Annotated in this window: 87 protein-coding genes and 1 riboswitch; of the genes, 52 read left to right on the plus strand and 35 right to left on the minus strand. The window is 71.6% G+C overall.

Translation table 11 applies throughout. The features are described 5' to 3' along the window. The 7 genes from OJ962_RS20420 to OJ962_RS20450 all read left to right on the plus strand — a co-directional run. On the plus strand, window positions 1-581 hold a 581-nt coding region (locus OJ962_RS20420; protein ID WP_270006562.1), incomplete at its 5' end, for a hypothetical protein. A 57-nt stretch (window positions 582-638) separates the two neighbouring features. Next, window positions 639-1586, plus strand: coding sequence for a hypothetical protein (locus OJ962_RS20425; protein ID WP_202952570.1), 948 nt, complete (start codon window positions 639-641; stop codon window positions 1584-1586). Window positions 1587-1638: 52 nt separating this feature from the next. Beyond that, window positions 1639-2544, plus strand: coding sequence for an ABC transporter ATP-binding protein (locus OJ962_RS20430; RefSeq protein ID WP_202952571.1), 906 nt, complete (start codon window positions 1639-1641; stop codon window positions 2542-2544). Continuing rightward, window positions 2541-3281: an ABC transporter permease gene (locus OJ962_RS20435; protein WP_202952572.1), complete on the plus strand. Its 741-nt coding sequence runs from the start codon at window positions 2541-2543 to the stop codon at window positions 3279-3281. The genes OJ962_RS20430 and OJ962_RS20435 overlap by 4 nt, the downstream gene beginning before the upstream one ends. Then, entirely contained in the window at window positions 3278-4126 is an 849-nt protein-coding gene (locus OJ962_RS20440) for a GNAT family N-acetyltransferase (protein ID WP_202952573.1), read from the plus strand. The genes OJ962_RS20435 and OJ962_RS20440 overlap by 4 nt, the downstream gene beginning before the upstream one ends. A gap of 7 nt (window positions 4127-4133) precedes the next feature. Next, window positions 4134-5078 (plus strand): cysteine synthase A, encoded by a 945-nt coding sequence (gene cysK / locus OJ962_RS20445; protein ID WP_202952574.1) that lies wholly within the window; start codon window positions 4134-4136, stop codon window positions 5076-5078. After that, a complete protein-coding gene (locus tag OJ962_RS20450) occupies window positions 5075-6124 on the plus strand; it encodes an alpha/beta hydrolase (RefSeq protein WP_202952575.1) in 1050 nt (349 codons plus the stop codon). The genes cysK and OJ962_RS20450 overlap by 4 nt, the downstream gene beginning before the upstream one ends. Here OJ962_RS20450 and OJ962_RS20455 read toward each other — a convergent pair. After that, window positions 6105-6653, minus strand: a complete 549-nt coding sequence (locus OJ962_RS20455; RefSeq protein ID WP_202952576.1) for an RBBP9/YdeN family alpha/beta hydrolase — start codon at window positions 6651-6653, stop codon at window positions 6105-6107. The two genes, OJ962_RS20450 and OJ962_RS20455, sit on opposite strands and share 20 nt — an antisense overlap. A gap of 22 nt (window positions 6654-6675) precedes the next feature. Here OJ962_RS20455 and OJ962_RS20460 point away from each other — a divergent pair, with 22 nt between their 5' ends. The 8 genes from OJ962_RS20460 to OJ962_RS20495 all read left to right on the plus strand — a co-directional run bounded on the left by OJ962_RS20460 (window position 6676) and on the right by OJ962_RS20495 (window position 13266). Further along, a complete protein-coding gene (locus OJ962_RS20460; RefSeq protein WP_202952577.1) occupies window positions 6676-6882 on the plus strand; it encodes a sulfurtransferase TusA family protein in 207 nt (68 codons plus the stop codon). Beyond that, complete coding sequence (locus tag OJ962_RS20465; RefSeq protein ID WP_202952578.1) at window positions 6879-7736, plus strand: HesA/MoeB/ThiF family protein; 858 nt, start codon at window positions 6879-6881, stop codon at window positions 7734-7736. The genes OJ962_RS20460 and OJ962_RS20465 overlap by 4 nt, the downstream gene beginning before the upstream one ends. Window positions 7737-7748: 12 nt before the next feature. Beyond that, complete coding sequence (gene epsC, locus OJ962_RS20470) at window positions 7749-8483, plus strand: serine O-acetyltransferase EpsC (protein ID WP_202952579.1); 735 nt, start codon at window positions 7749-7751, stop codon at window positions 8481-8483. Window positions 8484-8494: 11 nt separating this feature from the next. Continuing rightward, the gene (locus OJ962_RS20475) at window positions 8495-8920 is read left to right on the plus strand and encodes an SRPBCC family protein (protein WP_202952580.1); all 426 of its coding nucleotides are present in this window, start codon (window positions 8495-8497) and stop codon (window positions 8918-8920) included. Further along, complete coding sequence (locus tag OJ962_RS20480) at window positions 8920-10215, plus strand: hypothetical protein (RefSeq protein WP_202952581.1); 1296 nt, start codon at window positions 8920-8922, stop codon at window positions 10213-10215. Before OJ962_RS20475 ends, OJ962_RS20480 begins: the two co-directional genes overlap by 1 nt. Window positions 10216-10228: 13 nt before the next feature. Then, complete coding sequence (locus tag OJ962_RS20485) at window positions 10229-10987, plus strand: hypothetical protein (protein ID WP_202952582.1); 759 nt, start codon at window positions 10229-10231, stop codon at window positions 10985-10987. A 109-nt stretch (window positions 10988-11096) separates the two neighbouring features. Continuing rightward, on the plus strand, window positions 11097-12503 hold the full coding sequence (locus OJ962_RS20490) for an RtcB family protein (protein WP_202952583.1): 1407 nt from the start codon (window positions 11097-11099) through the stop codon (window positions 12501-12503). 97 nt (window positions 12504-12600) lie between these two features. Beyond that, window positions 12601-13266, plus strand: coding sequence for a hypothetical protein (locus OJ962_RS20495; protein WP_202952584.1), 666 nt, complete (start codon window positions 12601-12603; stop codon window positions 13264-13266). On the opposite strand, the gene aceB is transcribed toward OJ962_RS20495, so the two are convergent. From aceB to OJ962_RS20530, 7 genes are all read right to left on the minus strand, one after another. Then, window positions 13248-14795, minus strand: a complete 1548-nt coding sequence (gene aceB, locus OJ962_RS20500) for a malate synthase A (RefSeq protein WP_202952585.1) — start codon at window positions 14793-14795, stop codon at window positions 13248-13250. The two genes, OJ962_RS20495 and aceB, sit on opposite strands and share 19 nt — an antisense overlap. Then, a complete protein-coding gene (locus OJ962_RS20505; protein WP_202952586.1) occupies window positions 14792-16027 on the minus strand; it encodes a (Fe-S)-binding protein in 1236 nt (411 codons plus the stop codon). The genes aceB and OJ962_RS20505 overlap by 4 nt, the downstream gene beginning before the upstream one ends. A gap of 1 nt (window position 16028) precedes the next feature. After that, window positions 16029-17045, minus strand: a complete 1017-nt coding sequence (locus OJ962_RS20510) for an FAD-binding oxidoreductase (RefSeq protein WP_202952587.1) — start codon at window positions 17043-17045, stop codon at window positions 16029-16031. Between the two features lie 11 nt (window positions 17046-17056). Beyond that, complete coding sequence (locus OJ962_RS20515; protein WP_202952588.1) at window positions 17057-18577, minus strand: FAD-linked oxidase C-terminal domain-containing protein; 1521 nt, start codon at window positions 18575-18577, stop codon at window positions 17057-17059. Then, window positions 18562-20232, minus strand: coding sequence for an L-lactate permease (locus OJ962_RS20520; protein ID WP_202952589.1), 1671 nt, complete (start codon window positions 20230-20232; stop codon window positions 18562-18564). The genes OJ962_RS20515 and OJ962_RS20520 overlap by 16 nt, the downstream gene beginning before the upstream one ends. A gap of 107 nt (window positions 20233-20339) precedes the next feature. After that, complete coding sequence (locus OJ962_RS20525) at window positions 20340-23432, minus strand: M14 family zinc carboxypeptidase (RefSeq protein ID WP_202952590.1); 3093 nt, start codon at window positions 23430-23432, stop codon at window positions 20340-20342. Then, window positions 23432-25795: an Ig-like domain-containing protein gene (locus tag OJ962_RS20530; protein WP_270006563.1), complete on the minus strand. Its 2364-nt coding sequence runs from the start codon at window positions 25793-25795 to the stop codon at window positions 23432-23434. The genes OJ962_RS20525 and OJ962_RS20530 overlap by 1 nt, the downstream gene beginning before the upstream one ends. A gap of 176 nt (window positions 25796-25971) precedes the next feature. On the opposite strand from OJ962_RS20530, the gene OJ962_RS20535 reads away from it, so the two are divergent. Then, complete coding sequence (locus tag OJ962_RS20535) at window positions 25972-28833, plus strand: M14 family zinc carboxypeptidase (protein WP_202952592.1); 2862 nt, start codon at window positions 25972-25974, stop codon at window positions 28831-28833. Here the strand turns inward: OJ962_RS20535 and OJ962_RS20540 are convergent. Beyond that, on the minus strand, window positions 28788-29426 hold the full coding sequence (locus OJ962_RS20540; protein ID WP_202952593.1) for a TrmH family RNA methyltransferase: 639 nt from the start codon (window positions 29424-29426) through the stop codon (window positions 28788-28790). The two genes, OJ962_RS20535 and OJ962_RS20540, sit on opposite strands and share 46 nt — an antisense overlap. Window position 29427: 1 nt before the next feature. Next, window positions 29428-30309 carry a queuosine salvage family protein gene (locus OJ962_RS20545; RefSeq protein ID WP_202952594.1) on the minus strand — a complete coding sequence of 294 codons (882 nt, stop codon included), beginning with the start codon at window positions 30307-30309 and terminating at the stop codon, window positions 29428-29430. 45 nt (window positions 30310-30354) lie between these two features. Between OJ962_RS20545 and OJ962_RS20550 the strand changes: the two genes are divergently transcribed. The 5 genes from OJ962_RS20550 to OJ962_RS20570 all read left to right on the plus strand — a co-directional run bounded on the left by OJ962_RS20550 (window position 30355) and on the right by OJ962_RS20570 (window position 35473). After that, entirely contained in the window at window positions 30355-30828 is a 474-nt protein-coding gene (locus OJ962_RS20550) for a prolipoprotein diacylglyceryl transferase (protein ID WP_202952595.1), read from the plus strand. A gap of 36 nt (window positions 30829-30864) precedes the next feature. Next, window positions 30865-33057 carry an ATP-dependent helicase gene (locus tag OJ962_RS20555; protein WP_270006564.1) on the plus strand — a complete coding sequence of 731 codons (2193 nt, stop codon included), beginning with the start codon at window positions 30865-30867 and terminating at the stop codon, window positions 33055-33057. A gap of 58 nt (window positions 33058-33115) precedes the next feature. Further along, window positions 33116-34261: an MFS transporter gene (locus OJ962_RS20560; RefSeq protein ID WP_238931141.1), complete on the plus strand. Its 1146-nt coding sequence runs from the start codon at window positions 33116-33118 to the stop codon at window positions 34259-34261. Between the two features lie 29 nt (window positions 34262-34290). After that, on the plus strand, window positions 34291-34521 hold the full coding sequence (locus OJ962_RS20565) for a hypothetical protein (protein WP_202952597.1): 231 nt from the start codon (window positions 34291-34293) through the stop codon (window positions 34519-34521). A gap of 82 nt (window positions 34522-34603) precedes the next feature. Beyond that, entirely contained in the window at window positions 34604-35473 is an 870-nt protein-coding gene (locus OJ962_RS20570) for a DUF559 domain-containing protein (RefSeq protein ID WP_202952598.1), read from the plus strand. Here the strand turns inward: OJ962_RS20570 and OJ962_RS20575 are convergent. After that, window positions 35455-37080 carry a gamma-glutamyltransferase family protein gene (locus tag OJ962_RS20575; protein WP_202952599.1) on the minus strand — a complete coding sequence of 542 codons (1626 nt, stop codon included), beginning with the start codon at window positions 37078-37080 and terminating at the stop codon, window positions 35455-35457. The genes OJ962_RS20570 and OJ962_RS20575 overlap by 19 nt on opposite strands. Window positions 37081-37107: 27 nt before the next feature. On the opposite strand from OJ962_RS20575, the gene folD reads away from it, so the two are divergent. Genes folD through gatB form a run of 7 tightly spaced genes read left to right on the plus strand, consistent with a single transcriptional unit; the run spans window position 37108 to window position 42663 of the window. Then, window positions 37108-37950 (plus strand): bifunctional methylenetetrahydrofolate dehydrogenase/methenyltetrahydrofolate cyclohydrolase FolD, encoded by an 843-nt coding sequence (gene folD, locus OJ962_RS20580; RefSeq protein WP_202952600.1) that lies wholly within the window; start codon window positions 37108-37110, stop codon window positions 37948-37950. Then, window positions 37940-38320 carry a hypothetical protein gene (locus tag OJ962_RS20585; protein ID WP_202952601.1) on the plus strand — a complete coding sequence of 127 codons (381 nt, stop codon included), beginning with the start codon at window positions 37940-37942 and terminating at the stop codon, window positions 38318-38320. Before folD ends, OJ962_RS20585 begins: the two co-directional genes overlap by 11 nt. Next, a complete protein-coding gene (locus OJ962_RS20590) occupies window positions 38310-38717 on the plus strand; it encodes a hypothetical protein (RefSeq protein WP_202952602.1) in 408 nt (135 codons plus the stop codon). The genes OJ962_RS20585 and OJ962_RS20590 overlap by 11 nt, the downstream gene beginning before the upstream one ends. Continuing rightward, window positions 38704-39534: a hypothetical protein gene (locus OJ962_RS20595; RefSeq protein ID WP_202952603.1), complete on the plus strand. Its 831-nt coding sequence runs from the start codon at window positions 38704-38706 to the stop codon at window positions 39532-39534. Before OJ962_RS20590 ends, OJ962_RS20595 begins: the two co-directional genes overlap by 14 nt. An 11-nt stretch (window positions 39535-39545) precedes the next feature. Continuing rightward, complete coding sequence (gatC, locus tag OJ962_RS20600; protein ID WP_202952604.1) at window positions 39546-39833, plus strand: Asp-tRNA(Asn)/Glu-tRNA(Gln) amidotransferase subunit GatC; 288 nt, start codon at window positions 39546-39548, stop codon at window positions 39831-39833. Continuing rightward, window positions 39830-41239 (plus strand): Asp-tRNA(Asn)/Glu-tRNA(Gln) amidotransferase subunit GatA, encoded by a 1410-nt coding sequence (gatA, locus tag OJ962_RS20605; RefSeq protein WP_202952605.1) that lies wholly within the window; start codon window positions 39830-39832, stop codon window positions 41237-41239. Before gatC ends, gatA begins: the two co-directional genes overlap by 4 nt. Further along, window positions 41236-42663 carry an Asp-tRNA(Asn)/Glu-tRNA(Gln) amidotransferase subunit GatB gene (gatB, locus tag OJ962_RS20610; protein WP_202952606.1) on the plus strand — a complete coding sequence of 476 codons (1428 nt, stop codon included), beginning with the start codon at window positions 41236-41238 and terminating at the stop codon, window positions 42661-42663. Before gatA ends, gatB begins: the two co-directional genes overlap by 4 nt. 26 nt (window positions 42664-42689) lie before the next feature. On the opposite strand, the gene OJ962_RS20615 is transcribed toward gatB, so the two are convergent. The 3 genes from OJ962_RS20615 to OJ962_RS20625 are packed head-to-tail and all read right to left on the minus strand — an operon-like array spanning window position 42690 to window position 45138. Further along, on the minus strand, window positions 42690-43337 hold the full coding sequence (locus OJ962_RS20615; protein ID WP_202952607.1) for a hypothetical protein: 648 nt from the start codon (window positions 43335-43337) through the stop codon (window positions 42690-42692). Next, window positions 43337-43921, minus strand: a complete 585-nt coding sequence (locus tag OJ962_RS20620) for a response regulator (RefSeq protein WP_238931143.1) — start codon at window positions 43919-43921, stop codon at window positions 43337-43339. Before OJ962_RS20620 ends, OJ962_RS20615 begins: the two co-directional genes overlap by 1 nt. 50 nt (window positions 43922-43971) lie before the next feature. Beyond that, the gene (locus tag OJ962_RS20625; RefSeq protein WP_202952608.1) at window positions 43972-45138 is read right to left on the minus strand and encodes a sensor histidine kinase; all 1167 of its coding nucleotides are present in this window, start codon (window positions 45136-45138) and stop codon (window positions 43972-43974) included. 108 nt (window positions 45139-45246) lie between these two features. Here OJ962_RS20625 and OJ962_RS20630 point away from each other — a divergent pair, with 108 nt between their 5' ends. Together OJ962_RS20630 and OJ962_RS20635 are read left to right on the plus strand one after the other, a co-directional pair. Beyond that, window positions 45247-46128 carry an ABC transporter ATP-binding protein gene (locus OJ962_RS20630; RefSeq protein ID WP_202952609.1) on the plus strand — a complete coding sequence of 294 codons (882 nt, stop codon included), beginning with the start codon at window positions 45247-45249 and terminating at the stop codon, window positions 46126-46128. After that, window positions 46125-46853, plus strand: coding sequence for a hypothetical protein (locus OJ962_RS20635; protein ID WP_202952610.1), 729 nt, complete (start codon window positions 46125-46127; stop codon window positions 46851-46853). Before OJ962_RS20630 ends, OJ962_RS20635 begins: the two co-directional genes overlap by 4 nt. Window positions 46854-46906: 53 nt before the next feature. Here the strand turns inward: OJ962_RS20635 and rpsD are convergent, their stop codons facing one another. Further along, the gene (gene rpsD, locus OJ962_RS20640) at window positions 46907-47530 is read right to left on the minus strand and encodes a 30S ribosomal protein S4 (protein ID WP_202952611.1); all 624 of its coding nucleotides are present in this window, start codon (window positions 47528-47530) and stop codon (window positions 46907-46909) included. 145 nt (window positions 47531-47675) lie between these two features. Here rpsD and OJ962_RS20645 point away from each other — a divergent pair, with 145 nt between their 5' ends. Beyond that, window positions 47676-47924, plus strand: coding sequence for a hypothetical protein (locus OJ962_RS20645; RefSeq protein WP_202952612.1), 249 nt, complete (start codon window positions 47676-47678; stop codon window positions 47922-47924). On the opposite strand, the gene OJ962_RS20650 is transcribed toward OJ962_RS20645, so the two are convergent. Further along, window positions 47921-50446 carry a putative bifunctional diguanylate cyclase/phosphodiesterase gene (locus tag OJ962_RS20650; RefSeq protein ID WP_202952613.1) on the minus strand — a complete coding sequence of 842 codons (2526 nt, stop codon included), beginning with the start codon at window positions 50444-50446 and terminating at the stop codon, window positions 47921-47923. The genes OJ962_RS20645 and OJ962_RS20650 overlap by 4 nt on opposite strands. A 60-nt stretch (window positions 50447-50506) precedes the next feature. Here OJ962_RS20650 and OJ962_RS20655 point away from each other — a divergent pair, with 60 nt between their 5' ends. From OJ962_RS20655 to OJ962_RS20690, 8 genes are all read left to right on the plus strand, one after another. Next, complete coding sequence (locus OJ962_RS20655) at window positions 50507-50725, plus strand: hypothetical protein (protein ID WP_202952614.1); 219 nt, start codon at window positions 50507-50509, stop codon at window positions 50723-50725. Window positions 50726-50772: 47 nt separating this feature from the next. Next, the gene (locus tag OJ962_RS20660; protein WP_270006565.1) at window positions 50773-51345 is read left to right on the plus strand and encodes a hypothetical protein; all 573 of its coding nucleotides are present in this window, start codon (window positions 50773-50775) and stop codon (window positions 51343-51345) included. A gap of 198 nt (window positions 51346-51543) precedes the next feature. Further along, the gene (locus tag OJ962_RS20665; RefSeq protein WP_202952616.1) at window positions 51544-51726 is read left to right on the plus strand and encodes a hypothetical protein; all 183 of its coding nucleotides are present in this window, start codon (window positions 51544-51546) and stop codon (window positions 51724-51726) included. A 34-nt stretch (window positions 51727-51760) separates the two neighbouring features. After that, a complete protein-coding gene (locus OJ962_RS20670; protein ID WP_202952617.1) occupies window positions 51761-51949 on the plus strand; it encodes a hypothetical protein in 189 nt (62 codons plus the stop codon). Then, window positions 51946-52230 carry a hypothetical protein gene (locus OJ962_RS20675; RefSeq protein WP_202952618.1) on the plus strand — a complete coding sequence of 95 codons (285 nt, stop codon included), beginning with the start codon at window positions 51946-51948 and terminating at the stop codon, window positions 52228-52230. The genes OJ962_RS20670 and OJ962_RS20675 overlap by 4 nt, the downstream gene beginning before the upstream one ends. A 57-nt stretch (window positions 52231-52287) precedes the next feature. Next, on the plus strand, window positions 52288-53967 hold the full coding sequence (ilvB, locus tag OJ962_RS20680) for a biosynthetic-type acetolactate synthase large subunit (protein ID WP_202953356.1): 1680 nt from the start codon (window positions 52288-52290) through the stop codon (window positions 53965-53967). Between the two features lie 63 nt (window positions 53968-54030). Next, complete coding sequence (gene ilvN / locus OJ962_RS20685) at window positions 54031-54528, plus strand: acetolactate synthase small subunit (RefSeq protein WP_202953357.1); 498 nt, start codon at window positions 54031-54033, stop codon at window positions 54526-54528. 128 nt (window positions 54529-54656) lie between these two features. Then, window positions 54657-56090: an isochorismate synthase gene (locus OJ962_RS20690; protein WP_238930961.1), complete on the plus strand. Its 1434-nt coding sequence runs from the start codon at window positions 54657-54659 to the stop codon at window positions 56088-56090. 17 nt (window positions 56091-56107) lie between these two features. Here OJ962_RS20690 and OJ962_RS20695 read toward each other — a convergent pair whose 3' ends face one another. Genes OJ962_RS20695 through menD form a run of 3 tightly spaced genes read right to left on the minus strand, consistent with a single transcriptional unit; the run spans window position 56108 to window position 58462 of the window. After that, a complete protein-coding gene (locus OJ962_RS20695) occupies window positions 56108-56449 on the minus strand; it encodes a hypothetical protein (protein ID WP_202952620.1) in 342 nt (113 codons plus the stop codon). A 10-nt stretch (window positions 56450-56459) separates the two neighbouring features. Beyond that, a complete protein-coding gene (locus OJ962_RS20700; RefSeq protein ID WP_202952621.1) occupies window positions 56460-56726 on the minus strand; it encodes a hypothetical protein in 267 nt (88 codons plus the stop codon). 11 nt (window positions 56727-56737) lie between these two features. Then, window positions 56738-58462: a 2-succinyl-5-enolpyruvyl-6-hydroxy-3-cyclohexene-1-carboxylic-acid synthase gene (menD, locus tag OJ962_RS20705; protein WP_202952622.1), complete on the minus strand. Its 1725-nt coding sequence runs from the start codon at window positions 58460-58462 to the stop codon at window positions 56738-56740. Window positions 58463-58472: 10 nt separating this feature from the next. Between menD and menH the strand changes: the two genes are divergently transcribed. Beyond that, a complete protein-coding gene (gene menH / locus OJ962_RS20710; protein WP_202952623.1) occupies window positions 58473-59204 on the plus strand; it encodes a 2-succinyl-6-hydroxy-2,4-cyclohexadiene-1-carboxylate synthase in 732 nt (243 codons plus the stop codon). Here menH and OJ962_RS20715 read toward each other — a convergent pair. From OJ962_RS20715 to menB, 4 genes are read right to left on the minus strand one after another with little or no spacing between them, the layout of a single operon-like run. After that, window positions 59165-59419: a hypothetical protein gene (locus tag OJ962_RS20715; RefSeq protein ID WP_202952624.1), complete on the minus strand. Its 255-nt coding sequence runs from the start codon at window positions 59417-59419 to the stop codon at window positions 59165-59167. The genes menH and OJ962_RS20715 overlap by 40 nt on opposite strands. A gap of 21 nt (window positions 59420-59440) precedes the next feature. Then, a complete protein-coding gene (locus tag OJ962_RS20720) occupies window positions 59441-60424 on the minus strand; it encodes a mandelate racemase/muconate lactonizing enzyme family protein (RefSeq protein WP_202952625.1) in 984 nt (327 codons plus the stop codon). Further along, window positions 60421-61287, minus strand: a complete 867-nt coding sequence (locus OJ962_RS20725) for a 1,4-dihydroxy-2-naphthoate polyprenyltransferase (RefSeq protein WP_202953358.1) — start codon at window positions 61285-61287, stop codon at window positions 60421-60423. The genes OJ962_RS20720 and OJ962_RS20725 overlap by 4 nt, the downstream gene beginning before the upstream one ends. A 20-nt stretch (window positions 61288-61307) precedes the next feature. Then, on the minus strand, window positions 61308-62126 hold the full coding sequence (menB, locus tag OJ962_RS20730) for a 1,4-dihydroxy-2-naphthoyl-CoA synthase (RefSeq protein WP_202952626.1): 819 nt from the start codon (window positions 62124-62126) through the stop codon (window positions 61308-61310). Window positions 62127-62156: 30 nt separating this feature from the next. Between menB and OJ962_RS20735 the strand changes: the two genes are divergently transcribed. Then, the gene (locus OJ962_RS20735) at window positions 62157-63278 is read left to right on the plus strand and encodes a class I adenylate-forming enzyme family protein (protein WP_202952627.1); all 1122 of its coding nucleotides are present in this window, start codon (window positions 62157-62159) and stop codon (window positions 63276-63278) included. Here the strand turns inward: OJ962_RS20735 and OJ962_RS20740 are convergent. Next, window positions 63231-64082, minus strand: coding sequence for a DUF559 domain-containing protein (locus OJ962_RS20740; protein ID WP_202952628.1), 852 nt, complete (start codon window positions 64080-64082; stop codon window positions 63231-63233). The genes OJ962_RS20735 and OJ962_RS20740 overlap by 48 nt on opposite strands. Window positions 64083-64141: 59 nt before the next feature. After that, window positions 64142-64222: riboswitch (ZMP/ZTP riboswitch) on the plus strand. A 23-nt stretch (window positions 64223-64245) separates the two neighbouring features. Here OJ962_RS20740 and serC point away from each other — a divergent pair. Genes serC through serA form a run of 4 tightly spaced genes read left to right on the plus strand, consistent with a single transcriptional unit; the run spans window position 64246 to window position 68818 of the window. Then, complete coding sequence (gene serC, locus OJ962_RS20745) at window positions 64246-65367, plus strand: phosphoserine transaminase (protein WP_202952629.1); 1122 nt, start codon at window positions 64246-64248, stop codon at window positions 65365-65367. After that, complete coding sequence (locus OJ962_RS20750) at window positions 65367-66191, plus strand: class I SAM-dependent methyltransferase (protein ID WP_202952630.1); 825 nt, start codon at window positions 65367-65369, stop codon at window positions 66189-66191. Before serC ends, OJ962_RS20750 begins: the two co-directional genes overlap by 1 nt. Window positions 66192-66202: 11 nt before the next feature. Further along, window positions 66203-67201, plus strand: a complete 999-nt coding sequence (gene ilvC, locus OJ962_RS20755; RefSeq protein WP_202952631.1) for a ketol-acid reductoisomerase — start codon at window positions 66203-66205, stop codon at window positions 67199-67201. Next, window positions 67202-68818 carry a phosphoglycerate dehydrogenase gene (gene serA, locus OJ962_RS20760; protein WP_202952632.1) on the plus strand — a complete coding sequence of 539 codons (1617 nt, stop codon included), beginning with the start codon at window positions 67202-67204 and terminating at the stop codon, window positions 68816-68818. Here serA and OJ962_RS20765 read toward each other — a convergent pair. Further along, window positions 68774-69373 carry a hypothetical protein gene (locus tag OJ962_RS20765; protein WP_202952633.1) on the minus strand — a complete coding sequence of 200 codons (600 nt, stop codon included), beginning with the start codon at window positions 69371-69373 and terminating at the stop codon, window positions 68774-68776. The genes serA and OJ962_RS20765 overlap by 45 nt on opposite strands. A 57-nt stretch (window positions 69374-69430) precedes the next feature. After that, complete coding sequence (locus OJ962_RS20770; protein ID WP_202952634.1) at window positions 69431-70861, minus strand: HD-GYP domain-containing protein; 1431 nt, start codon at window positions 70859-70861, stop codon at window positions 69431-69433. Between the two features lie 96 nt (window positions 70862-70957). Here OJ962_RS20770 and OJ962_RS20775 point away from each other — a divergent pair, with 96 nt between their 5' ends. From OJ962_RS20775 to OJ962_RS20800, 6 genes are all read left to right on the plus strand, one after another. Further along, complete coding sequence (locus tag OJ962_RS20775) at window positions 70958-71692, plus strand: GntR family transcriptional regulator (RefSeq protein ID WP_202952635.1); 735 nt, start codon at window positions 70958-70960, stop codon at window positions 71690-71692. A 33-nt stretch (window positions 71693-71725) separates the two neighbouring features. After that, window positions 71726-73003 carry a sugar ABC transporter substrate-binding protein gene (locus OJ962_RS20780; protein ID WP_202952636.1) on the plus strand — a complete coding sequence of 426 codons (1278 nt, stop codon included), beginning with the start codon at window positions 71726-71728 and terminating at the stop codon, window positions 73001-73003. Between the two features lie 77 nt (window positions 73004-73080). Continuing rightward, a complete protein-coding gene (locus tag OJ962_RS20785) occupies window positions 73081-73965 on the plus strand; it encodes a carbohydrate ABC transporter permease (protein ID WP_270006567.1) in 885 nt (294 codons plus the stop codon). Next, window positions 73962-74789: a carbohydrate ABC transporter permease gene (locus tag OJ962_RS20790; RefSeq protein WP_202952638.1), complete on the plus strand. Its 828-nt coding sequence runs from the start codon at window positions 73962-73964 to the stop codon at window positions 74787-74789. The genes OJ962_RS20785 and OJ962_RS20790 overlap by 4 nt, the downstream gene beginning before the upstream one ends. Window positions 74790-74797: 8 nt before the next feature. Next, window positions 74798-75880 (plus strand): N-acetylglucosamine-6-phosphate deacetylase, encoded by a 1083-nt coding sequence (gene nagA / locus OJ962_RS20795; RefSeq protein ID WP_270006568.1) that lies wholly within the window; start codon window positions 74798-74800, stop codon window positions 75878-75880. Next, window positions 75877-77031, plus strand: coding sequence for an ABC transporter ATP-binding protein (locus tag OJ962_RS20800; protein WP_202952640.1), 1155 nt, complete (start codon window positions 75877-75879; stop codon window positions 77029-77031). The genes nagA and OJ962_RS20800 overlap by 4 nt, the downstream gene beginning before the upstream one ends. Here OJ962_RS20800 and OJ962_RS20805 read toward each other — a convergent pair. From OJ962_RS20805 to OJ962_RS20845, 9 genes are all read right to left on the minus strand, one after another. Then, the gene (locus tag OJ962_RS20805) at window positions 76960-78060 is read right to left on the minus strand and encodes an SMP-30/gluconolactonase/LRE family protein (protein ID WP_202952641.1); all 1101 of its coding nucleotides are present in this window, start codon (window positions 78058-78060) and stop codon (window positions 76960-76962) included. The two genes, OJ962_RS20800 and OJ962_RS20805, sit on opposite strands and share 72 nt — an antisense overlap. A 33-nt stretch (window positions 78061-78093) precedes the next feature. After that, a complete protein-coding gene (locus OJ962_RS20810; protein WP_202952642.1) occupies window positions 78094-78942 on the minus strand; it encodes an ABC transporter permease in 849 nt (282 codons plus the stop codon). Next, entirely contained in the window at window positions 78939-79805 is an 867-nt protein-coding gene (locus tag OJ962_RS20815; RefSeq protein ID WP_407697530.1) for an ABC transporter ATP-binding protein, read from the minus strand. The genes OJ962_RS20810 and OJ962_RS20815 overlap by 4 nt, the downstream gene beginning before the upstream one ends. Then, the gene (locus tag OJ962_RS20820) at window positions 79694-80926 is read right to left on the minus strand and encodes a hypothetical protein (RefSeq protein ID WP_270006570.1); all 1233 of its coding nucleotides are present in this window, start codon (window positions 80924-80926) and stop codon (window positions 79694-79696) included. Before OJ962_RS20820 ends, OJ962_RS20815 begins: the two co-directional genes overlap by 112 nt. Continuing rightward, entirely contained in the window at window positions 80910-81350 is a 441-nt protein-coding gene (locus OJ962_RS20825) for a sigma-70 family RNA polymerase sigma factor (RefSeq protein WP_407697529.1), read from the minus strand. Before OJ962_RS20825 ends, OJ962_RS20820 begins: the two co-directional genes overlap by 17 nt. 114 nt (window positions 81351-81464) lie before the next feature. Then, a complete protein-coding gene (locus OJ962_RS20830) occupies window positions 81465-82352 on the minus strand; it encodes an ABC transporter permease (protein ID WP_202952646.1) in 888 nt (295 codons plus the stop codon). Window position 82353: 1 nt separating this feature from the next. Then, entirely contained in the window at window positions 82354-83217 is an 864-nt protein-coding gene (locus tag OJ962_RS20835) for an ABC transporter permease (protein ID WP_202952647.1), read from the minus strand. Beyond that, complete coding sequence (locus OJ962_RS20840; protein WP_202952648.1) at window positions 83214-84368, minus strand: polyamine ABC transporter substrate-binding protein; 1155 nt, start codon at window positions 84366-84368, stop codon at window positions 83214-83216. Before OJ962_RS20840 ends, OJ962_RS20835 begins: the two co-directional genes overlap by 4 nt. Further along, complete coding sequence (locus tag OJ962_RS20845; RefSeq protein WP_270006571.1) at window positions 84361-85446, minus strand: ABC transporter ATP-binding protein; 1086 nt, start codon at window positions 85444-85446, stop codon at window positions 84361-84363. The genes OJ962_RS20840 and OJ962_RS20845 overlap by 8 nt, the downstream gene beginning before the upstream one ends. A gap of 102 nt (window positions 85447-85548) precedes the next feature. Here OJ962_RS20845 and OJ962_RS20850 point away from each other — a divergent pair. Next, window positions 85549-86568: PucR family transcriptional regulator ligand-binding domain-containing protein (locus OJ962_RS20850; RefSeq protein ID WP_270006572.1), on the plus strand; the 1020-nt coding region annotated here is incomplete at its 3' end.

Raw genomic sequence — 86568 nt, forward strand, 5'->3', positions numbered from 1 at the left:
CGCGCCGGCTCGGCGCGCGCGGCGCGGCGGCCCTCGTCGCCGTCGCGGCGCTGCCGCCGGTGGTGCTCGCGCTCGTGAGCGACCACTTCGCCGGCGAGCCGCTGCTGCTGGCCTCGACGACGTGCGCCGCGCTCGCGGTCGGGGCGATCGCGGTGCAGCCGTGGCTCGCCGCGACCCGCGCGGTGCGCCCGCACCGTGCGATCGGCGCGGCGATCGTCGTGCTCGTGCTCCTGCACGTCGCGCTGCTCTACATCCTCGCGCCCGACGACGCGCTGTTCGCGATGTCGCCGAACGGGCCGACGCGGGCGCGGATGGCGCTGATCGCGACCGTCGCGCTGCTGGTCGCGGCCGTCCTTGGCGCGATCGGCCCGTCGTCGCGCCTCTCGCGCACCACGTGGCGCGTCCTGCACGCGTACCTCGCCACGGTGACGGTCGTGCTCGGCGTCGGCCACGCCGTGCTCACCGCCGGCGCTCTGGACGGCGCCGGCACGCCGCTGCTCGTCGGGCTCGGCGCGGTCGGCGCGGCGGGCATCGGCGCGGCAGTCCTCGCCGATCGGCGCGTACGCACTTCGAAGTACTGAATTTGAGTCTCTCCGAAAGTCCAGTACGGCCGAATTCGAAGCGCATATGGTCGGGACATGCCCAGTGTTCGTCGTCTCACGCGCGGCCTCGGCGCCGCCGCCGTCGCCCTGCTCGCTGCTGCCCCGACGGCTGAAGCCGGCTTCGTCACCTTCGCGCCCGGCCCGCCGGGCTCGACGCTCTACGACGTGACGTATCGCGCCAACGCGAACGAGGGCGCGAACGACGTCACGGTCCGGCCCGGCTCCAACTTCGGGGTGGTGGACTGGCACGACGCGAACTATCCGACGACCGCGGGCCCCGGGTGCACGGCGCTGCCGGACGGGCACGTCGAGTGCCAGCGCGGCACCAACACCGTCCTGCGGCTGCTGGCCGGCGACGACCGCGCGTCGGTGCAGATCGGCGGCGGGCGCGTGACGGTGCTCGGCGGCGTGGGCAACGACGACGTCGCGGGCACCACGTTCGGCTCAGGCGCCCAGGTGTTCGGCGAGGGCGGCGACGACCGCGTCTTCGCGGGCGGCGACGGCGGGGCGTTGGCCGACGGCGGCTCGGGCAACGACGACATCTTCTGCTGCGGCGGCCAGGACGGCGGCTCCACCGTCGGCGGGAGCGGCAACGACCTCATCCGCGCGCGCTCGAGCCAGCCGGGCACCGTGAACAGCGACGGCGGCACGGGCAACGACATCATCCTGGGCGCCTCCGGGTTCAGCACCAGCAGCGCGGCCGGCGGCGACGGCAACGACGTCATCGCGGTCCACGGCAGCTCCGGCGGCTTCCGGCCCCGCCCGCACAACGTGACCGCGGGCACCGGCGACGACGTGATCTTCGGCGGCTCGATCGAGGGCGACGTCATCGACGCGGGCGACGGCCGCGACGTCATCGACGTCTCCGGCGGTGGCGCGGACTCGGTTGATTGCGGTGCGGGAACCGACGTCGTGCGCTTCGACGACACCGACACCGTCGGCGCCGACTGCGAGATCAAGCTCGCGCCTGACGGCAGCTTCTAGCGGCGGGACCGGTGAGCACGCTTCGGCGCGCTCACGCTAGGTTCTCTCACCGATGGCACATGCGATAGAGGTGGCGGGCCTGACCAAGCACTTCGGGCCCGTCAAAGCCGTCGACGACCTCTCGTTCACGGTGGACGAGGGGCGCGTCACCGGTTTCCTGGGCCCGAACGGGGCCGGCAAGACGACCACGCTGCGGATGCTGCTCGGGCTGGTGAACCCGACGTCGGGCTCGGCGACCGTGCTCGGCCAGCCGTTCCCGGCGCTCAGGGACCCCGTCCACACGGTCGGTGCCGTGCTCGACGGCGGCATGCTGCATCCGGGCCGCAGCGGCCGCAACCACCTGCGCACGCTCGCGAAGGCGTCGGGGATCGGCAGCCAGCGCGTGGAGGAGCTGCTGCAGCTCGTGGCGCTCGCCGACGCCGCGCATCGCCGGGCGGGCGGCTACTCGCTCGGGATGCGGCAGCGGCTCGGCCTGGCCGCGGCGCTGCTCGGCGACCCGAAGGTGCTCGTGCTCGACGAGCCCGCCAACGGCTTGGACCCGCAGGGCATCCGCTGGCTGCGCGACTTCCTGCGCCAGCTCGCGAGCGAGGGCCGCGCCGTGCTCATCTCCAGCCATCAGCTGGCTGAGCTCGGCCAGACGGCGGACGACGTGGTCGTCATCGCCAAGGGCCGCAGCGTCGCGCAGGCGCCGCTGCAGGACATCATGAGCCGCGCCCGCGGCGGTGGCGTGCGGGTCGCCGGCCCGGACGTGCGCCGGCTCGGCGACATCCTCTACCAGGCGGGGGCGCGCGTGAGCGGCGATCCGACGCAGATCACGGTCGCCGACCGCACCGGCGAGGAGGTGGGCCGCGTGATCGCCGAGCATCAGCTGGTGATCTCCGAGCTGGTCCCGATCGGCGCGAGCCTCGAGGACGTGTACTTCGAGCTCACCGGCGGCGGAGCGGGAGGCCCGTCGTGATCAACGTCGTCAACAGCGAGCTGTTCAAGCTGCGCACGACCCGCACGTTCCTGGCGCTCTTCGGGATCGCGCTCGCGATCGTGCTGGTCGCCTCCATCTGCATCTGCGCGTTCGTGAACTTCAACGGCGAGGACGTCTCGAACGAGATCCTGGGGATCGTGTTCGGCCCGATCGTCCGCGCGCTCGCGCTCGTGATCGGCATCCTCGCGGTGACCAACGAGTTCCGCCACGGCACCATCACGCCGACGTTGCTGGTCGTGCCCGATCGGGTGCGGCTGATGCTGTCCAAGCTCGTCGCCGTGCTCGCGCTCGCGCTCGCGCTCGGCTTCGTGTCCGGCGCGATCATGGTCGGCTCGAGCGCGATCTTCGGCGAGCTGCGCGATTTCGACGGCTCCCAGTACGCGGGCGCGCTGCTGATCGGCATGACGGTCGGCACAGCGCTCAACGCGGCGCTCGGCGTCGGGGTCGGCGTGCTCGTGCGCAACCAAGTGGGGGCGATCGTCGGCATCCTGATCTACGGCTTCATCCTCGAGGATCTGATCGGGCTGATCCCGTGGGTCCGCGACTGGTTGCCCAAGTACGGGCTCGGCGGCGTGAGCAACGCACTGAGCGGTGTCTACGGGGACGACGCGGACTTCCTGAGCCAGCCCGTGGCCGGCCTGCTGCTCGCGCTCTACGCGGCGATCGTCATGGCCATCGGCCTCGTGGTGATGCGGCGCCGGGACGTCACGGCGTGATCCGCCTGCGCCCACCGACGCGCGAGGACGGCCCGCGGGCGGCCGAGATCGTGATCGCGGTCGACGTCGCGGAGGTGGGCGAGCCCGACTACTCGCTCGAGGACCTGCACGACGAGTGGGGCGAGCCGGGCTTCGACCTCGCCGAAGACGCCGTCGTGGCCGAGGCCGACGGCGAGATCATCGGCTACGCCCACTTCCGCGGCGGGGACCTGCTGGCGTGCGTGCATCCGGAGCGCCAGGGCGAAGGCGCGGGCAGCGCGTTGCTGGACTGGGCCGAGCGGCGCGCCCGCGAGCGCGGCGAGGACCGGCTGCGCCAGGGCATCGGCGACCGCGCTCACGCGGCGCGCGCGCTCCTGGAGGCCCGTGGGTACAGCGTCGTGCGCAGCTACTACCGGATGGAGCGCCCGCTCGGCGACGAGGGCGAGCCCGGCTTCCGGGCGGTGCGCGCGGACGACGAGCTGTTCGCGATCTGGGAGGCCGCGTTCTCCCGCAACGCCGACTACGAGCCGCGCAGTGAGGAGGCCTGGACGCAGCGCCACCTGCACGCCCACAACGTCGACTTCGAGACCTCGCGCATCGAGCCGGGCCGGGGGTTCACGCTCGTTCGCCGGTGGGAGGAGGCTGTCGCGTACGTGGAGGAGCTGGCCGTGCACCCGGACCACGCCGGCCGCGGGCTGGGCGGGGCGCTGCTGACGGCGACCTTCGCCGCCGCGCGCGCGAACGGCTACCGCCACGTCACGCTCAGCGTCGCCTCCGACAACCCCAACGCGCTGCGCCTGTACGAGCGAGTTGGCATGACGCAGCGCTGGCGGATCGACGATTACCACAAGCCGCTGCCAGACTAGGGCGCCGATGATCCCGAGCAACATCGCCGATCACGTCGGCCGCACACCGATGGTGCAGCTCAAGCGCCTCGCGCCGGAGGGCGGCGCGGAGGTCTTCGGCAAGCTGGAGATGTTCAACCCGGGCGGCTCCGTCAAGGACCGCATCGGGGTGGCCATGATCGAAGCGGCCGAGCAGGAAGGCATCATCGAGCCCGGCCGGACGACGATCGTCGAGGCGACGAGCGGCAACACCGGCATCGCGCTCGCCTTCGTCTGCGCCGCGAAGGGCTACGACCTGATCCTCACGCTGCCGCAGGGCATGAGCCGCGAGCGCGAAGGCCTGCTGCGCCTGTACGGCGCGCAGGTGCACATCACCGAGTCGATGGGCGGCATGAACGAGGCCGTCGCCGCCGCGCGTGCGATGGCCAGCGACGACGGCTTCTACCTGCCCGACCAGTTCTCCAACCCGGCCAACCCGGCCGTGCACCGGCGCACGACCGGGCCGGAGCTGTGGGAGGCGCTGGACGGCAAGGTCGACTACCTGGTCGCCGGCGTCGGCACCGGCGGGACGATCACGGGCGCCGGCGGCTTCCTGAAGGAGCGCAACCCGGACTTGAAGGTGATCGCGGTCGAGCCGCTCACCTCGCCCGTGCTCTCCGGCGGGCGACCCGGCCCGCACAAGATCCAGGGCATCGGCGCGGGCTTCGTCCCGCCCGTGCTCCAGCGGGAGCTGCTGGACGAGATCATCCCCGTCGATGACGAGGACGCGCTGGAGACGGCGCGCGCCGCGGCCAGCCGTGAGGGCGTGCTGGTCGGCGTCTCGTGCGGCGCCGCGCTGTGGGCGGCGCTGCAGGTGGCCGCGCGGCCCGAGGCCAAGGGCAAGCGGATCGTGGTCGTGCTGCCGGACTCGGGCGAGCGCTACGTGTCGCTGCCGTTCTTCGCGCCCGAGCCGACCTCCGCGCCGGCGTCATGATCCGCGCGGTCGACGGGCCGGAGGGCGCGCCGTGGGAGCGGCCCCTGCACGGGACGCTGGACCGGCTCGTCGTCGAATCGGAGGCGCTCACCGACAACCCGCTCGGCGACCCGTCGATCCGGCCGTTGTACGTCTACCGGCCGCCCGGCGTGGAGCCCGACCACCCCAAGTCGCTGCCCAGCGTCTACGTCATTCAGGGCTACACGGGCCAGCTCGACATGTGGTTCAACCGGACGCCGTTCGAGCCGACGATGATCGAGCGCGTGGACGCGATGTTCGCGGACGGCGCCTGCCCGGACGCGATCATCGTCTTCGTCGACGCCTGGACGACGTTCGGCGGCTCGCAGTTCCTGAACTCGACCGGCACGGGCCGCTACCTCGACTACCTGTGCGACGAGCTCCCGCCGTTCATCGACGAGCGCTATCCGACGTTCAGCGACCGCGACCACCGCGGGCTGACCGGCAAGTCGAGCGGCGGCTACGGCGCGATGGTGGTGCCGATGCTGCGGCCCGACGTGTTCGGCGCGCTCGCCAGTCACGCCGGGGATGCGCTGTTCGAGGCGTGCTACCTGCCCGAGTTCCCGGTCCGCGCGCGCCAGCTGCGCGACGCGTTCGACGGCTCCTGGGACAAGTTCTTCGAGGCCGCGCAGGGCGCAGACCCGCCGAAGGACGAGTGGATCCACCTGCTCGAGATGTACGGCTACGCGGCCGCCTACTCGCCCGACCCGGCCACGCCCGGCCGCGCGCTGATCCCGTTCGACGCCAACGGCCGGCTGATCGCGCACATCTGGGCCCAGTGGGTGGAGAAGGACCCGGTGCGGATGGCGCCGCGCCGCGCCGACGCCCTGCGCTCGATGCGCCGCATCTACATCGACGCGGGCCGCAGCGACGAGTACTTCCTCGACCTCGGCGCCCAGGCCTTCGCGGCCGAGCTGGCCAAGCTGGGCGTCGACCACACGTGCGAGCTGTTCGACGGCACGCACGCGCGGCTGACGTACCGCTATCCCGCCGCGATCCGCGAGCTCGTCACCGCTCTCGCGCCGTAAGCGGTTCCCGCCCCGCCTTGGCCCACGCCTCGACCGCCGGCCACGGCCCGTAGCCGGCTTCCGGGTTGATGTGGCCCTGCGCGGGCAGGACGTCGGTGGGGAGGCCGGTGAAGACGTTCGCGGCGCCTTCCGGGCAATACGGGTCGTTCTCGGCGCACACGAGGCGGGCGTTGCCCGGTCTCACGTCCGGGACGGGAAAGAAGGGCTCGAGCGCCTCCGGCACGCCCGCCCGCGACGGCGGCGCGACGAGCAGCACGCGCTCGGCCGGCTTGCCGCCGCGCTCGACGTGGTGCAGCCACAGCACGCACGCGAGGCTGTGGCAGACGACGACGGGCGGCTCGGCGAACTGGTCCATCTCCCGCTCGAGCGCGTCCAGCCACGCGTCCAGCTGCGGGTGGTCGGCATCCGGCAGGTCGGGGAAGTGCACCGTCGCCTCGCCGGAGCGCAGCCGGCCGGCGAGCCAGGACTGCCAGTGGCCCGGCCCGGAGCCCTGATAGCCGTGGAGGATCAGATAGGCGGGTCGGGTCATCCCGGTCGCTACCGTAGCCGACGTGGCCCACGCACTCGACGTCAGCGCCCTCCGGTGCCCCATGACGTGGGTGCGCACGAAGCTCGCGCTGGAACGGCTGGCCGTTGGCGAGACGCTCGAGGTGACGGTGCCGGCGGGCGAGGCGGAGACGAACGTCCCACGCAGTGCGCGCGAGGCCGGGCACACCGTGACCGTCGACGGCACGCACATCCGGATCGTGCGCGCATGAGCGATTCCTCGTCACGGCGCAACTTCTTCCGCGGTGCCTTCCAGTCAGCCGCGCGCGCGGCGCTGCGTCCGGACCCGGAGCCCGAGGAGCCGCCCGAGGAGGTCGTCGCGCCGCTGCTCTCGGAGGCCGAGATCGAGCGCTACTCGCGCCAGCTGGTGCTGCCCGACTGGACCGAGGAGGCGCAGATCCGCCTGCGCGACGCGTCGGTGCTGGTGGTCGGCGCGGGCGCGCTGGCCGCGCCCGTCGCGCTCTATCTCGCGGGCGCCGGCGTCGGGCGGATCGGGCTCGTCGACGACGACGTGGTCGAGATCTCCAACCTGCACCGTCAGCCGCTGCACTTCACGCCCGACCTCGGCGTCCCGAAGGTCGAGAGCGCCGCCGCGAAGCTGCGATTCCTGAACCCGGACGTGATCATCGAGCCCTACCAGGTGCGGCTGGATGCGACCAACGCGCTCGGGCTCGTCGAGGGGCAGGACCTGGTGATCGACTGCTCGGACTCGTTCGAGACGCGCTACGCCGTCAACCGCGCGTGCTGCGACGCGGGCGTGGACCTGATCGAGGGCGGCGCGGTGGGGTGGAGCGGGCTCGTGATGACGATCCTGCCGCGCGCGACCGCGTGCTATCGCTGCGCGTTCCCGGTCGAGCCGGAGGACGCGCAGTCGTGCGCGGAGGCCGGCATCCTCGGTCCGGCCGCGGGCGTGCTCGGCACGCTGCAGGCGCTCGAGGCGCTGAAGCTGCTCTCCAGCACGCAGCCGCCGCTGCTGGACGCGTTCCTGTCGGTCGACCTCGTCTCGCTCGAGTTCACGCACGTGAGCGTGCACCGGCGCGGCGACTGCTCGGACTGCGCGGGGTAGGGTTCGAGAGCGATGCTGAGCGCGATCCGCAGGGTCTCCGGGGAGCTCAAGCGCGACATCGCGGCCGTGCGCGAGCGCGACCCCGCGGCCGCCGAGGTCTCGACCGCCGAGATCCTGACCCAGTGGCCCGGCCTGCACGCGCTGCTGCTGCACCGCGTCGCGCACGCGCTGGTGATGGCCGACGTCCCGTTCTTCCCGCGGGCGCTCGCGTACTTCTCGCGCGCGCTGACCGGCATCGAGATCCACCCGCGGGCGCGGATCGGCGACGGCATGTTCATCGATCACGGGATCGGCGTGGTGATCGGCGAGACGGCCGAGGTCGGCGACAACGTGACGCTCTACCAGGGCGTGACGCTCGGCGGCACCGGCTTCGAGACCGGCAAGCGCCACCCGACCGTGCAGGACAACGTCACCATCGGCTCAGGGGCAAAGCTGCTTGGGCCCATCACCATCGGGCACGGCGCCAAGATCGGCGCCAACACGGTCGTCATCCACGACGCGCCGCCGAACTCGACCGTGGTCGGCAACCCCGGCCACCCCGTGCGCGTCGAAGGCCGCAAGCCCGAAGGGCCGGACGCCGACTGGGTGCACCTGCCCGACCCGATCGCGGATGCCCTCAAGCAGATGGCGGCACGGATCGCGGACCTCGAGCGCGAGGTCGCGACGCTGCGTGGCGAGGACCCCGGGAAAGTGGCCGCTGTCGTGCCGCTGAGACCCGCGCGTGGTCCCAGCCCCGCAGGTGGGTAGCCTCCCGGCTCGTGCCCAATTTCTCGCATTCGATCGAGGTCTCCAAGCCGCCGTCCGAAGTCTTCCCGTGGCTGCTGGAGCAGGACAAGGTGCCGCAGTGGACGTCTGACCTGGAGCGCTACGACGTCGACGGCCCGCTCGGCGTCGGAACCCGCGTGACCCAGAAGCTCACCGTGGCCGGCGGCATCGCGCTCGACATGGAGATCACGGAGTACAGCCCGCCCTCCGGCGCGGCCACCGCGTTCGAGACCAACGGCGTGAAGGTCACCAGCGCCTACATCCTGGCCGAGAACGGCGGCGGGACGCGTCTCACCCAGACGCTCGACGCCCAGGCCTCCGGCTTCACGGCCAAGATGCTGATCCCGATCGTCCAGGGCCGCCTCGAAGGCAAGCTCAAGGAAGACCTCGAGCGGCTGAAGGGTCTGCTGGAAGGCTGATGCGCCTGCTGGTCCTCGCCGTGCTCCTGGCGCTGCTCGCGCCGGCGGCGGCGAGCGCCCAGACGCTGTCGGAGGTCGCCGCGCAGTTGCGGCAGGACCCGGTGTACGTGGACCCGGACGCCGAGCTGGCGGACCAGGTCGACGCCGACGCCCTGCGCTCGCAGATCCGCGCGTCCGGGACGCCGGTCTTCGTGGCCGTGCTGCCGTCGGGCGTCACGCTCAACCAGTTGCACGACGCCGTTGGGGTCGCGGGGACGTACGCGCTGGTCTCGGGGACGAAGTTCCGCGCCGGCTCTGACCTCTACTCCGCAGGCCCGGACGCGACCGCGGCGCGGCAGGCCAACGACGACGTCCAGGGCACGCTCGAGGACTTCATCGGCCGCGTCGCCGACCGCCGCGACGGCCGCGAGCCGAGCGGCGCGTCGGAGTCCAGCGGCGGCGGCGCTGTCTTCCTGGGCTTCATCGCGCTCCTGCTGCTCGCCGGGTTGGGGTTGATGTTCGTCAGCCGGCGTCGCCGGGCGCGGGCCGAGGCGGCCGAGCTCGACGAGGTCAAGGACAACGTCCGCGACGACCTCGTGGCGCTGGGCGAGGACATCCGCGCGCTCGACCTGGACGTGCAGATGCCGGACGCCGATCCGCGCGCGAGGGAGGACTACGCCCGTGCCGTTGACGCCTACGACCGCGCCAACCGCGTGTTCGAGACCGCGCGCCGGGCCGAGGACCTCGCGCCGGCCGCGGAGGCGCTGGAGGAGGGCCGCTACGCGATGATCGCGGCCAAGGAGCGCCTCGCGGGGCGCGAACCGCCGCCGCGCCGCGCGCCCTGCTTCTTCGACCCGCGCCACGGGCCCTCCACGCGCGACGTCCAGTGGGCGCCGCCCGGCGGCACACCGCGGCCCGTGCCCGCGTGCGAGGCCGACGCCCAGCGCGTGGAGCGCGGCGAGGACCCTCACACGCGCGAGATGGTCGTCGGTGGCCGGCGCGTGCCCTACTACGACGCCGGCCCCGCGTACGCACCGTTCTACGGCGGCTTCTTCGGCGGCTTCGGCGGATTCCTGCCCGGCATGCTGCTCGGCTCCATGCTGGGCGGCGGCTGGGGCGATCCGACGCCGGACGTCTACATCGACAACGGTGGGTTCGGCGACGGCGGCGAGTACGGTGGGGGAGACTTCGGCGATGGCGACTTTGGAGGCGGGGACTTCGGTGGCGGCGACTTTGGAGGCGGGGACTTCGGCGGTGGCGACTTCGGGGGCGGAGATTTCGGTGGCGGCGGGGACTTCGGTGGCGGCGACTTCTAGGGTCCGGCGCACCGTGCGCGCCGCGCTGCTCGGCGCGGTGCTCAGCCTTGCCGTGCCGGCCGTCGCGGCGGCGCAGACGGTCCAGGACGCGGCGTCGGCGCTGCGCTCGGACCACGTCTACGTCGCCGAGGGCGCCGAGCTCGCCGGGCAGGTGGACGCGGACGCGCTGCGCAATCAGATCGGCGACCAGCAGATCTTCGTCGCGGTGCTGCCCGAGAGCGCGGTGGACGGCAGCGCCGGCCGCACGCTCGGGGAGCTCCGCCAGGCCGTCGGCGAGAGCGGCCGCTACGCGCTGGTCGTCGGCGACGAGCTGCGCACGATCCCGGCCGAGGAAGGGCTCGAGGCGCGCGCCGCGCACCCGGACGACCTGCAGGCTGCGCTCACGCAGTTCCTGGACGAGTCCGAGTCCGCCGGTGGCGGGGCGGGCGGTGCGATCGCGGCGATCGTCGCCGGCCTCGTCCTGCTCGGCGTGATCGTCGGCGGCACGCTGCTGGTGGTCAACCGGCGCCGCGAGCGCGCGAGCGACGGCCGCTCCGAGGTCGGTCAGATCAACCAGACCGACGACTTCGTGCGCCTCGGCGACCAGATCCGCGCGCTCGAGCTCGACGTCACGCTCGGCGAGGCCGGCCGCCGCGACTACGACCGCGCGCTCGACGCCTACACGCGCGCGAACGACCTGCAGCGCCGGGGCGACGAGGCCGGCGCCAACCGCGCGCTCGACGAGGGCCTCGCCGCCATCGCCTCCGCGCGCGAGCGCATCGCCGGAAGATAAAGCAACATTAACGGGTCTGACCCCTTTAGGTTCGACGTGCGGCTCGAACCCGCCGATGTGCAGCGACTTGTACCTGAAGGGGTCTGACCCCTTTATCTACGGTGGTGGCGTGAAGAAGATCCGTGGTGGAGACGTGCGTGCGGCCGGGGTGCCGGACGGGCCCGCGATGGGTGTGGCGCTGAGCTGCATCCCGCGCGCGGTCAAGGCGCTCGGGCGCGACGCGGCGCTCGAGCGGCTGGCCGACGTCGCCGCCGCCCCTGACGCGCACGGCGACGACGAGTACTTCGCGCCGGTCGCGCAGCGGCTGGTGGCGGACGCGCGCGAGGCCGCGCGCCGGTTCGTCGAGCGCGAAGCGCCCGCGCCGCTGGCCAACTACTGCGAAGACGCCGAGGCGGGCGCGCTGGACCAGATGCGCAACTCGCTGCGGCTGCCGAGCGCGCTGCGCGGCGCGCTGATGCCGGACGCCCACCGCGGCTACGGGCTGCCGATCGGCGGCGTGCTGGAGACCGAGGGAACCGTGATCCCGTACGCCGTCGGGGTGGACATCGCGTGCCGGATGAAGCTGTCCGTGCTCGATGTGGAGCCGGAAGCGCTCGACAGCGGCGCAGCGCTCGAGCAGGCGCTGCTCACGCAGACACAGTTCGGGACCGGCGCGAAGCTGCGCAAGCGCGCCGACCACGACGCCATGCACGACGAGCGCTGGCGCCTCACGCCGCTGGCGACGCGCCTGCGCGACAAGGCCGCCGACCAGCTCGGCACGTCCGGCTCCGGCAACCACTTCGTCGAGTTCGGCCTGCTGACGCTGCCCGAGGCGGACCTCGGCCTGCCGGCGGGCCGCTACGTCGCGCTGCTCTCGCACAGCGGCAGCCGCGGCGCGGGCGCGCAGATCGCCTCGCACTACTCCAAGCTCGCGCGCGAGCTGCACCCCGAGCTGCCGAAGGAGCTCTCCTACCTGAGCTGGCTCGACCTCGACCACGACTCCGGCCGCGAGTACCTGCAGCTCATGCGGCTGATGGGCGAGTACGCGTCCGCCTGCCACGCCGTCATCCACGAGCGCGTCACCGGCCACCTGAAGGCCGAGGTGCTCGCGGGCGTCGAGAACCACCACAACTTCGCCTGGACCGCCGAGCGCGACGGCCGCGAGGTCGTCGTGCACCGCAAGGGCGCGACCCCCGCGGCGGCCGGCGAGCTCGGCGTGATCCCGGGCTCGATGGCCGCGCCCGGCTTCGTCGTGCGCGGCAAGGGCGCGCCGGACAGCATCGAGTCCGCCTCGCACGGCGCCGGCCGGCGCATGAGCCGCACCGCCGCCACCCAGCAGTTCAACTGGCAGATGGTGCGGCCACTGCTGAGGGAGCGCGGCGTGAAGGTGCTCAGCGCGGGCATCGACGAGAACCCGTTCGCCTACAAGGACATCGAGGCCGTGATGGCCGCGCAGACCGACCTCGTGGACGTGATCGCCCGCTTCGACCCGCGGATCGTCCGCATGGCCGACGCTGGCGAACGCCCCGAGGACTGACTCCCGTGCGCCGCGCTGAAAGGACTCATCGTCGCGGCGCTGGTCGTCGCCCTGGGGCACGCTGCCCGCCTCCGCGTCAGCCGCCGGGCTGCTCTCGGTGCGCGCGCCCAAGCGCGTGAGGGCGGGCGCCGCGGTGCAGGTCGTCGTCCGCCTGGACGCCACGGTCGAGCAGTGCTCGCTGCAGGTCCGAAGCCGCGACGGCGCGGCCGGCACGACCGGCGCTGACCGCGTCGCGTTCCGGTTCAGGCTCTCCCGCACGGTCCGGCCGGGGCGCTACACGCTGCCGCTGCGCTGCACCGGCATGCGCACGCGACGGCTGCCGCTCACCGTCATCGCGGGGCCGGGCCGGCGCGGGACCGTGCGCCGGCTCGTCACCGTGGGGATGTTCACGACGTCGATCCGGTGGGCCGAGCCGCCTCGCCTGCCCGGGCCGGCACGCTCGTTTCGCGCGGTCTACGCCCTCGCGGCCGACCAGACCGAGACGCCCGGCCACGCCGCCGCGATCGTCGCGACCATCGACGCCGTCAACGGCTGGTTCGGGACCCAGACGATCGGCAACGTCCAGCCGCGCTGGATGCGCGGCGCGAGCGGCGCGCCGACGGTCACCGTGGCCAAGCTGCCCCGGCCCGCGGCGGCCTACGAGAGGAGGGACGGGTTCGCCCGCGTGCGCGAGGAGACGCGCACGTCACGACGACCCGCGGGACCTGCTGTACTCGGGTCCGCTCCCGCGACCCGAGCACCTGATCAGTCGATGTACTCGTAGGCCGGCAGCGTGAGGAAGTCCGGGAACTCGTCGGACAGCGCGACCTGCTCGAAGATGCGCTTGGTCTCCTCCGGCCGGCCCTTCTCCCACACCTCGTCGCCGACCTCGGCGCGGATCTTTTCCATCTCCTCGTCGAGCACCTTGCGGACGTGGTCGCGCTCGAACTTGCCGTGCTTGACCCACTGCCAGATCTGCGAGCGGGAGATCTCGGCGGTGGCGGCGTCCTCCATCAGGTTGTTGATGCCGGCGGCGCCGCGCCCGCCGAGCCAGTACGAGATGTACTGGAAGCCGACGTTGACGTCCGAGCGCAGCCCTTCCTCGGTGATCTCGCCCGGGGTGGAGGCGGCGTCGAGCAGTTGCTCGGGCGTGACCTCGACGTCGAAGCGTTGCTTGTCGATCTGGTTCGGGCGGTTGCCGAGCACGTCGTTGAACGCCGTCAGCGCCACCTCGACCACGTCGGGGTGCGCGACCCAGGTGCCGTCGAAGCCGGCCTTGGCCTCGCGCTCCTTGTCGGCCTTGACGGCCTCGATCGCGCGCTCGTTGGCTTCCTTGTCCTTGCGTGACGGGATCAGCGCCGCCATGCCGCCCATCGCGAACGCGCCGTGCTCGTGGCAGGTGCGCACGAGCAGCTCGGTGTAGGCCTTCATGAACGGGACGGTCATCTTCACGTCGTTGCGGTCCGGCAGTACGAAGTCCGGGTCGTCGCGGAAGACCTTGATCATCGAGAAGATGTAGTCCCAGCGGCCGGCGTTGAGGCCGTAGGAGTGCTCGCCGAGCGCGTGGATGATCTCCGCCATCTGGAACGCGGCGGGCAGCGTCTCGATCAGCACGGTGGCGCGGATCAGCCCGGGCGGCAGCGAGAGCGCCTCTCGCGTGAACGTGAAGACGTCGTTCCAGAGCGCCGCCTCCTGGTGGTGCTCCATCTTCGGCAGGTACAGGTAGAGCCCGCGGTCCTTGGACGCGAGCCGCTGGCCGCAGTGGAAGGCATACAGGCCGAAGTCCATGAAGGCGCCCGCGACGGGCTCGCCGTCCACGGTTATGTGCTTCTCCGGCAGATGCCAGCCGCGCGGGCGCACCAGCAGCGTCGCCGGGTTGTCGACGAGCTCGTAGTGCTTGCCCTCGGAGGAGTCGTAGGTGATCGTGCCCTCGATGGCGTCGATCAGGTTGAGGTGCCCCTCGACCTGGTTCTGCCAGGTCGGCGAGTTCGCGTCCTCGAAGTCGGCCATGAAGCCCTTCGCGCCGCTGTTGAGCGCGTTGATGACGAGCTTGCGGTCGGTCGGGCCGGTGATCTCAGCGCGCCGGTCCTGGTAGTCGGGCCGGGGCGGCGGGACCTGCCAGTCGCCCTCGCGGATCTCGCGCGTCTCCTCGAGGAATCCGGACGGCTTGCCGCGCTGCTTGCGCGCCGCCAGCAGCTCGGCGCGGCGGGCACCGAAGCGCTGTTGCAGCTCGCCCACGAAGGCGAGCGCCTCGTCGGTCAGGATCTGCGCGGCGGCTTCGGACGGCGGTGCGGCGGCCTTCACGTTGCTCACGGCTTCACTCCTCGCAGGGACATGTCCAGCAGGGTCATCGGGTGATAGATGGGCAGGTCGAGGTGCTTGGCGATCTGCAGCGCGCACCCCGGGTTGGCGGCGGCGATCGCGTCGGCGCCGGTGGCCTTGAGGTTCTTCGCCTTGCGCTCACCCAGCTCGGCGGCGGCGTTGGGCTGGAGCAGGTTGTAGATGCCCGCCGAGCCGCAGCACAGCTCCCACTCCTGCGGCTCGAGCAGCTCCAGGCCCGGGATGCCGCGCAGCAGCTCGCGCGGTGGCACGCGCACGCCCTGGGCGTGTGCGAGGTGGCAGGCGTCGTGGTAGGCGGCGCGCAGCTCGATCGGCTTGCGCACGGCCTGCGGCTCCTCGGAGGTCAGCAGCTCGTGCACGTCGACGACCTTCGCGCTGAACTCGCGTGCGCGGTCGCTGTCGAGGATGTGCCCGTAGTCCTTCATCACCGACCCGCAGCCGGCGACGTTGGTCACGATCTTGTCGAAGCCCTCGTAGGCGGCGATCGTGGCCTCGGCGAGCGGGATCGCCTCCTCGTCGACGCCGGCGTGCATCGGCAGCGCGCCACAGCAGCGCGGAGAGCGGGGGGAGTGGACCTCCCAGCCCTCGGCGGACAGCACGTTGACGGTGGCGGCGTTGACGTCGCCGAAGAACACGCGCTGGATGCAGCCCTGCATGAACGCGACCGTCCCGCGCTTGGCCGGCGCCTTCGTCCCACGCACCTTCGGCAGCTGCCGGAACACGGCCGACGGCGGCGCGGGCGGCGCCAGCGACAGCAGCGAGCGCAGCCGGTCGTTCGGGATCAGCGGCGCGAGCCGAGGCGCGATCGCCGAGCCCGGCACGAGCGCGCGCAGCCGCCCGGGGTGCGTGAACAGCTCGAAGATCGCGCGCCGGTACGCGCGCTCCTTCCACGAGCGCGCCTGCGAGTGCTCGATCTGCGGCCGCACGCGCTCGATCAGCTTGTCGTACTGGACGCCGGACGGGCACGCCGTCACGCACGCCATGCAGCCCAGGCAGCGGTCGAAGTGCGTGACCATCTCGGGCGAGATCTCCTCGCCCTCCTCGTGCCCGACGCGCATCAGCAGGATGCGCCCGCGCGGCGAGTCCATCTCCTCCTCGAAGACGGCGTAGCTCGGGCACGTCGGCAGGCAGAACCCGCAGTGCACGCAGTCGCGGATGAGGTCCATCTCGGGCGCGGGGCGCTCGGTATCCCATGCGGCGCTCAAGTCAGATCCCTCCCACGTAGACGCCCGGCCGGAAGATCCGCGCCGGGTCGAAGCGAGCCTTCAACCGTTCCATGACCTCCTGCCCGGGCGCCGGCTCGGCCGCCTCGGACACGCCGTCGAGCACGACGCAGTTGCGCGGCCCGAGCGCCGCACGAATGCCCGCGACGCCCTCCGCGTTCTGGAGCGCGATCCACGACAGGCCGAGCGCGGCGCGCGAGACGACCGTCCCGCCGTGGTCGTCGGCGGCGCGGATGACCTTCGGCAGGTCCGTCGGGCGGCCGGAGACCTTGATGACGACCTCGCCGCGCTGCATCCCGCGCACGTCGTCCCAGTCCACGTCGCGCACGTTGCCGACCTGCCCCGCCTGGTCGAGCGCCGAGGCGCCGCTGAACTCCATCAGGATGCGGCCGTGCCCGCCCGTCCACACGACGTCGAACTTGTCCGCTTCCAGCGGCCGCCGGGCGAGCTTGAGCACCTCTTCGAGCAGGTGGTCCGGGTTGGTGTGCTCGATCACGACCGTCGCCGTCTGGTCGGGAAGCGGATGCAGGCGAACGCTCACCGCGGCGATCAGCCCGAGCGTCCCCATCGAGCCCGCGAACAGCTTCGCCAGATCGTAGCCCGCGACGTTCTTGATCACCTTGCCGCCGGCCTTGGCGATCGTGCCGTCCGACAGCACGACGTTGATGCCCACGACCAGATCCCGCACGCCGCCGTACCGGTGGCGCAGCGGCCCGGAGTCGGCGCTCGCCACGATCCCGCCGATCGTCGCGCCGCCCGGATCCGGCGGGTCCCAGGCCAGCCGCTGCCCGTGCTCGGCGAAGGCCTTCTGCGCGTCCGCGAACGGCACGCCCGCCTCCAGCACGGCCGTGAAGTCGCCGACGTTGTGCTCGAGCACCCGGTCCAGGCCGCCCGTCTCCAGCGGCTCCTCCTCGCGGGCCGGCAGCCACGGCTTCGTGGCACCGCCCACGGGCCGCACCGGCTTCTCGAAGCCCTTGAGCAGCCGCGCCGCCTCTTGCACCGATGACGGCCTCAAAACCGCTCCGCCAATCCGGCCGCTTCGAGCGGATGCACGCGGTACGGGCCCGGCACCTCGCCGCACAGCCGCGGCGTCGGCATCACCTTGCCCGGGTTCGCCAGCCCGGCGGGATCGAACGCGCAGCGCAGGCGCTGGAACGCGTCCAGGTCCTCCTCGGCGAACATCTTCGGCATGTGCTTCTTCTTGTCGACGCCGACGCCGTGCTCGCCGGTGATCGACCCGCCCGCGTCCAGGCAGGCGTCCAGGATGAGGCCCGACAGCTCCTCGGCCTTCTGTGCCTCGCCCTCGACCCGCCCGTCGTAGCACACGAGCGGGTGCAGGTTGCCGTCGCCGGCGTGGAAGACGTTGGCCACGATCAGCCCGTACTCCTCTCCGAGCTGCTCGATCCGCTCGAGCACCTCCGGCAGCTTGGTGCGCGGGATCACGCCGTCCTGCACGAAGTAGTTCGGGGAGATGCGGCCCATGGCCGGGAACGCGGCCTTGCGCGTCTTCCAGAACAGCGCGCGCTCGGCCTCGTCACGCGCCACGCGCACGTCGTCGGACCCGCATTGCTCGCAGATGCCGACCACCTCGTCGAAGCGCGCCTCGCACTCCTGCACCGAGCCGTCGAGCTCGACCAGCAACGCGGCCGCACGCCCGACCGGATAGCCCGCGTGCGCCATCTGCTCGGACGCCTCGATCGTGCGCGCGTCCATCATCTCGATCGCGCCTGGCACGACCCCGCCCTGCACGATCCGCGACACCGCCTCGCCCGCGGCGTGCGTGGAGTCGAAGAACGCCACGAGCGTCTTGACCGTCTCCGGGGACGGCACGACGCGCAGCCAGATCTTCGTCGCCACGCCCAGCGTCCCCTCGCTGCCCACGAACGCGCCGAGCAGGTCGTAGCCGGGCGGGTCGAGCTCGTAGCCGCCGATGACCATCATCGTCCCGTCGGCCAGCACGAGCTCGAGCCCGGTGACGTAGTTGGTCGTGAAGCCGTACTTGAAGCAGTGCGCGCCGCCGGAGTTCTCGGCGACGTTGCCGCCGATCGAGCACACGATCTGCGAGGACGGGTCCGGCGGGTAGAAGAACCCCGGCCCGACCGCCGCGCTCACGTTCGCGTTCGTCACGCCCGGCTCGACGCACACGCGCCCGTTGTCGAGGTCGATCTCGAGGATGCGCTTCATGCGCGTGAGCACGATCAGCACGCCGTTCTCGATCGGCAGCGCGCCGCCGCTGAGCCCGCTGCCCGCGCCGCGGGCGACCCACGCGACCTGCTCGCGCGCGCACGAGCGCACGATCGCCTGGACCTCCTCGGCGGTGCCCGGCAGCACCGCGCACGCGGGCGTCGCGTGGTACTGCAGCAACCCGTCGGACTCGTAGGTGCGCAACTGGTGCTCGGCCGTGTACACCCACTCGTCGCCGACGACCCCGCGCAGCTCGCGCACGAGCCCGGAGATGTCCCGCGGCGCCTCGCTCGGCGCGTCCTCGACCCGGGCCGGGCCGACGGGTGAAGCCTCTACACGACCATCCATGACAACACCGCCGTGGATTGCAGATATACGAGCACGCACATGATGAGCAGGAGCGCGAGGCTCCATCCCACCACACGGCGGAAGAGCTCGCCCTCCTCGCCGTCGAGCCCCACCGCCGCCGCGCCGATCGCGAGGTTCTGGGGCGAGATCATCTTCCCGAGCACGCCGCCGGACGAGTTGGCGGAGGCGAGCAGCGTCGGGTCCAGCCCGGCCTCCTTGGCGGCCGTCACCTGCAGCACGCCGAACAGCGAGTTGGCCGAGGTGTCCGACCCGGTCACAGCCACGCCGATCCAGCCGATGATCGCGCTCAGGAACGCGAGAACACCGCCCGCGCCCGCGATCCAGTTGCCGATCGACAGCGTCTGCGCGCTCAGGTTCATTACGTAGGCGAGGGCGAGCACCGCCATCACGGTCAGCGTCGCCCACTTGAGCTGGTTGAGCATGGCGCCGTAGGCCCGCAGCGCCGCGCCCGGCTTGACCTTCAGCACCGCCATGGTGATCAGGCCGCTGACCAGCAGCAGCGTGCCGGCGGCCGCGAGCCAGCCGAACTTGTACGTGGTGGCGCTCGGCGCCTCACCCTCGGCGGTCTGGATGTCACCGGTTCCCGGCCAGGTGAACTCGGTCGCGCCCTTGGCCAGGAAGTCCTTGATCGGCCCCCACTGGGCGATCGCGAACACGACGATGATGATCAGGTACGGCGCGTAGGCCTTGACGATGTCGGCGGTCGAGTCCTTGCCGTGGCCCTCGCGCCGGCGCACCGCGGCCTCGTGCGCCGCGTCGTGCTCAGCCGCGCCCGCCATCGCTGGCCGCCCGCCACCGCCTTCCTCGACCAGCAGCGGGTCGCCGGGCTGCCACACGCGCAGGAACAGCACCATCGCGCCGACCGACAGCAGCGCGCCGATGATGTCGGTGAGCTCGACGCTGATGAAGTTCGAGGACACGAACTGTCCGACCGCGAACGTGACGCCGCCGACGAGCGCCGCCGGCCACACCGCGCGTACGCCGCGCCACCCGTCGACCATCCCGACCAGGATCAGCGGCACGAACAGCGCCAGCAGCGGCGTCTGGCGGCCGACCATCGCGCCCAGGTCCTCCTTCGGGATGTCGGTCAGCTCGGCCAGCGTCACGATCGGGGTCGCGATCGCGCCGAACGCCACCGGCGCCGTGTTCGCCACCAGCGCGATCGCCGCCGCCTTCATGGGGGAGAAGCCGACCGCGATCAGCATCACGGCCGTGATCGCCACCGGCGTCCCGAACCCCGCGAGCGCCTCCAGCAGCGCGCCGAAGCAGAACGCGATGATGATCGCCTGGATCCGCTGGTCGTCGGAGATCGACCCGAAGGACCGCCGCAGCACCGCGAAGTGACCGGTCTCGACGGTCATGTTGTAGATCCAGATCGCGTTCCAGATGATCCAGATGATCGGGAACAGGCCGAACGCGGCACCCTCGGTCGCGACCGCGACGGTGGTGCCGAACGGCATGCCCCAGACGGCGATCGCGAGGATCATCGCCACCACCAGCGCGGCCAGGCCCGCGATGTGCGCCTTGAGCTTGAGGCCGCCGAGCAGGACGAACAGCGTCGCGAGCGGGAGCATCGCCACGAGCGCACTGGCCGCCAGCGAGCCGCCCACCGGGTCCAACACCTGCTTGTACACGCCGCCGCTCCTCCCGCGAGTTCCCTGGCGAACGTCCCCCTACCCAGCTCGCGCGGGTGGCACGCGCCCCCGGAGCGCCGGGCTCCGGGGGCGTGGCCGACACGGATCTACAGCAGCGCGTAGATCGGCTTGACCTTGCGGCGGTCGAGCTGGTTGCGCAGCTCGCCCGTCCACTGCTCACGGGCGTGCTCGTTGGACGTGCGGACGCCCTTGATCACGAGCGTGACCGTCGTGCGCGTCGTCCGGTAGCTGATCTTCTTGCGGATCGCCTTGCTCAGGCGGGTCCGCTTGACGGCCAGCTTGAGCTTCGCGCCGTCCTTGCGCTTGACCTGGACCTTGACGTCCCGGTCCGAGCGGGTGGGCTTGCGAACCGCCGTGCCCGTCCCGGCGGCCTTCGGCGCGACGGTGGCGGCCTTGATTTCGGTCGCCGCCGGCGGCGCCTCGGCGGTCTGCGCCGATGCCGGGGCGGGCGGCATCGTCGCGCCCTTCGGGTACAGCGCCGCGTTGAGCGCCAGCCGCTCGTCCTGCTCCTTCCAGGAGCGGAAGAACGGGTTGAACCCGATCAGCACGGCGCGGCCCTGCCCGGCGGGCGAGTCCACGACGGCCGGCCGGTTGGTCAGCAGCTGGGCGTTCGCCTCCCAGCCGTACTTCTCGTCCGGCGTGCGCTTGTAGCGGACGACGACCGTGTCGGTCGCCGGGACCGACTCGGTCACGAACACCGAGTTCGTGCTCGAGTCGCGGTAGATCCAGCCGCCGAGGTCGAAGCCCCAGGCGACCGGGTTGGTGACGTCGAACTGCGCGTCGAACGTCGAGCCCGGCGTGAGCAGGAACTCGAGCGCCGGCAGGTCGTCCTCGGTGATCGTCGCGACGTCCGTCGCATCGATGCCGCGGGCGGCGCTCGCGCCGGCGTCGTTGACGCCGATGTAGTTGCCGCCGGCGTTGACCCACTTCTGCAGGTTCTGGCCGGCCGGCGTCAGCCCGCGGCCCTGCGCCGTCACCGCGATGCTCGAGCCGGGGTTGATGAACGCGGTGAAGCCACCGGTCGTCAACACGTCGTTGGTGAGGTCCGTCGAGGTGACCGGCACGATCACGCTGTTCGGGAGGCCGAGCTTGACGCCGAGGTCGTGCCGCGCGATGCAGAACGCGCTGGAACCGCAGTAGCGCGTCCCGTTGCCGGTGTCGATCGGGTTCGACGGGACGCTCGTGCCGCCGGTGTAGAGGCCGATCTTGGGCCGCGTGAGCTGCTTGCGCGGCGCCGGGTAGTCCTGCAGGCCGGTCACGGGCGTCTCGCGCTTCGCGGCCAGGGTGGCGAGGTCGACGCCGGCGTTGCGCAGCGACTGGCCGTCGACGAACGCCGCGCCGCTGAAGAACGTCTTCCCGCCGGCCACGAACGACTGCACCGCGCGCGAGACGTTGACGCCCTGGTCGAGGAGGTCGATCGCGAGTGCGAGCCCGCGCGCCGAGTCGGTGTTGAACGCGTACACGGGCGAGCCGGCGCCGGTTACGGTGCCGTAGTCGGTGGAGAAGATCTCCGACATCTGCACGCCGGGCGACAGCGGCTGCGTGAGGAAGCCGGAGCCCGCGAGCCCGCGCTGCAGCGGGTACGACCACGTGACGACGTCGTAGTAGTAGTCGTACGGGATGAACGGGTTCTCGCCCAGCAGCGCCTGGACCCAGTGCTTCATGCCCTGCTCGAGCGGGATGTAGAGCGTCCCCGCGGGGAGCGTCACGCCGTCGACCGTGATCGGCCGGTTGGTGCCCAGCGCGTCGGCGCCGGGAACCTTGGAGACGTTGCCCGTGCCGTACTCGTGGTAGCCGTTGACGGCGACCGGAGTGTTCAGGCGCCACACGCGCACGCCCGTCTTCTGCAGCAGGTCGATCATCGCCGCCATGTCGCCCGTGTGCTGATCGGGCTTGAAGAAGTAGCCACAGACCTTGTAGTCGGGGTCGGGCTGCTGCTTGATCTTGTCGTGCAGCGGGCTGACGAGCTTGTTCGGCTGCAGCTCGCAGCGCTGGCCCTGGCCGACGGCCTCCGACCACTGCTTCACCCAGCCGGACGTGACGCCGACCTTGTCCTCGACCGTCGCCTTGATCGTGGTGTCGATCGCGACGTAGTGGTCATAGACCTGCTTGCTGTAGGCCTCGCGGTTGCCCTTCTCGTAGGTCATGCCGGCCGCGCCCATGATCAGGGACGGCACGGTGTCGCCGTACTCGGGTGTGAAGAGGTCGTACTGGCTGAAGTTGCGGTACGCGATCGACTGGGCGTTGAACGCGTCCTGCAGCGCCGGCCCGATCCGGTTCTGGATGAAGTCCAGCGCGAAGTTGGAGATCTCGTGGTGGACGGGATCCTCGTTGGGCGGGAAGAAGTAGTCGTTCGTCGTCTGGTGGGCGTCGATGAAGAACACGCCCGGGTACTCGTTCATCTGCGGGACGAAGACCCTGTTCTCCTCCTGGTTCTGCGTGCCGAAGTCGCGGTTGGGGTCAAAGCCCCACGTGGTGAAGCGCTGGACGGCGTCGCGGCCGTCCGGGTTGCGCACGGGCTGCAGGAAGAACGTCAGCTTCTCGAGCCGGTCCAGGTTCTCGCAGTCCGTGCGCGAGGCCAGCTCGTACGCCTGGCGGGTGATCGACTCGCCCGCGGCCGACTCGCCGCCGTGCGGGGTCGCCGTGATCCAGGCGAACGCGGGCTTGTTGACCGCTGCCTCCAGGCCGACCTCCTCGGGGATGGTGCCGGCGCGCACACCGCGCCAGAACGCGGCCTGGCCGTTCGGCCCGTCGAGCTCGGCGATGTTCTTCGGCGTGCCCAGCACGTAGAAGTAGATTTCGCGCTGGCCGCTCGCGGCCGTACCCACGTGCTTCTTGATGATCCGCACGCGCGGGTTGTGGGCGGTTGCCTCGACGAGACGGTCCCAGTAGTCGTAGATGACGCTCGTGAGGTTGCGGCCGATCGGGCCGTTCGCCCCACTGCCGAAGGCGGGCGCCCCGCCACCGGCGCCGGCGGCGCCCCAGCCCAGCGGCAGCACGGCGTCCTTGTTCGGCCGCTCCGTGAAGTGCTGCTCCCAGGTCGGGATGCTCGTGTCGATGCTGTGCGTCGTGGGACACGTCGCCAGCGGGTCTTCGGCTTGCGCCTGCGCGACGGCCGGGGCGAGCAACGCCGCCGCCGCGACCGCCAGCGCCGCGCGCCAGGCCTTACGGGCCAACATCAGGAGAACCTCCGGGACTCGCTCGCGGAGCGTAGGACGGCGTTGCCGGCGTACTTGGCGCTCACGCTGAAGGACTGACCCTTGCGGGCGGCCGTCACCGAGCGCGAGAACGTGCAGTTGCGCGACACGTTGACGGCCTGGTTGAGGACCGAGCGGCCGTTGCGCTTGATCGTGATCGTGACCTTGCCCGAGCAGGCCTGGGCCTTGGTCACGTTGGCCGGGACCTTGAGCGTGCCGTTGATCGTGCGCTTGGTCTTGCCGCCCCGGACGCTCGACTTCTTGACCTTGAGCGTGACGGACGTCGCGAACTTCGCGACCGTGACGTTCACCGTGGCCTGGGCGGTGGAGCCGGCCAGGTCGGTCACCACCACGCGCAGCGCCTGGCGACCGACGTCCGCGCCGGTGGGCGTGACCTCGCACGCGTCGAACGGCGCGCTGGTGAGCGTGCACACGCGGCGGTCGCCGAGGAACAGCTCGACCTGCTTGACGCCGGCGGCCGCGGTCGGCGTGAAAGCGATGCGGGTGCGCGACGAGAGCGTCGCCGGCGCGTTCGCGAACGCGATCGTGGGCGCGGCCGGACCCGGGTTCGGGTTCGGCGCCGGGCACGTGACCGCGACGGTGGCGGAGGCCGACGCCGTCTGGCCCGCGTTGTCCATCACGACCGCGCTGTAGGTGCGGGTGCTGTCGCACGCGGCGTCGGCGGGAATCGTCGCCTGCACCGAGTACGGCGCCTGCGTGGCCGTCCCGATGGTCGCGCCGCCGTCGGCGAAGCGCACGCGCTTGAGCGCGAAGTCGTCCTCACCGGCCGCGGTGAGCGTGATCGTCGTGCCGCGCTGCGCGGAAGCCGGCGCGCTCAGGGCGGCGCCGGTCGGGCCGCGATCGAGCACCGGGATCGGCGCGGCCAGCACCGGCCAGGCGCCCGACGCGGGGTCGGACTGCGGGCCGCTGCGGTACGGGAAGAAGTCGACCGAGTTCGACGTGGCACCGCCGGTCGCGGCCTCGGTCACCGACGTGCCGTTCACGGGGTTCTCCGGCGCGGGCGGGTTGACGGTCTCGACCGGGATGTTCGCGGCGGGGATGATCGCCGGCGGCGGCGTCACGCGCTCCGTGTGAATGTTGCGCACGCCCCACCAGTTGTTCTCGGCCTTGAGCAGCTGGCCGGCGTCCTGGAACTCGTTCGCGTTGACGTTGCCCGTGCGCGTCGTCGTGCCGTCGTTGGCCACGTTGAGCGCCCCGAACGAGTTGTCGACGATGTTCGAGCGCGAGACGCTGGAGTCGATCACGCGGCCCGTGGCGTCCGTCCACTGCGTGAGGCGGGCGCCGGCGTAGCGCACGCCCGAGCCCAGCACCAGGTTCTGGTTGTTGGTCGTGCTCGGGTTGAACCGCGCGGGCTGCGGGTTCTGCCCGAAGCTGGCCGGGGTCGTCGTGCTTCGGACCGCCGCGAACTCGCCGTGGACGAGATTCTGCGAGATCAGCGAGCTGTCGACGGTCGCGTAGGCGCCGGCGGTCACGCGCAGGCCGTCCTGCCCGAACGTCGGGCCGGTGCGGACCTGGCCCGGGTTCGCGCACGCGCCGGTGCCGGCGTAGTTGACGCACAGCGTGCGGCCGACGATCTGGCTGGACGTGATCACGCCCCAGTTCGGCACGCCGGAGCTGGTGAACGGCGCGAAGTCGTTCTGCGCGCCGTCGATCAGGACGCCGATGCGGTTGTACTTGTCGATGCGGGTGCGGTCGATCTCGAGCCTGCGGGAGCCATCCACGGGCGCGAGCAGCGCGCGCGAGGTCTGGACGATCCCGATGCCGGGCTGCGGGCCGCGCCAGCCGCCGGGCAGCTGGTACGCGTTGTCGCCCTCCGAGGTGACGACGTTCGTGACGTGGCTGCGCTTGACCGAGCCCTTGGCGTCGACGAACGCGATGCCCGCCTCGACCGCGACGGGGCGGCCGGCCGGGTCGTAGCCGTTGACGGTGACGCCCGAGATGTTCGCGGTCAGCGGGCGCGTCGGCGTGCCGACGACCGCGATGATGTCCCCGACGCCGTTGCGGACGTCGGGCGACGGCTCGAGGATGCTGCCGAAGTTCACGCCCGACGCCTTCGGGCTGATGCTCACCAGGTGGGCGCCCGCGCCTTTGAGCGTCAGGTTGTTCTTCTGGATCGTGACGGCGTTGGTGCCGGGCGCGCCGTTGCCTTCGACGTACTTGCCCTGGCAGATCACGATCGTGTCACCGTCTGCCGCCGCGTCGACCGCGGCCTGCACCGACGTGAAGCCGGCGGCCGGGCAGTCGGCCTTGTCGTCGTCGACCGTGAGCGTCGCGGCGGCGAAGGCGCTCTGTGCCGAGCACAGTACCCCCGCGGCGACGAGCACGGGTAGGAACCCACTCCTCAACTAACAGCCCTCCATATCCGTGCGCAGCTCCTCCAACTGCACGTGATGCGACTGGCGGATAATGTCGGACCAGAGCCGATTGCGCCGGGTTTTCGGCGTTGAGGAAGCTCAACGGGGCCACAAGGTGAGAGGGGCATGTGATGGGGGGAAGGGCAATGCGCCGCGCGCTGGGGTGCGCGCTGGCGGTGCTGGCGTGCACGGCCGGCGAGGCGGGGGCGCAGATCGTGGCGCCGCCGTGGTGCGGGACGGTGGAGCCGGACGCGGCGGCCGCGCTGCCGGACGGGACGCGGGCCGGCGATCCGGCCGGTTCATTTCCGCACATCCCGGCGTACGCGATCGGGTGCACGCTGGACAAGATTGCCGCGGCGTCCAACGGGCGCATGAAGGTCGAGGAGGTCGGGCGCTCGGTGCAGGGCCGGCCGCTGTATCTGGCCACCATCGATGCGCGTGAGACCGAGGCGCAGCGGACGGCGTCGGACAACTACAAGGCCATCCGGGCGACGCAGCTGAGCGACCCGGCGGCGTCGCTGGCGAAGCTGGCGGCCGCGGGCGACGCGGTGAAGGCGCCCGCGCTGTTCCAGGGCTCCATCCACGGCAACGAGTTCCAGGGCACCGACGCGGTCCTGATGCAGCTCGAGCGGCTGGCGACGACGCCGCGCGGCACCGACCCGGTCGTGGACCGGATCCTCGACCACACGATCGTCGGCGCACTCGTGAACATCAACCCGGACGGGCGCGTCGCCGGCACGCGCGCGAACGCCGACGGGTTCGACATGAACCGCGACTACCTGATCCAGTCGCAGCCCGAGATGCAGGTCTCCACGCGCGTGATGCGCGAGTGGAGCGCGCCGATCTTCGTCGACCTGCACGGCTACTTCACGCCCGCGATGCTCGGCGGGCCGACCAAGCCGCACAGCGAGGCGGTCGAGTACGACCTCTTCCTGAAGTGGAACCAGCTGCGGCTGGACCGCACGGAGGCCGCGTTCAACGCCGCCGGCTTCCAGCTGCAGCGACCGATCAACGACTGGTGCTCGACCGGCCAGCCGCCCGCGAGCGGCGTCTGCCCGAACGGTGAGACGCCCGGGCCGGACGTGGCGGAGGGGCTCGACGACCAGGCGCCGCACTTCTCCGCCATCTACGGCGAGGTCACGGGCCTGGACGCGTCCACCTTCGAGACGTGCCAGACCGAGGCGTGCGGCGGGCGGCTCGGCGCCCGCCGTCAGGGCGAGATCATGATCGACACGACGCTGCGCCACCTGGCCGACGAGCGTGTCGCCCTGTTGCGGGACACCTTGGAGGTCGCGCGCCGCGGCGTGGCCGGCGCCGCGCGACCGGAGTGCTGTCCGGCGCCGTTCGACACCGACCACAACTGGATGGTCGAGTACCCGACCGCGTTCGTGATCCCGGTCGGAGCGGGGCAGCGGTCCGACGCCGAGGCCAACCGGCTCGTGCGCTGGCTGCTCGAGAACCAGGTCGAGGTGCACACGCTGAACGCGGCCGCGTCGTTCGGCGGGCAGACGTTCGCCGCCGGCTCGTACGTGGTGCCGATGAAGCAGGCACGGCGCGGGATGGCGCACACGGCGCTGTCGGTCGGCACGGACATCTCGGCGCGCATCTCGCGCGTGTACGCGCCGCCGACGGCGTGGAGCCTCGGCTACCTATGGGGCGCGGACACGGTCACGATCCCGGCGGGCGCGTCCTTCTCGCCCGCGTCGACGAAGATCACCGCGCCGGTGCCGGCCGGCTCGGGCGTGAGCGGGAGCGGGGAGATGACGGTGCTGACGGTCAACTCGCCGTCGGCGATCCGGACGCTCAACGCCACGCTCGCGGCGGGCGTGGGCGGGTATCGCACCGGGGACGGGCGCGTCGCGTTCCGCGGCGAGCCGGACGCGCTGGTGGCGGCCGCGGCGGCGAACGAGGTGCGCCTGGTGCGGGCCACCGCCTCCTCGCTGGGCGCGCTGGAGCAGATCACGCGCGTGCCGCGGATCGCGGTCATGACGGCCGCGCCCAACCAGGAGACGTGGGCGCTCGAGCGCCTGGGTTACGTGGCCGACGCTGTCGGGACGGCGGCGCTCAACGGTGCCGTCGATCCGCTGGCGGGCTACGACACGATCTTCAACTCGGGGACGTGGCCGACCGGGACGGCGAACGCGGTCGCGCGCACGCGCCTGTCGGCCTTCTTCGCTCGTGGCGGCGGCTATGTGGGCGGCGGCACCAGCGCGGGCGCGTTCCTGGCGAGCGCCGGCGAGGTCGCCGGGCTCACGACCGCGAACCGGTCGGGCAACGGACGCTCGGGCATCATCAACTGGGTGCGGGCGCCGTTCTCGCCGATCACGGGCGCCTATCCCGCGCGCGACACGGCGATCGTGGACCCGCCGGTGTGGTTCACGTCGATGCCGTCCTCGTGGGCGGTCGACGGCTCGCTGCCGGAGAGCGACTTCCTGGCCGCGGGGCTGTGGCCGGACGACGCCCAGTCGCTCAGCGCGCCGGGCTCGGCCGTGATCGCGCACGGGCTCAACACGGCCGGGACCTCGCGCCAGGCCGTGTTCGCCATGAACCCGCTGTACCGGGCGATCCCCGAGCGTGAGTGGCCGATGCTGGCCGCGGCGCTGAACTGGAGCGCGGCCGGGCCGGACGTCGTGTCCGAGGCGCTGGCCACGGGCGTCGTGAGCGGGACGGTGCCGGCCACGCTGTCGCTGTCGCTGGGCGCCGCGGCCACGTTCCCGCCGTTCGTGCCGGGGGTCGAGGAGGACTACGAGGCCGGCACGACCGCGAAGGTGATCTCGACCGCGGGTGACGCGGCGCTGAGCGTGTCGCAGCCGGGGCACATGACCAACGGCGCGTTCACGCTGGCCGAGCCGCTGCGGGTCTCGTTCTCGAAGGCGGCGTGGACCGGGCCGGTGTCGAACGAGTCGGTGGACGTCACGTTCCGGCAGCGGATCAAGCGGACGGACCCGCTGCGGACGGGGACCTACTCGCGCACGGTGACGTTCACGTTGTCGACCACCAGTCCGTAGAGGGTCGCGGCCACGGCGGTCGCGAGGTTGAGGCTGGAGACGCCGGCGCGCATGGGGATCCGTACCAGCGCGTCGGCCGAGGCCTTCAGCTCGGGCGACAGGCCGTGGCGCTCGGAGCCGAAGGCGAGGACGGCGTAGCGTGGGACGCGGCGCTCCTCGCCCTCGGGGTCGATCGCGATCAGCGGGCGGTCGGTGTGCGGCGGGGTGGCGGTTTGCAGGACGGGGAGCGCGAACTGGAGGCCGGCGGCGCCGCGGATCGCGCCCGGCTGCCACGGGTCGGCGGTGGAGAGCACGGCGGCGGCGTCCGCGGCGGCCGCGACGCGGATGGCGGCGCCGAGGTTGCCGAGGTGACGCGGCTCCTCGAGGTAGATCACGGGGCCGGAGCGCTGCAGCGCGGCGGCGAGCGCGTACGCGGGACGCCGCGCGACCGTGACGATCTCCTCGCCCGGCTCGATGGGCGGGAGCGTGAGGTCCGGCGCCAGCAGGGCCCGCATCCGCTCGATCTCGGCCGCGTCGCCGGTCACGCTGACGATCTCGGCGCCGAAGCGCAGCGCGTGCTTGAGCGCGTGGAAGCCCTCGAGCCGGACGTCCATCTCAATAGGCGGTGGTGCGGGCGCGGTGGCGCGGGCGGGCCTTGTAGCGGGCGCCGGCGCCGCGGTTCCAGAGCGCGTTGTCGACCGCGGTCGCCGTCGTGCTCCCGTGCGCGGCGACGAGCAGCTCGACGGCGTGCAGCGCGCACGCCCGGATCTCGACCTCCTCCGGCGAGTCGTGCTCGATCAACTGCTCGGCGTCGATGCGGGCCACGAGGTCGTCGTCGAAGCCGAGGATGCCGTCCAGGCGCAGCACGTGGGGGACGAGGTTGTCGGCGAACAGCGTCAGGCGGTGCAGGTCGCGCCCGTCGGCCAGGCCCTGCAGCGCGAGGTCGGCGGCGGCGATCTGCGCCCGCTTGTAGAGCGGGATCGCCTTACCCTTGTAGGGCGAGATGTCGTACCAGGTGGGCCAGGTGGAGAGCTCGGTCGCGAGCTCCTCCGCGGTGCCGGAGCGGGCGAACACGCAGAACGAGTCCCCGACGCGCTGGCCGAGCTCGCGCAGGCTGCGCTCGAACAGCGCCATCAGCGGGTGGTCGGCGGCCTGGCCGAGCGCCTGGGCGATCTCCTCGCGGGTGACGTGCTTGAGCGCCTCGATCGTCCACGGGCCGTGCCCGCGCAGCCCGTTCTCGACGGTTCGGAAGCCGGAGAGCCCGGGCGGCTTGTTGAGCGTCGGAAACCAGCCGCTGCCGAAGTTGATGGCGTTGAGCTGGAGGCTGAACGCGGCCCGCAGCTCGTCGTCGGCCTCGCCGTTGAGGTCCGGCGCGGGCGGCGAGACGGCGGGCAGCTCGCGCGCGTAGTCGGTGATCGCGTCCTCGTGGATGCGCACGTGGGTGGCCTGCTCCGCGACCCATGCGGCCTTGGCGCGGATCTCGTCGGTCAGCGTCATGCCCGGCCGACCCTAGCCGTCCGCGCGGCGGGGTAGCGCCCGGTGATGACAGACCCACGTCACGGAGACCAGCTGGACCGGCCCTACGGCGACCAGGAGACCGACTACGTCGTCATCGGCCCCGAAGACCCGGCCACGTTGGCGCAGGCCGACGACCCCGCGATGCAGGCCGTCGAGGAGGCCGGCGGCGGCCAGGCGGAAGGCTTCGAGCTGGCCGAGCAGCAGTTGATCGAGAACGCCGAGAACGCGCCCGAGCCCGAGCTGGCCGCGGACGGCTTCGACCTCGACGACCCCGCCACGGCCGTCGACGAGGACGACGCCGACACGGTGGCCAAGGACCTCTCCGACCTCGAGCGCACCGACGAGGGCACGCTCGCCGCGCCCCGGGACCGCGAGGCGCTGCGCGCGAGCGCCGAGCCGGGGGAGGCCGACGAGGTGCACTCGTCCGAGGTCACGTTCGACCCGCAGGCGGGCCCCGACGACCCGGGCCAGGGCCCGGGCATCGAGTTCGAGCGCTGAGCCGTCCTCGGGGAGCGCTAGCGTCCATGGGACGCCGTGCCCGCCGACGCCGCCATCGATCACCTGCTGGAAGGACTGAACCCGCCGCAGCGGGACGCCGTCACGCACGGCGAGGGGCCGATGCTCATCCTCGCCGGCGCCGGCTCGGGCAAGACGCGCGTGATCACGCACCGGATCGCGTACCTGCTGCGTACGGGGCAGGCGCGCCCGGGCGAGATCCTCGCGATCACCTTCACCAACAAGGCCGCGGCGGAGATGCGCGAGCGCGTCGAGCTGCTGGTCGGCCGCGCCACCCGCGCCATGTGGGTGATGACGTTCCACGCCGCGTGTGCCCGCATGCTGCGCGCGCACGCCGACAAGCTCGGCTTCACGCGCCAGTTCACGATCTACGACTCCGCCGACCAGCGGCGGCTGATGAAGCAGTGCCTGGACAACCGCGGGTACGACACCAAGCGCTACACGCCGCGTGCGATGCAGTCCCAGATCAGCCGGGCCAAGAACACGCTGGTCACCGCGGAGCAGTACGCCGAGACCGTCGGCTCGCCGTTCGAGGAGATCGTCGCCGAGATCTACGCCGACTACGACCGCGAGCTGTTGCGGATGAACGCGATGGACTTCGACGACATGCTGCTGAACTCGGTGCGGCTGCTGGAGCGCCATCAGGACGTCCGGGACGCGTACTCCAACCAGTTCCGCTGGGTGATGGTCGACGAGTACCAGGACACCAACAAGGTCCAGTACCGGTGGTTGCAGCTGCTGACGTCCGAGCACCGCAACCTGGCCGTGGTGGGTGACGACGCGCAGTCGATCTACGGCTTCCGCGCCGCCGACATCCGGAACATCCTCGAGTTCGAGGAGGACTATCCGGACGCGCACGTCGTCAAGCTCGAGCAGAACTACCGCTCGACGCAGACCATCCTGGACGCCGCGAACGCGCTGATCTCCAACAACCGCGGCCAGATGCCCAAGCACCTGTGGACGGACCTCGGGCAGGGAGATCCGGTGCGGGTGCGCGAGATGGCCGACGAGCACGCCGAGGCGCGCTGGGTCACGGCCGAGATCCAGCGGCTCGTGGACGAGGGCGTGTCGCGCTCGGAGATCGCGGTCTTCTACCGGACCAACGCGCAGTCGCGCGTGCTGGACGAGATGCTCACGCGCGCCGGGGTCGCCTACCAGGTGATCGGCGGGCCGAAGTTCTACGAGCGGGCGGAGGTCAAGGACGCGATCGCGTACCTGACGTTCCTCGTGAACCCGCAGGACGCGACCGCCTTCACGCGGATCGCGAACTCGCCGCGGCGCGGGATCGGGCAGACGTCGCTGAGCCGCGTGCTCGCGCACGCCAACAACATGGGGATCTCCGTATGGGAGGCGGCCGAGGGCGAGGTGCCCGGCCTGGCCAAGCCCGCCCGCAACGCGATCGGGCGCTTCATGGACACCATGAACGCGCTCAAGCGCCGCGCGGAGGAGAACGGCCCGGTCGCGCAGCTGCTGGACGCCGTCCTGCACGAGTCCGGCTACCTGGACGCGCTGCACGCCGAGCGCACGATCGAGGCGCAGGGCCGCGTCGAGAACCTGCAGGAGCTGGTGTCCGCCGCCGCCCAGTACGACGTCAACGCCGAGAACGGCAGCCTGGACGAGTTCCTCCAGCAGACGTCGCTGTTCGCCGACTCGGACAACCTGCGCGAGGACGAAGGCCTCGTGACGTTGATGACCATGCACAACGCGAAGGGGCTCGAGTTCCCGATCGTGTTCATGATCGGCATGGAGGACGGCACGTTCCCGCACTCGCGCTCGATCGAGGAATCGAACCTCGAGGAGGAGCGCCGGCTCGCGTACGTCGGCGTCACCCGTGCCATGCGCCAGCTCACGCTCACCTACGCGCGGCGGCGCATGGGCTACGGGGGCGGCGGGGCCACGCCGACGATCAAGTCGCGCTTCCTGGACGAGCTCCCGCGCGAGCTGACCGACCAGCCGGCCCGCATCTCGCGCGGGTTTCCGACGCCGGGCCGCGTCGCGTCCTGGTCGCAGGCCGCGGCGGCCTCCGCGGAGTATTCGGCGGACACGAATGACGCCCAGCTGTTCAAGGTGGGCGACGACGTCGTCCACGCGCAACTCGGCGACGGCGTCGTGACCGACCTGCAGCCGGGCGGGATCGTCGTCGTGCGCTTCGAGGGCGAGGGCCGCGACCGGTCGCTGATGGCCGACGTGGCTCCGATCCGCAAGCGCTGAAACACACGGGTTACCCGGAGCGACAGCCGCCTTCCCGGCTCATAAGGTGCCGGACGTCATGCGCGCCCTGCTGCTCCTCGCCTCGATCGTCGTCCTCGTCGACACGTCGTTCTACGCCGCGATCACGCCGCTGCTGCCGGACCTGACGGAGGAGTTCGGGCTGTCGAAGACCGGCGCGGGCGTGCTGGCGGCCGCGTACCCGATCGGGACGTTCGTCGGCGGCCTGCCCGGCGGCTACATGGCCGCTCGCGTGGGCGTGAAGCCGACGGTGCTGGCCGGCCTGGCGCTGATGACGGTCGCCAGCGTCGGCTTCGCGTTCGCGAACACGGTGCTGCTGCTGGACCTCGCCCGCTTCGTGCAGGGCGTCGGCGGCGCGGCGTCGTGGGCGGGCGCGATGGCCTGGATCGCGGGCGCGGCGCCGAAGGAGCAGCGCGGCCAGATGATCGGCACCGCGATGGGCGCGGCGATCGCGGGCGCGCTCTTCGGCCCGGTGATCGGCGTCGCGGCGGACCTGACGTCGTACGCGCTCGTGTTCTGCACGGTCGGGGCGGTCGGCGTCGGTCTGATGGTGTGGACGCTGCGGACGCCCGCCGCCAAGCCGCTCGGCGACGGCTCGCTCCGCGGCCTGTTCGGCGCGCTCCGCAACGGCCAGGTGCGCGTGGGCCTGCTGCTGGTGACGATCCCCGGCCTGCTGTTCGGCACGCTCTCGGTGCTCGGCCCGCTGCGGATGGACGAGCTCGGCGCGGTCTCGGCCGCGATCGGCGCCACCTGGCTGGTCGCCGCGGGCCTGGAGGCGATCGTCAGCCCGCTCGCGGGCCGCTTCAGCGATCGCCGCGGCCGGATCGCCCCGCTGCTCGCCGGCCTGCTCGGGGGCGCGGTTGCGTTCGCGATCCTGCCGTGGCCGGACACGGCGCTGCTGCTCGCGATCGTGATCGTGCTGGGCTCGCCCGTGATCGGCCTGCTGTGGGCGCCCGCGATGGCGATGCTCTCCGACGGCGCCGACCACGTGGGCCTCGAGCAGGGCCTCGCATTCGGGCTGATGAACCTCACGTGGGCGACCGGCCAGAGCATCGGCGACATCGGCGGCGCGCGGCTCGGCGAGTCCGCGGGCGACGAGGTCGCCTACCTCGTGCTCTCCGCGATCTGCCTGTTGGCGTTCCTCGTGCTGCGCGCGACTTCGGTCCGGCGACCGGCGCCTGCATGAGCAATGCGCTGAGCGGGAATGCTCAGCCCATGGCCAACAGAACCGAACGCAAGCTCACCGGCAGCGGCGGCCGGTTCATCATGATCGGCGCGCCGCTCGTCGTCATCGGCATCGTCCTCGCGCTCCTGCTCGACCACAACTGGGTCGGCATCGGCGTCACGCTCGCCGTCCTGGGCGCGATCCCCACCGTCGTCGGCATCGCGCTGACCCTGTTCGCGGGCGTCAACCGTCACGCGCGCAAGGACCGCCCCTTCGCGTAGCGAATCTTGGCGCGATTTGCGGCGCGTTTTGGCACAAACGCGTGTTGATCCGTGCCAGCAAGCCGCTTGATCATCGGGGGTGATGAACAAACAGGTCGCGAGAGGACTCGTTCGTACATCACCCCGGCTCGACCTCGTGTGCCGGGACGAGTTGCACCTGACGCCGAGCGCGATCAGCAAGCGTGTCGCGCGGGGGACGCTGACGCGCCGCTATCCCGGCGTGTACTCCTACGGGCGCGGCGAGCTGTCCCCCGAAGCCGCGTGGATGGCGGCCGTGCTCGCCTGCGGTGAGGGCGCGGCGCTGGCTCACCTCTCCCTCGCTGAGCTGTTGCGTCTCTCGCGCTGGCCGGCCGAGGCCCCGCACGTCATCGTCCCGCGCCGTCACCGCCCGGTCGAAGGCATCACCCTCCATCACTGCCTCGGGCTCGACCCGCGCGACCTCACCGTCATCAACGGCATCCCCGCGACGACCGTCGCCCGGATGCTCGTGGATCTCGGCGCGACGCACACCGAGCACCAGGTCGCCTACGTCATCAACCAGGCCGCTTTCCGGCGCGTCTTCGACCGCGAGGCCACGCTGCGCGCGCGGGCCCGCGCGCACGGCCATCCCGGCACCGGCGTCTTGGCCCGCGCCCTCGCCCTCTACGAGTCCGGCAGCGCGGGGACCAAGAGCGCGCTGGAGGACCGCTTCCTCGAGCTGATGGCGGATCAGCCCGCGCCGCTGGTGAACACGGAGCACCTCGGCTACGAGATCGACTTCCGCTGGGAGCAGCGCAAACTCGTCGTGGAGGTCGACGGAAACCACACGCGCCCGAAGGACCGGCGCAGCGACGCCGGTCGTGACCGCACCCTGCGCGCGGCGGGGTACACGGTCGTGCGGTTCACCGGCCCGGAGCTGCCGACCGCGCCCGCGCGGCTCGCGCCGTTCTTCGCTCAGCGGCCGACCGCGTAACCCTGCATCCCGCGCGGGTTGGCTCCCGCGCGCAGCAGCCCGTCGGGGCGGCGCGAGATCGCGGAGAGGCGGCCCTGGGACCAGTCAACCGTGACTTCGACGGCGTGGCCGCGCGCCCCCAGCTCGCGCACCGTCTCCGCCGGCAGCCGCCCTTCGACGGTGACCGCCTTCAGCGCGACCTCGCGCGGGTGGAAGGAGCTCGGGAAGTGGTCGGTGTGGAACATCGGCGCGTCGATCGCCGCCTGCAGGTTCAGGCCGAAGACGGCATGGGCCAGGAAAAACTCGAGCGACCACTGGTCCTGCTGGTCGCCGCCGGGCGTGCCGAACGCGAGCACGGTGCCGTCGTCGTGGACGGCCAGGCTCGGCGAGAGTGTCGTGCGCGGCCGCGCGCCCGGCCGCAGCGAAGACGGCAGCCCTTCCTCGAGCCAGAACATCTGCGCGCGCGTGCCGAGCGCGAAGCCGAGGCCGTCGATGCACGGGGAGGACTGGAGCCAGCCGCCGCTCGGCGTCGCGCTGACGAGGTTGCCGAAGCGGTCCGCGACGTCGAGGTGGCAGGTGTCGCCGCGCGTCGGCTCGGCGTCGCCCACCGCGCCCGTCCGCACGAATGGATAGCGCGGCGACGGACCGCCCGGCCGCAGCTCACCCGAGGCGTCAGCACCGATCAGTCCCCGGCGCTCGCGCGCGTACTCGTCCGACAGCAGCAGGTCGAGCGGGACCGGCGCGCTGTCGCCGTACCACGCGTCCCGGTCCGCGAACGCGAGCTTGGCGCCCTCGATCACGCGGTGCACGTGCTCGATGCCCAGGAACGGCCCGAGGTCGCCGTCGAGCAGCGCGAGCTGCTGCAGGAACACGGGTCCCTGGCCCCACGGGCCGGTCTTGAACACCGTCCAGGCGCCGAAGCGCCGCGCGACCGGCTCCTCGATCGTGGCCGCGTAGCGCGCGAGGTCGTCACCCGTCAGGAACCCGGCGGCCAGCGACTCCGCCACCCAGCCGCGGTACCAGGCGTCGCGCGCGGCGTCGATGCGCGCCTCCCGCGACAGGCCCGTGACGCGTGCGAGCCGCTCGTAGGTCTCCGCGAGCATCGGGTTGCGCAGGCGTCCGTCGACCGGCCGCCAGACACGCGCGGAGACCTCCCAGGACGGATCCATCCGCGCGATCGCGCCCACGATCCCGGGCGTGACCGGGAAGCCGTCGCGCGCGTAGGCGATCGCGAACGCGAGCACGTCCGCCAACTCCCAGGAGCCGAAGTCCCGCAGCAGCGTGCACCAGGCGTCGAACGCGCCCGGCACGCACGCCGCGTACGGCCCGATGCCCGGCACCAGGCTGAAGCCGAGCTCGCGGTAGGCGTCGATCGTCGCGGCCCCGGGCGCGGGCCCTTGCCCGCAGACCACGCGCACGCGGGTGCCGTCCCACAGCAGGATCGGCAGATCGCCGCCCGGCCCGTTCATGTGGGGCTCGACGACCTGCAGCGCAAATCCGGCGGCGCAGGCGGCGTCGAACGCGTTCCCGCCGCGCTCGAGCACGGCCATCCCGGCGGCGCTGGCGAGCCAGTGCGTCGAGGCGACCATCCCGAAGGTGCCGGAGAGCTCGGGCCGTGTGGTGAACACGCGCGAAACGCTAGCCTGGCGCGGCGAATGACGCTCATCGACGGCAAGGCGATCGCGCAGCAAGTACGCAACGAGGTCCGCGAGCAGGTCGCGGAGTGGGTCGCGGCCGGGCACGACGCTCCCGGGCTGGCGACGGTCCTGGTCGGCGACGACGCGGCCTCCGCCGTGTACGTCGGCAACAAGCAGAAGGCGTGCGCCGAGGTCGCCATCCAGGGCTTCGACCACCGCCTGCCCGTGGACGCGACCGAGGACGACGTCAAGCGGCTCCTGCACGAGCTCAACGCTGACCCGAAGGTCAGCGGCATCCTGCTCCAGCTCCCGCCGCCCAAGCACCTCGACGGTCCCAAGCTCACGGAGGAGATCGCGCCCGGCAAGGACGTCGACGGCCTCACGCCGATCTCCACCGGCCTGCTGCACAAGAACCTCCCCGGTCTGCGCCCGTGCACGCCGCTCGGGTGCATGGAGCTGCTCAAGCGCCACGACGTCGACCTCCAGGGCGCCGAAGCCGTCGTCGTCGGCCGCTCCGACCTCGTCGGCAAGCCGATCAGCGCGCTGCTGCTGCAGGCCAACGCCACCGTCACCACCGCTCACTCGCGCACCCGAGACCTCGACGAGGTCTGTCGCCGCGCGGACGTCCTGGTCGCCGCGGTCGGCGTCGCGCACCTGATCAAGGGTGACTGGGTCAAGGAGGGCGCCGCCGTGATCGACGTCGGCATGAACCGCCTCGACGGCAAGCTCACCGGCGACGTAGAGTTCGACTCCGCCGTCGAGCGCGCCGGGCTGATCACGCCGGTGCCGGGCGGCGTGGGTCCGTTGACCGTCGCGATGCTGCTCCGGAACACGCTCCAGGCCGCGAAGGATGCGGCGTAGCGAGCCGATCGCGGGGCTCGGTGGCGTCGCCCTGATCGTGGCGGCGCTGCTGCACTGGGGCGAGGATATGGGCGCGGTCCAGGCCGTCGTCCTGATCGGCTTCGGGCTGCTGTTCCTCGCCGTGCCGGTGGTCGCGCTGGCCACCTCCGGCCCGTCGAAGGCGGTCGGCACCGCCGTGCTGGCGAGCGCGTTCGGCTGGGTCCCGCTGCTGATCGGTCTCGTGCAGCTGGTGTTCGGCGACGGCGGCTGGGTGACGCCGCTGGCCGCGCTCGTCGGCTGGGTCGGGTCCTGGCTGTCGCTGCGCGACGAGTCCACACCGGGCGCGACCACGCCGGACGTCCCCCGCCGGCCGGCGCCGGATGTGGTCTAGGCTCGCCGCCGCGTTCGGCGGTACCGCGCTGCTGGGCTCGCTCTGGCTCGACTGGTATACGTTCGGCGAATCGACGGGCTGGACCCACTACGCGCCCGACGAGGAGGGGGGAATCCACGTCCTCGTCGGCGCGGACACGTTGTCCGCCTGGTCGCTGTTCGGCGCGGTCGACATGGTCCTCGCGCTGATCGCCGGCGCCGCGCTCGTGGCCGCCGTGTGGCCCCGGGTGGCCCGCGTCGTGTGGGCGCTGGGCGTGGTGGCGGTCGTCCTCGTCGGGTTCCGGGGCGTCGTGCCGCCGCTCGACTGGCTCACTGCGAGCACCGGCGCGTTCGTCGCCCTCGCGGGTGCCGTGATGGTCTTCGCGGGGGCGTGGGCGGCGAGACGTGAAGTGGTCTAGGGCATTCGCGCTGCTTGGCGGCGCCGCGCTGCTCGGCTCGCTCTGGCTGTCGTGGTATGAGCGGTTCGAGCGCTCGGACGCGGCGTTCATCGTCACGCGCGGCGCCAACGACACCGAGTCCGTGTCGCTGCTCGGCATGAGGGAGCTCGACGGCGTGGCGGCATGGTCCGCGTTCACCGCCACCGATGTCGTGCTCGCGACCCTCGCGCTGGCGACGCCGGTGATCGCCTGGCGCCGACCGTCTGCGGCGCCGCTGTTCGGGGCGCTCGCGCTCGCCCTCGTCGTGTTCCGGCTGATCGAGCCGCCGGGCCCGCCGGTCGAGCACACGCTGGCAATAGGCGCCGGCGTCGCGCTCGCGGGCGCGGTCGCCCTGTGCGGCCCGTACGCGCGCTACGCGGGCGCGCCACTGCTGATCGCCGCGCTGTGGATGCCGTGGTACGCCGCGGACGTCGAGCCGCCGCCGGACGTCGGCAACCTCGCCGCGCCGGAGCTCGCGGCCGTTCTGGGCAGCGGGGAGGGCGTCGAACTCGCGCTCTCCACGCCGTGGACGCTGTTCACGCTCACGGCGGTCGGCCTGGCGATCCTGGCGCTGGCCGCGCTCACGCGCATCCGCCGCGTCGCTCCCACTGCCGGCGCGCTGGCCACCCTGCTCGTCGCGGCGCGGCTCGCCTTCCCGCCCGAGGCGCTCGAACCCCGCGCGGGTGCCTTCATCGCCCTCGGCGCGGCGCTGCTCGCATGGACCGGCGCCTGGCTCAGCGTCCGTGACGAGTCGACTCCGGGCGCCGCCGGGCCGGACGTCCCGCGCCGCGCCGCCTAAGATCAGCGGCAATGCTCAGCAGCGACCAGGTTCTCCATGTCGCCCGCCTTGCCCGCCTCGAGCTCACCCCCGAGGAGGTCGAGCGCTTCGGCGGCGAACTCTCCAAAGTCCTTGACCACATCGAGCTGATCGGTCAGCTCGAGCTGGAAGACGTCCCGCCGACCTCGCACGTGATCGACGTCGAGAACGCGCTCCGCGCCGACGAGCCGCGGCCGTCGATGCCGGTCGAGCGCGCGCTCGAGAGCGCTCCGGACGCCGCCGAGGGCGGCTTCCGCGTCCCGAGCCCAGGCGCCTCATGATCGAGCTCACCGCCAAGCAGGCCGCGGACGCGATCCGCTCCGGCGACCTGGACGCGAACGAGTACTTCGAGTTCTACCGGCAGCGAGCCGCGTCGGACCCGTACAACTCGTACACCTGGGTCGCCGAGAAGGCGCCGGAGATCGACACGCGCAAGCCGTTCGCGGGCGTGCCGATCGCGATCAAGGACCTCTTCTGCACCGAGGGCATCCCCAGCCAGGCCGGCTCGAAGATCCTCGAGGACTATCGCCCGCCCTACACGGCCACCAGCGTCGACAGGCTCACGACGCACGCCGGCGGCACGCTGCTGGGCAAGACCAATCAGGACGAGTTCGCCATGGGCTCGTCCACCGAGAACTCGGCCTACGGGCCCACGCTGAACCCGTGGGACACGAGCCGCGTCCCGGGGGGCAGCAGCGGCGGCTCGGCGGCCGTCGTCGCCGGGGCGACCGCGCCGTGGTCGATCGGCACCGACACCGGCGGCTCGATCCGCCAGCCCGCCGCGCTCACCGGCATCGTCGGCCTCAAGCCCACGTACGGTGCGATCTCCCGCTACGGCATGATCGCCTTCGCGTCGTCGCTGGATCAGGCGGGCCCGTTCACGCGCGACGTCACCGACAGCGCGATGCTGCTGTCCGCGATGGTCGGCGCCGACCCGTGCGACCAGACGAGCCTCGGCCTCCCGGAGCCCGTGCGGATCCCGACCGCGAACGACCTCAAGGGCATCCGCCTGGGCGTGCCGGAGGAGCTCGCAGGGGAGGGCATCGAGGACGGCGTGCTGAAGGCGTTCAACGACACGCTGGAGCTGGCCAAATCGCTGGGCGCGACCGTCGAGACCACGCACCTGCCGCACGCGCCGCACGGCCTCGCCGCGTACTACCTGATCGCGCCCGCCGAGTGCTCGTCCAACCTCGCGCGCTACGACGGCGTCCGCTACGGCTTCCGCAAGTCGGGCGCCAGCACGCTGATCGACATGTACACGCAGACGCGTGAGGCGGGCTTCGGGGCGGAGGTCAAGCGCCGCATCATGCTCGGCACCTACGCGCTGAGCTCGGGCTACTACGACGCCTACTACGGCCGCGCGCAGAAGGTCCGCACGCTGATCTCGCAGGACTTCAAGAACGCCTGGGACAAGTTCGACTTCATCGTCACCCCGACGGCCCCGGGCGTCGCGTTCGAGCTCGGCTCCAAGACCGCCGACCCGCTCGCGATGTATCTCAACGACTTCTGCACCGTGCCGATGTCGCTCGCCGGCATCCCCGCGATCTCGATCCCGAACGGTCTGTCCGAAGGGCTCCCGGTCGGCTTCCAGATCGCCGGCCCGGCGTTCAGCGAGAATCGCATCCTGGACGCGGCGCTCGCGCTCGAGAAGGCGATCGGATTCGACGCAAGCAAGGCGTACGCATGAGCACCGAGTACGAACCCGTCATCGGGCTGGAGATCCACGTCCAGCTCAAGACCCGCACGAAGATGTTCTGCGGGTGCGAGCTCAGCTTCGGCGAGGAGCCCAACACACGCACCTGCCCGATCTGCCTCGGCCTGCCCGGGACGCTGCCGGTGACCAACGCCCAGGCCGTCCAGTACGGGATCATGATGGGCCTCGCGCTGGGCTGCGAGATCGCGCCGCGGTCGATCTTCCACCGCAAGAACTACTTCTATCCCGATCTGGCGAAGGGCTACCAGATCTCCCAGTACGACATCCCCCTGTGCCTGGGCGGGCGGCTGGGCGACGTGCGCATCCACCGCATCCACCTCGAGGAGGACGCGGCCAAGCTCGTCCACGTCGGCGCGTCGGGCCGCATCCACGGGAGCGAAGCCTCCGTCGTGGACTACAACCGCGGCGGCACGCCGCTCGCGGAGATCGTCACCGAGCCGGACCTCCGCAGCGCCGAGCAGGCGCGCGACTGGCTGCAGCTGCTGCGCGAGACGCTGCGCCAGCTGGGCGTGAGCGACGTGAACATGGAGGAGGGGTCGCTGCGCTGCGACGCCAACGTCTCCATCCGCCCCAAGGGCACGCACGCGCTGGGCACCAAGACCGAGCTCAAGAACATGAACTCGTTCCGGTACGTGATGCAGGGCATCAACGCCGAGATCGCGCGCCAGACCGCCCTGCTGGAGTCCGGCGAGTCCGTCACGCAGGAGACCCTGCACTTCGACCCGGTGTCCGGCCGCATCTCCTCGCTGCGCAGCAAGGAAGAGGCGCACGACTACCGCTACTTCCCGGAGCCCGACCTCGTCCCGATCGTCCCGACGCCCGAGATGATGGCCGCCGCCGAGGCCGCCATCCCCGAGCTCCCGGCCGACCGCGAGGCCCGCTACGAGTCCGACTTCGGCATCCCGACCGACACCGCGCACCTGTTCGCGTACGAGCCCACCTGGGGCACGTACTTCGAGCGCGTCGCGGTCGAGGGCAACCGCGACGCCAAGGCCGCCGCCATCTGGGTCACCGAGCTGCGCACGCGCCTGGGCGCCGACGCCGACCCGCACAAGTCCGCGGTCGTCCCCGCCCAGCTGGCGGCCCTCGCCGCTCTCGTCGCCGCCAAGAAGGTCACGGCCGGCTCGGCCCGCACCGTCCTCGACAAGATGGTCGAGACCGGCGACCACCCGGACCGGATCGCCGAGGCCGAGGGCCTGACCGTCATGGAGGACTCGGGCGAGCTCTCCCAGATCGTCGCCAAGGTCATCTCCGAGAACCCGGACGTGGTCGAGAAGGTCCGCGGCGGCAACGCCAAGGCCATGGGCGCGCTCGTCGGCCCGATCATGCGCGAGACCAAGGGCCGCGCCGACGGCGGCGAAGTCAACCGCCTCCTGCGCGAGCAGCTCGGCGTCTGAAGCAGCATCGCTGACGGGCCTCGCGCTCAGCGCGAGGCCCCGGACGGCGAGCGCCGCAGGTGCTCGAGCTCGCCGTTGCGCACGCGGGCGACGAACGCGCGCCCCGCTGCCGGATCAGCGAGGAAGCCCTCGAAGGTCGCGCCGTCGACCTCGTACCACTCGGACCACTCGACCGCCGAGTGGGAGACCGCGACCGACACGAAGGTCCGCCCCGAGACGCGGTCGCGCTCGAGGGCGAAGCGCTCTTCCCGGTCGATGCGGACCGCATCCAGCGCTGCCGGATCGACGTGCGCCTGCCGGCGCAGCTGCTCGCGCTCGGACCACCGGCGGACGGCCTGCTCGCCGAAGAGCGGGTTCTCCCAGCGGCCACCCGTGAGGGCGTCGAGCGTGCGGGTGTGCAGCGCCCAGCCGAGGTTCAGGCCGAACGACGTCTTCGTCACGGCGGTCAGGAAGTCGGTCGTGGTCCACACGGGCGCGACGAGCAGCACGCATTCGGCGACCGTCGTCCGCACGTGGCCGCTGTTGAACAGGAACTCGGCGTGCCCGTCGGCTACGTGGGTCTCGTCCCTCCACACGTCGTTCGCGGCGGCCGCCCATGCGGCCACGACCTGTGCATCGGTGACGCCCACGGGCAGCGACGACCAGAAGGTGGCCTCGGCCGACGTGAGTGACATCAGGACGCGTCCTGGACGAGCAGCGCGACCTGCACGCGGTTCTCGACCTCCAGCTTCACGAGCAGCCGCGACACGTGCGCCTTCACGGTCGCGACGCTCATGTGCAGCCGGGACCCGATGTCGGCGTTCGAGCAGCCCAGGCCGACGAGGTCGGCGACCTCGCGCTCCCGGGCGCTGAGCGTCTCCAGCCGCGTGCGCGCGGTCTCCCGGCGGCCGCCGTCGTCGGCGACGAGCGCGATCAGGCGCCGGGTGACGGCCGGTGACAGTGTTCCCTCGCCCGCGTGCACGTGCTCGATCGCGCGCACGATCTCCGGCGGCGGCGTGTCCTTGAGCAGGAATCCGGCCGCGCCCGCCCGCAGCGCCCGCAGGACCAGCTCGTCGGCGTCGAACGTGGTCAACACGATCACCTCGGGCGGCGAGGGCTGGGCGCGCAGCAGGCGCGTGGCCTCGATGCCGTCGAGCAGCGGCATGCGGATGTCCATCAGCACGACGTCCGGGTGGTGGCTGTCGACGGCGGCCAGCACGCCGCGGCCGTCGTCGGTCTCGCCGACGACGTCGATCTGCGGCGCGCCCGCGAGCATCATGCGCAGCCCGCTGCGCACGAGCGCGTCGTCGTCGACGAGCAGGACGCGGATCACGTCCACGGCAGCACCGCCCGCAGCACGAAGTCGCCGCGCGGATTCGGGCCGCACTCCAGCGAGCCGCCCGCGAGCTCCACCCGCTCGGTCAAGCCGATCAGGCCGCTGCCCCCGGGCGCGGCGGGCGGCGCGAGGGCCGACTTGCGCGACACGACCTCGACCACCAACGACGAGTCCGACGGTCCCACGGTGACCTCGACGGCGGCCGCGGGGGCGTGCTTGCGCGCGTTCGTCAGTCCTTCCTGGACGATGCGGTAGGCCGTGCGGCCGACCATCACCTCGCCGCCGGAAGCCTCGACCCGCGAGCGCACGTGCATGCCGGCGGCGCGCGACTCCTCGATCAGCGCCGGGATCGCGTCCACGGTGGGCTGCGGCGGAGCGGTCACGCCGTCGCCCGTGCGCAGGACGCCGATCACGTGGCGCAGGTCGCGCAACGCGTCAGTCGCGGTCTGGCGGATCACGCCCGCGGCCTGCTCGATCTCCTCGGGCGTCGCGTCCGGCCGGAACTCCAGTGCCCCGGCGTGGACGCTCAGCAGCGACAGGCGGTGCGCCAGCACGTCGTGCATCTCACCGGCGATCCGACGCCGCTCCGTCTCCCGCGCCGCCTCCACGTGCGCGCGCTGCTCGGCTTCGGCCTTCTCCGCCCGCTCGTGGGCCGTGAGCAGCAGATCACGCTGGGCGCGGGTGAACAGTCCCCACGGCACGACCACGAGCGGGAACAGCACCGCGAACGCGAGGTCGATGACCATCGGCAGCTCGGGGTCGTCGAAGACGACCGAGTAGACGATGCCGATCAGGCAGCTCAGGATCACCGAGATCACGATCTGCCTGCGGGTGCCGCGCAGCGCGAGGTTGAACAGGGCGATCAGCCCGGGGCCGGCGGCCATGGCGGAGAACGCGCCGACCGGCGTCAGCAGCAGAAAGACGAGCCACGGACGGCGGCGGCGCCACCACAGCGGGATGAAGCAGAGCACGCCGACGACGAAGTCGAGGTTCACCTGCTGCTCGGTGCGGTAGTGCTCGGTCCCCCCGAGCGCGACGAGTCCGACGAACGCGCCGACCGCGAGCATCGACGCGTCCACGATCCAGTCGCGCGTCGTGCGCCTGGACGACCCCGACTCGGCCAGCACGCCGGGAAGCATCGAGAACCGCGGACCGCTCACGACCGCAAGCGTACGCCCGCGCGCGGAGCAGCACCCCCTACTGAAGTCGATCCACCCACCGACGAGGGACCGATGGCGCACGGACCGCCGCGGCCGATCCTCCGGGCCATGATCGAAGCGACAGGACTGACGAAGCGCCTGGGAGGGCGCACCGTGGTCAGCGACGTGTCGTTCCGCTGCGAGCCGGGCACCGTCACCGGCTTCCTGGGACCGAACGGCGCCGGCAAGACCACGACGATGCGGATGGTGGTCGGGCTTTCGACGCCCGACGCCGGCGCCTCCCGCGTGCTCGACCGCCGCTACCACGACATCCCCAACCCGGGTCGGCACGTCGGCGTGTTGCTCGACGCGTCCGCCCAGCACCCCGGCCGCAGCGGCCGCGAGGCGTTGGCCATCAGCGCCCAGATGATGGGCGTGCCGGAGTCCCGCGTGACCGAGCTGCTCGCGCTGGTCGGGCTCGACGACAGCGCGGCGAAGAAGCGCGTGCGCCAGTACTCGCTCGGCATGCGCCAGCGCCTCGGGCTCGCGCACGCCCTGCTCGGCGATCCGCAGGTGCTGATCCTCGACGAGCCCGCCAACGGCCTGGACCCCGAAGGCATCCGCTGGATGCGCGGCCTGCTGCGCGACTTCGCCGACCGCGGCGGCACCGTGTTCCTCTCCAGCCACCTCCTGAGCGAGGTCGAGGCGGTCGCCGACCGCCTGCTGATCATCGGCCAAGGCAAGATCGTCGCCGACGGCACGCGCGACGAGCTGCTCGCCGGCACCGGCGTGCTGGTGCGCGCCACCGACCCGCGCGAGCTCGAGAACGCGCTTCACAGCGCCGGCCTCGCCGCGCAGGCACTCGAGGACGGCGCGTTCGTCGTCGACGCCGACCCGGAGGCGATCGGCCGCGCCGCGCTCACCGGTGGCGTCGTGCTCACCCACCTGGCGCCCGCCGAGGGCGCCGGGCTCGAGACCCTGTTCTTCCAGCTCACGGAGACCCCGGCATGAACCCCGCGATTCCCTTCCCGAAGCTCACGTTCGTCGAACTGCGCAAGATGGTCGACACCCGCGCCGGCTTCTGGCTGCAGGTCGCGACCGCCGTGATCACCATCGCCGCCGTGGTCCTCGTCGGAATCGTCGGCGAGGACACGGACCGCACGCTGCGCAGCATGCTGTCGGTGGCCGTCGCGCCCGCGACCATCCTGCTGCCGATCATCGGCATCCTGTTGGTCTCTTCAGAGTGGACGCAGCGCACCGCGCTGATCACATTCACGCTCGTGCCCAAACGGCTGCGGGTGATCAACGCCAAGGTCGCGGCCGGCCTCGTGCTCGGCGTGATCGTGTTCGCGATCGCCGTCGTGGTCGCGCTCGCCGCGACCGCCGCGTTCGGTGGCGACTTCGAGCTCGGCGCCGCCGTGTTCGGCCAGACCGCGGTCGTCGTGCTCACCGGCATGCTGATCGGCATCGGCTTCGGCGCGGCGTTCCTGAGCTCGGCGCCGGCGATCGTCCTCTACTTCGCGCTACCGCTCGCGCTCGGCATCCTCGGTGAGTTCAACTTCTTCGACGACATCGCCGAGTGGGTGGACACCGGCCGCACGACCACGCCGCTGATGGAGCACGCCGCGTCAGGCACCGAGTGGGCGCAGTTCGCCGTCTCGATGCTCGTGTGGATGGTGCTTCCCCTGGCGATCGGCATCTACCGGATCACCCGCGGCGAGATTCGCGCCGCTTAAACGCGAAAGGACCCGCACGGGAGCTCCGTGCGGGCCCTTTCGGCGTTGCGGTTCTAGACGCGCGAGTAGAGCTCGACGATCAGCTGTTCGTTGACGGGCGCGTTGATGTCCATGCGCTCCGGCAGCCGCAGCACCTTGCCCTCCAGCGCGTCGAAGTCCGTCTGCAGCCAGCCGGCCACCGAGCCGGTGAGCTCCGTCGCCTGCGAGGCGGTCTCGCGGACCTTGTCCTTGACCTTGATGCTCTCGCCGGGCGAGACCAGGTAGGACGCGATGTCGACCTTCTTGCCGTCCACGAGCACGTGGCCGTGGTTGACGAACTGGCGGGCCTGGGCGCGGGTGCCGGCGAAGCCGAGCCGGTAGACGACGTTGTCCAGGCGACGCTCCAGGAGGCGCAGCAGCTCCTCGCCGGTCACGCCCTGCGCGCGGTTGGCCTTGTCCACGTAGATGCGGAACTGCTTCTCGCGCACGCCGTAGTAGCGCTTGGCCGTCTGCTTGGCACGCAGCTGCGTGTAGTAGACGGACTGCTTGCGGCGGCGGTTCGCGCCGTGCTGGCCGGGCGGGTTGTCGCCGCGGCGCTCGAGCGCCGACTTGCCATTGAGGGCGCGTTCACCCTTCAGGAAGAGCTCTACGCCCTCGCGGCGCGAGAGCTTTTCAACGGGTCCGGTATAGCGCCCCATGGTCTCCTACAGGTCTCCTAATGCTGATCGAAAGTCGGCCGCTCAGGGTAGCAACGGGGCCGCGCCTGGGGTCAGGACCCCATACGGGGTCCGAATGGACACTCGTCCTATTCAGGCGGGGCAATCACTAAAGCATGATGACGACATGGGTCAGGTCATCACGCTTCCGAAGCAGAAGCGCTCCAAGGTCGAGATCACCGAGGATCGCCGCCACGCCATTGTCACCGGCCTGTGCGCCCTGGTGTTCCTGCTGGGCTTCTTCATCGCCGGTCCGGCGCTCGCGATCTACGCCTTCGGCTTCGCCACGACGTCGCACCTCGGCTCGGCCGCGGCCTGCGTCGGCGGCCTGCTCGTGACCTGGGCGATCACGCGCCAGGCCTACAAGCACATCTAGGCGGCCAGCCGGGGCGCCGCCGCTGACGGGCGTCCCAGGAAGTAGCCCTGGCCGAGGCCCGCGTTCATCTCGCGCAGCGCGGCGAGCTGGGCCGAGGTCTCGATGCCCTCGGCGATGACCTCGAGCTCGAGCGTCTTGGCCAGGTCGACGATCATGCCGACGAAGCTGGACTCGCGGCGGCCGGAGGTGAGCCCGTCGATGAACGGCTTGGCGATCTTGAGCGTGTCCAGCGGCAGCGAGTGCAGGTAGGACAGCGAGCTGTAGCCCGTGCCGAAGTCGTCGAGCGCGATCTTGACGCCGAGCGCGCGCAGCTCGTGGAAGCGCTCCACGGACGCGGCGGCCAGCAGCTGGGACTCGGTGATCTCGATCACGAGCTGCTGCGGGTCGATCCCGGACTCCCTGATGCAAGCGAGGACGTTCTTGACCAGGTCCGGGTCGCGCAGTTCGGCGACGGACAGGTTCACGTGCATGCGCAGCGGCTCGACGCCCGGCTCGGTCTCGGCGTCCTGCCAGCGGCGCGCCTGCCGGCACGCCTCGCGCAGCACGTAGCGGCCGAGCGGGACGATCAGGCCGGTCTCCTCGGCCAGCGGCACGAAGTCACCGGGCGGGACGAGCCCGCGGGACGGGTGCTCCCAGCGCACGAGCGCCTCGGCGGCGACGATGCGGCCGGAGTCCAGCGCGACGATCGGCTGGTACTGGACGATCATCTGCTCGCGCTCGATCGCCTTCGCCAGCTCCTCCTTGAGGTCGTGGCGGCGCAGGATCGCGGCGGCCATCTGCGGCTCGAACAGCTCGAAGCGCGCCTTGCCCTTGGACTTGGCCTGGTACATCGCGACGTCGGCGTTGCGGATGAGCTCGTCGCCGTCGCCGCCGGACTGGTGCGAGGAGGCGAGGCCGACGGACAGGTGCACCGAGACCAGCTCGGTGCCGGCCTCGACGGGCAGCTCGAACGCCTTCAGGATGCGGCGCGCGACGGCGCGGCCGTCCACCAGCGGGTCGCCGACGCCCGGGATCATCACGGCGAACTCGTCACCGCCGAGGCGGGCGATCGTGTCCTCGGGGCGCACGCACTCGCGCATGCGCTTGGCCACGGAGACCAGCAGCGCGTCGCCGACGTGGTGGCCGAGCGAGTCGTTGATCGTCTTGAAGTCGTCGACGTCCACGAACAGCACCGCGGCCGCGCCGTCGTCGGCGAGCTCCTCACGCACGCGCTCCATGAACAGCGTGCGGTTCGGCAGGTCGGTGAGCGGGTCGTGGTAGGCCTGGTGGTGCAGCTGCTCCTGCAGCGACTCGAGCTTGTTGACGGCCTGCTCGAGCCGGTCGTACTGGAGCGCGACGGCCGCGTTGTTGGCCAGGGCCTCCAGCAGGCGCAGATCGTCGGCGCCGAACGAGCGCTCCAGGCCGACGCGGTTGGCGAGCATGATCGTGCCGATCGTGCGCTCCTCGCCCGGGAGCATCGCGATCATCGCGTGCCGGATCCCGCGCGACTGCAGGTGCGCGCGCAGGTGCGGCGAGCCGAACGGCGGCGTGAGGCTGATGGCGGGACGGTCGGCGTCGACGAAGCCCGCGAGCTCCTCGGCGATCGCCTTGTCGGCCGGCTCCATCGAGGTGCGCAGGTCGCCCGGGCCGTGCGTGGTGCGCAGCGGGTCGCCGTCGGAGGTGTGCAGCAGGACCTCGGCGACGTCGGCGTTGAAGGCCTCCAGGGAGCGGGCGAGCAGCGCCTCGAGCGCTTCGGCGACCTCGGGGGAGCGCGACAGCGTGCGGTTTGCGTCGTACAGGAATTCCAGCCGCTCGTGGCGCTGGCGCTCGGAGATGTATGCGCGGTAGACGGCGAAGACGGTCAGCGCGGGGATCAGTAGCACCGGGACGGCGCGCGGGTCGGTGGCGACCACGAGCGCGGCGGCGATCGCGATGCTGGCGTTGATCAGCGTGACGAGCGCGTCGGTCGCGAACATCTGCGCGAGCATCGACGTGCTCGGGCGGCCCTCGGCGAACGCCATCGCGACGCCGAGCAGGACGATCGTCAGCGCGCCGGACGCGAGCGTCGCCGCGTACAAGCCGATCCATGTCTCCGGCTGCATCGCGTCGGCGCCGCCCGCGATCGCGTTCAGGATCGCCGCGGCGAGCGTGGCGGCGAGCGCCAGCTGCGCCAGGTTGAACAGCAGCTTGACGATCTCCAGGCGGCGGATCAGGCCGAGCACCACCAGGTGGCCGACGAGCGCGCCCATCACGAAGTCGTCGCCGGTCGCGAACACCAGGCCGAACACGAACGGCAGGTCGGCGAGGGAGAAGGAGTGCGCGCTGCGGCGGAAGCGGACGTGCACGACGCACAGCTCGGCGGCGGCGAACCCGAGCGCGACGGCCCACCACGGCAGGTGCGGCTCACCGTGCGGGACCGCGTTGTGCGTGACCAGCGCCCAGGCCACCGCGGCGACGACGCTCAGCGCGATCACGTACGTCCAGACCAGCAGTTCGCGTGGTGAGCGCGGCAGGCGGCGCACCAAGGTCGTCGACTCCTCCATCGTTTCTGTTCATCGGCCGCAGCGCGAGGCTTCTTGACCATGTAGGCGTACGATTGGTGGATGGCACGCCTCGTACGGATGGACAAGACGGGACACACCACGCTGGCGGAATGGACCTCCGGTTCGGACGCCGCCGAGGCCGAGGCGCAGCTGCAAGCCGCGCTTGAGCAGGGGTATTACGCGGTCGTCACCCAGGGCGAGGGTCGCGCCGAGCAGGTCACGGCGCTCCCGCTCGACGCCGATCTGGTCATCCTGCGCCGCCCGATCGCGGGCGGGTGAGCGCCGGGGCCCTCCCCGAGCGGGCGTCAGTTTCCTGGCGCCCACCCATGACGCCGGCGCGCCTACGTTTCTACGCGCGGGCGTGGACGGTGACGATGATCGCCCAGCTCGTGCCGATGGTCGGCGTGGGCGTGCTGCTGCTGTTCCTGCACCCGGTCGCGGCCGTCGTCGGGCTGATCCTGGTCGCGCACGCGTGGGCGATCGCGGAGCTGTACGCCAACCGCGGCGCGAAGGTCGTCAAGCCACGGGCGCGCGCGGGGGAGGAACCCGAACGCGTCGCCCTGGGCCTGCTCGGTGACCTCGTGGGCCACGAGGCGCGCGACCTGCACGCGCGCACCGGCCTGGTCATGGAGCGCGGCGCCTTGGGCGTCTGGCTCGTGGGCGAGGCGGGCGCACTGCTCGTCCGCGGCCGCCGCGTGCACTGCTGGTGCGTGCGCGTCCCGGAGCGCTCGCTGCCCTCCTGCGACCGCATCGCCCACCTCCTCCTGGCGTTGCGCGAGGACGAGGAGGGCTTCGCCACCGTGGCCAACCACGCCTTCGCGGGAGCCCGCTGGCGCGTCAGACGGCGCCTGCCCAAGCGCCAACGCCCCGCCCTGGACGCCGCCCGACGACCGGCGTAGCGGCAAGGTCCCACGGCAGACGCCCGCGGATGGGCCCCCGGCGTGAGGCGCACCCGGCCACCACGGCAACGGCGCTCCTTCGCCCCGCGCTACCGCGGCGAGGAGGCGAGCCGTTCGACACGGTGGATAGTTCGACCCGTCAAAACTTCAGCCGACGGGCCAAGGGAACACCGCCCGCGCGCGGGCACTATTCGGTCCATGCTCAACCCGACCGCGACTGCTTCCGCCACCGCGCTGCCCGTGCGCCGGCTGGCCCTCGTGCCCACGTCCGGCCGCGGTGACGCCGCCGTGCGCCGCTATCGCCTCGCCCGCCTGCACCTCGAGGACCGCGAGATCGCGCGCGCCGAGCGCGTGGCGCACCTGAACCGTTCGCACGATTAGGTCATCTTCAGCGGGGCGCGTTACATTTGCGCGCATGAACAACAAGTCCGCCTTCGGCTCCGTCGCCCGCAAGGCGATCGGCTTCCTGGTTCTCGCGTTCGTCGCGATCTTCCTGTTCAACGCCGTGATCGGCGCCGTGGTCGGGTTCATCAAGCTCCTGCTCGCCGTCGGCCTCGTGATCGTGATGGCCGGCGCCGTGATCTGGGTGCTGCGCAAACTGTGATCTACCTGCTGCTGTGCGCCTGGTTCGGCATCGCGACCGGACTGGTCGGGCGCGTCCGCGGCTCGTCGTTCTTCATCTGGTTCGTGATCGGCGCCGTGGTGCCGGTCATCGGCCTGGTCATGGCGCTCTTCTACCGGTCTGACCGGGACGAAGTGCGCCGTCAGTGCCCCACGTGCGGCAAGCTCGTCAAGCTCCACGACCAGATGTGCATGCGGTGCGGGACCGATCTGGACTTCCCGGACTTCGCGGTTGAGCCGGAATCGGCCGCTGCTCAGCGATAAACTCGGCTGTCGCCGTCCCCCTCGCGAGTCCCCTGGAAGGAAGTGACAGAGCCGATGATGCGTGCTGTCGACGCCATCATGGAATGCCTCAAGGCCGAAGGCGTCGACGTCGTATTCGGCTATCCGGGCGGGGCCAACCTGCCGACCTACGACGCGTTCGTCGACGCCGGCATCCGCCACGTCCTCGTCCGTCATGAGGCCGGCGGCGGCCACGCCGCCGAGGGTTACGCCAAGGCCTCAGGCCGCGTGGGCGTCGTGTTCGCGACGTCCGGTCCGGGCGCCACGAACATCGTCACGCCGCTCACGGACGCGATGATGGACTCCGTCCCGCTCGTCGCCTTCACCGGCCAGGTCCGCACGGAGCTGCTCGGCACGGACGGCTTCCAGGAGGCGGACACGTTCGGCATCACGATGCCGATCGTCAAGCACTCGTTCGTCATCCAGCACCCGACGGAGATCCCGCGCGTGGTGCACGAGGCGTTCCACATCGCTCGCACCGGCCGCCCCGGCCCGGTCCTGATCGACATCCCGCAGGACCTCAGCCGCGCCGAGATCGACTATCAGCCGGTCGAGGACGTCCACCTGCCCGGCTACCAGCCGACGCTGGACGGCAACTCCAAGCAGATCCGGCTCGCCGCCAAGGCGCTGGCCAACGCACGGCGCCCGGTGCTCTACGCGGGCGGCGGCGTGATCTCCGCCCAGGCCTCGGAGGAGCTGACCGAGCTCGCCCGCTCCGGGAACTTCCCCGTCACCTGCACGCTGATGGGCCTCGGCGCGTTCCCGGCGCCCGACCAGCAGTGGCTCGGGATGCTCGGCATGCACGGCACCCGCGCGGCCAACTACGCGATGGACGAGGCGGACCTGATCGTCGCGATCGGCGCCCGCTTCGACGACCGCATCACGGGCAAGCTGAGCGAGTTCGCCCCGCGTGCCAAGTTCATCCACATCGACATCGATCCGGCCGAGATCTCCAAGAACGTGCCGGCGCACATCCCGATCGTGGGCGACGCGAAGCGCATCCTGGCCCGTCTCGTGGGCGAGTATCGGGCGCTCGAGCCCGACGCCGCGCGCCTGACCGGCTGGTGGGAGCGGATCGAGCACTGGCGCTCGCAGCACCCGCTGCGCTACGACGACAGCGCGGACAGCGAGATCAAGCCGCAGTACCTGGTCGAGGCGCTCTACAAGGCGACCAACGACGGTGACTGCATCCTGTCCAGCGACGTCGGCCAGCACCAGATGTGGGCGGCGCAGTACTTCCACTTCAAGGGCCCGCGCCGCTGGATCAACTCGGGCGGCCTGGGCACGATGGGCTTCGGCCTGCCGGCCGCGATCGGCGCCGCGATCGCCTGCCCGGACGTGCCGAGCGTCCTGCTCACGGGTGACGGCTCGTTCCAGATGAACATCCAGGAGCTCGGCACCGCCAAGCAGTTCGACGTCCCGGTCAAGTGCGTGATCATGGACAACGGCTACCTGGGCATGGTCCGCCAGTGGCAGGAGCTGTTCTGGGACCGCCGGTACTCCAACGTCGAGATGGGCTCCTACCCGGACTGGGTCAAGCTCGCCGAGGCCTACGGCGCGCACGGCGTGCTCCTGCAGGACAAGACCACTCTCGTCGAGGACCTGCGGACCGCGCTCGCCACGCCCGGCCCGGTCGTGGTCGACGTGAAGGTCACGCGCGAGGAGAACACGTACCCGATGATCGCGCCGGGCGCCGCCGCGCGGGAAATGGTGGGCTGAGCCGTGGGCGAACCCGGAACCAAGGAAGTCCTGTCGCTCGAGGAGCTCGAGGCGTCCGTCGGCCTGCGCACCGGCCGCAAGCACATCCTCTCGATCCTGGTCGAGAACAAGCCGGGCGTGCTGACCCGCATCGCCGGCCTGTTCGCGCGGCGGGGCTTCAACATCGACACGCTCGCCGTCGGCCCGACCGACGACCCGACGCTCTCGCGCATCACGCTGACCCTGGACGGCGCGATGCACCCGATCGACCAGGTGACCAAGCAACTGCACAAGCTGGTCAACGTCATCAAGATCCGCGACCTGGAGCCGACCGAGACGGTCGCGCGCGAGCTCGCCCTGTTCAAGGTGAGCGCCGACGGCTCCACCCGCGCCGAGGTCATGCAGATGGTCGAGATCTTCCGCGGGAAGATCATCGACGTCTCCAAGCGGTCCGTGATCATCGAGGTCACGGGCTCGTTCGACAAGATCGAGGCGTTCGAGCGGATGGTCCGGCCCTTCGGCCTGATCGAGATGGCCCGCACCGGCGAGATCGCCATCAGCCGCGGTCGCGGCGAGACCTGACCCACGGGTGTGCGGGTGGGCGTCCGCGGGTCCGCGGCGCCCACCACGCGAACCGGGGGTGATGAACGAACCGGTCCTGTGAGGACCGTCTCGTTCATCACCCCCGCCACTTCATAACCTGTATGGCCTTGACGGTCGGCCAACTCACGCCAGGACGCGGACTCGCTGTCGACGCCGATGCGCTGCTGCGGCGCGCCGAGCGCGCGATCAAGCGTGCGCGCAAGTCAGGCGAGCCGGTCCTGCTGGGGCTGACGGTGCGCGTCGGGTCGGAAGTGGACCCGAGCGCGGTTGTCTTCGCATCCCGCGCTGAGGGCGAGGACTGGTTCTGCTTCGAGCAGCCCGACCGTGCGGGTTCCGCGCTGGCGGCGTTGGGCGTCGTGACGCGGCTGACCGCGAGCGGCCCGTCCCGCTTCAAGCAGGTCTCCGCGGCGTGGCGCGCGCTGGCCGCCGACGCCGTCGCCGACGCGCCGGACGGCCCGCCGGGCGCCGGCCTCGTGGCGGTGGGCGGCTTCGCCTTCGCCCCCGATGGCGGCCGCGCGCCGCACTGGGAGGGCTTCTCGGCCGCGGATCTCGTCGTGCCCGAGGTGTCCCTGGCGCGGCGTGGTGACGACGTCCGCCTCACCGTGGCTGCGCTCGTCGCCCCGGACGATGTGCCGTCCGATCTCGCCGAGCGCCTGTCGGCCCGGGTGGCTTCGCTGCGCCTCGATCCGCTGCCGATGCTCGATCCGGACCCCGTCGGCAAGTTCCGCGTGGACTCCGTCGCGCCGCCCGAGCACTACGAGGCCGCCGTCGCCCGCGCCGTCGAACGCATCCGCGCCGGCGCCTTCGAGAAGATCGTCCTGGCGCGCGAGGTCACCGTCCAGGCCCCGACGCCCCACGACGCCGCTGCCGTCTTCGGCGTCCTGCGCTCCGGTTTCGACTCCTGCTACGTCTTCTGCGCGGGCCGCGGCGACGCCGCCTTCATCGCCGCCTCACCCGAGCTGCTGGTCCGCCGCGACGGCGCCCGCGCCCAGACCGTTGCCCTGGCCGGCTCCACCCGCCGCTCCGCCGACCCCGCCGTCGACAACCACCTCGGCGAACAGCTCCTGCGCTCGGTCAAGGACCGCGAGGAGCAGGAGATCGTCGTCCGCCGCATCGCGCAGGCGCTGAAGCCCCACGCGGTCTGGGTCGCGGCGCCCGACGAGCCGACCGTCATCCGCGTCGCGAACATCCAGCACCTCGCCACGCCGATCCGCGCCCAGCTCGCGCACCCCTTGAGCGCGATCGAGCTCGCCGCGCTGCTTCACCCGACGCCCGCTGTGGGCGGCGAACCCCATGCCGCCGCGGTGCCCTTGATCCCCGCGCTGGAGGGCCTGGACCGCGGCTGGTACGCGGGCGCCATCGGGTGGACGGACGCCAACGACGACGGCGAGTTCTGCGTGGCGCTCCGCTGCGCGCTCCTCCGCGGCCACGAAGGGCGCCTGTACGCAGGCGTCGGCGTGGTCCGCGACTCGGACCCGGCGTCCGAGCTCGCCGAGACCGAGATCAAGCTCGGCGCACTCCTCCCGGTCCTTTCCGGCTAGCCCGTGATCGTCGTCTACTAGCGGCCGAGTCGGCGCCTCCAGCGCCTGCCGGAGCGCTTGAGGTTCGTCTCCATCGCCCCGAGCGCGCCCCGGTGCTCGGGCAGCGCGGCGGCTTCGGCGGCGTCGATCGAGAGCGTGACCTGCCTCAGCGTGATGCGCGCGACCTCCGGCGCGTCGACGAACACACGACCCTTGTCGGTCTTGACGACGATGCCGTCGAAGATGTGCTCGCGGGCGTTGTCCTGGACGCGGTGGACGAGGCCGACGCGGACGCCGTCGGAGGTGACGACCGGGACGCCGCGGGGCAGGGCCTGGTAGCCGATCTGGTGGTCGTCGTCGTCCGGGGCGGCAGCGCTCACGGAGCCAAAGCTAGCGGCCCGCGCGCCGCCAGACCTCGACGACTTCGCGGACGCTCGCCGTTCGCCAGGAGATGCGGGAGTCCAAGGGCTTGACCTTGAGCTCGAAGCGGTTGCTCTCCAGCTGCTCGAGCTCGAGGACGAGGGCGTGGTAGCGGCGGCCGCGCTTGTCGATCTCGACGATGTCCCCGGGCGCGATGCCCTTGGAGGTCGTGCGCTTGGTCGAGGGCGCGGAGGGCTCGATCGAGAGCAGGGAGACCTGGTGGATGTCGGCCGACACGACGGCGAACTCTAAGTCGAGGAGCGGACGGACTCCCAGACGCGGCGGTGCAGGTCCACGTTCTCGCTGCGGTCGGTCCGGACGCTGATGATCGTCGAGCGGTCGGCGACCAAGGCCCGGTCGAGGGCCGAGCGAAACGACTCGACGTCCGCGACAGGCTCCCAGCCGAGCCCGTACAGCGCGGCGGCGTGGGCGAAGTCGAGCCCGTGCGGCGTCGCGATGTGGTCGACGTACGCGGCGCCCTGCCCGGAGGCCGGGAGGAACTCGAAGATGCCGCCGCCGTCGTTGTCGATCAGCACGATCACCAACCGCAACCCGAGCCGGGAAGCCGCGAGCAGGCCGCCCACGTCGTGGGCCAGCGCGACGTCGCCGATCAGCAGCACGACCGGCCCTGAGGACGCCGCAGCGACACCGAACGCCGTGGAGACCGTCCCGTCGATCCCGTTCGCGCCCCGATTCGACAACACGCGGAACGCGTTCGGCCGCGCCGGGAAGAACGTCTCGACGTCCCGCACGGGCATCGACGAGGCCACGACCAGCACGGCTTCGTCCGGGAGCCGCGAGCCCAGCTCGGCGGACACGCGCGGCTCGTTCAACGCACTTCCCAATGCGCCCGCGATCGCCCCCGCGGCGGCCCGGTCCGCGGCGTGCCAGCGCTCGAACCACGACCGGTCACGACGCTTGCGCACGCGCGCCGTCAGCTCGTCGAACGTCACGCGCGGGTTCGCCGCCACGATCGTGCCCACCGACCCGTCCGGGTCCTGCCAGGCGGTTTCCGCGTCGAAGGAGACCTGCAGCGCGCCGCTCGAAGCCAGCCACGCGCGCAACGGCTTGGACGTCGGCAGATCCCCGACCCGCAACACCAGATCCGGTACCACCGACGAACCGAACGCCTCGGAGCGCAGCAGCGCGTCGTAATGCGCGATGGCCGCCGGCCCGCGCCGCGCGCCCGACAGCGGATCGGCCAGCAGCGGCAGCCCCGCCTTCTCGCAGAACGCCGCCAACGACGCGCCCAACCGCGGATCGCGCTCGGACCGCCCCGCGACGACGACCGCCCGCGACGCCTCGCGCACCTGCTGCGTCAACGCACCGATCACGTCGTCGGACGCCACCCGCGGCACGGGCGGGCGCGCCACCCACGGCCGCCCGCCCGCACGCCCTTCGACCACCTCCGTCGCAGGAACCCCGGACGAGCCGTCCGGCACCAGCGGCTCCCGGAACGAGAAGTTCAGGTGCACCGGCCCGGGGCGCCCGTCCAGCGCCGTCCAGAACGCGCGGCACGCGAGCTGCCGCAGCCAGCGCACCCGCGCCGGGGAGGCGGGAAAGTCGTCGACCTCGAAGAACCACTTGGCGGCAGACCCATACAGCCCGATCTGGTCGATCGTCTGCCCAGCGCCGATCGCGCGCAGCTCAGGCGGGCGGTCCGCGGTCAACACCAGCAGCGGCACGCGCGCCTCGTACGCCTCGTGCACGGCGGGCGCGTAGTTCGCGGCCGCCGTCCCTGACGTGCACACCAGGGCGGGCGGCACGCCGGTCGTCTTCGCCAGCCCCAGCGCGAAGAAAGCGCCGCTCCGCTCATCGAGGTGGGACGTCGAGCGCAGGCGCCCATCCCAGGCAAACGACAAGGTCAAAGGCGTCGAGCGCGACCCCGGCGAGGTGCAGGCGTCGCGCAGCCCGCAGCGGACGAGCTCGTCCACGAAGGCGCGCAGGCACAGATACGTGTCGGTTCCGGGCATGATGGAGAAAATGCTGCCGCCGCTCGTCCTGCTGCACGGCTTCACGCAGACCCGCCAATCCTGGCGGCGCACGGCGACCCAGCTCACCTCACGCTACCGCGTGCTCACGCCGGACCTGCCCGGCCACGGCCAGGCGGCGCACCGCACGCCGAGCTGCGACGCCGTCACTGCTTACCTGCGCGCGCTCACCCCGAGCACCCCGTTCACGCTCGTCGGCTACAGCATGGGCGGCCGGATCGCGCTCCACGCCGCGTTCCAGCTCGACCTCGACCGGCTCGTCCTGATCGGCGCCAGCCCGGGCATCGCCGACCCCGCCGAACACGAGCAGCGCCGCCGCGCCGACGAGGCGCTCGCCGCCAAGATCGAAGAAATCGGCGTCGAGGCGTTCGCCCGCGAGTGGGGGAACCTGCCGCTCTTCGCCGGCCAGCCGGAGCGCGTAAGGGCCGCCGCCTACGCCGACCGCCTGCGCAACACCCCGCACGGCCTCGCCCAAGCCCTCAGAGGCCTGGGCACGGGCACCATGGAGCCCCTGTGGGACCGGCTTCCGCAACTCCAGACGCCCGTCACGCTCATCACGGGCGAGCGCGACGAGAAGTTCCGCGCGCTCGCCGAAGACATGGCGAGGCGGTTACCGAACGCCGAGCACGTGACGATCCCGAACACCGGCCACGCACCGCAGCTGGAGGATCCAGCCGCGGTGGCTCACCAGTTGGGGTCGCCCTCCTCGTCGGCCTCCGCGTAGTCGTCGCCGTCGAAGTCGTCCTCGAGCAGGTCGTCGAACTGCGCGCCGTCGCGCATGATCGGCTCCGTGCTGTGCTGGTCGCCGTGCTCGGCGTGTTCGATGAGATCCGCTTCGGCGAGTTCGAAACCCTCGCTCTCGCCCTCACCAGCTTCGATCAGCGGTGCGAGCGCGGGATCGACCGGGTCGTCCGGCGTCTCAGGCCATTCGCGTGCCATGCGGCGAACCCTACAGCCACGTCACGCCAGACCGACGGTGCCCGGAACCTCGATGACGCCGTCGCGCGGTGTCAACGCCCCGGCCGGGGCCAGGGTCGCGAGCCCGCAGGAACGCGTGACGCGTAGCGCGGCCGCGGCGTGCACCGCGGCCGCGATCCCGCGCGGACCGTCGAACGTGGACGCGAGATAGACGTCGGCACCGGCCGCTCGCGCCGTCCGGGCGTCGGCCAGCACGCCCGTGATCCCGCCGCGCGTGACCTTCAGACACACCGCGCGGACGCCGCCGGCGCCGGGAGCGTGCGTCTCGTCCATGGCGATCGGCACGCGCGTGCCGGCCTGCACCTCGCGCAACCCCTCGACGCCGTGCACCGGCTCCTCACACAGCTCCAGGCCCACGGGCTCCAGTGAACGCAACGCCGCGAGCGCCACCTCCACGGTTCCCCAGGCCCCGTTCGCGTCGACGCGGATGCCGACCTCGGGCCCGACCGCGGCGCGCACGGCGGCCAGGCGCCCGGCGTCGTCCCCGATCCCGACCTTGACCTTCACGCACCGGAACCCCGCCCGCGCGGCGGCGGCCGCAGCCGCGGCGGCGCCGGAGCGGTCCTCGGCGCCGATCGTCGCGTTGACGGGCACGGCGCCGACCGCGCGCGGGTCGATCAGCCGCGCCAAGGGCGTCCCGGTCCGCCGGGAGGCGTGATCCCAGAGCGCGAGATCCACCGCCGCCAGCGCCTGAGGAAGATCCCGCTCCGCCCGGCAGGCCTCCAGCACGTCGGCCGTCGGCTCCAGCGAACGCAGCACCGCCGCGTACGCATCCAGAGCGGCCCGCACCGACGCCATCGACACCCCGTCGTAGGGCTCGAGCGGCGCCGCCTCACCCTCGCCCCAGAGCCCGTCCGGGAAGTCGAGCCGCACGACCAGCACCTCGCGCTCGCGCAACTCGCCCCACGAGGCCCGCAGCGTCGAAGGCAGCGTGAACCGCTCGGTGCGGACGCTCAGCGCGATCACTTCGACAACAGCAGCCCCGCCGACAGCAGCACGCAGAACGCGAGCTGCAGCATCCCGGTGCGGGCGAGCGCGCCGTTCAGCGACGGGCCGTCGACCCGGTTGCGCACGACCCGCACGATCGGCGCCGCGATCGGCAGCGACAGCCACGGCAGCAACAACCAGGGCGTCAGCTGCTCCCCGCCGAACGCCCACGCCAAGGGAGCGGTGGCGAACGCGAGGTAGACGATGAGCGCGTACGCGACGCGCGCGCGATCACGCCCCAGCCGCACCGCCAGCGTGCGCTTGCCCGCCCGCCGGTCCGTCTCCAGGTCGCGCACGTTGTTGACCATCAGGATCGCGGTCGCCAGCAACCCGACGGGCACGGCCAGGACGAAGGCCTCCCACGCCAGCTCCTTGGTCTGCGCGAAGAACGTGCCGGTGACGGCGACGATGCCGAAGAACAGGAACACGAACACCTCGCCCAGGCCCTCGTACCCGTAGGGCCGAGGCCCGCCCGTGTAGAGCACGCCGGCGAGAATCGACAGCACGCCGACGAGCAGCAGCTCCCAGCCGGACGTCAGGATCAGGTACACGCCCACCAGCACCGCCAGGCCGAACGCCACATAGGTCGCGACCAGCACCTGCTTGGGCGGAACGAGCCCGCCGGCGGTGACGCGGACCGGCCCGAGGCGGTCCTCGGTGTCGGCGCCGCGGCGGGCGTCCGAGTAGTCGTTGCTCAGGTTGGTCCCGATCTGGATGAGCAGCGCGCCGAGCAGCGTCGCGACGAACGTCAGCGGCCGGAAGGTGCCGAGCGCCGCGGCGTAGGCCGTGCCGACGAACACCGGCGCCGCCGCCGCGGGCAGCGTGCGTGGCCGCGCGGCCATGAACCAGATGTGAAGGGAACTCACGACCGCCGCGGGAACTGGGAGAAGTCCGGCTGGCGCTTGGCCTTGTAGGCCTCGCGGCCCTCCTTGGCCTCGTCGCTGCCGTAAAAGAGCAAGTTGGCGTCGTGTGCGAGCTGCTGAATCCCGGCCATGCCGTCTTCCTCAGCGTGAAAACTGAGCTTTACGAGGCGCAGGGCGAAGGGGGAGAGGGCGAGCATCTCGCGGCACCACTTGACCGTCTCGGCCTCGAGCTCGTCGAGCGGGACGACCGTGTTGACGAGCCCCATCTCCAGCGCCTGCTGCGCGTCGTACTGGCGGCACAGGAACCAGAACTCCTTGGCCTTCTTCGGGCCGACGAGCCGGGAGAGCAGACTGGCTCCGTAACCACCGTCGAAGGAGCCGACCCGCGGGCCCGTCTGTCCGAACCGCGCGTTGTCGGCGGCGATCGTCAGGTCGCACACCAGGTGCAGGATCTGCCCGCCGCCGATCGCGTAGCCCGCGACCATCGCTACGACCGGCTTCGGCAGGCGCCGGATCTGCACGTGCAGGTCGGTCACGTGGAAGCGCCCGACGGCCTTGCCGCCCGGCACGTAGCCCGTGTCCCCGCGCACGCGCTGGTCGCCGCCCGAGCAGAACGCGAGCGGGCCCTCGCCGGTGAGGATGATCACGCCGACCGACTCGTCCTCACGCGCGACCTCGAGCGCCTGCGAGATCTCGATGATCGTCTCCGGGCGGAACGCGTTGCGGACTTCCGGGCGGTTGATGGTGATCTTGGCGATCCCGTCCCCGGACAGCTCGTACCGGATGTCCTGGTAATCGCCCGCAGAGGTCCAGTTCACGGCGGATGACCATAGCTAGTCTCGGCGCTCGTGAACGCGATCGAGACGCCGCAGGGGTCGCTGACCTACGACGAGCTGGCGGAGCGCGCCTCGCGCGTGCGTGTGTCGGCGCCGCGCGTGGCGATCGCGATGCCGCCGTCGCTGGACTTCGCGATCGCGCTGCGCGCGTGCATGCAGGCGGGCGTGGAAGCGGTGCCGGTGGACCTGCGCGAGCCGGTATGGCGTGTGGCCGATGCCGGGCAGGTCATCACGGAGATAGACCACGGCAGACAGGAAAAGGGCGCCGGGTTCGGCCTGGTCGTGCACACGAGCGGCACGACCGGCGTGCCCCGGCCGATCCGGCTCTCGCTCTCCCAGATCCAGGCGAACTCGGATGCCGTGACCGCCGTGATCGAGCCGGGCCGTTGGCTGTGCCCCTTACCGCTCTCGCACATCGGCGGCCTGATGGTGCTCCTGCGGTCCTGGCTCACGCGCACCACCGCCGTGATCGGCCCAGCCGACACGCCCGACGTCACCGTGGCCTCGCTGGTCCCGACGCAGCTCGCGCGCCTGATCCATCAACCGCCGCCGGAGACGCTTCGCGACGTGATGCTCGGCGGTGCCCCCGCGGACCCGACGCTGCTCGTCCGCGCGCGTGCCGCCGGTTGGCCCGTCCGCCCGTCTTACGGGCTCACGCAGGCGTGCAGCGCGGTCGCGCTCGCGGACATCGGAGACACCGAGACGTCTGGCCGCCCACTGCCCGGGGTGACGATCGACCTGGCGGCGGACGGCGAGATCATCGTCTCGGGAGCGTCCGTGGTCGGCGGCACGCACGCCACGGGCGATCTCGGCTCGTGGCTGGACGGCCGGCTCGTGGTCCACGGCCGCAAGGTGGACACGATCGTCAGCGGCGGCGAGAACGTCATGCCGCAGGAGGTCGAGGCCGTCCTGCTCTCGCACCCGGCGGTGCTCGAAGCCGCCGTGGTCGGCCGGCCCGACCCGGAGTGGGGCGAGGCCGTGACCGCGTTCGTGGTCCTGGGCGCGGACGCGCCTGACCTCCGTGAATTCGTGCGGGAGCGCCTGGCGCCGTTCAAAGTTCCAAAAGGCATTGAGCAAGTCGAGGCGCTACCTCGGAATGCGGCTGGGAAGGTTCTGCGCCGCGAGCTCGCGTAGGACCTCGTCCGGGCGCGCGAGATCCTCTTCGCGGAAGCGCAGCACGACGAACCCGTGCTCGCGCAGGACCGCGTCCTGGATGCGATCGTCGCGCGCGGTCCTCGGCCGGTCGTGGTGATCGCCGTCGATCTCGACGTTGAGCCCCGGCCATCGGAAGTCGAGCTCGAATCCCAGGAGACGCGTGTTGACAACTGGCTCCGGAAGCCGCGCGCCGCGGATCAGCTTGAGGAACCGGTCCTCGAGCCCGGAGCGCGTCCCGGCGCTGCCGGCGGCGTGCAGCTCGAGCGCCCGGTCGAGCGTCTTCGTGCGCCGCTTGACCATGCGCGGGTCGAAGAGCTTGCGGAACGCCGCCTCGTGGATGACGTTCGCGACCTGCTCCGCGTTCAACTCCCGGCTCATGTCGAACAGGACCCGCGGCACGTTGCACACCGGGATCGCGTCGCGCACCAACGACTCGCCGGGGACGAGCAGGCCGGGCACGATCTCGAAGCCGTCCTGCTTGCGGCGCCGCTTCGGCACGGCGACCTGGATCGCCGGCTCCTTGAACCGCGAGATCTTCCAGTACTTGCCGCCGCTGAAGCCGGCCAGCGCGGCGCCGTCGCCCGCCGCGTACACCGCGGCAAGCCATTCGCCCTCGCGCGAGAGGCCCGGGTGCCCGACCGCGTACACGCCCCGGTACAAGGGCCACAACTCGCCGGCCACGACGGCACGCCGCAGTGTTTGCGACGTCGCGCCGGTCTGCGCGGCACGCACCACACCGTGCTGCGCGGTCGCGAGCCGCGAGATGTAACGAAAGGTCCGCATGCCGGAGGTTTCGTCACGTGTAGGCAACGGCTGACGAACTTCGCCCCCGCTACGCTGCATTCGGCCGTCGCAACTGGCGCTTAGGTGGAGCACCACCGGGGAGCGGCGGCGTCGTACGGTCGCGCGCCTGGGCACCTTTCAACGCGATCACACGAGGAGTCACGTGTCCGACACCGTCACGTCCGTGAACATTCCCGCCGACCTGAAGCCGTCCGATGGCCGCTTCGGTTGCGGCCCGTCGAAGGTTCGTCCCGCGCAGCTCGCGCGCCTGTCGGACCCTGAGGCCGTCGCGCTGATGGGCACGTCGCACCGGCAGAAGCCGGTCAAGAACCTCGTCGGCCGGGTCCGCGGCGGCCTGCGCGAGCTGTTTCAGCTGCCCGAGGGCTACGAGGTCATGCTCGGCAACGGCGGTACGACCGCGTTCTGGGACGCCGCGACGTTCGGCCTCGTGCGCGAGCGCGCGCTGCACCTGACCTACGGCGAGTTCAGCTCCAAGTTCGCCAAGTCCACCGGCGGCGCGCCGTTCCTGCAGGACCCGATCATCGTCAAGGCCGAGCCGGGCGACGCGCCCGCCCCGACCTCCGACCCGTCCGCGGACGTCGTCGCGTGGGCGCACAACGAGACCAGCACCGGCGTGATGGTTCCCGTCGAGCGCGTCGGCGACGGGCTCGTCCTGATCGACGCGACGTCCGGCGCGGGCGGCCTGCCCGTCAACGTCGCCGACTCCGACGTCTACTACTTCGCGCCGCAGAAGAGCTTCGCGTCCGACGGCGGCCTGTGGATCGCCCTCACCAGCCCGGCGGCGCTCGAGCGGATCGGCGAGATCGCCGCGACCGACCGCTGGATCCCCGAGTTTCTCTCGCTCAGCACCGCGCTCGACAACAGCGTCAAGGACCAGACCTACAACACGCCGGCGCTCGCGACGCTGATCCTGCTCGCGGACCAGATCGACTGGATGCTCGGCCTTGGCGGCCTCGACGGCTGCGTCGAGCGCACCACCGCCTCCTCGAACCACCTCTACCAGTGGGCCGAGCAGACCGAGTACACGACGCCCTACGTCGCCGACCCGGCCAAGCGCTCGCTGGTCGTCGGCACGATCGACTTCGTCGACGAGGTCGACGCGTCCGCCGTGGCCAAGACGCTGCGCGCGAACGGGATCGTCGACGTGGAGCCGTACCGCAAGCTCGGTCGCAACCAGCTGCGCGTCGCGATGTTCCCGGCCATCGAGCCGGAGGATGTGAAGGCGCTCACCGCCTGCATCGACTACGTGGTCGAAAACCTGTAGTGACGCTCGAATCCCGTGATCGCTGGGTCCGCGCGGCCCAGGGCTGGGAGGCCAGAGCCGAGCAGATGGCGCGCGACACGATGCCCGTGTCCGCCCGCCTGGTCGAGCTCGTCCGCCCCCAGCCCGGACACACGATCCTGGACCTCGCCGCCGGCCTCGGCGACACGGGATTCCTCGCCGCCGAGCTGATCCAGCCCGGCGGCACGCTCATCACCAGCGACTTCGCGCCGGAGATGCTCACCGCGGCGCAGAAGCGCGCCCCGCAGAACGTCGACGTCCGCTTCAAGCAGATCGACCTGAGCACCCCGATCGACATCCAGGCCGCGTCCATCGACGGCGTCCTGTGCCGCTGGGGCTACATGCTGCTCGACGACCCGGAGTTCGCACTCAGGGAGACGCGCCGCGTCCTCAAGCAGGACGCCGCGGTCGCGCTCGCGGCCTGGTCGGGCCCCGACGACAACCTGTGGAGCGCGGCGCCCGTGCGCATCCTGCAACGCCGCGGCATCCTCGAGCCCACGCCGCCCGGCCCCGGCCAGTTCACGTGGGCCGACCCGAACGTCATCGAGGACACGATGGCCACCGCCGGCTTCCTCGAGCCGAAGGTCGAGGCCGTGAACTTCGTCATGCGCTACGAGGACGTCGACGACTGGTGGGTGGCGCAGACGCAGATGTCCACGCGCACCGGCGACGCCGACGCCCAACTCGACTTCGCCACCCGCAGCGACGTGCTCGCCGAGCTCGAAGAAGCGGCACAACCGTTCACGCAACCCGACGACCGTCTGGAAATCCCGGCCAGAACCTGGATAGCCACGGCGACCGCCTAGGATCACCGCCCATGTACTACGACGACGACGCGGATCTGGACCTCCTGAAGGGCAAGACCGTGGCCATCCTGGGGTACGGCTCCCAGGGCCACGCGCACGCCCGCAACCTCAAGGACTCTGGGGTAGACGTCGTCGTAGGCCTGCGCGAGGGCAGCAAGTCCGTCGAGCACGCCAAGGCCGCCGGGCTCGAGGTCACGAGCCTGGAGGAGGCCTCCAGCCGCGGCGACATCGTGATGGTGCTGCTTCCCGACGAGAAGCACCACGACGTCTACGAGGCGTCCATCAAGGACGGCATCGCCCCCGGCAACCTGCTGCTCTTCGGCCACGGCTTCAGCGTCCACTACGGCGAGGTCGAGCCCCCGCCGGAGGTCGACGTCGCGCTCGTCGCCCCCAAGGGCCCGGGCCACCTGGTGCGCCGCCAGTACACCGAGGGCTCCGGCGTCCCGGCGCTGATCGCGATCCACAAGAACGAGACGGGCAACGCCAAGGACCTCGCGCTGGCCTACGCCAAGGGCATCGGCGGCACGCGCGGCGGCGTGATCGAGACCACGTTCAAGGACGAGACCGAGACCGACCTGTTCGGCGAGCAGGCCGTGCTCTGCGGCGGCGTCTCCGAGCTGGTCACCGCGGGCTACGAGACGCTGGTGGACGCGGGCTACGACCCCAAGATGGCCTACTTCGAGTGCCTCCACGAGCTCAAGCTGATCGTGGACCTGATGTACGAGAAGGGCATCACGGGCATGCGCCACTCGATCTCCAACACGGCCGAGTACGGCGACCTCACGCGCGGCAAGCGCATCATCACCGACCAGACGCGTCAGGCGATGAAGGACGTGCTCACGGAGATCCAGGACGGCACGTTCGCCCGCGAGTGGATCGCCGAGAACCGCGCCGGCCAAGAGAACTTCCAGCGCCTGCGCGCGGAGGGCCAGGCCAACGCCATCGAGACCGAGGGCAAGCAGCTGCGCTCGATGATGAGCTGGATCGACACGGAGTTCGAAGAGGGATAGATGACCGCACTGACCGAGAACTACCGCGTCCTGGTCGCGGAGAAGATCGCCGCGACCGGCGTCGACATGCTCAAGGAGCGCTTCGACGTCGAGGTCGGCACGGACTGGACGCGTGAGGAGCTGCTCGAGCGCATCGGCGGCTTCCACGGCATCCTGATCCGCTCCGCCACCAAGCTCGACGCCGAGGTGCTCGAGCGCGCCGACAACCTCAAGGTCGTCGGCCGCGCCGGCGTGGGCGTGGACAACGTCGACGTCCAGACGGCGTCCAAGAAGGGCATCATCGTCGCCAACGCCCCGGAGGCCAACACGGTCGCCGCCGCCGAGCACACGGTCGCCCTGATCCTCGCCCTCGCCCGCAACATCCCGCAGGCGCACGCGAGCCTCACGTCCGGCAAGTGGGAGCGCTCCAAGCTGGGCGGCACCGAGCTCGACGGCAAGACGCTCGGCGTGCTCGGCTTCGGTCGCATCGGTCAGCTCGTCGCCATCCGCGCCCGCGCGTTCGGGATGCGCGTGATCGCGTTCGACCCGTTCACGGCCGACAGCCGCTACCGCGAGATCGGCGCGGAGAAGGCCGAGAACGCCGACGAGGTCCTGGCCGCCGCGGACTTCCTCACGCTGCACCTGCCGAAGACCCCTGAGACCCAGGGCTTCATCAACGCCGAGACGATCGGCAAGTGCAAGGACGGCGTGCGGATCATCAACGTCGCCCGCGGTCCGCTGATCGTCGACGAGGACCTGCAGGCCGCGCTGGACTCCGGCAAGGTCGCCGGCGCCGCGCTCGACGTGTTCACGACCGAGCCGATCACCGACCACCCGCTGTTCGGCTACGCCAACGTCGTCGTCACGCCGCACCTGGGCGCCTCCACCGCCGAAGCGCAGGACCGCGCCGGCGTGCAGACCGCCGAGCAGGTCGTCGCCGCCCTCACCGGCGGCTCGGTCACGACCGCCGTGAACATCCCCGCGATCAGCGCGGAGGACATGGAGGTCCTCGGCCCGTTCGTTCCGCTCGCCCAGAAGCTGGGCACGATCGCGGCGAGCCTCGCCGACTCGGTCGAGCGCGTCGAGATCGAGTACCTGGGCCGGATCGCCGAGCGCGACACGCGCCTGCTCACCCTCTCGGTCCTGACCGGCCTGTTCGCCGGCCGCACGGAGGAGGGCGTGAACCTCGTCAACGCGCCGACGCTGGCCGAGGAACGCGGGATCTCGGTGGCCGAGACGCGGGAGACCAACGCGCGCGACTACTCCGACCTCGTCCGCCTCACGCTCGTCGGTGGCAGCGAGTCGGTCCGCGTCGTGGGCACGACGCTCGGCCAGCTGCACCGCCCGCACCTGCTGGAGGCCTGGGGCCAGCGCTTCAACCTCCAGATCGACGACCCGCACCTCGCGCTGTTCCGCTACAGCGACGTGCCGGGCATGGTCGGCCGCGTCGGCTCCAGCCTCGGCGAGGCCGGCGTGAACATCTCCGCCGCCGCGGTGGGCCGTCAGGCCCCGGGCGAGGGGGAGAGCGACCTGGCCGTCATGGCCGTCACGACCGACGGCGCCGTCCCGCAGGCCGTGATCGACCAGATCGCGTCAAGCGACGGGTTCGTCAGCGGCCGGTCGATCTCGCTCGGGTAACGCCCGGCAGCTGGACTTCCACCCGCGTTCGCGCGCGACCTTCGAGGCCTCGCGCGCGAACGCCCGGATGGTCCGCGACGCTTCGAGCACCTCGTCCCAGGCGAACCCGAGCGCGCCGCGCAGCGTGGTGCGCGCGGTCGTGCCGAGGGTGGACGTCAGCCCGCCGAGGTTCATCATCCGCTGGCGGCAGTCGTCCCGCGCGGCGTCGGCCAGCGCCGACAGCATGCGGCTGTTCGCGCTCGCGAACCCGTCCACGCGGGCGAGCGGCGTCGTCGCGCAGCGGCGGAACACCACGTTCGGCTTCTCCGCGCCGCGCGCCTCCAGCTCACACGCGGCCAAGGCCGGCCCGGCGAGCTTGGCCTCGGAAACGGTGACCTCGCGCAGCAGCTCCAGCGACTCGGTCGCGGGCTGGTCCCAATAGGTCGCCTCGGGCTGCGGCGGGAACGAGGGGGACACCGGCCACGCGGGCGGCTCCGCCGCGGACGGGCGCAGCAGGAGCACGGCCAGCAGGCCGGGCAGGGCGAACAACAGAAATCCGGACAGCGCCGCGCGCATCAAGACCCTTCCGTGGGTTGACGCACGCGATCTTAGTCGCCCTGGCGGGCGTGGCAACTACACCGTTCGGGGGGAACGCACGCGCGGCGCCACCACCGGCGCGGTGGCGAGATCGGCGACGAAGCTCGGGCACACGGCCTGCTTGAGCGCGGCCACGACGGTCTGGTCGTAGGCGTCCGACTCCTCCTCGAGCAGCGCGAACGCGCGCTCGGGCGTCCAGGCCGCGCGGTACACGCGATCGCTCACCAGGGCGTCGTAGACGTCGCAGACGGCGAGGATGCGCGTCTCGAGGCTCATGTCCATCGCGGTCAGGCCACGCGGATACCCGCTGCCGTCGAGGCGCTCGTGGTGGTCGGAGACGAGCTCGCGCACGGCCTCGGGGAAGCCGCCGAGCTCGTCGAGCAGCCGGCGCCCGTCCTCGGGGTGGCGCTTGATCGCGGCGAACTCCGCGTCGGTCAGCTTGCCCGGCTTGTTGAGGATCTCGAGCGGCACGGAGAGCTTGCCGATGTCGTGCAGCAGGCCACCGACGGCGAGGTGGCGACGGGCAGTCGGGGACAGCTTGAGCTCCTCGCCGACGCGGGCGGCGAGGTAGGCGACGCGGCGGGTGTGCTCCTCGGTGGAACGGTCGCGGCGCTCGAGCCGGACCATCAGCGCGCGCACGCGCGCGCCGAGGTAGGCCTCCTCGCGCTCGACGAGCTCCGTCGCGGTGAGGTCGCCGACGAGCGCGCGCGAGGCGCCGGCGCGGCGCAGGTCGAGCGCGGTCGGGATCGCGACCATCGCCACCGCGCAGATCTCGAGCGCGTGCCCGATGAAGTAACCGATCGTCATCGGACCGATGACGAGGTTCGCCCACAGCGTGACGCTCAGCCACGCGCACCCGAGGGCGATCGCGAGGTCGGCGCCGCGACGCGTGAGCAGGTAGGTCCGCACGGCGCGGATGATCAGCAGTCCGAGGCAGAAGGCGCCGGCGAACAGCAGCAGCAGCGCCGGGCTGGACTTGGCCTGCGGCACGGCCGGCAGGACCGTGGGGTTGAGCAGGCCGAAGACGCCGAACGCGAGCACGCCGGCGAACAGGGCCGCCTGCAACGTCACCAGCGGGCGCACGGAGTGCGGGCGGCGCAACGCGGGCAGCGCGGTGAGCGCGAGCAGTGCGGCGCCGATCGGCACGGACAGCCCGCCCGCGAGCGGCATCATCCCGTTGAAACCCTCGGTGAAGATCGTCGGGGTCGCGAACGCGTGCACCATGAACAGCGCGGTCATCGTCGAGAAGGCGGTGCCCATCAGGACGGCGCGGCCGTCCCGAGCCCGGGCGCCGGCGATGCTCAGCGCCAGCGAGGCCAAGGAGGCGATCGCGGCCGCGGTGGCCACGAGGACGAAGTGCGTCGGCGGCGTCATCCCCGCCGGTCTGGTGCCGACCAGCACGACCGCGGCGACGGGCACGAGCGCCGCAAGCACCATGACGAACGGAAGCAGCCGTGACCGAAGCATGGTCCGGGTGATCGGACGGCTTGACGAATCCTTGATGCCGGACCAAAGTGGTCTTGACCACTCGTTGACCACTTGTTACGGTTCCGCCCCGGAGAGATGACGGGGCTGGCGAACACCAACGGTCGCGGCAGCAAGCAGGCGCTCGTGCGCGACGAGATCCTGGGGATGCTGGACGACCTGCAGGTCGGCGACGCGCTGCCGAGCGAGCGGCGCCTGGCCACGGACCTCGGGGTGAGCCGCCCGACGCTGCGCGCCGTGATCGACGAGCTGGTCCGCGAGGGCCTGCTGCTGCGCCGGCACGGCAGCGGCACCTACGTCGCCGAGCCGAAGATCGCGCTGCCGCTCACCATGACCTCGTTCAGCGAGGACATGACCCGGCGCGGGATGCGTCCCGGCAGCCGCGTGGTGGACTTCCAGTGCCTGGCCGCCGGCGCCAAGCTCGGCCAGCGCCTGCAGATCTCGCCGGTGGACGAGGTGTGGGTGATCACCCGCCTGCGCCTGGCCGACGACGAGACGATGGCGATCGAGTGGCTGCACGCGCCGCGCCGCCTGCTGGGCGACCTGCGCCGCGAGGAGCTCTCCGACCACTCGTACTACGAGCTGCTGCGGGAACGCCAGGGGATCACGATCGCCTCCGGCGTCCAGACGATCGAACCGACCGTGACCTCACCGGAGGAGGCCGAGCTGCTCGGGGTGCCCGTGCACTCGCCGGCCTTCCTGTTCGAACGGACCACCACGAGCGAGGACGGGGAGGTGGTGGAGTTCGTCCGGTCCGTGTATCGCGGGGACCGGTATCGGTTGGTGACGGAGCTTCGTCCCGCACTTCGGTAGCGGGTCACTTAGGGGAGAGAAGGAGAGAGGAAGATGAGAAGGTTCGGTTTGGCGGTCGCGGCGCTGCTCGCGACCGTGGTCGCGGCGTGCGGTGGAGACGACAACAACGCCCCCGCGGACAAGGCTTCGACGGGCGGCAAGCTCGAAGGGTCGATCAGCGTCTGGATCATGGATCCGGGCTCGCCGAAGATCCAGGGCGTCGTCAATCAGTACGGCAAGGACTTCGAGGCCGCGAACCCCGGCACGAAGGTCGACATCCAGTTCGTCCCGTGGGCGCAGGCGCACGACAAGTTCGTGACCGCGATCGCCGGCGGCAAGGTGCCCGACGTGGCCGAGATGGGCACGACGTGGACGCCGGAGTTCGCCGACCAGGGCGCGCTGCTCGAGCAACCGGGGATCGGTGACGGCGAGTACGTCTCCTCCCTCGTGGATGCGGCGACCCTCAACGAGAAGGTCTACGGCAAGCCGTGGTACGCGGGCGCGCGCTCGCTGATCTACCGCAAGGACATGCTCGAGAAGGCGGGCGTCGAGCCGCCCAAGACGTGGGACGAGATGACGGCCGCCGCCAAGGCGATCAAGGAGAAGAACAAGGGCGTCTATCCGGTCGGCTTCACGGGGCTCAGCGAGCACATGTACCTGCCGACGATCTGGCAGGCCGGCGGCGAGATCGCGACCCAGGAAGGGGACACCTGGAAAAGCGCGCTCAACTCCCCGCAGGCCGCTGAGGCGATCGACTGGTACTCGTCCTTCTACAAGGAGGGCTACGTGCCCAAGGCCGCCGTCGGCTGGGAGGAGCCGGACGCCCAGACCGCCTTCATCAACGGTGACGTGGCGATGTTGATCGCGGGCGGCTGGGGCTACAACTCGATCATCGCCACCAAGCCGGAGCTCGAGGAGAAGATCGGCACCGCGCTCACGCCCACCGGCCCGTCCGGAAAGGGCACCGCGTTCGCGGGCGGCAGCCACCTCGTGCAGTTCACCGAGTCCGGCAACCACGAGCTGGGCGCCGCGTTCATCGACTTCATGCTCCAGCCCGACCAGCTGAACAAGTTCACGGGCGAGATCGGCTTCCTGCCCGGCACGACCGCCGGCATCGAGGCGTCGGGCTACCTCGAGGACCCGCAGCGCAAGCCGTTCGCGGAGCAGTTGCTCAAGGCGTCCGCCGTCTACCCGCCGTCGCCCAAGTGGGGCGGTCTGGAGGGCGCGAACATCTTCGACGGCCAGATCCAGAAGGTGATGAAGGGCGAACAGGCCGCGCAGGACGCGGTCGCCGAGCTCGCGACGAAGATGGACGAGGAGTTCGCCGGGTGAGCATGGCCCCGGCAGCCGTCCAGGCGGGGCGAAGGACCGCCCCGCGTCCGCCCGCGATGATGATCGCCCGCCGTGCGGTGAACCGGCTCACCCTCCCGGTTCTCCTCCTCCTCCCGGCACTGATCATCATCGCGGGCCTGGTCGGCTACCCGCTGGTCCGCACGGTCTACCTGTCGTTCACGGACACCGGCCTCGGCGAGCTGATCTACGGCGGCTCGACGTGGGTGGGTCTGGAGAACTTCCGGGAGGTCTTCGCGGACGAGCACCTGCGCGCGTCGCTGGTGAACACGGTCGTGTTCGGGACGGCGTGCGTGGTCGGGACGATGGTGCTCGGCTTCGCGGTCGCGCTGCTGCTCAACCAGCGGCTGAAGGGCAACCTGTTCTTCGGGGTCGCCGTACTGCTGCCGTGGGCGGTCCCCGCGCTGGCCGCGAGCGCGATCTGGAAGTGGCTGTTCGACGCGCGCTACGGCTTCGTGAACTGGGCGCTGGTGAACCTCGGCTTCGAGGGCTTCGCCGACTACGCCTGGTTCGCCGGCCGCTGGAGCGCGTTCGTCGCGATCTTCATCACGGTCGTGTGGCAGTCGTTCCCGTTCGTGGCGCTGGCGCTGCTGGCCGGGTTGCAGACGATCCCGAAGGAGATGCTGCAGGCCGCGGCCGTCGACGGCGCGGGCGCGTGGCAGCGCTTCCGCCTGGTCACGCTGCCGCTGCTGCGGCCGATCGTCGCCGTGCTGGTGATCTTCTCCACGATCTGGGACTTCAAGATCTTCGACCAGATCTACGTGATGGCGGCCGGGGTGCCGGACCGCTCGGCCGACACCGCGGCGGTCGCGGCCTACCGCGAAGGCTTCGCGCTGTCGCACTACGGGCTGGGCAGCGCGGTCGCCGTCGTGCTGTTCCTGATCCTGCTCGCGTTCTCGCTCGTGTACGTGAAGCTGATCGGGCGCGAGGGGGAGCTCGGATGAGGTGGGTGCTCAAGCGCGGGTGGATGTACGCCGCGATGGCGCTCGTCGCGCTGTTCGCGCTGTTCCCGATCTACTGGATCGTGATCACGTCGCTCAAGCCGCGGTCGGAGATCTACACGCGCACGCCGGACCTGTGGCCGAGCGACCCGCAGTGGGACCAGTACCCGCGCGTGCTCGGCGAAGGGCACGTCGGCCGGGCGCTGATGAACTCGCTGATCGTCGCCTCCGGCACCATGGTGATCTGCCTGCTGGTGAGCGCCGGCGCCGCGTACGTGCTCGCGCGCTACCGGGTGCGGATCACACGCATCCTGCTGATCCTGGTGCTGATGACGCAGATGTTCCCGCTCGTCGTGCTCGTGATCCCGCTGTTCGTGACCATGCGCAAGGCCGGGCTGCTCGGCACGTACTGGTCGCTGATCATCACCTACCTGGCGTTCAGCGTGCCGCTGGCGATCTGGGTGATGCGCGGGTTCGTGATGTCGATCCCGGAGGAGCTCGAGCACGCGGCGCGCATCGACGGCGCGACGCGGATCGGCGCGATGTGGCGCGTCGTGCTGCCGCTGGCCGCGCCGGGGCTGGCGGTCACGGCGGTGCTGAGCTTCCTCGAGGGGTGGAAGGAGTTCCTGCTGGCCCTGACGTTCATCAACAGCGAGGAGCGCAAGACCACGCCGCTCGTGCTGCAGACGTTCGTGGGCCGCGGCGACACCGACTGGGGTGCGGTGATGGCGACGTCGGTCCTGTATACGTTGCCCGTGGCGGTCGTCTTCGTCCTCGCGCGCAAGCACCTGATGACCGCGCGCACGGCCGGGGCGGTAAAGGGATGAGGCTGGGCGTGGAAGCGGCGCTGGTCGACGGCGCGCTCGTCCCCGGCGACGTCGCGGTGGACGGCGGCGTGGTCACCGGCGTGGGATTGTCCGGTGCGGGAAGCGGGATCGCCGCGCCCGGGTTCATCGATCTGCAGGTGAACGGGTTCGCGGGCGTGGACCTGATGGCCACCGACCATGACGGGTACGTGCGGGTGGGGGAAGCGCTGCTGGCGACCGGGACGACGGCGTTCCAGCCGACGTTCGTGACGGCGCCGGAAGCCGCGCTGCTGGACGCGCTGCGCGCGATGCCTGTGGGCGGCATCGGCGCGCGCGTCCTCGGCGCGCACCTGGAAGGTCCGTTCCTGTCGCCGCGGCGGATCGGCGTGCACGACCCCGCGCATCTGTCCGCGCCGGACCTGGCGCTGCTGCGCCGGTTGTTGGAGGTCGCGCCGGTGTCGCAGGTGACGATCGCCCCGGAGCTGCCGGGGGCGTTCGAGCTCGTGGACGAGCTGGTCGCGCGCGGCGTGACGGTGAGCGCCGGCCACACCGACGCGACCGCCGCCGAGGCGCACCTGGGCTTCGCCCGCGGGATCACGACCGTCACGCACCTCTTCAACGCCATGCGGCCCTCGACGTCGCGCGACCCGAGCGTTGGCTTCGCGGCGCTGGCGCGGGAGGATGTGCTCGTGCAGATGATCGTGGATCTGCACCACGTCGCTCCGGACACGGTCCGGGTGGCGTGGAACGCGGCCGCGGGCCGGTTCGCGCTGGTCACCGACGCCGCGCCCGCGGCGGGGATGGGGGACGGCGAGTTCGTGCTCGGCGGGCGCCGGATCGAGGCCGAGGACGGCGTCGTCCGCGGGCCCGAAGGGCAGCTCGCGGGGAGCGCGTTGACGATGGTCGAGGCCGTGCGCAACCTGCACGGGCTCGGTGTGAGGCTCGAAGCCGCCCTGGGGGCGGCGAGCGAGGTGCCCGCGCGGATCGCGGGCCGGCCGGATCTCGGACGCCTTGTCCCCGGGGCGCCGGCGGACGTGGTGGTGCTCGACGATCGCCTCGGGATCCGGCAGGTTTTGGTCGACGGCCGCGAACGGGTGGGAGGTTTCAGTTGAGCATCCGCGTCGAAGCGGTGACGAAGGCGTACAAGAACGGGCCGCGGGCCGTGGACGAGGTGTCCCTGGAGGTCCGCGACGGCGAGTTCATGGTGCTCGTCGGGCCCTCCGGCTGCGGCAAGTCCACGCTGCTGAAGCTGATCGCGGGCATCGAGGAGGTGACGGACGGCCGCATCTACATCAGCGACCGCGACGTCACGCTGCTCGATCCGCGCAAGCGCGACATCGCGATGGTCTTCCAGTCCTACGCGCTGTACCCGCACCTGTCCGTGCGCCAGAACCTCGGGTTCGGGCTCAAGCTGCGCAAGACGGGCAAGGCCGAGATCGCGGCGCGCGTGGACGAGGTCGCGCGCATCCTCGGGCTGGAGGAGATGCTGGACCGCAAGCCGGGCGAGTTGAGCGGCGGGCAGCGCCAGCGCGTGGCGATGGGCCGCGCGATCGTGCGCGAGCCGCAGGCGTTCCTGATGGACGAGCCCTTGAGCAACCTCGACGCCAAGCTGCGCGTCTCCATGCGCGCGCAGCTCTCGCGCCTGCACGAGCGGCTCGGCGTGACGACCGTCTACGTCACCCACGATCAGGTGGAGGCGATGACGCTCGGCCAGCGCGTGGCCGTGCTGCGCGGCGGCGTGCTGCAGCAGTGCGACACGCCCGAGCAGCTGTTCGACCATCCCGCCAACCTGTTCGTGGCGGCGTTCATCGGCTCACCGGCGATGAACCTGGTCGAGGCCGAAGGCGGCCGCTTCGGGTCGTGTGCGGTGCCCTCGCCGGTCGAGGGCCGCTGCATCCTGGGCATCCGCCCGCACGACCTCAAGCTCGGCCCCGGCATCCCGGCGGTCGTCCAGGTGGTCGAGCGGCTCGGGACCGAGACGCACGTCGTCGCGGGCATCGACGCGCCGCGGCTGCGGTCGGCCGCTCTGGCCGACGCGCTGGACGCTTCTGCGGCCGACGACGACGTCCTGCTCGCCGAGGACGACCGCGCTTCGTTCACGGTCGTGCTGGACGCCCGCGCGCCGGTGGCGGTCGGCGACCGGATCGAGCTTACGGTCGACCCGGATCGCCTCCACCACTTCGACGCGGACTCAGGAAACGCAGTTGATCTTGGGGCCCTCGCCGGCGGTCGCCGGGAAGTTGTCGCGCCGCGGGGTGTCTGAGTTCGTCGTGCACAGGCGCTTGCCGATCAGCACCGGGCTGGTCGGGAACTCGAGCGGGCCCGCGTTGCGCAGGCGGTCGGCGCCGGCCGGGTTGCGGTAGAGCTCGACCGCGTCGCCCTTCTGCGTGACGACCGCGATCGCGTTGCGCTCGTTGGCGGTGACGAAGACGTTGTCGCGGTCGTCGAGCACGATCCCGTCCGCACCGTCGAGGTACGGGTGCTGGACGAGCACGTTGTCCAGGCAGAGCGTGTTCGGCGTGAACGTCGTGTCGCAGCCCGTGCGTGAGAGCACGCGGCCGCGCCGGTCGACGAACACGCGCCAGATCGCGCCGCGCGCGGTGTCGGCGACGAACAGCGTCCCGTCGCGCCCGAACGCGAGCCCGTTGGCGACGATCGCCTGCGAGCCAAGCGTGTTGGACGCCTGCCGGCTCGTCTCGGTGATCGTGATCGTCCCCGGCGGCAGCCCGCGCACATCGCGCCCGACGCCGCCGGGCTGCGCATCGTTGGCCATCGGCTGCACGCGGAACATCTCGACGGGCGCGCGGTCGCGGCCGATCCGCCATACGCGGCCCTGGCCAGTCCCGCCGTCGGACACCCACAGATCGCCGCGCACGTCGAACGCCACACCGTTGGAGCCGGGCACGCCCTCCGCGTACACCTCCGCCGTCGGCGGCGTGCGCTCGTCGGGCCGCAGGACCATGATCCGGCCGCTGTCGGCGATGTAGAGCCGCCCGTCCGGTCCGAACGCGAGCCCGGCCGGGTTGCACGGTGCGGGCAGGCTGCCCACCACGCCCGTCCCGGCCTGCAGCACCGGACAGACCGCATTCGTCACCCGTCCGGGAGCGAACAGATTCCCGCGTCTGTCAGCTGTCAGCCCTTCGATCGACACGCCCGCCGGAGGCGTGAAGACGGTCGTCCACTTGGCGTCGGGCCGCAGCGGGCGCGGCCCGTCGTCGCCGTGACCGACGGCGGTGGCGGCGAGGCCGGTCGCGGCGGCGACGGTCGCGGCCGCGAGGAGAGTTCTCCGCATGCCCGGTACTACGTGGGCGACGGGTGAGTGGTTCTACAAATCCCGTCTGACGAGCGACATCGCTGACAGGGCGAGCATGAGCGCCACCCACACGACCGCCCACAGCACGTAGGCGGCGGTCAGGCCCGACGCGCTGAGGAACGGGTGGCCCTCGAACGCCTCGGTGAACTGCGACAGCAGCCCCGGCGACTGGAACGCGTTCATCGCGCCCCGCCACAGACCGTCCGTGGGCAGCAGCACGCGGGACACCGTGCCGACGCGCTCGACGGCTTCGTTCTCCAGCGCCACACCGAGGCCGCCCACGACGCCGGCGATCCAGGTCGCCCCGAACAGCCCCACGGCCACGATCCCCGACGCCATCGGCGAGATCAGGGTGGAGAGCAGCAGCCCGAGCGTGAGCAGCACGACCGTCTGCCCCGCCAGCAGCGCCAGGCCCACGAACGGCGAAGGCGGCCAGTAGCCGGTCGTCGCCCACACCACGAGCAGCTGCGCGAGCCCGGCGGCCGCGACGAACCCGCTGCCGAAGCCCGCGAGCCCGAGCCACTTGCCGACCAGCACCGCGGAGCGGCGGATCGGGCGGGCGAGGATGGCCAGCGCCATGCCGGACTCGATCTCGCCCGCCAGGATCGGCCCGGCCAGGAACGCCGTGCCGAGCGCGGCGATCAGGCTCAGCCCGAACATCACGAGGTTCAGGACGGTCGAGGTCGCGAGATACGCCTCGCCCGTGGTGAGCCCGCTGAACTCGGCGTCGATGCGGGAAAAGCCGAACGCGCTCACGGCGAGCAGGACGAGCATCAACCCGGCCAGCGAGCGGACGACGCGCCGGCGCGACGCCTCGCGCAGGGTCAGCCCCGCGAAGATCCAGACGGTCCGCAGCGTCATGGCTCGCGGAGGATGTCGAGGAGCCGTTGCTCGAGGCTGATGCGCGCGGGCTCGACACTGTGCACACGCACGCCGAGCGCGACGAGGTCGGCGACCAGGTCCGGCACGACGTCGGCGTCTTCGAGCACGACGGTGAACGCGTCGCCCGCGCGGGTGACCTCGCCGGCCGCGGCGAGCCGCGCCAGCGCGCGGTCGTCGACGGTCTCGAGCCGCAGCCGCAGCTCCCGCCGGCCGAGCAGCTCAGCGAGCGTGCCGGACGCGGCGAGCCGACCCTTGTCCAAGATCACGACCCGGTCGCACACGCGCTCGACCTCGCCGATCAGGTGCGAGTTGAGCAGCACGGCGACGCCCCGCTCGCGCAGCGACGTCACCAGGTCGCGCACGTCCGCGCGGCCGAGCGGGTCGAGCGCGCTCGTCGGCTCGTCGAGGATCACGAGCTCCGGCCGGCTGACCAGCGCCACGGCCAGCCCTAGCCGTTGCTGCATGCCCTTCGAGAAGCCGCCGACCCGATCGCGGGCGCGTTCGCCGAGGCCGACCGCCGCGAGCGACTCGCGTTGGGCGCCGTCGTCGACCTCCACACCGGACAGCTTCACGTGCAGCGCCACGACCTCCGCGGCGCTCAGCCACGGCTGGTAGCGGAACAGCTCGGGCAGGTAGCCGACGCGGGCGCGCGCCTCCGGGTCGCCGGCGCGCCGCCCGAGCAGCAGCACCTGGCCCGCGTCCGGGTGCACGAGCCCGAGCAGCATCTTGATCACGCTCGTCTTGCCCGCGCCGTTGGGCCCGAGCAGGCCGACGACCTCACCGCGGCCGACGGTGAAGGACACGCCGTCGACCGCGGTCTGCCGCCCGGAGCGCTTGCGCAGCCCGGAGCACCAGACCGCGGGCGAGGGCGGGCGCTGCGCCCGCCCCCCGCTCCCCCCAGCCCGCGCGCCACGGTCAGCACCTCGTCCTCGCTGAGCGTCCCCGCGACGAGGTTCACGCGCTCGTCGCGCACCCACACGACGCCCGAGAGCGCGCCGTCGCGCGTCCGGAAGACCGTGGCCCGCGTGCCACCGACGTCGGTCGTCGAGGTCGTCAGCTGATCGGCCGGGATCGGAATCGGGAACGTCCCGTCGGCGCCGCCGAACCGGCGCAGCTGCGCCGCCACGTCCTCCGGCAGCCCCGGCAGGGACAGCAGGTAGCCGCGGGCGGTCTCGAACGGGACGCCGGTCGAGAACACCTTCGGCGCGCCGGCCCGGCCGACCATCAGCGCGGGCAACCCGCTGTTGCCCGGCCAGATCGTGGCCACGCCCGGCCCGACCACCAGCCGGAACGGCTCCCCGTCGAGCCCCGCGGGCAGCGGCGGCAGCGGCTCGCCCGCCCGCGCCGCCGCCTCGCGCGCCTTCGCCGCCGAGAAGGTGAACACGGCCGTCGCCTGCTCGCTCGCCTGGAACGCCGGCACGCCCGTGACGCCGCTCGGCAGCTGCGCCACCTCCGGCACGGTCAGCCCCGTCAGCTCCGCGGCGGAGCGCGCGTCCTTGACGCTGCGCACGTTCGGCTCCTTGATCACCTCGACGTCACCGTACGCGGACAGGTCCGGCAGCCCGACGAGGTCGGCCTGGTTGATCGCCAGCGGAGCGACGTCGCGCGTGGAGAAGATCTCCAGCCAGTCCGCGGCGGCCGCCACGCCGGCGCCCGTCAGCAACGCGGCGACGCCGAGCATCGCCGCCGTCTGCCCGCGCAGCGAGAACCGACGTCGCCGCGCACGTGGCGGCGCGGCCGGCGCCTCCACCGCCAGCGCGTGCGCGAATCGCTCCCACGCCGCGTCCACGTCCACCTCGACGTCCACGGCCAGGGCGGACGCGGCGAACGCGGCGTCCTCCTGCGCCTCGGCCAGGGCGGCGCTGCAGGTCGAGCACCCGATGACGTGATCGGCTTCGGCGTCGGCGACGCCGATCGGCTCGTCGAGCAGCCGGCGCAGCGTGCCGTCACTCGGATGGCGCATGACGGTTCAACTCCTTGCGTAGGGCGGATTCGGCGCGCCGCACCGTGGTGCCGACGCTGGACGGGGAGAGGTCGAGCGCGGCCGCGACCTCGGCGTAGCTGAGCCCGCTGTGGCGCAGCACCAGCGCGACGGCCTGCTTGCGCGGGAGGCGGGACAAAGCCGCGCGGACCTGCGCGCGCTCGTCGCGCGCGGCGACCGCGTCCGCGATGTCCGGCGCGACGCCGTCCCCGCGCACGGCTTGCTCACGCGCCGCGCGCCGTTTGCCGGACCGGATGTGGTTGAGCGCCGTGTGCGCCGCGGCGACGGACAGCCAGCCCATCGCCTCACCGGCCGGCACCGATGAGCGGCCGAAGCTCAGGAACACCTCCTGCGCGACGTCCTCGGCCTCGTTCCGCGAGCCCAGCACCCGGGCCGCGACGGACACGACCCGGGGATAGGCGCTGCGGAAGATCGACTCGAGATCGCTCCGGACGGGGGCGGCTGGAGACGGGGTGGACACTGCCATACCCGTCTAGCACCGCCGCTCCGCCGAATGTGACTACGCCGGCTGCGCCGCCCGGTCGCGCCGGGCGAGCCGGCGCTGCACCATCACGTTCAGGCCCATCAGGATCAGGACCACGACCAGCAGCATCGTCGCCAGCACGTTGACCTCGGCGGGCACGCCCTGGCGGGTCGCGCCGAAGATGAACAGCGGGAACGTCTGCGTCTGGCCCGCGTTGAACGCCGTGATCACGTAGTCGTCGAACGAGATCGCGGCCGACAGCATCGCCGCCGCGGCCACGCCGGGGAAGATCATCGGCAGCGTGACCTTGCGGAACGCCGTCCACTCCGATGCGCCCAGGTCCATGGCCGCCTCCTCGATGTGGCGGTCCATCCCCTCCAAGCGCGCTTTCACCGTCACCACGACGTAGGACACGGTGAACATCACGTGGGCGATGACGATCGTGACGAACCCCGTGTTGATGTTCAGCGTCAGGAACATCGCCAGCAGCGAGGCGCCGAGCACGACCTCGGGCGACGCGAGCGGCATGAACACGAAGAAGTCGATCGCCGAGCGTCCGCGGGAGCGGTAGCGCACGAGCGCCATCGCCATGAACGTGCCCAGGGCGGTCGCGATCGCCATCGAGATGAGCGCGATCTCGACGCTGTTCACCAGTGCTCGCGCCAGGTCCGGGTCCGCGAACGGGTCGGTCCAGTGGCGCAGGGTGAAGCCCTGCCAGGTGAAGTTGAAGCGGCCCTGGTTGTCGTTGAACGAGAACAGGACCACGATGAAGATCGGGATGAACAGGTACAGCAGCGCGAGCGCCGACCATACGGCGAGCGCGCCGTGGCGCAGCCGGTCGCGCGAGCTCCCGCCGCGGCCCGGAGGAGCGGCGATCTCTTCCTCGACGGCGCGGCCCGCGGCGGGTGGAGCTTCGATGGTCATCTCAGACCGCCGCCTGGGTCAGGTTGCGCGCGCCCAGCAGCCGGGCGTACAGGAAGATGCCGACGAGGATGAACAGCATCAAGGTGAACGACAGCGCCGCCGCCTGCGGGTAGTCGAGGATGTTCAGGAACTTGGACTGGATGACGTTGCCGATCATGTACTGCTGCGGCGTCCCGAGCAGCGCGGCGTTGATGAAGTCGCCGCAGGCCGGGATGAACGTCAGCAGCGAGCCGGCGAAGATGCCCGGCAGCGCGAGCGGCACCGTCACCTTGCGGAACGCGGTCGCGCGGCTCGCGTAGAGGTCGGTCGCGGCTTCCAGCAGCCGCGGGTCGATCTTCTCCAGCGCCACGTACAGCGGCAGCGCCATGAACGGGAGGAAGTTGTAGGTGATGCCGGCGATCACGGCCGTGCTCGAAGCGAGCAGTCGCCCGTCGTCGGAGAGCAGCCCGAGCGTGCGGAACACGCTCACCACCGTGCCGTCGTCGGAGAGGATCAGCTGCCACGCCACCGTCCGCAGCACGTAGGACATGAAGAACGGCAGGATGATCAGCAGCAGGATCAGGTTCTTCCAGCGCCCCGCGTGGAAGGCGGCGAAGTACGCGAGCGGGAACCCGATGATCAGGCACAGGACGGTCGAGATGCCCGCGTACAGGATCGAGCGCCCGAACTGCTCCTTGTATTCGGAGATCGCGTCCCAGTAGTTGCTGAACGTCCACGTGAGGTCGTAGCCCTGTTCGGGGTTGCCGCTCATCAGCGAGACGCTCGCCTGATTGAGCAGCGGATACAGGAAGAAGATCAGCAGCCACAGCAGGCCCGGGCCGATGAACAGCCAGGGAAGGAGCTTGCGACGACGCTGGAGGCTCATGCGCCCGTCACCTTCGCCATCGCCTCCTTCATCGTGCGCTCGTCGTTGTCCGACAGCGCCGGGTACGGGTGCAGCTTGGCCCGGATCTCGTCCGGCGGGAAGATCAGCGGGTTGTTGGCGATCTCCGGCTCGGTCTTCTCCACGATCTCCTGCACGCCCTTCACCGGCGACAGGTAGTTGACGTAGATCGCGAGCGTCGCGGCCACCTCCGGCTCGTAGACGAAGTTCATCATCGTCTCGGCCGCGTACATGTTCTCGGCCTTGGCCGGGATCATCATGTTGTCGGTGAACAGCATCGCGCCCTCGTCGGGGTAGACGAACTTCAGGTCCGGGTTGTCGGACTGCAACTGCACGATGTCACCGGAGTAGGCGAGCGCGACCCAGATGTTGCCCTTGGCCAGGTCGGTCGAGTAGTCGTTGCCGGTGAAGCGCCGGAACTGGCCGGCGTCGGCGGCCTGCTGGATCTTCTCGATCCCGCTCAGGATCTGGTCGATCTTGGCCTCGGTGGGGTTGACGCCCATGCTCAGCAGCGCCGTCGAGGCCGAGTCGTAGGCCTCGGTCAGCATCGTCACCCGGCCCTTGAACGCCGGGTCGAACAGGTCCTTGGCCGAGTTGAGCTCGCGGCCGGTCTTCTTCGGGTTGTAGCCCAGGCCGACCGCGCCCGACTGCCACGGCACTGTGTAGTCGCGCTTTTTGTCGTACGGAACTGACTTTAGGTTGTCGACGAGGTTCTTGGTGACGTTCGGCAGGTTCTTCTTGTCGAGCGGCTCGACGTAGCGGTTGCGCACCCACTTGACGGCCATGAAGTCCGTCAGCGTCACGATGTCGCGCCCGATCGGCCGGCCGGCCTGCAGCTGCTGGCGGACCTTGCCGTAGAACTCGTCGTTGTCGTTGATGTCCTCGACGTACTTGACGTTGCCGCCGAAGCGCTTGTCGAAGTCCTTGAGCACTTCCTTGTCGATGTACAGCGGCCAGTTGGAGAACGTCCAGTCGCCGATCGGGACCTTCGGGTGCGTGATCTGCGGGATCGGCGTCGCGGCCTTCTGCGCCTTCTCGAGCGTTCCCTCGATGCCGCAGCCCGCGAGCGCGTAGGCGAGCGCGAGCGATCCACCACGGCCGAGGAACTTCCGGCGGGTGTGCGGATCAGCCACGCTGCACCACGAACGTGTGCTCGGGCTTCCACACCAGCTGAACTTCGCGGCCCGCGCCGAACGCCTCCGTGCCGTCGGTGTTCTGCGCGAACACCGTGAGCTCCTCGCCGCCCGCGGCCTGGATGACGTACTGGATCGACACGCCCAGGAAGGCCGCGACGAGGATCTTGCCGCGCAGCACGTTCGAGCCGTCCGGCACCGGCTCGCCGTCCAAGATCAGGGTGATCTTCTCCGGCCGCACGCCGATCTGCACGTCGCCGATCAACCCCGCGCACTCGGGCGCGTGCAGCGCGACGCCGTCGTGGGTGGCGACGCGCTGGTCGCCGGTGACCTTCGCCTCGATCAGGTTCGAGATGCCGAGGAAGTTGGCCACGAACGCCGTGCGCGGGCGCTCGTAGAGCTCGGTGGCCGAGCCGGCCTGCTCGATCCGGCCGCCGTTCATGACCGCGATCGTGTCGGCCATGCTCATGGCCTCCTCCTGATCGTGGGTCACGTGCACGAACGTGATGCCGACGTCCTGCTGGATGCGCTTGAGCTCGATCTGCAGCTGCTTGCGCAGGCGCAGGTCCAGCGCGCCGAGCGGCTCGTCGAGCAGCAGTGCCCGTGGGCGGTTGACCAGCGCGCGGGCGAGCGCCACGCGCTGCTGCTGGCCGCCCGAGAGCTGTGCGGGCTTGCGCTTGCCGAGGTGGCCGAGCTGCACGAGCTCGAGCGCCTCGTTCGCGCGCTTGAGCGCCTCCGCCTTGCCGACCTTCTTGCGCTCGAGGCCGAAGGCGACGTTGCGCTCCACGCTCAGGTGCGGGAACAGCGCGTAGGACTGGAAGACGGTGTTGACGTCGCGCTTGTAGGGCGGCAGCTGCGTGACCTCCGAGCCGCCGAGGAACACCTTGCCCTCGGACGGGTCCTCGAACCCGCCGATCATCCGCAGCGTCGTCGTCTTGCCGCACCCGGACGGGCCGAGCATGGCGAAGAAGCTTCCGCGCGGGATCGACATCGTGAGGTCGTCGACCGCCGTCATGTCCCCAAAGCGCTTGCTGACGCCATCCAGATGGATGTCGGCCTCGGCCTGCGTTGCTGCCACCCTCGCTCCTTCCGTCTGACCGATGCTCACCCTTCCGGGTGGACGGGACCGTCGCAATGGACAGTGGGTCGGATGTTAAGCGATCATGGATGACAGAACGTCATGCTCAGCCTCGCCGACGTGCTCGATCTGCCGGTGGTCAGGCGCGCGTTGCCCGAGGTTGTCGTCGGCGACGCCGCTCTAGACCGCGACATCCGCTGGGCGCACGTCATCGAGCTGCCCGAACCTGACGATCTGTTGAAGGGCGGCGAGCTCGTGCTCACCACGGGGCTCGGCGCGAGCGCCGACCCGGGCGCGTGGACCGCCTCGCTGGTCGAGCAGGGCATGGCCGCGCTGGCGGTGGAGCTGGGCACCTCGTGGCGTGACGTCCCGTCCGCCGTCGTCGCCGGCTGCGCCCGCGCCGGCGTGCCCGTGATCGCCTTCCACCGTCCCGTGCGCTTCATCGAGATCACCGAGACCGTGCACGCCGCGGTCGTCAACGCGCAGTTCGCCCTGCTCGCGCGCGGGGAGGAGATCCACCGCCGCTTCACCGAGCTGATCCTGCGCGGGCGCGGCGTGCCGGAGATCCTCGCGGAGCTGTGCGCCGCCGTCCGCAACCCGGTCGTGCTCGAGGACGCGAGCGGCTCCCTCGTCTACTACGTGTCCGGCCCGCCGGGCGACGACCTCGCGCTGTCCGCCTGGGCCGACCTGCACCGCGCGGAGGCTCGCGGCGAGGTCGCCGAGGGCGCCGTCTGCGCCGACGTGCGGCTGCTGGACTCGGGCTGGGGCCGGCTGATGGCGCTCTCGCTCGAGAACCGGCTCGACGACTTCGACCGCGTCGCCGTCGAACGCGCGGCGCTGGCCGTGGCCGTCGACCTGCTCGGCCAGCAGCACGACGAGCAGCTGCGCGCCCGCTCGCGCGGCGCCTTCCTGTCCGAGCTCGCCGACGGGCGCGTGGAAGAGCACGACGCGCGCCGCCGCGCTGAAGCCCTCGGCTTCCCCGGCACGGGGCGCGGCGCGTTGCTGCCGGTGGTGGCCGCGTGGCGCCATCCGGCGTACGCCCGGGGGAGAGGCCGGCGCAGCGCGACAGGCGGCTCCGCCGCGGGCGGGCCGCCGCGCGGCCACGGCACCGGCCCCGCCGGC

Source organism: Solirubrobacter deserti, from assembly GCF_027587175.1.
GTDB lineage: Bacteria > Actinomycetota > Thermoleophilia > Solirubrobacterales > Solirubrobacteraceae > Solirubrobacter > Solirubrobacter deserti.

What these genes read in the sequence shown, in the direction of transcription:
- OJ962_RS20425 (WP_202952570.1), top strand. Translation starts at nt 639, where the DNA reads ATGCCCAGTGTTCGTCGTCTCACGCGCGGCCTCGGCGCCGCCGCCGTC.
- OJ962_RS20430 (WP_202952571.1), top strand. Translation starts at nt 1,639, where the DNA reads ATGGCACATGCGATAGAGGTGGCGGGCCTGACCAAGCACTTCGGGCCC.
- cysK (WP_202952574.1), top strand. Translation starts at nt 4,134, where the DNA reads ATGATCCCGAGCAACATCGCCGATCACGTCGGCCGCACACCGATGGTG.
- OJ962_RS20450 (WP_202952575.1), top strand. Translation starts at nt 5,075, where the DNA reads ATGATCCGCGCGGTCGACGGGCCGGAGGGCGCGCCGTGGGAGCGGCCC.
- OJ962_RS20455 (WP_202952576.1), bottom strand. Translation starts at nt 6,653, where the DNA reads ATGACCCGACCCGCCTATCTGATCCTCCACGGCTATCAGGGCTCCGGG.
- OJ962_RS20465 (WP_202952578.1), top strand. Translation starts at nt 6,879, where the DNA reads ATGAGCGATTCCTCGTCACGGCGCAACTTCTTCCGCGGTGCCTTCCAG.
- epsC (WP_202952579.1), top strand. Translation starts at nt 7,749, where the DNA reads ATGCTGAGCGCGATCCGCAGGGTCTCCGGGGAGCTCAAGCGCGACATC.
- OJ962_RS20480 (WP_202952581.1), top strand. Translation starts at nt 8,920, where the DNA reads ATGCGCCTGCTGGTCCTCGCCGTGCTCCTGGCGCTGCTCGCGCCGGCG.
- OJ962_RS20515 (WP_202952588.1), bottom strand. Translation starts at nt 18,577, where the DNA reads ATGGATGGTCGTGTAGAGGCTTCACCCGTCGGCCCGGCCCGGGTCGAG.
- OJ962_RS20525 (WP_202952590.1), bottom strand. Translation starts at nt 23,432, where the DNA reads ATGTTGGCCCGTAAGGCCTGGCGCGCGGCGCTGGCGGTCGCGGCGGCG.
- OJ962_RS20535 (WP_202952592.1), top strand. Translation starts at nt 25,972, where the DNA reads ATGCGCCGCGCGCTGGGGTGCGCGCTGGCGGTGCTGGCGTGCACGGCC.
- OJ962_RS20540 (WP_202952593.1), bottom strand. Translation starts at nt 29,426, where the DNA reads ATGGACGTCCGGCTCGAGGGCTTCCACGCGCTCAAGCACGCGCTGCGC.
- OJ962_RS20545 (WP_202952594.1), bottom strand. Translation starts at nt 30,309, where the DNA reads ATGACGCTGACCGACGAGATCCGCGCCAAGGCCGCATGGGTCGCGGAG.
- OJ962_RS20550 (WP_202952595.1), top strand. Translation starts at nt 30,355, where the DNA reads ATGACAGACCCACGTCACGGAGACCAGCTGGACCGGCCCTACGGCGAC.
- OJ962_RS20560 (WP_238931141.1), top strand. Translation starts at nt 33,116, where the DNA reads ATGCGCGCCCTGCTGCTCCTCGCCTCGATCGTCGTCCTCGTCGACACG.
- OJ962_RS20565 (WP_202952597.1), top strand. Translation starts at nt 34,291, where the DNA reads ATGGCCAACAGAACCGAACGCAAGCTCACCGGCAGCGGCGGCCGGTTC.
- OJ962_RS20570 (WP_202952598.1), top strand. Translation starts at nt 34,604, where the DNA reads ATGAACAAACAGGTCGCGAGAGGACTCGTTCGTACATCACCCCGGCTC.
- folD (WP_202952600.1), top strand. Translation starts at nt 37,108, where the DNA reads ATGACGCTCATCGACGGCAAGGCGATCGCGCAGCAAGTACGCAACGAG.
- OJ962_RS20585 (WP_202952601.1), top strand. Translation starts at nt 37,940, where the DNA reads ATGCGGCGTAGCGAGCCGATCGCGGGGCTCGGTGGCGTCGCCCTGATC.
- OJ962_RS20590 (WP_202952602.1), top strand. Translation starts at nt 38,310, where the DNA reads ATGTGGTCTAGGCTCGCCGCCGCGTTCGGCGGTACCGCGCTGCTGGGC.
- gatC (WP_202952604.1), top strand. Translation starts at nt 39,546, where the DNA reads ATGCTCAGCAGCGACCAGGTTCTCCATGTCGCCCGCCTTGCCCGCCTC.
- gatA (WP_202952605.1), top strand. Translation starts at nt 39,830, where the DNA reads ATGATCGAGCTCACCGCCAAGCAGGCCGCGGACGCGATCCGCTCCGGC.
- gatB (WP_202952606.1), top strand. Translation starts at nt 41,236, where the DNA reads ATGAGCACCGAGTACGAACCCGTCATCGGGCTGGAGATCCACGTCCAG.
- OJ962_RS20615 (WP_202952607.1), bottom strand. Translation starts at nt 43,337, where the DNA reads ATGTCACTCACGTCGGCCGAGGCCACCTTCTGGTCGTCGCTGCCCGTG.
- OJ962_RS20620 (WP_238931143.1), bottom strand. Translation starts at nt 43,921, where the DNA reads ATGATGCTCGCGGGCGCGCCGCAGATCGACGTCGTCGGCGAGACCGAC.
- OJ962_RS20630 (WP_202952609.1), top strand. Translation starts at nt 45,247, where the DNA reads ATGATCGAAGCGACAGGACTGACGAAGCGCCTGGGAGGGCGCACCGTG.
- OJ962_RS20635 (WP_202952610.1), top strand. Translation starts at nt 46,125, where the DNA reads ATGAACCCCGCGATTCCCTTCCCGAAGCTCACGTTCGTCGAACTGCGC.
- rpsD (WP_202952611.1), bottom strand. Translation starts at nt 47,530, where the DNA reads ATGGGGCGCTATACCGGACCCGTTGAAAAGCTCTCGCGCCGCGAGGGC.
- OJ962_RS20645 (WP_202952612.1), top strand. Translation starts at nt 47,676, where the DNA reads ATGGGTCAGGTCATCACGCTTCCGAAGCAGAAGCGCTCCAAGGTCGAG.
- OJ962_RS20650 (WP_202952613.1), bottom strand. Translation starts at nt 50,446, where the DNA reads ATGGAGGAGTCGACGACCTTGGTGCGCCGCCTGCCGCGCTCACCACGC.
- OJ962_RS20655 (WP_202952614.1), top strand. Translation starts at nt 50,507, where the DNA reads ATGGCACGCCTCGTACGGATGGACAAGACGGGACACACCACGCTGGCG.
- OJ962_RS20660 (WP_270006565.1), top strand. Translation starts at nt 50,773, where the DNA reads ATGACGCCGGCGCGCCTACGTTTCTACGCGCGGGCGTGGACGGTGACG.
- OJ962_RS20665 (WP_202952616.1), top strand. Translation starts at nt 51,544, where the DNA reads ATGCTCAACCCGACCGCGACTGCTTCCGCCACCGCGCTGCCCGTGCGC.
- OJ962_RS20670 (WP_202952617.1), top strand. Translation starts at nt 51,761, where the DNA reads ATGAACAACAAGTCCGCCTTCGGCTCCGTCGCCCGCAAGGCGATCGGC.
- ilvB (WP_202953356.1), top strand. Translation starts at nt 52,288, where the DNA reads ATGCGTGCTGTCGACGCCATCATGGAATGCCTCAAGGCCGAAGGCGTC.
- menD (WP_202952622.1), bottom strand. Translation starts at nt 58,462, where the DNA reads ATGCCCGGAACCGACACGTATCTGTGCCTGCGCGCCTTCGTGGACGAG.
- menH (WP_202952623.1), top strand. Translation starts at nt 58,473, where the DNA reads ATGCTGCCGCCGCTCGTCCTGCTGCACGGCTTCACGCAGACCCGCCAA.
- OJ962_RS20715 (WP_202952624.1), bottom strand. Translation starts at nt 59,419, where the DNA reads ATGGCACGCGAATGGCCTGAGACGCCGGACGACCCGGTCGATCCCGCG.
- OJ962_RS20725 (WP_202953358.1), bottom strand. Translation starts at nt 61,287, where the DNA reads ATGGCCGCGCGGCCACGCACGCTGCCCGCGGCGGCGGCGCCGGTGTTC.
- OJ962_RS20740 (WP_202952628.1), bottom strand. Translation starts at nt 64,082, where the DNA reads ATGCGGACCTTTCGTTACATCTCGCGGCTCGCGACCGCGCAGCACGGT.
- ilvC (WP_202952631.1), top strand. Translation starts at nt 66,203, where the DNA reads ATGTACTACGACGACGACGCGGATCTGGACCTCCTGAAGGGCAAGACC.
- serA (WP_202952632.1), top strand. Translation starts at nt 67,202, where the DNA reads ATGACCGCACTGACCGAGAACTACCGCGTCCTGGTCGCGGAGAAGATC.
- OJ962_RS20765 (WP_202952633.1), bottom strand. Translation starts at nt 69,373, where the DNA reads ATGCGCGCGGCGCTGTCCGGATTTCTGTTGTTCGCCCTGCCCGGCCTG.
- OJ962_RS20770 (WP_202952634.1), bottom strand. Translation starts at nt 70,861, where the DNA reads ATGCTTCGGTCACGGCTGCTTCCGTTCGTCATGGTGCTTGCGGCGCTC.
- OJ962_RS20775 (WP_202952635.1), top strand. Translation starts at nt 70,958, where the DNA reads ATGACGGGGCTGGCGAACACCAACGGTCGCGGCAGCAAGCAGGCGCTC.
- OJ962_RS20780 (WP_202952636.1), top strand. Translation starts at nt 71,726, where the DNA reads ATGAGAAGGTTCGGTTTGGCGGTCGCGGCGCTGCTCGCGACCGTGGTC.
- OJ962_RS20790 (WP_202952638.1), top strand. Translation starts at nt 73,962, where the DNA reads ATGAGGTGGGTGCTCAAGCGCGGGTGGATGTACGCCGCGATGGCGCTC.
- OJ962_RS20805 (WP_202952641.1), bottom strand. Translation starts at nt 78,060, where the DNA reads ATGCGGAGAACTCTCCTCGCGGCCGCGACCGTCGCCGCCGCGACCGGC.
- OJ962_RS20810 (WP_202952642.1), bottom strand. Translation starts at nt 78,942, where the DNA reads ATGACGCTGCGGACCGTCTGGATCTTCGCGGGGCTGACCCTGCGCGAG.
- OJ962_RS20820 (WP_270006570.1), bottom strand. Translation starts at nt 80,926, where the DNA reads ATGCGCCATCCGAGTGACGGCACGCTGCGCCGGCTGCTCGACGAGCCG.
- OJ962_RS20830 (WP_202952646.1), bottom strand. Translation starts at nt 82,352, where the DNA reads ATGACCATCGAAGCTCCACCCGCCGCGGGCCGCGCCGTCGAGGAAGAG.
- OJ962_RS20835 (WP_202952647.1), bottom strand. Translation starts at nt 83,217, where the DNA reads ATGAGCCTCCAGCGTCGTCGCAAGCTCCTTCCCTGGCTGTTCATCGGC.